Raw genomic sequence first — 112,771 nt, forward strand, 5'->3', positions numbered from 1 at the left:
AGCGGCGGGCCAGCTCAGAACCAGAGGGGGTCAGTATTGGACGCCGATAAGGGGTCAATTTTGAATGCTGATTGACACCGCGAAAAGAACCGCCGAGCAAAAGACGAGGCCAGCATGAGGGCGCATACGCGACGCCGCGCGACGGATCGGGCCAATGGCAGTTTCGGATAGGGTCACGCGCTGGATCCTGTGTTGCGTATCGATCCGGACAAGACTGGACCAGAAGGTTTAAGTGCACCTTAACGCGATCAAATTACCACCCTGAATTGCAATCCCATTAAACTACTCGCGTCAGATGTGTCGCAAAAAACCCATCACCGCCGCCCGAGATGTCGAAACGCTGCTGCTTTTCCTGCGTCCAACCGGTCGCCCGAGCAAGGAATGCCTCAATGCGCTCTTCATTCTCGGCCCGCAGAACCGAACAGGTCGCATAAATCAACTGCCCGCCTGGCGCCACCAATTGAGACGCCTTCCCGAGGATATCTGCCTGCAAATCGGTCAATTCATCCAGCCGATCCGGCGTCAGTCGCCATTTCGCCTCCGGCGTGCGGCGCCACGTCCCGCTTCCCGAACATGGCGCATCACATAAAACGATAGAATACGGGGCGTTATCGCGCAAAGCTGATGTATCAAGTAGGGTCACATACGCGCCCGCCCGTTTGGCGCGCTCCGGCAGATCCTGCATGCGCCCGGGGTCAATGTCATGGGCGAAGACCTGCGCGCCTGTCCGCGCCGCCAGCGCCAGCGCCTTGCCGCCGCCGCCCGCGCAATAGTCCAGAATGCTCCCGGCCGCCGACAGCCCGATGCCCTCCATCGCCGCCTGCCCCGAGCCGTCCTGCAACTCGACCAGCCCCTCCAGAAAGGCCCGGCTGCGGGAAATTCGGCGTTCGCCTCCGGTCACTTTTATTGCCGTTTTTGCAATAGGATGCGCTTCGGAGTGTATGTCATCCTCAGCCAGTTTACGAATGATGTCGTCTCGGGTGGCACGCCCCAAATTGGTGCGCAACATGACCGGCGCGCGTTGGCGAAGGGCCATTGCCGCGCGTTCGGCATCGGGGCCGAGGGAGGCCTGAAATGCCTCCCAAAGCCATTCAGGAAGATCGAACGCATCGGCGCCGCTTGGTGCCTGCCCTGACACTTCTTCAGCCGCCGTCAGGGGCGCGGGCGCGTGTCCGATGCCCGTGAAGACCTCTGCGGGGTCTGACCCCGCGCTGCGCAAGGCCCCGATCATGCGGGCACGCCCCGTATCGCCGCCGCCAAGGCAGGCGTAGGAGCGCCAGCAGCGCAGCGCCTGGTACACATGATCCCGCACCGCCGCCCGATCCCCGGACCCGGCGAAGCGTGACCCGCGGGCCCAGGAAGTCAGCGCCTTCTCAGCCGGTTCACCTGCGCCGATACGGTCCAGCAGATCGATCGCGGCCTGGATACGCGCGCCGGGCGTCACGAAAAGCGCCCCTTCACTAGATCAAGACCACGCCGCAAGAGACTGACCCAATTAGCCAATTCGATAATTGGGAGACTCACGCGTGATCTGCACATCATGCACATGGCTTTCGCTGAGACCCGCGCCAGTGATGCGGACGAATTCGCAATTCTTGCGCATCTCCTCGACTGTTGCGCAGCCGGTATACCCCATAGCAGCGCGCAGACCGCCCACCAGTTGGTGCACCACAGTCCCGGCAGAGCCCTTGTAGGGCACCTGTCCCTCGATCCCCTCGGGCACCAGCTTGTCGCTGGCGGCATCCTTCTGGAAATAGCGGTCGGCACTGCCGCGCGCCATCGCGCCAAGGCTGCCCATCCCGCGATAAGCCTTATAGGAGCGGCCCTGGAACAGGATCATCTCACCCGGCGACTCGTCGGTACCCGCGATCATGCTGCCCACCATGGCGCAAGACGCGCCAGCGGCAATCGCCTTGGCAAAATCGCCCGAGAACTTGATACCGCCGTCGGCGATGATCGGCACGTCGCCTGCCGACGCGACGCAATCCATGATCGCGGTCAGCTGCGGCACGCCCACACCTGCGACCATGCGCGTGGTACAGATGCTACCGGGGCCAATCCCGACCTTCACAGCATCCGCGCCCGCGTCGATCAGCGCGCGGACGGCGTCGCCTGTGGCGACATTGCCCGCCACGACCTGCACGTCGCCGGATATGGCCTTGACGCGGCGCACTGCCTCGGCAACGCCAGCCGAATGACCATGGGCGGTGTCAATCACGATCATGTCGGCGCCCGCATCGATCAGCGCCTGGCTCCGCTCAAAGCCCGCATCGCCCACCGTCGACGCAGCGGCAACGCGCAGTCGGCCCAGATGGTCCTTGCAGGCCGACGGGTTCAGCACAGCCTGCTCGCTGTCCTTGAGCGTCAGAAGGCCGGTCAGCTTGCCCGCGCTATCCGTCACCAGCAGCTTTTCGATCCGGCGCTCCTTCATCAGCAGCTTGGCCTCTTCCAGATCGGCGGGCTCCTGCAGAATGGCCAGGTTGTCCGAGCTCATCATCACGCGCACCGGCGTGCGTTCATCCTCGGCAAAGCGCATGTCGCGGTTGGTGACGATGCCGACGACACGGCCCCCATCATCCACCACCGGGAAACCGCTGACGCGGTATTGGTCCTGCAGCGCCTTGGCATCGGCCAGGGTCTGATCGGCCTTGAGCGTTATGGGATTGTAGACGATGCCGCTGACAAAGCGTTTGACCCGGCGCACTTCGCTGGCCTGATCCTCGACGTTGAAATTGCGGTGGATCACGCCCATCCCGCCATATTGCGCCATGCAGATCGCCATGCGCGACTCGGTCACCGTATCCATGGCCGAGCTGAGCAGCGGAATGTTGAGCGCGATCGAGCGGGTCACGCGGGTGCGCGTATCGGCGGTGCTGGGCAGCACGTTGGACGCAGCAGGAAGCAGCAGGACATCATCGAAGGTCAGAGCCTCACGAATCTTCATCACGTTTCTCCATGAACAGATCGTTTGGCAACTCCCTATTTCACGGATGCCGCCCATGCGAAAGGCAAAAGGCGCGGCCATGGAAAAACGTGGCTTGCCGGGGCGCCCGCAGCCTGTCTATCTGGCCCAGCGGAACATCAACGGAGAAACTGATGAGCGGACATGGCTACGAAAGCGGGCGGCTCGATCTGCCCTTCGTCGGGATTTCGACCTTCGGAAAGCGGCCCTACGTGGCGGACTGGTCCGCCATCGACGCCGATATCGCTATAATTGGTGCCCCCTTCGATGGCGGCACGCAGTTTCGCCCCGGCGCACGTTTCGGACCGCGTAGCGTGCGCGAGGCGTCAACCCTGTTCAGCTTTGGCCATGGCGGGGCCTATGATCACGAGGATGATGTGACCTATCTGGGTCAGGATGTGCGCATCGTGGATATCGGCGACGCCGACATCGTGCATACTGACACCGCCCAAAGCCATGCGAACATCACCAAGGGCGTGCGTGCCATCCTCGATGCAGGCGCCCTGCCCGTCACCATTGGCGGCGATCATTCGGTCAATATCCCCTGCATCGACGCCTTCGAGGGGCATGGCGACATCCACATACTGCAGATCGACGCGCATCTCGATTTCGTGGACGAGCGGCATGGCGTGCGCAATGGACACGGCAACCCCATGCGCCGCGCCTCCGAGAAACCCTATGTCACCGGCCTGACTCAGCTCGGCATCCGTAATGTCAGCTCGACCGCCAAGGAAGGCTATGATGCCGCCCGCGCGATGGGGTCAGACATCCTGTCGGTTCGACAGTGTCGCAACCTCGCCCCCGAGGCGCTGGCCGCGCGCATCCCTGAAGGCGCGCGCGTCTATGTCACGCTAGACATCGACGGCTTCTGTCCCTCCATCGCACCGGGCACAGGCACGCCCAGTCACGGCGGCTTTCTCTATTACGAGGTGCTGGAACTGCTTCAACAGGTTGCGCAGCGCCATGAGGTGGTCGGCATCGACCTTGTCGAGGTCGCTCCTGCATATGATTCCGGCGATGTTACATCCGTCCTTGCCGCGCAGGTGCTGCTCAACTTCCTCGGTTTCATCATGCACGCGCGTCGGAAGTGATACGGATCTCTGCGTCATCCTGGCAAGATGACAGCCATCAAAGGCGCTCTGGGGAGGCTAATCATCGAATCTCCGGCCATTTGCGCAACAAGTGGAAAGAAAAACGACTTGCCGCGACATTTTATCCACCCGATGCGCTTGACGCCCCTCCCCACCGGTCATAATGTCCGTCTCGCACCTCAAAGGGAGTGGCCCGTTGGAGCCTCTAGTAGTAGTAGTCACACGGAAAATGCGCATGGGCCGGTAACCGGACACCCAGACAGGATCCCATGCGCCCCCGCCACTTAGGGGGCTTTTTTATGCGCGATCGCGCAATGATGTCATGAACGGAGCAAAGCGATGACACGTCAGATGACCGGAGCAAAAATGGTGGTTCAGGCCCTCAAGGACCAGGGCGTGGACGTCGTCTTCGGCTATCCCGGCGGCGCCGTGCTGCCGATCTATGACGAGGTGTTCCAGCAGAACGGCATCCAGCACATACTCGTGCGCCACGAGCAGGGCGCGGTGCATGCCGCCGAAGGCTATGCGCGCTCGACGGGTAAGCCCGGCGTGGTTCTGGTGACCTCGGGGCCCGGCGCGACCAATGCCGTGACCGGCCTCACCGATGCGCTTCTGGACAGCATTCCCATCGTCGTGCTGACAGGCCAGGTGCCGACGTTCATGATCGGATCGGACGCCTTTCAGGAAGCCGATACCGTCGGCATCACACGCCCCTGCACCAAGCATAACTGGCTGGTCAAGGACACGGCCAACCTCTCGGCCACGATCCACGAGGCGTTTCACGTCGCCACTGCGGGCCGTCCCGGCCCGGTGCTGATCGACATCCCAAAGGACGTGCAATTCGCCAGCGCAGACTATGTCGGCCCGCAAAAGGTGCGCGTCAGCCACTATCAACCTCAGGTCAAGGGCGATCTGGATGCCATAACCGAGCTGGTGGCCGCGATGGAGACCGCCAAGCGTCCCGTCTTCTACACCGGTGGCGGCGTGATCAATTCCGGCCCGGCCGCCAGCCAGCTGCTGCGCGAACTGGTCGAGGCGACCGGCATCCCGATCACCTCTACGTTGATGGGCCTTGGGGCCTATCCCGCCTCGGGCAAGGCGTGGCTGGGTATGCTGGGCATGCATGGCCTCTACGAGGCGAACATGGCGATGCATGATTGCGATCTGATGATCAATATCGGCGCGCGTTTCGATGATCGGATCACCGGGCGCCTCGACGCCTTCTCGCCCGGCTCGAAAAAGGCGCATATCGACATTGATCCGTCCTCGATCAACAAGGTGATCAAGACCGACATTCCCATCGTCGGTGACATCGCCCATGTGCTCGAGGATTTGCTCAAGGTCTGGAAATCGCGCGGTCGCAAGGTGAATGCCGAAGCGATCGCCAAGTGGAATGCGCGCATCGCTGAGTGGCGCAAAGTCGAGTGCCTCAGCTTCAAGCAGTCCGGTAAAACGATCAAGCCCCAGCACGCTATGGCGCGTCTTGAGGCGCTGACCAAGGGCCATGATCGCTACATCACCACCGAGGTGGGCCAGCATCAGATGTGGGCCGCGCAATACTTGGGCTTCGAGGATCCGAACCGCTGGATGACCTCGGGCGGCCTTGGCACGATGGGCTACGGCTTCCCGGCCTCGATCGGCGTGCAGATGGCGCATCGCGACTCGCTCGTCATCAACGTCGCGGGCGAGGCCAGCTGGCTGATGAACATGCAAGAGATGGGCACCGCGATCCAGTTCCGCCTGCCGGTCAAGCAGTTCATCCTCAACAACGAGCGCCTCGGCATGGTCCGTCAGTGGCAGGAGCTGCTGCATGGCGAGCGTTATTCGCATAGCTGGTCCGAAGCCCTGCCCGATTTCGTCAAGCTGGCCGAGGCGTTTGGCGCCAAGGGCATCCGCTGCGACGATCCTGCCGATCTGGATGACGCGATCAACGAGATGATCAAGTATGACGGCCCGGTGATCTTCGATTGCCTCGTGGAAAAGCATGAGAACTGCTTCCCTATGATCCCGTCGGGCGAGCCGCATAACAAGATGCTGCTGGGCGAGGCATCGACCAAGGACGCCATCGGGTCCAAGGGTGCGGTGATGGTTTAAGAGTGGCTCACAAGCCACTCGTTCAAATGTATTTTGGCAGGATTCAGCGCAGTCTGCGCTACCCTGCACAAGGAGACAGGCAATGTCCGCACTGAACATCAAGAAGGGCTCGAACAAGCATTCGGCCTACAACCTGCGCCCCAATTTCTCGGACGTGGAAGAGCAGCACACCCTCGCCGTCATCGTCGATAACGAGGCGGGTGTTCTGGCGCGCGTGATCGGCCTCTTTTCGGGGCGCGGCTACAATATCGACAGCCTCACCGTCGCCGAGATCGACCACGAGGGGCATACTTCGCGCATTACTATCGTCACCACCGGCACGCCGCAGGTGATCGAGCAGATCAAGGCGCAACTGGGCCGTATCGTCCCGGTCCACAAGGTGCAGGATCTGACCGTCGAGGGCCGCGCGGTCGAACGGGAACTGGCGCTGATGAAGGTGGTTTGCACAGGCGACAAGCGGGTCGAGGCGCTGCGCCTTGCGGATATCTTCCGCACCAACGTCGTGGACAGCACGCTCGACAGCTTCACCTTCGAGATCACCGGCACATCGGAAAAGATCGACGCCTTTGCCAATTTGATGCGTCCCCTGGGCCTTTCGGACATTGCGCGCACGGGTATCGCTGCCCTGCCCCGCGGCGCCTGAGCGCAAGACACCGAAACAGCGCCAGACACGAAAAAAGGCGGGCTTTCCTGCCCGCCTTTCTCTTTACCCCGCGCATTGACCAGGGTGCCCCCACCCAGATGCGCATCGCCCTCAGGCGTAAGCGGCGTGCCGCGCCTCGCGCAGCGGTATGACGTTGGTGGCATAATCGCTGTTTGCCGCCCGTGGAGCGCCAGACTGGAGAACTCCCAGCCGTGCGCCGACTTTCTTCAACTCGGTCGTCAGCGTGGGATGGCTACGCTGCGTGATCAATCGGGGGGCGTCGGCGAGGCGCATATCGCCGGTATCCTGCACGTCGAATTCCACCAGATCGCCGGCGGTCATCGCAGCGTCCCCGCCAGCGGCGCCACGATAGAATGCCAGATCACCATGATCCTCGCACCAGATGACTGCGCGATTCTGGCGCTGATCAGTCCAAAGAACGACTCCGTACATGGTAATTCCCCCAATTGCCTTGCTCCTGGGTCTCTCGGCGACCCCGGGTCTTGTGTGTCCAAGCAGGCGGCGTTATCGCTCACTCTGCTCCGATAGTCCCGTTTACCAAAATGTCGCGTTCCGGCGGTTTGGGCTATGTTTGAATCGCGCTCGGCACTGATCCATTTGTGTCACATCAGTCAAAAAGTGACGCCAAATAGCGTCAGTAGGCGTGACATAGCCGATCGGGCGTGCTGAACTGGCGTCAGCAGGCTCACAACAGCTCAGAAAGGTCATAGCTCGATGACACTTCCGCGACAGCCACCAACACCACCCGACCCACGCTGACGACATATCTCAGAGCATGGCCGCGCCCCGAAATTCCCAACCGACCGGCGACACAAATCCTGCGCAACTGCGCGCGGTTTTCGGTCAGAACCTGCGCAAGCTCAGCGCAGACTACCCATCGATCGCCGGGCTTTGTCGCGATTTGGGCATCAACCGCACCCAGTTCAACCGCTATCTCACCGGTGAAAGCTTTCCTCGTCCGGATGTGCTGCACCGAATCTGTCAGTTTTTCGGCACCGACGCGCGCATCCTGCTCGAGCCTGCGGAAAACCTGAAAACCGCATCCTTCGATCTGATCGGTCATCCGGCCGTCGCGGGCTTCTTTGGCGCCGAGCCTGTATCGGTCCCCGAAGAACTCTTTCCCAGCGGCATCTACCGATTTGTCCGGCGCAGCTTTGTCGACGAGACGCTGTTCGTGCGGGGCTTGGTCTATATCCACCGCAAGGACGGCTATACCTTTCTGCGCGGCAGCGAGCCCTTGGATGCGCTACGCCGCCAGGGCTTATCGACGGCGCGCCGCGACCGTGAATTTCGCGGTGTCGTCATGCGGCAGGAGGAGGGCATCATGATCCTCGTCACGCACCGCAATTCGATGGCCTGCTCCTTCAACTTCCTCGCGCCCGAGACCTCCTTTCAGTCCAACCTCTGGGAAGGTTACGTCACCCGCACCGTGCGCGAAAAGATCTCGGGCATCCGTGCAGCCCGCATGGTCTATGAGCATCTGGGCAACGATACCGCCGCGGTCATGGCCGCTGCACGCGGCAAGGCCCTTGTCGGGATAGAAGACCTGCCCCCCTTCCACGCGCGTCTTTTGCGCCTTGATCAGCCCTTTCGCTAGGGCGTCCCGTCGCCTCCGCCATGTCGCCTTGAGGAAAACCGCGTCGCGGATCGTCGGTTTTGCGCGCGGTTCTTCGGCATAATAAGGATGAGTTCAGTCTTGCCCGGAGGCCCGCCGTGACCATCACCGATCTATCTTCTGTTCGCGCGCCCGTGGATATCGCCCACGGCCTTCCCAATGCCCATTACATCGACCCCGCTGTTTTCGACGAGGAAAAGCAGGCGCTGCTCTATTCGCAATGGGCGGGCCTTGCCGTCGGCGCTGACGTGCCCGAGCCGGGTGATGCGGTGCCGCTTACCTTCCTCGGCATGCCGCTTCTTTTGCTGCGCGACAAGGAGGGCAACGTCCGCGTCTTTCAGAACATCTGCCGCCACCGCGGCATGATCCTGGTCGAGGAGCCGCGCAAGATCGAGGGCGCCATTCGCTGCCCCTATCATTCCTGGTGCTACTCCACCAAGGGCGCTCTGGTCTCGACGCCCCATGTGGGCGGGCCCGGCCACAATACCCATGCCGCGATAAAGCGCAGCGAGCTGGGCCTGATCGAGGTGCGCAGTCACATCTGGCGGGATGTCGTCTGGATCAACGTCTCGGGCGATGCGCCCGCCTTCGAAGAGGCGATGTCGCATATCATCGAGCGCTGGCGCGAGTTCGACCTGCCGCTGCACCATGGCGGGCATGAAAGCCGCTTTACGCTGGAGGTCCAGACCAACTGGAAACTCGCAGTCGAGAATTACTGCGAGAGCTACCATCTGCCTTGGGTCCATCCCGGCCTCAACAGCTACTCGCGCCTTGAGGACCATTACCACATCGAAGAGCCCGCCGCCTTCTCGGGCCAGGGCACAATGGTCTACCGCCAACTGACCAATGAGAATGGCGACACCTTTCCAGATTTCGCCGAGGTCGGCGCCAAGTGGAATGAACAGGCCGAGTACATCGCGGTCTATCCCAATGTTCTTCTAGGCGTGCACCGCGACCACGCCTTCACCATCATTCTCGAGCCGCGTGGCCTCGAGCGGACGGCCGAGCATGTGCATCTCTATTATTCCGAACCGGATCAGGACGAGGGGCTGAAGGCCCGCAACGCCCAGCTTTGGAAATCGGTCTTCGAAGAGGATATCTTCGTCGTCGAGGGCATGCAGAAGGGGCGTCATGTCATGAGCTTCGATGGCGGGCGTTTCTCGCCGGTGATGGACAGCCCCACCCACTGCTTCCACGCATGGGTTGCGGGCAAGGTCGAGGCGCATCGCGGCCTCGCCAAGGCGGCGGAATGAGCGGCGATCTGCACACCCGCATGCTGGCCGCGCATGAGGGGCCGGATCACGCAGCGCTCATCGCGCTCTATACCGAGGCGGCGGATTGCGCGAACGATCTCGACGCCTCCTGCTTCTTTTTGACTCATGCTTATGTCTTCGCGCTCGAAACCGGGGCACCGCAAGCACGGCACCTGCATCACAGGCTGGCCCGTCACGGACGCGAGGAATAACAGGCGCACGAAATCCGCATCCATGGATGCAACCCCAGCAAGGCTCGCTCCGTTGCCCTCTCAGAACCGGTAAAGGAGCGCAGACATGTCCTCATCGAAATCCCGCGAGCAGATCTGGAGCGAATGGCGAGATCTGGTAAATATGGCGCCGCAAGAACTGGAGGAGTTTCTCAAGACCGAGGAATCCACGTCCGTCGGTGACAGCGATAAAGGCGAGTCTACCGGTCACGCCTCGGGTCGCCGTATCGTCAAGATCAAGCGCACCAACAAGGACGACCTGACCGACGATCAGTGGGATCATATGGCCAAGGTGACCGGATATATCAAACGACACACCGCGCAGGGCGGCCCCGATGAGGATGTCGCACATTCGGACTGGCGCTATTCGCTGATGAACTGGGGCCACGACCCACTCAAGTAGCGCGCCCTGCGCGCTTCATCTTGGCGAAAATACTGAAATTCCGTCAGCCGAGCCCAACCGCAGTTGTCAGTCGCCTTGCGCCTCGGACCGGCTCTTTCCACTTACATTCATCGCCAGCGTCGCAGCCATGAATTGGTCCAGATCGCCGTCCAGCACACCCTTGGTATCCGAGGTTTCGACCTGCGTGCGCAGATCCTTGACCATCTGGTAGGGCTGCAGCACGTAAGAGCGGATCTGGTTGCCCCAGCCCGCATCGCCCTTGGCGTCATGCGCTTCGTTGATGGCGGCATTCCGGCGGTCCAGTTCCAGCTGGTAAAGGCGTGATTTCAGCGCTTTCATGGCGATGTCGCGGTTCTGGTGCTGGGACTTCTCGGAACTTGTCACGACGATGCCCGTCGGATGGTGCGTGATGCGCACCGCCGAGTCGGTCGTGTTGACGTGCTGGCCGCCCGCGCCCGAGCTGCGATAGGTATCGATGCGGATGTCGGCGGGGTTCACCTCGATCTCGATATCGTCATCGACCACCGGATAGACCCAGACCGAGCAGAAGGAGGTGTGCCGCTTGGCCGCCGAATCGAAGGGGCTGATCCGCACAAGCCGGTGCACACCGCTCTCGGATTTCAGCCAGCCATAGGCATTATGCCCGCTGATCTTGTAAGCCGCCGATTTGATACCCGCCTCGTCGCCCGATTGCTCGGACTGCAATTCCACCGTATAGCCACGCTTTTCGGCCCAGCGGACATACATGCGCGCCAGCATGTTGGCCCAGTCGCAGCTCTCGGTGCCGCCCGCGCCGGCATTGATTTCGAGGAAAGTGTCGTTGGCATCCGCCTCGCCGTTCAGCAGCGCTTCCAGCTCCTTGGCGGCGGCGCGCTTTTGCAGCGCCTTCAGGGCGGTCTCGGCTTCGGTGACGACATCGGTGTCGCCCTCGGCTTCTCCCATCTCGATCAGCTCGACATTGTCCGACAGCTCGCTTTGAATGCTGTCGTGCGTCTCAAGGGCGTCGACCAGCGCCTGCCGGTCTCGCATCAGCTTTTGCGCCTTGGCGGGATCATCCCAGAGGTTCGGATCCTCGACGCGCGCGTTGAACTCCTCCAGCCGGTGCTGGGCGGTCTCCCACCCAAGACGCTGACGCAACAGGTCGAGCGACGTCTCGATCTCCTGGGTGACATTCTGAATTTCTGCGCGCATCAAAGCCTTCCTGACTGGTCGTCTGCCTGATATCGCAGCGGGCCGGAACGGGCAAGCCATGGCGGCTTGCCCGCCGCCTGTTCGAGGGCTGCTTAATAGAGGCCGCCCGAACTCATTGAGCCGAAAGTCGCCTTCTCGCCCACTTGTCCGGTCTGGCCGCTCGAGGTGGTCACATCGCGGACGGTCTCGCTCTCACCCTCCCGAAAAATGTCCAGGTCGGTGCCCATCGCAAAGCCGCCATCGAAGGCGAGACCAAACATCGGGTCTTCGCCCTCGCGGAAATACTCGGCCACCACATTCGGACCCGAGGCGTTGTCAGGCAGGCGCGCGCCGGTAAAGCGGTCGATCTTGATGAAATAGCCGCCCGGCGGCACTTCAAACTCGCCGCCGCCATATTTCGCCGTCGCCTTGCGCATGAACTGGGTAAAGACCGGCCCGCACATCCCCGCGCCATAGGCACCGCGGCCCAGGCTGCGCGGCTGATCATACCCGATATAGCAGCCCGCCACGATATTGCTGGTAAAGCCGATGAACCACACGTCGCGCGCGTCATTGGTTGTGCCCGTCTTGCCCGCCACAGGCACCGACAGATCGACATTGCCCGCAGCCGTGCCGCGCTGCACCACGCCCTGCATCATCGAGGTCAACTGATAGGCCGTGACAGCGTCGATTACCCGCTCGCGGTTCGACACGATGCGCGGGCTGCGGCCCGGCGCGATGGAGGGGTCGTCGCAATCGGCGCAGACGCGCGGATCATGGCGATAGACGGTGCGCCCATAGCGGTCCTGCACCCGGTCCACGAGGGTTGGCTCTACACGCTCGCCGCCATTGGCGAACATCGCATAGGCCGCGACCATCTTGTAGACGGTTGATTCCTCGGACCCCAGCGCGTTGGCAAGGAATGGACCCATGTCATCATAGACGCCGAACCGTTCGGCATAGCTGGCCACGGTATCCATTCCGACCTCCTGCGCGAGGCGCACGGTCATCAGGTTTCGCGACTGCTCGATGCCCGTCCGGAGGGGCGTCGGCCCGTAATACTTGTTCGACGAGTTGCGCGGCCGCCAGAGGCCCTGCGGAGTGTTCACCTCGATCGGGGCGTCGACCACGATTGTCGCAGGAGAATAGCCGCTATCGAGCGCGGCCGCGTAGACAAAAGGCTTGAAGCTGGAGCCGGGCTGACGCTTGGCTTGTGTCGCGCGGTTGAAAACCGAGTTCTGGTAGCTGAACCCGCCCTGCATCGCAATCACGCGGCCCGTATTGACGTCCATCGCCATGAAGCCGCCCTGCACTTGCGGCACCTGGCGCAGCGTCCAGCGGACGAACGCGCCATCCTCGGTCATGCGCCGCACATGCACCACCTGCCCCACCTCGAACGTCTCCTGGAAGTTCTTCGGCAGCCAGCCGATATCGTCACGCGGGATGATCTGCGGCTCGGCCTCGCTCTCTTCTACGCCCTCGATGCCGATGCGCATCTGCTGATCCTCGATCCCCAAAATGACGGCGGGATACCACTGGCTGTCCAGTTGGACATCGCGGGCAACATCGACCTCGGCCAGCGCCTCGCGCCAGGCCTCCTCGCTCTCCAGCGCCTCATCGGGTATGGATTTGCCGGTGCCGCGCCAGCGGCCCAGATTGCGGTCGTATTCCTCCAGCTTGTTCTGCAGCGCCAGCGCCGCCTCGACTTGCATTTCAGGGTCGATCGTGGCGCGCACCGTATAGCCGCCAGAGAAGAATTCGCCCTCGCCGAAATCGCGGCTCAGCTGGCGGCGGATCTCGTCGGTGAAGTAGTCGCGCGGCGGCAGATCGGCCGAGAACGGCTCGAAATCGCCGTTCTGCACGCTGCGCAGCGGTTGCGCGACCTCCTCCTCGTAGACAGCCTTGGAAATATAGCCGTTCTGCTGCATCTCGCGCAGCACGTAGTCGCGGCGCGCCAGCAGCCTGTCCCTGTTGCGAACCGGATGGAAATTGCTGGGCTCGGCGGGCATCGAGGCCAGAACCGCCACCTCATGCGGGGCCAGCTCGCCCAGCGTCTTGTTGAAGTAGGTTTGCGCGGCAGCGGCCACGCCATAGCTGTTCTGGCCGAGGAAAATCTCGTTGAGATACAGCTCGAGGATCTTTTCCTTGGTCAGCGCCTCCTCGATGCGGGTGGCGAGGATGATCTCCTTGATCTTGCGCTCGATCTTGCGGTCGCCCGACAGAAGGAAGTTCTTGACCACCTGCTGCGGAATGGTGGACGCGCCGCGCACCCGGCGCCCGCGCGTCTGGACCGCCTCGATCACGGCGGCGGCGATGCCGCGCGCATCATAGCCGCCATGGCTGTAGAAATTCTTGTCCTCCGCCGAGATGAAGGCCTCTTTCACCAGCGTCGGAATTTCCTCGGCCGGGGTGTAGAGGCGCCGCTCGCGGCTGAATTCGTCGATGATGCGCCCCTCACCCGAGAAGATGCGGCTGATCGTGGGCGGCGTATAATTCGCAAGGCTCTGATGCGACGGCAGATCCCGGCCATAGATGTAGAAGATCGCGCCTATGCTAAGCGCGATCATCATGATGCCCATCGTGATGAGACTGAAGATCGAGCCGAAGAATATCAGGATATGTCGAAGCACGCGCGGCCTTTCTCAGACGGAAGTCCTGACCATATATGCGCCGCTGCGCCCCACGTCAAAACACAAGCGCGCCATCGCTGCGCCGGTATCCGCGCATATGGCGTCACTGCCGGACCAGATCGGCATTGGCGGCATCCGCAATCATCCACGCGCCAACCCCGTCCGCGACAGCCTGCGCCATGCGCTGGCGCCATTCGGGGTCGATCAGGTTGTTCAGATCGCGCCCGTTGGACAGAAATCCGACTTCCAACAGGATCGACGGAATGTCGGGCGATTTCAGCACCGAGAAACTGGCCGTGCGGATAGGCTTGGAATTGACCGACAGCGCCTCTTCCTCCAGCCCGATCAGCAGCGCGCGCGCCAGAAGATCAACGCGCGGCTGCGTCTCCATCCGGGCAAGATCCATCAGCACATCGGCCACCACGTCATCAGTGCCGCTCAGGTCCAGCCCGGCCAGCATGTCGGCGCGGTCATGCCGCTCGGCCAGCGCGGCGCTTGCGGCATCGCTGGCATCCGCGCCCAGCTTGTAGATGGTCGCGCCGCGCGCGCCACCCTCGCCCAGGGAATCCGCATGCAGCGACAGGAACAGATCCGCATTCGCCGCATGGGCGATCGCCACGCGCCGCTCAAGCGAGACAAAGCTGTCATCCTCGCGTGTCATCACCACACGGATATCACCACGACGCAGCAAGGCTTCCTTGAGCTCGCGCGCGAAGGCCAGCATGACATCCTTTTCCATTGTCTCGCCCTCGGCGGCGCCCGGATCTATGCCGCCATGGCCGGGATCCAGCACGATGACCAGCGCGCCATCGTCCTGCGGCGCTGCGGCCACGCCCAGATCAGCCGGCTCGGGCAGATCCCAGCCCGGCTGGTTCGGCACGCCCGCTCCTGCGGCGAAGGCCTCGGGGGTTGTGCGCTCCAGCAGAAGGTTCAGATTGGTACCGGCGCCATTGACGTCGCCGGTCAGCGATGCCTGGGCCAGCGCGAAGGGCCCGGCCAGCTCCAGCACCATGCGCGACCAGCCGGGGCGAAATCCGCCGACACGCGCGGAGGTGACCAGATCCGTCTGCACCAGTTCGGGCCCCAGCGTTCCGGCCCAGTCCACCTCGCGGAAATCGACGACGATGCGCGGCGGCGCGTCCAGGCTAAAGATGCGGAACGGCACACCCTGGCTGAGGGCCAGATCGACGCGGATCTCGCCGCGCGCGCCCGTGATCGCGCTGGCCGCGGGGTCCAGCCGCGACAATGCGCCAAAATCGCTCTGCTGCGCGCTCAGCCCCGCGCCCGTCAGGGCGATGGCCAGCGCAAGGATCCAGGTCTTCATGCTCGCAAGGTCCATGTCATGCGCCTGCCTCATGGCGCTGTTTCGGTCAGTCTAGCATCCATGCCGGGCCGCGCCCAGCCCATCACGATCGGCGGAGCGGCCCCTGCAGGGCTTGAAGCGTGACCGGCTTTGTCCCTAGACTGCCCCCACATCTTGCGTTCTTTTCACCGATAACACCAAGGTCCGTCAATGCGCCAGCTTCGCACTTTCCCGGCCTGCATCACGCTTGCGCTGGCCATGATCATCGCCACCATGGCCCAGCCTGCGCGCGCCGTCACCCTGCTGCGCGATCCGGGTATCGAATATGCACTCGAACAATTGGCCGCACCCATCCTGCAGGCCGCCGGCCTCAATCCGGGCCGCACCGATGTCCTGGTGATCGACGACCGCACGCTGAACGCCTTCGTCGTGGACCGCGATACGATCTTTGTCCATTCGGGCCTGATCCTGAAGATGGAGACGCCGCAGATGCTGCAATCGGTGATCGCGCATGAGGCCGCGCATATCGCCAACGGCCATCTCGTACGCCGCCCGCAGAACATGCGCAACGCGCGCACGGCGGCAGGTCTTGGCATGGCGCTGGCCGCTGCGGCGGGCGCTGTCTCGGGCAACGCGGCGGCAGCAGCGGGCATCGCGGCGGGTGCCCAAGGCACCGCTGCACGGCTTTTCTTCAGCCACACCCGCGCCGAAGAAAGCAGCGCCGACAGCGCCAGCGTGCGCTACATGGTGCGCGCAGGTCGCGACCCGTCGGGGGCGGTCAAGGTCATGGATATCTTTCGCGGGCAAGAGGCTCTCTCTGCCGCTCGGCAGGATCCTTACGCGCGCACGCATCCCATGTCTGCTGACCGGGTGCGCGTGCTGCAGCGTCTGACCGCCGCCTATGAGGGCAAGGCGCCGCCGTCCAACACCGATCTTTATTGGTTCGCGCGGGCGAAGGGCAAACTCTCGGCCTTTCAGCGCAGTCCGAAATGGACGATCAACCGCGCCGGAGAGTCGGGCTTTGCGGATGTCGGGCAGATGCGGACCGCCGTGGCCTGGCACCGCCAGTCGAACCTGCAAAAATCCATCGCCGCGATGGATCGCGCCATCGCCGCGCGCCCGAATGATCCGTTCTATCACGAATTGCGCGGCCAGATCCTGATGGAAAGCCGGCAGTTCGGCGCCGCCACCAATGCCTATGCGACCGCCGTGAACCTTGCACCTGAACATCCTCTGATACTTGGCTCTTACGGGCGGGCGCTTGTGGCGCAGGGGCAATATGCCAAGGCGCTGCAAGTGCTGGAGAAGGCCCGATCGCGGGACGGGCGTGATGCACGCGTCATGCGCGATCTGGCCGTCGCCTATGCCAAATCGGGGCAGAATGGCATGGCATCGCTGGTAACCGCCGAGCGCTATGCCATGACCGGTCGGCTGGACGATGCCGAAATCCACGCCAAACGCGCCTCGGGTCTGCTGCCCAATGGTTCGGGTGGTTGGCAACGCGCGCAGGATGTGCTTTCTGCCGCCAAGATCGCCCGGCGCTGATCGCGCCGCTCACATAGTCATCAAACGGAGAACATGCCGATGAACCGCACCGCCATTCTGACCGGGGTCGGCGTGATCGTCGCCGGGGCCGCGCTGACCGCGCTGATCGTGCCGGACGACACCCCCGAGCCCGCACCCGCCACCGAAGAGGTCAGCCAAGTCGCGCCCGCAGCGGCACCGGCCAGCGCGCAACTGGACGATGCCGCCTTTGGCGAGCGCGTGCGCGCTTACCTCATGCAGAACCCCGAGGTGATCTTCGAGGCGGCCGCCGTGATGGAGCAGCGCCAGCAGGAGCTGCAAAGCGCCAATGATGCCGATCTGATCGAGGAATATTCAAGCGCCCTCTTCAACGATCCAAATTCATTCGTTGGCGGCAATCCAGACGGCGACGTCACTATCGTCGAGTTCACCGATTATCGCTGCGGCTATTGCCGCCGCGCCTTTCCGGAAGTCGAGGAGCTGATCTCGGGCGATGGCAATATCCGCTTCATCGTCAAGGAATTTCCCATTCTGGGCGAGCAATCGACCATCGCCGCCCGCTTTGCCATCGCGGCCAAGCAGCAGCTGGGCGACGAGGCCTACAAGGCGCTGCACGATGCGATGATGACCTATAAGGGCGATATGGTAGTCCCGGCGCTGACCGAGTTGGCCGAGGCGCTGGACCTCGATGCCGAAACTATCGTCGCCCACATGGACGACGATGCGGTAAGCCAGGTGATCGATGAGAACCGCGCGCTTGGCCAAGCGCTGCAGATCTCTGGCACGCCATCCTTCATCATGCAGGACCAGATCGTGCGCGGCTATGTCCCGCTGCAAGGCATGCAGGAAATCGTCGAAGACATTCGCGGCTAAGATATCTGCGCTGCCCGCACTTGTTGCGGGCGGCGCGGCCTATTCGGCGGCGGCAACCTCTTTGGCCGCGCCCGCCTCGATCTCGGCGGCGCGCTTCTCGACCTGCTCGACGATATGGTCGATCATCTGCTCGTTGCTCAGTTTGTGGCTCTGCTTACCCGCCAGATAGACCATACCGGACCCGGCCCCGCCGCCGGTAAAGCCGACATCCGTCATCAGCGCCTCGCCCGGCCCGTTCACCACGCAGCCGATGATCGACAGGCTCATGGGCGTCTTGATATGCTCCAGCCGCTGCTCCAGCGCCTCGACCGTCTTGATGACGTCAAAGCCCTGACGCGCACAGCTGGGGCAGCTGATAATGTTGACGCCGCGATGCCGCAGGCCCAGTGATTTCAGGATCTCGAATCCCATCTTGACCTCTTCGACCGGATCGGCCGAGAGGCTCACGCGGATCGTGTCACCGATCCCGGCCCATAGAAGATTGCCCATGCCGATGGCCGATTTGACCGTGCCGCTGATAAGCCCGCCCGCCTCGGTGATGCCAAGGTGAATGGGCGCATCCGTCGCCTCGGCCAACTGCTGATAGGCGGCGGCAGCCATGAATACGTCCGACGCTTTCACGCTGATCTTGAACTCGTGGAAATCATTGTCCTCAAGGATGCGGATATGCTCCAGCCCGCTCTCGACCATCGCGTCGGGGCACGGCTCGCCGTATTTCTCCAACAGATGCCGCTCGAGCGAGCCGGCATTGACGCCGATACGGATCGAGCAGCCGTGATCGCGCGCCGCCTGAATGACATCGCGCACCCGCTCGGGGCTGCCGATATTGCCGGGATTGATCCGCAGACAGGCCACGCCTGCCTCAGCGGCCTCGATGCCGCGCTTGTAGTGAAAATGGATGTCGGCGACGATGGGCACCGGGCTTTCGCGAACGATCTCTCGCAGCGCCTTGGACGATGCCTCGTCCGGGACCGACACGCGCACGATATCCGCACCTGCTTCCGCCGCGGCCTGAATCTGCGCCACGGTTCCGGCCACATCCGTGGTCGCGGTGTTGGTCATTGTCTGGACCGAAATCGGCGCGCCGCCCCCCACGGGCACATTGCCCACATGGATCTGGCGGCTCTGGCGGCGTTCGATGTTGCGCCAGGGGCGAATGGGGTTCAGCGACATGGGCGGCAGTCCTTCCTCCGGCGAAGATGATCGCCGGTCTGTATCCATGATGTCAGATAGGACGAACGAGGCGCGGCTTCAATCGCCAAGCTGGCAGGGGGCGCTACTCCCCCGCTAGCGGTGCGGGCGGCAGGCTCAACTCTTCGCTCAGTTCGGCGACGTAGCGCTCCAGATCGGAATCCTCCGCGATGTCAGCGACTTCCAGCGTCTCGGTCAGGTCGACAGGCGCCAAGGCCATGCTGGAAGTCACAGCGCCGCGCGGGCCAGCGGGGCCATAATGCTGCCCGGCCACCTTGAAGTAAATCGCGCCCGATTCGCCTATCCGGAGAGTCGGCGGCACTTCAGTCAGCGGCACATCGTAGGTATCGCCGCCATTCATCACGCCCTCGAAGATCACAGTGCCATCGGCCGCGCGTACACGCACCCAAGCGGGGCGCACGGCAACCATCTGCACACCGGTGGGCGCATCGGCCACAACTTGCGGGCTGATGATCGAGGCGATAGCGGCGTCGATGGCGTTCGGCTCGACCTCGGACGGCTCGGCAGAGGCAACCGACACACCGGGCAGCGTGCCGCCCTGCATCGGATCCAGCGTCGAAATAGGACCGTCGCGCGCGACCAGCACGGGCACATCCAGCGCCTCGGGCCGGTAGAGCCGGTCAAGCGTATCGCTTTCGGGTGCGGCGATGCCAGCCCCCGATGCGATATCCTGACCATCGGAATTGTCGGTCTGAGGCGCGCGCCGTTGCACGCCGGCAAGCGGATCAAGGTCGGCCAGCACATCGGGCGTGTTCTCAACAGGGGCGACCTGAACGCGCTGGACCTCGTTCAGAACGCTCCATCCACCATAGCCAATGGCGCCGATCAGCGCGACAAGGACCGCGACCGATCCGATGGCGCCGGGCTCAATCCGGGAGAAGATGCTCTCGCTTGCTGGCACGAAAGGCGTGCTGGGCGCGGTCAGGCGCGCATCGCCCCGGCCCATTGACCGCGGCACGGGCGTATCGCTGCGGCGCACCGACGACGCGGCGGCGGACATACCATGCGCTATGGAAAACCCGCTCTCCGCGCAAAAGGTGGCAAAGGCCCGGTCAGGGTCCATGTTCAGGTAGCGCGCATAGGAGCGCACATAGCCGGGGATGAAACCGGGAGTGTCGAAGGCGTCGGGATTGGCGTTTTCGATGGCGGCGACGTAGCTGGCCTTGATGCGCAGCTCTCTTTCGACATCCAGCAGCGACTTGCCCATGGTGGCCCGTTCGCCGCGCATGAGATCGCCCAGCCGCAAATCGAACGAGTCAAAGCCACGCGGCTCAGTCTCCTCAACCGTGGTCTTTCGCGAAAACCGGCGCAAAATCATGCAAACTGCCCCTCAATGCTCGGAAGCCTTGGATCGAATGTCCCGATTCGACCGTGCCCCTTGTTTTCAGGCAAGTTAGCACACCGCAAGAGGCTTTGCACCTTTTACGCAATCACGCACTCATCTCGGCGCGATTCAGCGCACATTGGCTCCAGAGCGAATCCATTGCGGAAACAAGGTGATCCATCTCTTTCGGGCCATGCACCGGCGAGGGCGTAAAGCGCAACCGCTCGGTCCCGCGGGGCACGGTGGGGAAGTTGATGGGCTGCACGTAAATGCCGTGCTGGTCCAGCAGCATGTCACTGAGTTTCTTGGTATGTTTGGGATCGCCCACGATCACCGGAATGATGTGGCTGCCATGATCGATCAGCGGCAAGCCCAGCCCCTTGAGACGCAGCTTGAGAATCTTGGCTTGCGTCTGATGCCGCTCGCGCAGCGACTGATCACGTTTGAGAAACGCGACACTCGCCGCCGCCCCTGCCGCGACAGCGGGCGCCAGCGACGTGGTAAAAATAAAGCCGGGCGCGTAGCTACGCACCGCGTCGCACATCCGCGCGGAGGCCGCAATATAGCCGCCCATGACGCCGTAAGCCTTGGCTAACGTGCCATTGATAATGTCGATCCTGTGGGCGAGGCGGTCACGCTCGGTCACGCCACCGCCCCGGGGGCCATACATGCCAACCGCGTGAACCTCATCGATATAGGTCAGCGCGCCAAACTCGTCCGCCGCATCGCAGATGGCCTCGATCGGGCCGAAATCGCCGTCCATCGAATAGACGGATTCGAACGCCACCAGCTTGGGCGCGGCAGGATCGTCGGCGGCCATCAGCTCGCGCAGATGCGCCACGTCGTTATGGCGGAAAATCCGCTTGGCCCCGCCATTGCGGCGCACCCCCTCGATCATCGACGCGTGGTTCAGCGCATCTGAATAGATGATCAGCCCCGGAAACAGCTTTGGCAGCGTGCTGAGCGTCGCGTCATTTGCGATATAGGCCGAGGTAAAGAGCAGAGCCGCTTCCTTGCCATGCAGATCGGCCAGCTCGGCCTCCAGCCGCTTGTGATAAACGGTCGTGCCCGAGATGTTGCGCGTGCCGCCGGATCCGGCGCCGGTCGCGTTGATCGCCTCGTGCATCGCGGCCAAAACCTCGGAGTTCTGGCCCATGCCCAGATAATCGTTGCCGCACCAGACGGTGATGTCGCGCTCGGTACCGTCGGGGCGGGTCCATTTCGCGTGGGGGAACTGGCCACGCTGACGCTCGATATCGATGAACGTGCGATAACGTCCTTCTTCGTGCAGACGGCCCAAGGCCTCATCCAGCTTGGCGGTATAGTCGATGGGCTGATCCAAGGGGGATCCTTTCCTGGGTCTTGCCGTGCAGCGTGTGGGCCGTGGCAGGCTGCACCAAAGCGCAGCGCCTGGGGTATGCCACTGATATAGCCACCGGTATTTTGTTGCAACAGGGTACAAAATGCCGCGCTAGATGACGTTGACCCATATCAATAAACTCACCTTTTCCACCTTCCTGCTGGAAAGCGCGACGCACCCTGATAGGCTCGCGCCAATTCCAGTCACGCGAGGTCACAGCCCATGTCCCTGAACGATGTTCTCACCCGTATCGATGCCCAGATGCCGGACGCGACGAACCGCCTGCTGGATTTCCTGCGCATTCCATCGATTTCCACCGACCCCGCCTATGCGGATGCCTGCCAGGATGCGGCCGACTGGCTGGTTGCAGATCTGCAAAGCATTGGCATCAAGGCAGAAAAGCGCATGACGCCCAAGCACCCCATGGTCGTTGGGCATGCGGGTGAGGACGCGCCCGAGGGCGCGCCGCATCTGCTCTTCTACGGTCATTACGACGTGCAGCCGGTTGATCCGCTGCCGCTCTGGACGCGCGATCCATTCGATCCGGCGGTCGAGCAGACGCCCAAGGGCGAGGTCATTCGCGGTCGGGGCACCTCCGATGACAAGGGCCAGCTGATGACATTCGTCGAGGCGTGCCGCGCGTGGAAAGAGGTCAACGGCACCCTGCCCTGCCGCATCACCTTCTTCTTTGAAGGCGAGGAAGAATCAGGCTCGCCCTCGCTGACCCCCTTCATGCAGGAAAACGCCGATGAGCTGCGCGCCGATATCGCGCTGATCTGCGACACTGGCCTTTTCCAGTCGAAAACACCCGCGATTGTCACAATGCTGCGCGGAATGGTCAGTGAAGAGGTAACGATTACAGGTCCTGACAAGGATCTGCATTCCGGGTTCTTCGGCGGTATCGCGGCCAATCCGATCCGGGTGCTGGCCTCTGCCCTTGCGGGGCTGCATGACGAGACGGGCCGCGTCACGCTGCCCGGCTTTTACGACGATATCCCGGACCTCTCGCCCGAGGTTCGGGCTCAATGGGAGGGTCTCGGCTTCGATCACGCGCGCTTTCTTGGCGATGTCGGCCTCAGCCGGCCGGCCGGGGAAGAAGGGCGCATGCCGCTGGAAATGATCTGGTCGCGCCCGACCGCCGAGGTCAACGGCATCTGGGGCGGCTATACCGGCGACGGGTTCAAGACGGTGCTGCCCAGCCAGGCCAGCGCCAAGATCAGCTTTCGCCTTGTCGAAGGACAGGATCCCGACAAGATCAGGGATGCGTTCCGCGCCCACATCCGTGCCGCCCTGCCCGTCGATTGCAGCGCCGAATTCACCGCCCATGGCAATAGCCGCGCGGGCATCATGGACATTTCAGACCCCGCCTTCGAGGCAGCCCGCGCCGCGCTGTCGGATGAATGGCCCGAGGAGGCCGCTTATGTCGGCTGCGGCGGCTCGATCCCCATCGCCGGGCATTTCGGAGAGATCCTCGGGATGACAGCCATGCTGATCGGCTTTGGCAAGGATGACGATGCGATTCACTCGCCGAACGAGAAATACGACATGGAAAGCTTTCACAAAGGCACCCGGAGCTGGGCGCGCATCCTGGACGCCATCACGGCAGCCAAGAAAGGATAACGCCGTCCTGCCAGTGCGTTACGCGACATTATGAAGGTAGAGTGGTGCACCCATCAGGATTCGAACCTGAGGCCTCTGCCTTCGGAGGGCAGCGCTCTATCCAGCTGAGCTATGGGTGCCTGAGCCGGGATATACCTGTGCCGTCCCGCGCCCGCAACGGGTAATTCCCGCGGCAGGCGCGCAGTTTCAGGCAAAGAGATCGTGGCAGAGCTCCAAGGCGTCGATCAACACATCGACTTCGGCTTCGGTGTTGTAGACACCAAAGGACGCCCGGCAGGTCGCGGCCAGCCCCATATGATCCATCAGCGGCGCCGCACAATGCTGGCCCGCGCGCACAGCCACGCCCTTCTTGTCGAGGATGGTCGAGATGTCATGCGCATGGCCCGCGCCATCCATGGTAAAGCTGAAGATCGCGGCCTTGTCCGGCGCATTACCCTGCACCTGAAGCCAGTTCAGCCCACCCAGCCGCTCGGCCGCGTAGTCACGCAAACGGTTCTCATGGGCGGCGATATTCTCCATCCCGAGATCCATCATGTAATTTAGTGCAACACCCAGCCCGATGGTCTGAACAATGCCGGGCGTGCCCGCCTCGAACTTCATCGGCGGGTCGTTATAGATCACGTTCTCCTTCGTCACCTCGCGGATCATGTCGCCGCCGCCGAGGAAGGGTCGCATCTCGGCCATGCGCTCGTTCCGAACGAATATGGCGCCCGAGCCGGACGGGCCATAAAGCTTGTGCCCCGTGATGGCGTAGAAATCGCACCCTAGGTCATCGACATCGACAGGCATGTGCACCGCCGCCTGGCTGCCATCGACCAGAACGGCCACGCCTTTGTCCCGCGCGGCGGCGCAGATGGCTTTCACATCAACCTTGGTGCCCAAGACATTGGAAAGATGAGAAATCGCGACCAGCTTGGTGCGAGGCCCGATGGCATCGATCACTTTTTTCGCGTCCAACGCGCCGTTCACATCCGTATCGACCCACTTCAACACCGCGCCTTGGCGTTCGCGCAGGAAGTGCCAGGGCACGATATTGGCGTGATGCTCCATCACGCTCAGCACTATCTCGTCACCCGGCTCGAACCGGGGCATGGCCCAGCCATAGGCGACCATGTTGATCCCCTCGGTCGTCCCGGAATTCAGAACGATCTGCCGCTCATCTGAAACACCCAGGAAACGCGCGATAATGCCGCGAACTCCCTCGTATTTCTCGGTCGCGAGATTACTGAGGTAATGGAGGCCCCTGTGGACATTCGCATATTCCTGCGAATAGGCGGTATTGATCGCGTCGATCACCACCTGCGGCTTTTGTGCCGACGCCCCGTTGTCGAGATAGACCAGCGGCTTGCCATTCACCTCGCGCGACAGGATCGGAAAATCACCGCGCAGCTTTTCAATATCGAGCATCACGCCCCTCCCATGACCAGCGCGCCCAGCAGGCCGAGTATGATCGACATGCCAACGAGCATCCCGACAAATCCAAGAACAATGACGCCTGCCGCCTTGAAAACGTTACCGAATTCATGCGCCCTATCGACGAAGACCACGAGAATGACAAGACCCCAGATCGAGGCAACGACCACCAGGATCAACCCCGCCAGAGGCAGCGCCAGCATCAGCACGACCAAGGCAATCTGCACCGCTAGGCGCAGCAGTTGCATCCACGCTATCAGCGCCAGTATCTGGGGCATGTGCCCCGTGCCGCCCATCGCGCGCCCGACCCATGTCAGCGTCAGCACCGTCAGGATTAGTGCGCCCAAAAGGAAAAGAGTAAACAGCATGGGCGATTGCAGAGCCGCAGGCATCATTGGCGCCGTCGCCGTCTCTTGCGGATCGCCCATCTGCAGGACCAGAGAATAGACGATGCCGTTCAGCACGCCCATCAATCCCAGCGCCATCCACAGCCAATCACGCGGCAGGTCCATCGACAGAATGCGGTCCGCCGCCGCGCGCGGCGCGGTCAGGGTCTGGCGGAAAAGATCGATCACAAGTGCCGCAGTCATGCCGTGCCCCATTCCGCCTCGCGCAGCCCGGATATCCAGAACATCGCGAAGGCGATAAACCATACAAACCCGACCGCCGTATGTCCCGCCCCCGACCCGACAAACCCGGCCACAAGCCCGTGCAGCAATACCAGCGGGCTGGCCGCCAATAGCGCCCAGAAAAGCGCCATGCGCGCGCCGAACCCCGTCCCGTCCCCGCCTAACAACTTGGCGATCCAATGGCTTGTCAGAGCGATGAGATAAAGGATCAAGGGCGCGATAAAGGCCCAAGCCAGCAGTGCGCCCCCCAAAAGCGGATTCAACTCCTGCCCGGTCAGGTAGGCCTCACGCGCAAGGCGCGGCCATTGCGCAACGAACATCACGATGCAACCCGCCATCAGGATCGCCAGCGCGCGATCTTCGCGCTGGCCCATCTCCAGAAGGCGCCGCATCACGGCCCGCGGGCCGCGATATGTGGCCACGATGTCGCGCGTGACCGCCATCAGCCGCGCCGGCGCTCCAACCAGCCTTCCAGCAAGGTCTTGATCTCGTCCTGAAGCGCCTCGTCAGCGATCTCGTCCACCGCCTCGGCCAGGAAGGCCAACGTCAGCAGGTCCGTCGCAATGGCCTTGGGCACGCCGCGCGCGCGCAGGTAGTACAATGCATCTTCGTCGATCGCCCCCGAGGTCGAGCCGTGCGAGCAAATGACGTCATCGGCATAAATCTCAAGCTCGGGCTTGGCGAGAAACTGGCTGTCCTCATCGAGCAGAAGCGACTGGCTGATCTGATAGCCATCGGTCTTTTGCGCGCCTTCCTTGACCAGGATCTTGCCTTGGAACACGCCTGTCGCACCATTACGCAGCACCTTCTTGAAAACCTGCCGGCTCTCACAGCGCAGTGCGTCATGGGTCACGAATACGGTGTCGTCGTCGTGAAAATCCCCATCGCCCATCGAGGCGCCCGCGACATGCGCAGTCGCATCGTCGCCAAGCAACTCGATCACGCATTCATTGCGCGTCAACGCGCCATTCGCCGTCATGGTGAAGGATTTGAACACGCTCTCGGTGCCCAGCCGCGCGAACAGATGCGTCGCCGCCCGCCGCTCGTGATCACGACCCTGAGTGCGCACATGGTGGAAGGTGGCGCCATCGGCAATCTCTACCTCCAGCACGTCGTTGAAGCGCGCCGCAGCCGGTCCGTTTTCGAGCAGCGTCATCTCGGCGTTTGCATCCAGCTTGATGACATGGTGCAGCATCGCGTCAGATGTATCTGAATTGTGGCGATAAATCAGATTCACGGGCTTGGACACCCTGCCGGTGACATGGATCAGCACGCCATCGGTGGCCGCAGCGGTGTTCAGTGTCGCCAATGGTCGCTCGACGGGGGACTGGCCCCGCGCCTCCAGCACGCCGTAAAGGTCGCGCGCCCAGTGGATATCGGCCTTGCCTGCATCAGCGAGACGCTCGATCGAGAGGCCCTCGGCCGTCAGATCATCGCTTGCGCTCGCGTCAAAGATGCCGTCGACAAAGACAATCCTGATCCGATCCGTATCGCCGAAAATCTCGCGCTCGTCCGGATGAAATGCCTCCGCCCTAGGCGCTTCGGCCTGGGTCAGCGTATCGGGGCGCGTGAATTTCCAGTACTCGTCGCGCCGCTGCGGCAGACCCATTGCGCGGACGCGTCCCAACGCATCCTTGCGCGCGCCAGTGATCCAGCCGCCCTCATCGGGCAGCGTCAGCGCGGCAAGCCGCGCGTCGGTTGCGGTCTGTTTCGGATTGGAAAGGGCCATTACGCCACCTCCGCCAGGATGTCCGCATAGCCGTTCTTTTCGACTTCCTGCGCCAGTTCGGGACCGCCTGTCTTGATGATGCGGCCATCGGACATGATGTGCACCACGTCAGGTTTGATGTGGTCCAGAAGGCGCTGATAATGTGTGATCACTAGGAAACCGCGCCCTTCGCTGCGCAGCGCGTTGACGCCATCGGCCACCAGCTTCATCGCGTCCACATCAAGGCCGGAATCCGTCTCGTCGAGGATGCACATCTTAGGCTCAAGCAGGGCCATCTGCAGGATTTCATTACGTTTCTTCTCACCGCCGGAAAAGCCGACATTGACCGGACGCTTCAGCATCTCGGCGTCGATCTTCAACTCCTTGGCCTTGGCGCGGATCAGCTTGAGGAAATCAGCCGCGCTCATCTCATCCTCGCCGCGCGCCTTGCGCTGAGCGTTAAGGGCGGTGCGCATGAAGGTCATATTGCCCACGCCGGGGATTTCGACCGGATATTGGAATGCCAGGAAAAGACCTGCCGCCGCGCGCTCTTCGGGCTCCATGCCAAGAATGTCCTGACCTTCCAGCGTCGCCGTGCCCTCGGTCACCTCATAGCCGTCACGGCCCGACAGCACATAGCTCAGCGTCGACTTGCCCGAGCCGTTGGGCCCCATGATCGCATGCACCTTGCCCGCCTCGACGGTCAGGTCCACACCCTTGAGGATGGTCTTGTCTTCTTCTTCAAGATCGACATGCAGGTTCTTGATCTCAAGCATCTTTTTGTCCTTTCAACTCTGTTCAATCGTGGCCCGTCAGGGCCGCATCATCATCTTGACTATCGGCAGCAGGCGATGCGGCGGTACTGCCATCGGGGTAACCGAGAATTCGGCCATGCGGCCGATGAGACGCGGCGCGCCCAGAAACTCCTCGATCGCGTGATAGCCGGTGCGACGCTTGTAATCATCAACCAGCATCGTTACCGGTCTGGCTGTGCAGAACGCCGTCGCCATGGCGCAGCCGAGGCGAAAGCGGCCGTCGACCAGCACGACGTCGGGCTGCACGAAATCCCCGCGCTGCCAGACCGACAGCGGATACTCGGGGTAATGCCGCCAACCCGTATCATCCACGGGCCGGCCCCACTCGCCGGTTGGACCCACATCAAACCAAATGACGTCAACCCCCGTGCCCGCGACCGGCGGGTTCTGCGCCAGCCAACCCTGCATCATCCCGGCCCAGGCCTTGTCGCTTTCGACCGAGAAAACCCGCTTGCCCGGCAGCTCCGAGGCCAACACCGTCGAGCCGCCGCTGCCGTATTCGAGGATCACATCGGCCGCCTCATAGGCTTCAGTCAAGCGTGCCGCCTCTGCGTCGGGCATGGTTAATTCGGGGCGGTGGATAAGCATCTCTGTCATGCCGCATCCCCCGGAGTAAGGATGTAGTTGCAGTTCTTGCGACTATGGCGGATTGCCTTGGTTACCTCGTAAGCATTGTGATCACACCAAGCCGCAAAAGTATCCGCATTCTCCTCATCCACCTCCACCAACAAGACTGGCCGGTGCGATGCGATTGTCTTGGCAAGACCTGAAAGCACTTTCATTTCCATGCCTTCCACGTCGATCTTGATCAGGTCAGGATCCTCACCCTCGAGCAGGTCGTCGCCTGCATGCACCTCAAGACTGCCTTTGCCAGCGAACATCTTAGTAGCGCCCAAGTTGCGATCATGCCGCTTCATGCCGAAGCCCGTGGCCGACCCGTCGGAAAGCCCGACCCCCAGAAGATCAAGCGTGATCACATTCTCCAGCCGGTTCACCAAGACATTTGCCACGAGCGGTGCAAGCGCCAGAGGATTGGGCTCAATCACGACAACCCGCGCCGCCTGCATTCGCGTGGCGAAGAACATCGCGTGATTCCCAATATTGGCACCTATATCAATGATATGCGCTCCGCTCTTCACATGATCTTGCAACGCCTTGAGCTCTTCTTCTTCAAAGAACACGCCCGCACGCCAAGCATTCTGGATTGGATCGCGCACCATGTTCAGGCAAACGCTGAGACCCATGCCCGGCGCGTGGATAACTTCGAAGGGCGGAAAAGCGACGGGCACGCCGGCGGCCAACGCATCACGCGCAGCCGAGACGTCGAAATACGTCTCGTCCGTCAGTTCGGGGAGAGGCAGCATGACATCACTCATCATGCCGCTCCGCCGAGGCGCGATATGTCCGCCGACCCGCACAAAGTCTTACCCGACCGAACCTTCGAGCGAGATCGCGACCAGCTGCTGTGCTTCCATGGCAAACTCCATTGGCAGCGCCTGCAGCACGTCGCGGCAGAAACCGTTGACCACAAGGGCCACCGCCTCTTCCTCGTCCATGCCGCGTTGGCGGCAATAGAACATCTGATCGTCATCCACCTTGGACGTCGTCGCCTCATGCTCGACCCGGCTCGAGTTGTTCTTGACCTCGATATAAGGCACCGTATGAGCGCCGCATTTGTCGCCAATCAGCAAGCTGTCGCATTGCGTATAGTTGCGCGATTCCTTGGCCTTGGGGTGCATACTTACCAAGCCGCGATAGGTATTTTGCGCCTTGCCGGCGCTGATGCCTTTCGAGACGATACGCGACTTGGTGCGCTTGCCCAGATGGATCATCTTGGTGCCCGTATCGGCCTGCTGCATATTGTTGGCAATGGCGATCGAGTAGAACTCGCCCTGGCTGTCATCGCCGCGCAGGATGCAGCTGGGGTATTTCCACGTCACGGCGGAGCCGGTCTCGACCTGCGTCCACATCACCTTGGCCCGGTCGCCTCGGCAATCGGCGCGCTTGGTCACAAAGTTGTAAATGCCGCCCTTGCCGTTCTCGTCGCCCGGATACCAGTTCTGAACGGTCGAGTATTTCACCTCGGCATCTTCCTCGACAATGATCTCGACGACAGCCGCGTGCAGCTGGCTCTCATCGCGCTGGGGCGCCGTGCAGCCCTCGAGGTAGCTGACATAGCTGCCCTTGTCGGCGATGATCAGCGTGCGCTCGAACTGGCCGGTATTCTCGGCATTGATGCGGAAATAGGTGCTCAGCTCCATCGGGCAGCGCACGCCGGGCGGCACATAGACGAAGGAGCCGTCCGAGAAGACCGCCGAGTTGAGCGTCGCGTAGAAATTATCATTCACCGGCACCACGCTGCCGAGATACTTCTTCACCAACTCCGGATGCTCACGGATCGCCTCCGAGATCGAGCAGAAGATCACTCCCGCCTCACGCAGCTCTTTCTGAAAAGTGGTGCCGACCGACACGGAATCGAACACCGCGTCCACGGCCACCTTGCGCGCCTCGGCAGGCATCTCGCCTGCGCCCTCGACACCGGCCAGAATCTCCTGCTCCTTCAGCGGGATGCCCAGCTTGGAGTAGGTCGCTAGCAGCTTCGGGTCGACCTCGTCGAGCGATTTTGGCTTGACCATCATCGACTTGGGGCGCGCATAGTAATACTGGTCCTGAAAGTCGATTTCAGGGTAATCCACCATCGCCCAGTTCGGCTCTTTCTTGGTCAGCCAAGTCTTGTAGGCGTCAAGGCGCCAGTCGGTCATCCACTCGGGCTCTTCGTTCTTTTCCGAAATGAGTCGCACGATATCGGGCGTCAGGCCCTTGGGCGCGTATTCCATCTCAATATCGGTCGACCAGCCATGTTTGTAGGCGCCGCCAACCTCACGAACGCGATCGACCGTGTCCTGATCGACGCCTTCCTTGGCCACATCCTTGTGAGCCATCGTCTCGTTCGGTGCATCATCAAGTGCCGTCATGTCTTTGTCTCCCCGTCTCAGTCTCAATGCGCGCCCATCCGGGCGCCGTGTCTGTTCAAGTGCTTCAACCAAACCTCGGCAAAGCGCAAAACCTCGTCTTCCGTCGTCTGAGGCCCAAGCGAGACCCGAATCGCGCAGGCCGCTTCCGCCTCGTCATAGCCCATGGCCCGCAACACCGCGCTGGCACGGACCTTCCCGCTTGAGCAGGCCGAGCCTGCTGAAACCGCAAATCCCGCCAGATCCATCGCCATCACCTGTGTCTCGCCCTTCCAGCCGGGCGTCAGGATGCAGGATGTGTTTGGCAGACGTTCAAGCTCTTTCCCGACAAAAATAGTCTTATTTCCAGAAGCTGCAATGGTCTTTTCTAGAATGTTTCTAAGTTTCTCGACCCGAGCCCAGGTACCATTCGCCAGATCGACCGCCGCCGCCTCCGCAGCGGCGCCGAATCCCGCGATGCCGATGATGTTTTCTGTTCCCGACCGGCGGCCCATCTCCTGCCCGCCACCCTTGATCTGGGCGGGCACATCCGTGCCGCGCCGAACCACCAACGCACCGATACCCTTCGGCCCGCCCAGTTTATGCGCCGAGATCAGCGCCATCTGCGCGCCGCTCCAGTTGAAGGCCAGTGGGACCTTCCCAAAGGCCTGCGTCAAATCACTGACGGCCAACCCCTCCGGCAGCACCTGCAGGACCCCTGTCTCGGAATTGGCCAGCTGCAGGGCGCTCTTGGCGGGATCCGGCACGTCCACCGCTCCCTCGGGCGACACCCGAAGAGCGTCATCGGTCCAGGCCGCGACCGCCTCATGCTCGATCGGCGCGGCGCTCAGCCCTCGTCCGGCGCAGGCCAACGCCGCCGCCTCGGTCGCGCCCGAGGTGAAAATCACGTCAGCCCCGTCCGCCCCCAGCGCGGCCGCTACCTGGGCCCGCGCCCGCTCGACCAGCGCTTTCGCGGCGCGGCCCTCGGAATGCACGCTCGACGGGTTGCCGACCACATCCATCGCGGCGGTCATCGCCTCCCGCGCCTCGCTCCTCAGAGGCGCCGTGGCGTTGTAGTCAAGGTAGACTCGCCCCTTCATCGCACCCAGCCTTCATCTTGGCAAAAATACTCGCGCCGCAGGCAGCCGCATTCGCGCCGGGCGAATGCGCGTGGCGGCGCCAAAGGCGACGCAAAACCATGGGCACGTGCCGTCATCAATCCTCATCCACCACGTTGAAAAGCGATGGCACCGCAGGGCATGGGGCCAGCGAGTTCTCCACCACATCGCTCAGCCGGGTCTGGTGCAGATAGACATAGACCTGCGCGCTCAGCCCTTCCCAGAGCCGGTTGGTCATGGATTGCGCCCGGCTGCCTGAGGCACCGCCCGACGCGCCGGCGCCCTTGTGCATCGCGTCCACGGTCTCGTCCACTGCGGCCAGGATCTCGGACACCCGGATTTCGGAGGTAGGCCGGGCGAGGCGATACCCGCCGCCGGGGCCGCGCACGGAGGTCACCAGATCGGCGCGGCGCAGCTTGACAAAAAGCTGCTCCAGATAGGGCAGCGAGATACTCTGACGGCGCGACACCTCGCCCAGCGTCACCAGCGAACCCTCGGGCTGCAAGGCGATATCCGACAGCGCGACCATGGCATAGCGCCCCTTGGTACTGAGTTTCACGGCTGCGTCCTTCCCCGCTCGGCTTGCGAATAGATTGACCTTGCGCGCAGGGGCGCTTATCACGCGCCAAGCCCGTCTGGTCCGGCCACGCGCATCAGCGCGACGGGCCGTCATTTTAGAATTGTTCTAAGGCGCAGAGGCACCCCCGTCAACGGGCATCGCCGCGCCCCCGGAACAGCGCAGCAAGGAACGCTGAATGCCCGAGGTTATCTTTCCCGGCCCCGAGGGCCGCCTTGAAGGCCGTTATCATCCGCAAAAGGAAAAGGATGCGCCTATCGCCATCGTCCTGCATCCGCATCCGCAATTCGGCGGCACGATGAACAACAAGGTGGTCTATAACCTGCACTATGCCTTCTACAAGATGGGCTTTACCGTGCTGCGCTTCAACTTTCGCGGTGTGGGGCGCTCTCAGGGTGAATACGATCAGGGCGTGGGCGAGCTTTCGGATGCCGCCTCGGCGCTCGACTACCTGCAAAGCATGAATGCCAATTCCAAGCATTGCTGGGTTGCGGGTTTCTCCTTCGGCGCGTGGATCGGCATGCAGCTTTTGATGCGTCGCCCTGAGATAACAGGCTTCATCAGCGTCTCACCCCCGGCAAACATGTATGACTTCTCGTTCCTCGCGCCCTGCCCGTCCTCGGGGCTGATCATCAACGGCGCGGCGGACCGCGTCGCGCCGCCCGCAGACACGACCGCGCTGGTGAACAAGCTGCACGATCAGCAGGGCATCACCGTGCAGCACGAGGAAGTCGAGGGCGCCGGGCATTTCTTCGAGGATCCGTATATGGACCCGATGATCGAGACGGTCACCAGCTACGTGAAACGCCGCCTGACAGAAGGCACGCGCTAAGCCATGGGCGTCACCGAGGATCTGGCAGACCAGCTGGCACAGGATGCGCTGAAAGCCGAGGAAATCACTGGCGACGAGCGGATTGTCGATGATCTTGCGGCGATGATGGGTGCCACGTCCCAAACCGCGGAAGAATCGTTCCTTACGGCGGTCCGCGTGCGCCGCGCGAATGCCAAGGCGCGCAAGATGCTGGCGGAGCGGGTCAAGGCGTTCAAGGCGGCGCAAGGCGGCACGCCAAAGGACGACTGACGCAACCCGAACCCGACCCGATACGCCTCCGGCACGAAAAAACCTGCGCCCCCGAAAGGCGCAGGTTTCATTTTTTTCAGCGACACGCTATTTGGCCGGCACCGCCGCCGCAGCGCTGCTGTATCCTTCCAGCGGGTCATCATAGCCGTATTCGCTGAGATCCGCGATAGAGCGGTCGTTCTCCACCCAATCCTTCTTCTCGGCGTCACTGGCATACGGCGAGAACAGACCCGTCCAAGCATAAACGATGCCGATGATGGGCGTCATCCAGCAGGCAAAGGCCAGCGGGATATAGAGCAGATTCTCGAAATTGCCGTCGATCACGCCAAGGCCCAAGGCCGAGATGACAAACGCGCCGCCCGCGTTCCACGGAATCAGCGGCGACATCAGTGTCCCACCCTCCTCGATCGCGCGGCTGAGGTTCAGGGTCGAGCGCCCCATACCGCGATAGACCGGCGAATACATCCGGCCCGGCAGCGCGATGGAGAGGTAAGGATCGCCCGCCACGAGGTTTGTCGCCGTCGAGGTGGCGATGGCCGCCGTCTGAACGCCTGCAAAGGAATGCACCTTTGAGAGGATCTTGGCGATGATCGCCTGTAGGCAGCCCGTCCGTTCCAGCGCGCCGCCAAAGCCGAGCGCGATCAGGATTAGCGAGATGGTCCACATCATCGACTGGATGCCCCCCCGGTTCAGCAGGCTGTCGATCTCGGCGACACCCGTGTCGATGGCATAGCCTCCATTGGCGTAGCCAAAGACATCATGCAGCGAAGATCCTTGGGCAATCATCGCCGTCAAGCCCCCCGCTACGACGCCCGCAAAGAGCGACGGAATCGGCGGCTTTTTCGCAATGGCGAGCCCGAGTACCAACAGCGCCGGAAACAAGAGCCAGGGCGAGATGGTGAAATACTCGTTGAGCGCGGTGGTGATGCTGTCGATGCGCTCGAACGAGGTATTGCCTTCGCCGACCAGGCTGTAGCCCGCCCAGATATAGATGCCGAATGCGATCAGCATCGCCGGGACTGTCGTGGGCATCATGTTGCGGATGTGATCGAATACATTCGTCGCCGTCACCGCAGGGGCGAGGTTTGTCGTGTCCGACAGGGGCGAAATCTTGTCCCCGAAAAATGCGCCGGACACCACCGCGCCCGCCGTCCAATAGACAGGTACGTCAAACCCCGCGCCGATCCCCATCAACGCAAGGCCGATCGTGCCGACCGTGCCCCAGGACGTGCCAAGTGAGACTGAGACGACCGCGCACATGATCATCGAGGCGGCCAGGAAAATCTGCGGCGACAGGATGATCAGCCCGTAATAGATCAGCGTCGGCACCGTGCCGGATGCGATCCATACCCCGATGATCATGCCCACAACGATCAGCACCGAGACGGATGGCAGCGACACGTTGATGACGCGAAAAACCCCGTCCTGCATATTACCCCAGTCATGGCCCAGATACAGGCCGACCAGCGCCGTGATCGCGAGGCCGATGGCCAGCGGGATATGCGGGGTGAAGTCGCCGAAGTAAAAGAGCTGTATGCCCAGAACCAGCAGCGTCAGCACCACCGGCACAAGCGCAAGGCCGAAGGACGGCTTGCGCGGATTGATCTCGTCCGATGACATGGGTCTGTCTCCTCTGTTGGTGATCGTGGTCCTGTCTTTTTTGCGGCTCTCGCGCCGCGTCAATCCTATGAGAGCCTGCCCGTAACGGGCTGGTCTCACTTAAGCTAGCGCGCAGCGCCGGGTTGGCGACCGGACCGATTCAACCTCCAGCCGATCACGCCTGTCGCCACGGCGACAGAAAAAATTTGCGGCTCGTTCGATTGTTCGCACACACGCGCACGCTCATTCGTCCCGCGAAGGACGAACGGCTGACGCACCTCGCGGTTTATGCCCCCTTCTTGGCTTCGGCGGCCTTGGCCTTCTTGGTCTTGTCGGCCACTTTCTGCGCCAGATCGCGGGCAATCGAGAACGCGCCCTTGATCTTGTCGCTGTCCTTGGCCCAGTCGCGCCGCACGACGATCTTGTTATCCTTGATCTTGGCGAGGCCCCGCTGGTCCTTGATGAATTCGACCAGCCCCTCGGGCGAGGCGAATTTATCCTGATGGAACTGGATCGTCGCGCCCTTGGGCCCGCCATCCAGCTTGGCAATGCCGGCCTTCTTGCACATCCCCTTGATGCGCACGACCAGGATGAGGGTATTCACCTCTTTCGGCAGCGGGCCGAAACGGTCGATCAGCTCGGCGGCAAAGCCTTCCAGCTCGACTTTGGTATCCAGACTGCTGAGGCGGCGGTAGAGGCCGAGGCGCACATCGAGATCGGGCACGTAATCCTCCGGGATGAGGACCGGCACGCCCAGATTGATCTGCGGCGCCCATTGGCCGTCCGTGTCATAGAGCCCGTCCGTCTCGCCCGCCTTGATCTTGGCCACCGCCTCTTCCAGCATCGACTGGTAGAGCTCATAGCCGACGTCGCGCATCTGGCCTGATTGCTCCTCGCCCAGAAGGTTGCCCGCCCCGCGAATATCCAGATCCTGACTTGCCAGCGTAAAGCCCGCGCCCAGCGTGTCGAGACTGCCCAGCACGCGCAGCCGCTTCTCGGCGGCGGGTGTGAGTTTCAGCCGAGGCTTGGTCGTGAGATACGCATAGGCCCGCGTCTTCGAGCGGCCCACGCGGCCCCGGATCTGGTAGAGTTGGCTCAGCCCGAACATGTCGGCGCGGTGAATGATCATCGTGTTGGCAGTCGGAATATCGAGGCCCGATTCCACGATGGTCGTTGCCAGCAGCACATCGTATTTGCCGTCGTAGAAGGCATTCATCCGCGTATCCAGCTCGCCGGCCGCCATCTGGCCATGGGCGATGACATAAGACACCTCTGGCACCTCGTTATCCAGAAACGCCTCGATCTCGGACAGGTCCGAAATGCGCGGGACGACAAAGAAGCTTTGCCCGCCGCGGTAATGCTCGCGCAGGAGCGCCTCACGCAGGGTGACGGTGTCGAACTCGCTGACATAGGTGCGGATCGACAAACGATCGACGGGGGGCGTTCCGATGATGGAGAGGTCGCGCACACCCGACAGCGACAGCTGCAGCGTGCGCGGAATGGGCGTTGCGGTCAGGGTCAACACATGGACGTCGCTACGCAGCGCCTTCAGCCGCTCCTTATGCGCCACGCCAAAGCGCTGCTCCTCGTCGATGATGAGCAAGCCGAGGTTCTGGAACCTGACCCCCTTGGCCAAGAGCGCATGGGTGCCGACGACGATATCGACCTGCCCCTTGGCCAGCGCATCGCGCGTGGCCGCCGCATCCTTGGCCGAGACAAAGCGCGAGAGGGGCCGCACATTGATCGGAAAGCCGCGAAAGCGTTCGGCAAAGCTCTGATAGTGCTGGCGGGCCAGCAGAGTCGTGGGCGCGATCACCGCCACCTGCTGGCCGGACATGGCGGCGGCGAAGGCCGCGCGCATCGCCACCTCGGTCTTGCCGAAGCCGACATCGCCGCAGATCAGGCGGTCCATCGGCGTGCCCGCTTGCAGATCGGCCATCACATCCTCGATGGCGCGCAGTTGGTCATCCGTCTCCTCGTAAGGAAAGCGGGCCGAGAATTCCTCCCAGGCGTGATGCTCGGGTTCCAGCACGGGGGCGCGGCGCAGCGCGCGCTCGGCGGCGATGCGGATCAGGCGATCCGCCATCTCGCGGATGCGCTCTTTCAGCCGCGCCTTCTTGGCCTGCCAGGCCCCGCCGCCAAGCTTGTCTAGGAGGCCCTCTTCATGGCCATAGCGGCTGAGCAGCTCGATATTCTCGACCGGAAGGTAGAGTTTCGACGCCTCGGCATATTCCAGCACGATGCATTCGTGCGCGGCGCCAAGCGCGGTGACCACTTCGAGGCCCAGATACCGTCCGATGCCGAAATCGACATGCACCACCAGATCGCCTGGTGTCAGGCTGTTCGCCTCGCTCAGGAAATTCTCGGCGCGGCGCTTGCGCTTTGGCGCTCGGATCAGGCGGTCGCCCAGGATATCCTGCTCGGCGATGACCGTCAGATGCTGCTTGCCCACCGGCCCCTCAAAGCCGGCATCAAGCCCCCAGACAGCCAGATGAAGCCCCGATTTGCCAAGCCGCTCGGCCGAGGTGACGGTGACGGGGCCCACCAGCCCCTCATCCTCCAGAAGGCCCTCCATCCGCTCGCGCGCGCCCTCGGAATAGCTGGCCAAGAGGACCGGCCCCTTGGCCATCTTCGCCTCGATATGGTCCTTCAACGCGCCGAAAAGGCTGATGTTTTCCTGTTGTCGCTCAGGCGCGAAGCTGCGCCCGATGCGCCCACCGGCATCGATGACGCCCGGCCCGGTCGCCTGCGGCAGCGCACTGAACTGCACCGCGCGGTGCGGCGCCATCGCCGCGTCCCACGCGGCGTCATCGAGATAGAGGAGCTCGGGCTTGACCGGCTTGTAAACGCTGTCGCCGCGCCCCTTGGCGGTCATCGCATGGCGCCGCGCCTCGTATTGATCAACGATGCTGTCCCAACGCGAAACGCGCGCCGGGGTGATCCCGTCATCCATGACCACAGGCGCATCCGGCAGATAGTCGAAGAGCGTCTCGAGCGTGTCATGAAAGAAGGGCAACCAATGCTCTGCCCCTTGGGCCTTGCGCCCGGCGCTGATCGCCTCGTAGAGCGGATCGTCCGTGCCCGCCGAGCCGAATTCGATCCGGTAATTCTGCCGAAAGCGCATGATCGCGGCCTCGTCGAGGATCACCTCCGAGACCGGCGCAAGCTCGATCATGTCCAGCTTTTCCGTGGTCCGCTGGCTGACCGGATCAAAACGCCGCGCGCCGTCCAGAACATCCCCGAAAAGATCGAGCCGAACAGGCCCGCCCCCATCGCTGCTCCCCGGAGGGTATATATCGATGATGCCCCCACGCACGGCGTAGTCGCCCGGCTCGGTCACCGTGGGACTTTGGGTAAAGCCCATGCGCACCAGAAAGGCGCGCAGCGCCGCCTCGTCGATGCGCTGGCCGACCTGCGCGGTAAAGGCCGCGCCCTTCAGAACCTTGCGCGCCGGAATGCGCTGCATCGCCGCGCCCAGCGTGGTCAACAGCACGAATTGCCCCGGCATGCCGTGCACGAGCCCCGCCAACGTCGCCATTCGCCCGGCCGAAATATCAGGATTGGGCGACACGCGGTCGAACGGCAGGCAATCCCATGCCGGGAACTGCACTACCGGCATGCCCGGCTGAAAGAACGCGAGTGCCGAGGCCATGGCCGCCATCCGCTTGTCATCGCGGGCGATGTGGATCACGGGGCCGGAGGCGCGCGTAACCTCGTCCAGCACGAGGCGCGCGTCAAAGCCTTCGGGCGCGCCGGAGACGGTGATAAGGCTGGTCTTCTTGGTCATAAATTCATCGCTGCCTTGGGACGGGATGGTCAGATAGCCCTGCCGCCGCCCATGTCACCCGCCCGGCGCCGATTTGCAAAGGCCAGGGCGCCGCGTCACCCGCCAAGGGCCGAGGACGTCATGTTCTGATACATGCCCCACATCGCGGTGACAAAGATCGATACCATACCGATCAGTTGCACCATGAGGCGGTGGCGGTTGAACTTCGAGATCAGCGGATCGCCCGCCAGCTCCTGCGCCTCGATCATATGCGCGGTGCGCACGGACAAGAGCCAGACCAGCGACATCGGAAAAAGCAAGAGGAACACCGCCTGCGCGAACTCGCGGTCATAGACCCAGCCCAGCATCGCAGCGCCGGTCAGCATGAAGAAGATCAGGCCAGTGACCAGCAGGCCAGACTCGCGCCCGATGTTCAGGATCCGGCGGCTGTTGATCATCGCAAGGTGGTTCATGTCGTCCATCGCCTGCGCATTGCCCTTGCGCGCCCGCGTGATCATGTCCCAGGGCACGCCCAGCAGGTAATGGCTGGTCGAGGACCAGAGCACCGCCAGCGCGATCCAGAACCACAGGTTGCTGAAGCTGCGCATGTCGATCAATTCGAATACCGAAGAATACCAGTCCACGCCTGCCCCGATCCGCCAAGTTCGCGCCCCTCTTAATGGGTTTCACCCCAAACCGGAAGCGCCCGATTTCCGACGTGCCTGCGCCATCCGGCATGCGCCTCTTGAGCAGCGGCGGGATACATGCGACGTATCTCGCAGTCCAACGAAGTCAGGTCACACTCATGCAGCCCAGCTTAGCCTCCTATCCCGCAGCCCGTCCCCGCCGTATGCGCCGAACGCCGGGCCTGCGCGCGCTGGCGGCCGAGAATACGCTGTCGGCAGGCGATCTGATCTGGCCGGTCTTCGTGCGCGACGGCGAGAACTTGACCGAGCCCGTCGCCTCGATGCCCGGCGTCAACCGCCTGAGCGTGGACCGCGTGGCCGAGGCTGCGCGCGAAGCGGCGGATCTGGGCATTCCGGCGATCTGTCTCTTTCCCTATACCGGCCCGGAAAAGCGCACCGCCGACTGCGCCGAGGCATGGAACCCCGAAAACCTCAGCAACCGCGCGACCCGCGCCATCAAGGCTGCGGTGCCCGAGATTGCCGTGATGACAGATGTCGCGCTCGATCCCTATTCCGATACCGGCCATGACGGCTTTGTCCGCGATGGCATCATCGTCAATGACGAAACCGTCGAGGCGCTTGTCAAACAAGCGCTGGCGCAGGCCGAGGCGGGCGTCGATATCATCGGCCCTTCGGACATGATGGACGGGCGCATCGGCGCGATCCGAACGGCACTTGAGGCAGCGGGGCATCAGGACGTAATCCTGCTGAGTTATGCTGCGAAATACGCCAGCGCCTTCTACGGCCCCTTCCGCGATGCGGTGGGCGCATCCGGCGCGCTCAAGGGTGACAAGCGGACCTACCAGATGGATCCCGCCAATTCAGACGAGGCGATGCGCATGATCGCACGCGATCTGGCCGAGGGCGCGGATGCAGTGATGGTCAAGCCCGGGATGCCCTATCTCGATATCTGCCGCCGCGCCAAGGATACCTTCGCCGCGCCGACCTGTGCCTATCAGGTCAGCGGCGAATACGCGATGATCGCCGCCGCTGCGCAGAACGGCTGGATCGACGGTGAGCGCGCCATGGCCGAGAGCCTCATGGCCTTCAAGCGCGCGGGCTGCGACGGCATTCTGACCTATTTCGCCCCCGCCATGGCACGCCTTTTGCGCTGATCGGGCCGTACCGCGCGGTAATTCGCCCAAAGTCCACCCCCGCGCGTGACAATGGGCGTATCGCCGCCTATAGTTTCGCCAGATCGGCTGCCAAACAGCCGGCGGTATTCAGGCAACGAACAGGCATAGATCCATGAGCATTCTCACCAGACGCGGCTTCACCCTGGGCGCGCTCGGCAGCGCCGGGCTTATGACAGCCGCTTGCGGCAACGGCATCGGAAGCCGCGGCCCGCAGGAAATCGACGCGCGTGTCAACACCACCGTGAGCTACCTCTACAACAACTATCCCGGCACGCAGTCTCTGGCCGAGAAATCCTCGGGTATGCTGGTCATGCCGCTGATCACCGAGGCGGGCCTTGGTCTGGGCGGTGGATACGGCCGCGGCGCGCTGCAGATTGGCGGCCAGACGGTTGATTACTACTCCGCGACCAAGGGCAGTGTCGGCCTACAGATCGGCGCGCAGCAATTCGCGCATGTGCTGTTCTTCATGACCCCGTCCGCGCTGTCGAGTTTCCGGCGCTCTTCCGGCTGGGCCGCGGGTGCGGATATCGAATATGTCTTCAAGGACACCGCCGAAAACCTACGCGCCGAGACGACAACGTCGATCTCGCCCGTGATCGCGGTTGTCTTCGGCCAGGCGGGCTTGATGGCCGGCGCCTCGCTGGAAGGCATGAAATACACGCGCATCATTCCCTGATACGCAAGGCCTCAGATGTAAACGCGCCGGGTTTTTTCCCGGCGTGACTTCCTTCAATGCAACGTGAATTCCCCCGATACATTGCGCCATTCGCCCGGCGCGATCATTTTGCGATGGGTAAAGCGCACCGAATGCAACGGTCCGTCAAGCTCTCGTTGCCAGAACTCCACGAATTGAAACAGCTTGGGATGGTCTGGCGCGATATCGTAATCCTGCCAGACATAGCTGTTCAACACATGGACATAATCGGGCATTCCGTAGAAGAACTCTGCGGTGGTCAGCCCGTACCCTTTCAGCATCATTTCCGTCTCGCTCATCGGCATGTTTCATGCTCCTTTTCCCGCCCCCCAGTTGATGATGCCCGAAAGAAATTACTTTTCAATGAAAACAATTTGTTAGCAGACACGCCTCACGGCTGCCAAATGGCAACGCCATGCGCCATTGCACCCCATATCATGGCGGTGATATACCTTTGCGCACTGCATATAGTTTGACGCGACAGAATGGGCACCGACTTGACCGATACGCCGCAACCCCCCGAAGACATGGAAGAAAACCTCCCCGAGCGTCCGGCCTACGACGGCCCGCGCGTTTCGATCGAGGACGAGATGAAGACGTCCTATCTGGACTACGCCATGTCTGTCATCGTCAGTCGCGCGATCCCGGATCTGCGCGACGGGCTGAAGCCCGTGCATCGCCGCATCCTCTACGCGATGTTCGAGGGCGGCAATACGCATGACAAACCCTACCGCAAATCGGCGCGCGCCGTCGGTGACGTGATGGGTAAGTACCACCCGCACGGCGACAGCGCCATCTATGATGCGCTGGTGCGGATGGCGCAGGATTTCTCGATGTCGCTGCCGCTCTTGGACGGTCAGGGCAACTTCGGCTCGATGGATGGCGATAACGCGGCTGCCATGCGTTACACCGAGGTTCGCATGGACAAGCCGGCGGCCTATATCCTGGCCGATATCGACAAGGAAACCGTCGATTTCCAAGACAATTACGACGGCAAGGACCGCGAGCCGACCGTCCTGCCCGCCCGCTTTCCCAATATGCTGGTCAATGGCGCGGGCGGCATCGCCGTCGGCATGGCGACCAACATCCCGCCCCACAATCTTGGCGAAGTGATCGACGCGACCCTAGCCCTGATCGAGAACCCCGATCTTTCCAGCGAGGACCTGATCGAATACGTGCCCGGCCCCGATTTCCCCACCGGGGGCATCATGCTGGGCCGCTCGGGCGCGCGAAAGGCCTACCTTGAAGGGCGCGGCAGCGTCATCGTGCGTGCCAAGACCCGCACCGAAGAGATCCGCAAGGACCGCTGGGCGATCATCATCGACGAGATCCCCTATCAGGTGAACAAGGCCACCATGATCGAGCGCATCGCCGAGGCCGCCCGCGAAAAGCGGATCGAGGGCATCGCCCATGTGCAGGACGAGAGCGACCGCAACGGCGTGCGCGTCGTCGTCGAGCTGAAGCGCGATGCGACCGCCGAAGTCGTGCTGAACCAACTTTTCCGCTTTACGCCCATGCAGACCTATTTCGGCTGCAACATGCTGGCCCTCAATGGCGGCCGCCCCGAGCAGCTGACGCTGCGCCGCTTCCTCACCGCCTTCATCGACTTCCGCGAGGATGTCGTCGCGCGCCGCACCGCCTTTGAACTGCGTAAGGCCCGCGAGCGGAGTCATATCCTGTGCGGTCTGGCTGTGGCCGTCAGCAACGTCGACGAGGTGGTGGCGACCATCCGCGCCTCGCAGGACGCAGCCGATGCGCGCGCGCGGCTGATGGAGCGCCGCTGGCCCGCAGGCGATATCCTGGAATATATCGCGCTGATCGACGATCCGACCCATACGGCCAATGATGATGGCACCTATAACCTCTCCGAGGCGCAGGCCCGCGCCATTCTGGAGTTGCGCCTGCAGCGCCTGACGCAGCTGGGTGTCAAGGAAGTCACGGACGAGTTGCAGGAGCTGGCGGGCAAGATCAAGGAATACCTCGCCATCCTCGCCAGCCGCGAGCGGATCATGGAGATCATCTCGAACGAGCTGTCGGAGGTGCGCAATCTCTTCGCTGTGCCCCGCCGCACCCAGATCGTCGACTGGTCCGGCGACATGGACGACGAGGACCTGATCGAGCGTGAGGACATGGTCGTCACCGTCACCTCGGGCGGCTATATCAAGCGCACCGCGCTGGCCGATTTCCGCAGCCAGAAGCGCGGCGGCAAGGGCGTGGGCGGCATGGCGACCAAGGACGAGGACGTGGTAACCACCCTCTTCGTGGCCAACACGCATACTCAGCTTCTCTTCTTCACGACTGATGGCATGGTCTACAAGCTGAAAACATGGCGCCTGCCTCAGGGTGGCCGCACGTCCAAGGGCAAGGCCATCGTCAACATCCTGCCCATCCCGACCGGCGTTTCGATCGCGGCGATCATGCCGGTCGACCGGGACGAGAGCGAATGGGACGACCTGCAGGTGGTCTTCGCCACGTCGGCAGGCACGGTGCGCCGCAACAAGCTGTCGGATTTCACCAATGTGCGCTCGAATGGCAAGATCGCCATGCGCTTTGAGGAAGAAAATGCCGGGATCACGCTGATCAATGCGCGTATTGCGTCGAATGACGACGACGTGATGCTGGTCACTTCCTCGGGCCGCGCGATCCGCTTCCGGGCGACCGATGTGCGTGTATTCAACAGCCGCGCGTCGTTGGGCGTGCGGGGCATCAGGCTGACCGGGAATGACAGCGTGGTCTCCATGTCCATCATCCCGCATTTCGAGGCGACCTCGGACGACCGCGCCGCCTATCTCAAGATGCGCCGCCAACAGGCCGGTCTGACCGATGAAGAGATGGATGCCGCCGAGGAGGAGGGCAACGCCGACGCCCCGCTGACGCAAGAGCAGTTCAATGAAATGAAAGAGGCCGAAACCCTTATTCTGACCATATCCGAGCAGGGCAGTGGCAAGCTGAGCTCCAGCCACGACTACCCGATTCGCGGGCGGGGCGGCATGGGCGTGACGGCGATGGACAAGGCGATGCGCGGTGGCGCGTTGGTCGCCAGCTTCCCGGTGGCAGAGGAGGACCAGATCATGCTGGCCACTTCCAAGGGCCAGTCGATCCGCGTGCCCGTTGACGGCATTTCGTTCCGCTCGCGCAGCGCGGGCGGCGTCAAGGTGTTCAATACCGGCAAGAACGAGGTTGTCGTCAGCGTGGCATGGATCGCCGAGCAGAACGGCGATGAGGACGACGCGGCAGACGGGGCCGCGACGGCCGAGGAATGAGCGCGCCCAAGCGTGGCACTATGATCGTCGCGGCGCTGGCCAGCGCCGCGCTTCTTGTCGTCTCGGGCGTTGCGGTCTGGCGCCATCTCGGCGGCTCCAGCGGTGACACCCTCGCGCAGCGAAGCGCCGTGATCGCGCCTGTCTCTGCCGCGTTGGCCGCCTCTGGCCAGCATTCGGACCAATGCGTTACCGGCTTTCGGGCCCTGACCGAAGCCAATTCCGATGACGCGTTCTTTGCGCTCGACCGCATCGAGAATTGCGGCGAGACGTCGCGTTTGCTGGCCGATCACGGCTATGGCGCGCTCGACAATAACGCCGGGACGCCCGCCTCGCCCCTGCGGGCAGCCTATCTTGACGCGGCCGGATCGCTCTTCAGCGTTTACGAGCTTCAGGGCGATGATTTCGACGTAATCTTCGACATGCTGCACCGCGCGCGCAGCACGGACGCGCCCCTGACGGACCTCGCCAGTGACGTCCGCCATATCCTTGGCAATGGCGCCCCGGATATTGACGCCGCGCGCCAAGAGGCCACCCGCGCCGAGGCGGACTATCGCAAACGGGGCTGAATCTCCGCGCTAATACGCAGGATAAAGTTCGCCGAATTTTTCCTGAAGATAGCCCATCAATGGCTCCTCGGATGGTTCGGCCCCGCAGGCGCGTGTGATCAACTCGCGCGGTGTATAAAGCCCGCCATGCTGCTGCACATTCTCGCGCAGCCAGCCCATCGCGGCGCTCATATCGCCCTGCGCCAACTGATCGTCAAGATCCGGAACCGCGTTGCGCAGCGTCTGGGCAAGGCATCCTGCATAGACATTGCCCAGCGAATAGGTCGGGAAATAGCCGAAGAGACCGCACGACCAATGCACATCCTGAAGGCATCCCAGCGAGGCGCGCGGCACTTCATAGCCGAAATCGCGCAAGAACCGCGCGTTCCACGCCTCCTCCAGATCGGCAGGCGCCAGATCGCCCGAGACCAGCGCGCGCTCCAGATCAAAACGCATCAGGATATGCAGATTATACTGCACCTCGTCTGCCTCGGTGCGGATATAGCCGCGATGCAGGCTGTTGGCGGCGGCATAGAATGCGTCGGGGCCGTCGATGCCGAAATCGCCGAACGTCTCGCGCAGCTGAGAATAGAGCCACCCGGTAAAGGCGCGGCTGCGGCCCAGTTGGTTTTCAACGATGCGGCTCTGGCTTTCATGCACGCCCATCGACACGCCCGCGCCAAGAGGGGTCAGCGCATAGGAAGGATCAATCGACTGCTCGTAAATCGCATGGCCCGCCTCGTGCATCGTCGAGTAGACGCAGTTGAACGGCTCGTCATCGCTGGTGCGTGTGGTGATGCGCACATCGTCACCCGATCCGCTGGAGAACGGATGCACCGCCTTGTCGATGCGTCCGCGCGACATGTCATAGCCGCAGACCTTGGCCAGCCGGTGCGTCAACTCCATCTGTGCGGGCACGTCGAACCGGCCCGTCACCTTGGGCGCCGCCGCGCCGTTGAGCGCTGTCTCGCGTAGCGCAATCAGGCCGGGGCGCAGCGCGCCGAACATCGCGTCCAGATCGGCGGCCTTTGCGCCTGGCTCGTAATCGTCGAGCATCGCGTCATAGATATCGCCGCCATCCGCCAGAGCCGCACCCTCCTCGCGCCGCAGCTCGACGACCTCGGTCAGGATCGGCGCGAAAGCGGCGAAATCATTCGCTTCGCGCGCCTCGGCCCAGCGGCCTTGGCTGAGCGCGATGAACTTGGCGATGGCAGTGGCCAGACGCGCGGGCACACGCTGCGTGCGCTCGTAGCTGCGCCGGATATGTCGCAGCTGCGCGCGCCCTACCTGGCATAGATCCTCGCCCTCGGCCCCTTCCAGCCAATCGCCGATGCGCGGATCGGTTCGGCGTGCATGCAGCACCTCGCTCAGCGCGCCCGCCTCTTCGGACCGCTGCGCGGCAGCGCCCCGCGGCATCATCGTCTCGCGGTCCCAACTGAGGCGGCCGGCAATCTGGGCCAACGCCTCGGTCTGGCGCTGATAGGCCATCAGATCGTCAAAGGCGCCCATTTCATTTTCCTCGTACAGATTGTGCCAGCGGATACCCGGCATGAAACCGGGCCCGAATGATCGTCACCCAGACGATCACCGCCAGGAATTGGTGCAGGATCGCCACCTGCCATGGGGCCCCCAATACAACCGTTACGATCCCAAGTGCAATCTGTGCGAGTACCGCCCCGAACGCCAGTAGAAATGCGTGCCGTGTTGCAACATGCGCGCTGCGCCGCCCACGCAGCAGCACCATCACCGAGAATGCCAGCAAGGCGTAGCCGACCACGCGGTGAATGAACTGAACCGTTCCCGGGTTCTCAAAGAAATTGCGCCACCATGGCTCGATCACCATCATCTGCGGCGGCCAGAGCGCGCCCGCCATCAGCGGCCATTCTGTATAGCTTCGACCGGCATCGATACCAGCGACCAAAGCGCCGATGAGTATTTGCAGAAAGGTGAAATGCATCCAGCCCGTGCCAAGCCCGAAAAGCCGCGCCTCGCGCGCCCGCCGGGCTTGCAAGATCTCGCGCTCGGGCCGCGACAAGAGCATGACGTACCAAGTGATGTAGCCAAGGATGACGAAGGCCAAGCCAAGATGCGTGGCAAGGCGGTAAGAGGCCACATCCGTCCGGTCGCCTCCAAGGCCCGAATGCACCATCCACCATCCCACAGCCCCCTGCGCGCCGCCCAGCACGCCCAGCAGCAACAGGCGCCGGGTCCAGCCCGCCGGGATCTGCCGCGCGGCCAGAAAGCCAAAAAACCCGACGGCCCAGATCAGACCGATCACGCGGCCCAGCTGCCGGTGGCCCCATTCCCACCAATAGATTACCTTGAAATCCTCAAGGCTCATCCAGCTGTTCTGCACCTGAAATTCCGGTATCGCCTGATAGCGCTGGAATTCAGCCTCCCAGTCGGCGGCGCTGAGCGGTGGGATAGCCCCGGTCAGAGGCCGCCATTCGGTGATCGAAAGGCCGCTATCGGTCAACCGGGTCAGACCGCCCACGGCGATCATCACAACGACCAACGCAAAGAGCGCCATTAGCCACAGCCGGATCCCGCGCCGCGCCCCGCGCCGCCCCTCGTCGATCATACCGCCGCGCGGCTGGGTACGCACCGGGCCGGTCGTCTCGACATCCTGAAAAATGCTGCGCTTTTCAGCCATTTCGGGCGCTCCTCATGAATTCAATTCGGGTTGCAGAGTAGTGCGCAGGCCATGCCCCTTCAAGCGCCGCCACCGCCGCGATCCTTCCAGCGGACCATCTGACGCAGGATCCCGTGCAAAAGCCGCGTATCGGCCTGCGTCAGCGGCATCCGGGACCAGAAGTTGCGAAGCGTCTGGCGCATGTTCGCGGCCTTGTGCGCAGGATAGAAAAAGCCGGCCTCCTCCATGCGCTCATCGTAATGCGCGGCCAACGCCTCGATCTCGGTCTGGCTGGCCCACTGGGTGTTGTGCATGTGCACATGGCCCTCGGGCACGGCACCCGCCGCCCGGCGCCACTCATAGGCGGTCAGCAGAATGCATTGCGCCAGATTGAGGCTGGGAAACTCGGGGTTGACCGGCACAGTGATGATGGCGCTTGCCCGCACCACATCGTCATTTTCGAGGCCAGCCCGCTCGGGGCCGAACATCACGGCCACCTTCTGCCCGTCGGCGATGCGGCGCGCGGCATCCTGCATCGCCTCTTCGGGACTCAGCACCGGCTTGGTCAATTCGCGCCCGCGCGCTGTGGTGGCATAGACATAGTGGCAATCGCTCAGCGCAGCAGGCAGATCGCGGGTCAGCTGAGCCTCATCCAGAAGGCGCCCCGCCCCGCTGGCCATCGCGCGGGCCGCGGGGTTGGGCCAGCCATCGCGCGGTGCGACAATGCGCATCCGGTCCAGTCCGAAATTCCACATCGCCCGCGCAGCCGCACCGATATTCTCACCCATTTGCGGGCGGACCAGCACGAAGGTGGGCTGTGGGGTGTCTGTCGGCATGAAAGCTCCTCTCGCTCGCGCGCCTGATACCTCTCTGCTCCAGGCTTGGAAAGACCCGGCACTTCATCCTGGTGCAAATACTCGCGCGCGGAGAGCGCCTGCCTCATACCACCTGTGGCGCCGCCCGAACACCTGCGCTATATGCGAGGCCAAGCAAGACCAAGGAGCGCGCAATGAGCGACCAAGAGCAGCCGCAGATCTACCTGATCACCCCGCCGGAATTCGAGCTGAGCCAGTTTTCGGAACAGCTTGCCGCGGTGCTCGATGCGCATGAGGTGGCCTGCCTGCGCCTTGCGCTCTCGACCCATGACGAGGATCGCATATCGCGCGCCGCCGATGCCTGCCGCGAGATCGCCCATACGCGCGATGTCGCGGTCGTCCTGCAAACCCATATCGCGCTGGCCGAACGTCTGGGCCTCGACGGCGTGCACCTGACCGACGGCGCGCGCTCGGTGCGCAAGGCGCGCAAGGCGCTGGGGGCGGATGCCATCGTGGGGGCCTATTGCGCGCAATCGCGGCATGAGGGGATGAGCGCGGGCGAGGCCGGCGCCGATTACGTCTCCTTCGGCCCTGCGGGCTCCAGCGCGCTTGGCGATGGCGCGCAGGCCGAAAGCGAGCTTTTTCAGTGGTGGTCCGAGATGATCGAGATCCCCGTCGTTGCTGAGGGCGCACTCGATGCCGCGCGCGTCGCGGACTTGGCAGGGATGACGGATTTCTTCGGCATTGGCGATGAAATCTGGTCGCAGGACGATCCCGCGGGTGCACTCGCGCAGCTTGTCCGCGCGATACGCTAAGATCGGCGACTAGCCCCGCTGCCCCTCCGGCATGGCAGACCGCACAGCACGCTCGGCCGCCTCGGCCAGTGCCTTGCGCCCGGCAAAGCCGGCCACCCGAAGCGGCTCGTGATAGATCAGCCGTGCAGCGCCCCGCCGCGCCGCCAATACGGCGGCGAAGTGAGGGGCGAAATCCATGTCGCCGAACCAACCATAAAAAGCAGGGTCCGCCCCTTCGGGCGCATCGTAGATCACCGTGACCGGCTGGATATACGCCGCCTCGCGCAGGCCAGGGGCAAAGAAGGCCTGAAACAGCGTCGCCTTGAACGGCAGCACGCGCAGGCCATCGGTCGAGGTACCTTCGGGAAAGAACAAAAGCGGATGCCCGTCGCTCAACCGTGCCTCCAACGCCATCGTCTGCGCCTGCGCCTCGCGCGCGTCGCGCCGGATAAAGAGCGTGCCCGCCGCCCGCGCCAGAAAGCCGATAACGGGCCATCCGGCGACTTCGGATTTCGAGATAAAATAGACGCGGTGCCGCGCATTCAACACGAAGATATCCAGCCAAGACGCGTGGTTGCCGACCACCGCGCCCGGCAGCGTCATCGGTGTTCCGCGCAGATCGACCCTGATCTGCAAAATAAAGAGGCAGGCCCGGAAAAACCCCTGCACGATGAAGGGTGAGACGGGGCGGCCCTGACCGTATAAAGGCCTTTCAGATAGCCGGATAAGTAGCAGGACTGGCAACAATACCGCCAGAACGACGATCATCAGCGCCATGCGCCATGCCACGCGTAGCCGTCCGCCAAGCCCCTCTGGCGGCTGGGGCGGAATATCCGGGCGCGGCCAGTCCGGCACGCTCATCCGCGCGCGCCGGTGTAGAGTGCCCGGTGGCTGGCGCTGAGGCGGGCAGTGTCCATCGTCAGGCAAACATCCACGGTGTTGAACGCATGGTCGATGAACGCACCGGCACCTACATGTCCGCCAAGGCGCAGATACGCCTTGATCAGCGGCGGCACCTGCAGCATCGCCGCGCGCCGGTCCAGTGCCTCCGGCGCGATCAGGTCCATCGGCTGATAGACCAGCGACCGGGCCCGCAGCTCGGGCGGAGCGAGATAGCGATGATGCAACAGCGAAAGCGGCGCAGCCAGCGGCTCAGGGTCGGTCCCGTGAAAGCTGGCGACACCGAACAGCACCTCGATACCATGATCGGCGACATAGCATGCCAATCCTTGCCACAGATGCAACAGCGCCTGACCGCCGCGATAGCGCGCATCGACGCAGGAGCGGCCCAACTCCAGTAGATTTCGGCCTGACTTGCGCAGCGCGGTCAGATCATACTCGGCCTCGGAATAGAACCGGCCGGCCCGCGCCGCCTGATCGGCCCGCAAAAGGCGATAGACGCCAACCACTTGCTCGCCTTCGGCCCCCGGCAAGGCGTGATCAATCAGGAGCAGGTGATCGACCCACTGGTCGAACGCATCCATTTCGAGCGCAGCCTCGTGATCGACCATCGCGCCGCCGCCGCCCAGCTCTTCTACGAACACGCGATAGCGCAGCTGCTGCGCCGCGCGCAGATCGGACGCGCCCTTGGCAAGTCGCAGCTCAAAATCGGGTCTGGGTATGGAGCGTCGGGTCGCGGCAGATTGCATGGGGCCTCGGCACTGGGTGTTGAACGGTTCTATGGGTCTGGGCGGGCAAAAGCAAGAATTGCACGGCCTCCGGCGCCTCGTCCTCACACGTCAAGGTTGCAAGGCGCCTGAGACCGGGTAATCATGGACCCCGGTTAATCATTTGGTAACCATCATAGCGGATCAATGACCGGCAGCAGCATGACGCGGCTGCTATCAATCACCACCTTACCGGCATCGGGAAAATTCACCGTGACCTTGCCCCCCACATTCGATTGCACCTGCCCGACGCCCCAATCAGGCTGGCTGGGCAGCTCGACGCGCATGCCCGGTTCCAGAAATGCTGCAAAATCGCTCATCGGTGCGCCCGTGTTGAAAGGATCCATATGACCCAGCCTAACCGCAATCTCGGCGCGCTGATAGGCTCGCGTATCTGCCATGACCTGATCAGCCCGGTGGGTGCGATTTCCAACGGCTTGGAACTGATGGGGCTGGCCGGGGTGCCGGACGGACCTGAAATGGCGCTGGTCGCCGACAGCGCGGCCCACGCCAATGCGCGGCTGCGCTTTTTCCGTGTGGCCTTCGGCCTGTCGTCCGATGGGCAGAGCATGTCCGAGCGCGAAATGCGCAGCGTGATCGACGGTGTCTACACCGCCAAAACCACCTGCGATTGGAGGGTGGCGGGCGCGCTGCCGCGCAAGATGGCGCAGGCCGCGTTTCTCGGGATTCTCTGCGCAGAGCAGGCCATTCCCTTCGGTGGCACCGTCCGGGTCGAGGGGGATGCAGAGGCGCTGCGCATGATCGCGACCGGGGCCCGCTGCGAGCCGGATGCCGAGCATTGGGCCTGGCTGACCGCACCCGAGGGGCGCGATCTGGACGATCTGCCCGCCGCGCAGGTGCAATTTGCCCTGTTGCCGGGCCTTCTGGCCGAACTGGGACGCCGCGCGGATGTTCAACTGAACGGCGCCGTCTCCCTCGGCTTCTAGGCGCGCACGGTCCCGTCGCCTGTCACCAGATACTTGAAGCTGGTCAGCTGCGCCGCGCCCACCGGCCCGCGCGCATGAAGCTTGCCCGTGGCGATGCCGATCTCTGCCCCCATGCCGAACTCACCGCCATCGGCGAACTGGGTCGAGCTGTTATGCATCAGAATCGCGCTGTCGACCTGCGAGAAGAAGGCCTGCACGGCGGCGGGATCTTCGCTGATGATGCAATCGGTGTGGTGCGAGCCGTATTCCTCAATATGCCCGATGGCGAGGCCCAGATCACCCACAACACGCGCGGCGATGATGCGGTCCAGATACTCATGCCCCCAGTCATCCTCGCTTGCGCGGACGGTGCCCTCGATGGCACTAAGCGCCTCGTCGGCGCGCACCTCGACGCCCGCCTCGATCAGCGCGCGCACCAGGTCATTGCCCAGCCCGCCCAGCAGATCGCGGTGGATCAGAAGGCATTCCGCCGCGCCGCAGATCCCCGTGCGCCGCGTCTTGGAGTTGAGCACGACGCGCATCGCCTTTTCCGCATCCGCCGAGGCATCGACATAAACATGCACGATCCCCTCCAGATGCGCGAAGACCGGCACGCGCGCCTCGCGCTGCACAAGGCCGACCAGTTCCTTGCCGCCGCGCGGCACGATCACGTCGATGCTGTCGGTCATCGTCAGCATTTCGCGCACGGCGGCGCGGTCGCGCGTCGGCACCAGCTGAATCGCCTCCTCGGGCAATCCGGCCTCGCGCAGACCCTGCTTGAGGCAGGCATGGATCGCGCGGCTGCTGTGGTAGCTCTCGGAGCCGCCGCGCAGGATGCAGGCATTCCCGGCCTTGAGGCAGAGCGCGCCGGCATCCGCCGTCACGTTGGGGCGGCTTTCATAGATCACACCGACAACGCCAAGGGGCGTACGCACACGGCGAATGTGAATGCCGCTGGGCTGGCTCCACTCGGCCAGAACCTCGCCCACCGGATCGATCTGATCGGCGACGGCGCGCAGCCCGTCGGCGATGGCGCGAATGCGGCCCTCATCCAGCATCAGGCGATCCATCATCGCATCGCTTAGCCCCTTGTCGCGGGCGGCGGCCACATCCTTGGCGTTCGATTCGATGATCGCCGCGCGGCGCGCCCAGACGGCATCGGCGGCGCTGCGCAGCGCCATGTCCTTGCGGTCGGAGCTGGTCACCGCCAACTCGGTCGCGGCAGCGCGGGCGCAGGCGCCGATACGGGCCATGAGGGCGGGAATGTCTTCGGTCTCAGCCATGCATCGGCTCCTTGCCGGTTTCCGTATGGGGCCGCGTCACCGGTGGTATCAGAACGCCATGTCGTCGCGGTGAATCAGCGCAGCCCGCGCAGGATAGCCCAGAACGGCCTCGATGGCATCCGAGCGCAGGCCCATTATCCGGACCGTGTCCGCCGCGTCATAGCGCGTCAGGCCAAGGCCCAGAAGCGCGCCATTTTGATCAATGATATCAACAGGATCACCGCGCCCGAACGTGCCAGAGACATGCGTGACGCCGGCAGGCAGCAAACTACTACCACGCGTGATCGCACGGACCGCACCCGTATCGATGGTCAGGCGGCCCTTGGCCTTCATCGCGCCGATCCATGCCTTGCGCCGCTGCTGCGGGGTGCCCTGCGCGGTGAACCATGTCGCATTCGCCCCCGCCTCCAGCGCGGCAAGCGGGCATAGCACGTCGCCTTGGGTGATCGCCATGTCGCAGCCCGCAGCCATCGCCGCGCGGGCGGCCATCAACTTGGTCTTCATCCCGCCCTTGCTAAGCCCCGAGACGGGATCGCCGGCCATCGCCTCGATATCGGGCGTGATCGTGTCGATGATGTCGAACCGGCGCGCGGCGCTGTCGAGGCCGGGATTGCCGGAATAAAACCCATCCACATCGCTGAGCAGTACCAGCTGGTCCGCGCCCGCCGTCACGGCCACCTGCGCCGCCAGTCGGTCATTGTCACCATATCGGATCTCATCCGTGGCGACGGTGTCATTCTCGTTGACGATGGGCACCGCGCCAAGGCGCAATAGCTGCTCGAGCGTCGCGCGCGTGTTGAGATAGCGCCGCCGATCCGCGCTATCCTCCAGTGTCACCAGAACCTGCGCGGCGGTCAGTCCGCGCGCGGCCAAAGCCGCCTCGTAGGCGCCTGCCAGCCGGATCTGCCCCACGGCGGCAGCGGCCTGGCTTTGCTCCAGCGTCAGGGCCCCCGAGGGAAGGTTCAGCGTCCGGCGCCCCAGCGCGATGGAGCCGGACGAGACCAGCACCACATCGGTGCCGCGCGCGCGCAGCCGCGCCACGTCATCGCAAAGCCCCTCCAGCCAGTCGGCCCGCAGCGTGCCAGCCCCGCGATCGACCAAAAGGCTCGAGCCGATCTTGACGACAAGGCGCCGCGCCTCACTCAGGGTTGCCACGGTGCGGGCTCGTCTTCACCGGCCTTGCGGTGCCGCAGCCGGTCATCGTCAATCTCGCTGCGCAGGGCGCGCAGCACGTCCGTCACACCGTCGCCCGAAACGCCCGACATGGTCATGACTGGTCCGCCGCTTGCCTCTTCCAGCGCGGTCTTGGCCTCGGCCAGCGCGTTCTCGTCCAGCGCGTCGATCTTGTTGAGAACCGTCAGGCGCGGCTTGGAGGCCAGCGGGCCGTCATAGGCCTCGATTTCGGTGATGATGGTCTGGTAATCTTCGGCCACCGTCTGCGACGTTCCGTCTACAAGGTGCAAGAGGATCGCGCAGCGCTCGACATGGCCGAGGAAAAGATCGCCCAGACCCCTTCCCTCACTTGCGCCGTCAATCAGACCCGGAATATCGGCCACAACGAATTCCACGTTATCGACGCCTACGACGCCCAGATTGGGGTGGAGCGTGGTAAAGGGGTATTCCGCGATCTTGGGCCGTGCGTTTGAGGTGGCTGCCAAAAATGTTGATTTGCCGGCGTTGGGCAGGCCCAGCAGGCCAACATCGGCAATCAGCTTCAGCCGTAGCCAGATGGTGCGCTCGACGCCCTCCTGCCCCGGATTGGCGCGGCGCGGAGCCTGATTGGTCGAGGATTTGAAATGCAGGTTCCCGAAGCCGCCATTGCCGCCGCGCGCCAGCTCGACACGCTGGCCCAGCTCGGTCATGTCGGCGATCACTGTCTCTTGATCCTCATCGAGGATCTCGGTCCCTACGGGCACGCGCAGCACGATATCGTCGCCATCCTTGCCGGTGCGCTGGCGCCCCATGCCAGGCTGGCCCGACTTGGCAAAGAAATGCTGTTGATAACGGAAGTCGATCAGCGTGTTCAGCCCATCCACCGCCTCGGCATAAACCGAGCCGCCATCGCCGCCATCGCCCCCATCAGGGCCGCCAAATTCGATATATTTCTCACGGCGAAAGCTGACGCAGCCGCCACCGCCGCCGCCCGAGCGGATATAGACCTTGGCCAGATCCAGAAATTTCATCGCATCGCTCCTGCATCTAGGGGGCGGTCATCGCCTGTGCCCTCCATACGCAAAGGGCGCGCGCGCCTCAATCGAGTTTTCGGCTGTAGGTCCAGGTGGGAACAGCGCCGCCCCGCGCGAGGCAATAGGATTCGGCGTCGCCCAGATAGACAAATCCGCAATTCGTCAGAACCCGCGCCGAGGCCGGATTGCCCTGCTGCACGGTCGCAAAAATGGTGCGGCATCGCTGCGGATTAGCCGCGATCAGGGCCGCGACGGCCGAGGACGCAACGCCGGAATTCCAGAACACCGGCGCGACCCAATAGCCGATCTCGGACTGGCCGATATCAAGGCGGGTAAGACTGATCACGCCCAGAACCTCTCCCATGCCGGCACGGGTGCCGTCGATTGCCCAGGCATCCTCGACACGGTCCTCGGCCATGCAGCGCGCGATGAACGCCTCGGTCGTGCCGGGAGGCAGAGGATGCGGGATCGAGGAGGTGGATTGCGCCACTCGCAAATCGCCCGTGTAAAGCGCGATCAATCCTGCGTCCGAAGGACGCACAGGACGCAAGTCATAGGCCCCGGCGGGAATAAGAGGCTGCGTGCCATACTGCGGCAGATCAGACTGAGCGAGGGTCATTTAAGTGCCCCTTTCCAGAAGCGATGAGAGAAGGAGGGAGATTGCAACTACCATGGCCGCACGCGAAGGGATGCGACCGATTGCAATGATTTAACCTCTGATAGTTGACAAAGGTTTCCCTTTTGCCCGCTGATGTTCAGCATTCCACGGCAGTTTGTCGAAAAAGCGGCGCGAACGCGCCCGAAAACTCAAAAAGGACCGGCGAGAACCGCCGATCCTTCTTGTGCCAAACCCGCGAGGGCGCATCGGATTATTCAGCGGCGTCCTGCGAGGGCGTCACCGAAATTAACTTGCGGCCCTTTATGCCGGTGTGAAATTTCACATGGCCTTCGACCGTCGCGAAGATCGTGTGATCCTTGCCAAGTCCGACGCCGGTGCCCGGCCACATCTTGGTGCCGCGCTGGCGCATGATGATGTTGCCGGGGACGACCGCTTCGCCGCCGTATTTCTTGACGCCAAGGCGACGGCCCGCGCTGTCGCGACCGTTACGGGATGAACCGCCTGCTTTTTTATGTGCCATTTGGTCTCTCCTTAACCTTTGGTCAGTTCTTTGGCCTGGTCGACCCAGCCTTCACGCTCAATCCGGCCCTTGAACGACAGTTTCTCGTCCATCTCGGCGACGTCCGCATCGGTCCATGCCGCGATCTGCACAAAGCTGGTCACGCCGGCCTCGTGCAGTTTCTTCTCCAGCGCGGGACCAACGCCCGACAGCTGTTTCAGGTCGTCGCCGCCCTTGGAGGCCGCTTTTTGGGGCGCGGCTTTCTTCTCAGCCTTTTTCTCGGCCGATTTCTCATCCGCCTGGCCTTCGCTCACGCGCTTTTTCATCTCGGCCTGCTGAGTCTTGTTCTTGGCGTACCGGCCATCCGAGACGACAGAAGCGCCGGAGACGGAGCCTGCACCAATGGCGGCCTTCACGCCCGACTTGTCCGCGCCCTTGTCCAGAATATCGGTCACGCGCAGCAGCGTCAGCTGCTGGCGATGGCCGCGCGTGCGCTGCGAACCGTGCTTGCGGCGACGCTTGACGAAATGGATGACCTTGTCGCCCTTGACCTGGTCGATGACCTCGGCCTGAACACAGGCGCCATCGATCATGGGCGCACCGACAACGGGGCTGTCACCGCCCAGCATCAGAATCTCGTTGAATTGCACCTTTTCGCCAGCTTCGGCAGCCAGCTTTTCGACACGCAGCATATCGCCGGACTGAACCCGATACTGCTTGCCCCCGGTTTTGAGAACCGCAAACATCCGTCTTTCCTTCACATTTCCGCGTCCGCCGGTCCCCGATTGGGTGTTCGCGGCCTTTCGGCCACCTTGGACAGCGCGCCTCAATGGCGTCATAGAATAATCCCCGCGCAGGGCTCGCCCCTGCCGGGATGGGGGCTTATCGGGCGATGCGCCTTCCAAGTCAAGTAGGTTTTCCCGGCTGTTGGCCCTTTGTCCCAGCGCCATGCTCGGGATCCTGGCACCGCGTCCACAAACCCAGAATTTCATGCTCCGCAAGGAATTTGCATCAAAATCCCCCATTCCCCCTTGCGAGCCCCATCAATCCATTCTAGGACGCCGCCACCAGACCCCCGCGGAGAGGTGCCGGAGTGGTCGAACGGGGCGGTCTCGAAAACCGTTGAGGGTGCAAGCCTTCCCAGGGTTCGAATCCCTGTCTCTCCGCCACTAAGCTCCTAAATATAGATGGAAATACGCCTCTGCAACAGTCGCCGTCAGACCGGTTCCGTTTAGCGGCCAGACCCTAACCCGGCATACTATACCGAGATTTTGGTCGCTCCTTACGCCGACTCTGCCACCTATGCCGCCCAGAGGGGCGCTCAGCTCCCGCCCGCCGGTGCACCAGCCGATCCGGGGTCCTGCGCCCGGAAACGCAAAAAGCCCGGCACATCTGGCGGGGCTCATGTTGATCAATAAAGACAACTCTTCGGGCTGGCTAATTTTGGACCCGCTGCTGCTACCGCCGTCCTTACATCAGGTCCAGCGCCCGCGGAATGGCCAGAGAAAGGTCGGGCCAGAAGGTCGTGACCAGCATTACAGGGAACGCGACAAAGGTCATAAGGCCGAGCGCGGGCATAACGGCCTGCATGATCGGTGCTCGGGTGATCTTGCACGACAGAAACAAGGTCGGTGCCACCGGCGGGCTGTTGGCACCGATGACGACCGAGCATCCGACGATCGCCGCGAAATGCACCGGGTCCACACCGTTCGCCACCATCAGCGGCAGAAACAGTGGAGCGATGACCACCGTGACCGAGATGTCATCCATCAAGGCCCCTGCGACGATCAGTACGAGGTTGACGATAAGCAGCGCGCCGATAGGACTGCCGACAACCGACTGGATCGCTTCGGTCAGGTCTTGCGGAACCCGCTCAAACGCCATGATGCGCGAGATCATGAAGGAAAAGAGCAGGATGAGGATGATCGTGCCGGTCGTCTCCGCGGCCTGCACGACGCTGCGCGTGAGGGTACGCCAAGTGAACTCGCGATAAATCAGCCCACCCACGATCAGTGCTGTAACGGCCGCGACGGCAGCGGCCTCGGTCGGGGTGAAGACGCCGCCATAGATGCCGCCGAGAATGATGACGGGCAGCGACAGTGCTGGCAGCGCCTTCAGCGTCACCTTGCCGAATCCCTCGCGCGGGCCGGTGTCTTCTTGCGCAGGCACTTCCTCGAACGCGCGCCCGACCAGAAACCGATTGTAAAGGATAAGTCCGATGATCAGCAGGATCGCCGGGCCGATCGTGGCCGCGAAACAGGCCGCGACCGACTGGCGGGTGACAACGGCAAAAAGGATCATGGTGATCGACGGCGGAATGAGGATGCCCAAAAGCGACGAGATGCCCAGCAGCGCCGCGACCCGCCCGCGCGGATAGCCGCGCGCGACCAGCGGCTCGGTCATGATTGACCCGATCGAGGCGATGGCGGCGGTCGCCGTACCGGCGATGGCGCCGAAGATGCTGGAAGACAGCACCATGGCGGTGCCCATGCCGCCCTTGCCCGTCGCCAGACGCTCGACGAAGGCGATGATGCGCTGCGCGATGCCGCCCGACTGCATCAGGTATCCGGTCAGGATGAACAGCGGAAGCGCCACCAGCACCAGCGAGTTGAGCGAGCGGAAGCCCTGCAGCATCAGCGTGTTGAGATTCACGTCGAAGACGAAGGTCAGATAGGCCAGCACCCCGGCAAAGGACCAGGCGACAGGCAGGCCGATCCCCATGAGGATGATCAGCAGCGGTAATGCGGCGAGTGCATACATTCAGGAGCGCCTCAGTTTGAGCAGCGCCGTCACGAAGTCGCGCACCGCGTAGCAAAAACAGCCCACGGCGGCCAGACCAATGGCCATTTGCGGCACCCAGAGCGGGATCTGATAGGCCGGTGTCGTCTGCGGGCGTTTCAGCCCCCAAGAGAACATCCAGTAGGCCCAGACGATGAAGAAGATCGTGATGACGATGGTCAGCGTGGCGATCAGCAGCTCGTGCAGCGCCTTGCCGCGCGGTTGCGTGATCGCCCCCGCGATCCAGTCCACGGTCAGATGCTCGCGCTTGCGCGATGCAATGACGCCGCCGGTCATGTAGAGCGCGACAGCCGCCAGCATGATCAGCTCATGCAGGCCGACGACCGAGAGGCCCAGAACGTAGCGGGCGATCACCAGAAAGGCCATCAACCCCGCCACGCCCAGCGATGTCAGCACCGCCACCAGATCGAGCGCGCGCGCGATGACCCCTCCGAAACGCGCGGCGGGGCCGGGCACAGTGTCAGAGCTCGCTGGCATTGGCGCGGATCTTGTCCATGATCTCCTTGCCGATGCGCTCTTCCATCAGCGGCCAGACCTCGCCGCGAACCTTTTTAGCCATCTCATTCAGTTCTTCTTCCGAAGGCTCGATATAGGTCATGCCGGCATCCTTGGCCTGCTGGATATAGTGCTCGTCCAACTCCCGCGCGTTCTCGAACCCTTCGTTCATCACGGTGTTTGCCGCATCGGCGACGACCTGCTGCTGGTCCTCGCTCAGCGCATCCCAGGAACCTTCGTTCATCGTCATCACGCCGGTGACGAACTGCATCTTGGTCTGATTGTAGTAATCCAAGACGTCGCGGAAATACTCGTAGTCCCAATAGATGATATTCGCGCCGTCGCCATCGACCACGCCCGTCTGAATGGCGGTGAACACCTCAGACCAGTCGATTGTCGCGGTCTGGTATCCCAGCGCCTGCACCGATTCAGCCATCGGGAACATGGCGGGCACGCGGATCTTCAGATCCTTCGCGTCCTCGGGCGTCATGGCGTATTTGCCTTTCGACGCGATGCCATTGAACCCCTCGGGCCAGGGGCCGAAGAACTTGATGCCGAGGTCGGCCCAGACATCCGTCAGCACCTCGTTGACCCAACCGCCCGGCTTGTAGGCCTCGAACGCCTCTTCCCAACTGGTGACCATGTAGGGCGTGAAGAGCACGCCGAGCCGCTCATCATAGGAGGTGACGGGCCAGTTGATCATCATGTCCAGATCGCCCGCGACCAGCAAATCGAGAACTTCGGCCTGGCTGCCCAGTTCGTTCTGGTAGAACACGTCGACCTCTACTTCGCCGCCCGTGCCTTCCTCGATCAGCGCGGCCCAGCGGTCGAGTGCGTCGCCCGAGGGCGAGCCCTTGGCGCCCGAGTCGGTCGCCAGTTTCAGCGAGGTCTGGGCCATTGCGGGCGCGGCCAGCGCCAGCGTCATGGCGGTGCCGAGGCTCAGAATAGTCTTGGTAAACATGATATTACTCCCCCTGTTTTGACGGTGCCGATACGGCACGACTCTCGATCCTTAAAAGTAACTGGGCATATCTGTCCAATCCTGTCAATATTGTTCTGATCGCCCCTCGCCCGTCAAATCCCGGCGCCGTCCAGCCATTCGGCCATCGCCCAAGCGCGCGATGTTTCGGCGCAGATCAGCGTGGCCTCACCCCGCCGTAGCAGCAGGCAGGTTTGCCCCGCGAACAGCACGGCAGCCGAGGGCGATCCGGCCTCGATATCCGCCGCTGTGCCTTCGGCGATCACGCGCGCGGCGGCGGGGCCGGTCAGCGTAAACACCTGCCACAGATCATCCGCCGGCGTCATCGCATAGCCGTCCGCATGCCAGCCCGACGCGGCCGTGATCGGTGCATCACTGACCAGCAATGCGCGATCCCGCGCGATGCGCCCGGCCCACGCGCCGCCCCCGGTCTGCCCACCCAGGCCCAGCATGGGCGCGTCTGGCGATACCGCCGCAACCGCTGCCTTCAAATCGCCCGAGATCAACATGGCAGCGGGCATGGGCGCGCAGGTCACGCGCAGGTCATCGCGCGCGATGATGTCTCCCCCCAGCGAGGGCAATTCGGGCCAGTCCCTCTCACGCATGATGCCGCTCTCCTTTCGGGTCATAAGCGCAGGGCAATATGACGCGCGCCTGCCGCACTGCGCCGTTATGGAAAACGCCAATCGTGTCGCCCTGTCGGCTGCGCCCGGCCTCAAGCAGCGCCATTGCGACAGGGATGTCGCCCCCTGCAACCGAGGTAATGAACCCAAGGGAGCGGCGCGTGCCGCCCTCTGGCACCAGATGCGCGCCCACTGTAAGCGGCCCGGCATCGTCCGTCGCCTTTAAGCCGACCAACTGGCGGCGGTCCTCGCGCAGCGCATCGGGCGTGCCAAGGGCGCGCTTGCCGATGAATTCATCCCCGCGGCGCATGGGCCAGCCCAGATCCTGCGGCATGGTCAGCCCGTCGGTATCCTTGCCGATCAGGATATAGCCCTTTTGCGCACGCAGGTTCAGCACCGCTTCCAGTCCGATCAGACCGCCGCCCGCCGCCTCAATATGTGGCATCAACCGATCCAGCAGCGATTCCGCATAACGGTGGGGCACCGACAGCTCATAGCTGCGTTCACCTGTAAAGCTGATCCGCGCGAGGCGCAGCGGGACTCCGTTCCACGTCTGCTCGGCCACGCCCATATGCGGCAGCGCGCCGTCGCTCAGATCGCCCGGCACGCCTGCGGCCTCCAGCACATCCCGCGCCAGCGGCCCGGCGACGGTCAGCGTCGTCAAATGCCCGGTGACATCGTGGAGAACCACACACGCCGGATCAAACCGGTCCTGCCGCGCATCCTCCAACCGCATCCGCACGCCTTCGACATGACTGGATGAGGCCGAGACGACAAAGCGGTCCTCGGCCAGCCGCAACGTCACGCCGTCGTCATAGACAATGCCATTCTCACTCAGCATCAGCCCATAGCGCGCGCGCCCCACCTTCAGGTTGGAAAGCCGCGTGAAAAAGCAGAAATCCAGCAGCTCCGCGGCGCCCGGCCCGATCACCTCGATCTTGCCCAGCGAGGAGGCATCATAGAGCGCAACCGTTTCGCGCGCCTGTCGCGCCTCGGCCATGGCACGTGTCACCTCGTCCGTTCCGTAATGCGACGGGCGCAGCCAGCCGCCATATTCGCGCAAACCGGCACCCGCGGCGCGGTGCCGGGCCTCCAGCGTCAGACGCTGCGGCGGGTCGAACAACGACCCGCGCCGCCGCCCTGCGATCACACCCAGAGGCAGCGGCTCGAACGGGGGGCGGTAGGTTGTCGTGCCGGTTTCGGGGATGCTGCGACCGGTCAGCGTGGCCATGGTCGCCAGCCCCGCCATGTTCGACGTGCGGCCCTGATCGTTGGCCATGCCCAGCGTCGTGTAGCGTTTGAGGTGCTCGACCGATACATACCCCTCACGCTGCGCCAGTGCGACATCCTTGAGTGTGACGTCGTTTTGCAGATCGACCCATTGCCGCCCCTTGGCGGCGGGATTGGGGCGCATGGGCAGAAGGCCCCAATCGCCGCCGCCCTCAACCTGTGGCCCCGGCCCTGTGCCGCCGCCTGCCCCATGTCCCTCGCGTAGTGCGTCGGCCAGCGCGAAGGCGCCGTTTGCGGCCCCTGCCACGGCCATCGGCGCACTCCCGGCGCGCGGGACCAGCGCATCGCTGGCCGCGTTCCAGTCCACCTTGCCGCCCGCCTGCATGAACAGATGCACCGACGGCGTGAGGCCCCCGGAGACCAGCAGCGTATCGGCCTCAATCGACGAGCCATCCAGCCGCACCCGCGCGACACCGCCGCGCCCCTCAGCGGCGGTCACCTGCGCGCCGCGCTCCACGCGCACTCCCTTGGGCGCAGCCGGCCCCTCCGTCCGCGCATCAATCAGCGTCACGTCGCAGCCTGCCCCGGCCAGCGCGGCGGCCACCTGGTAGCTCCCGTCATTGCCCGTTGCCAGAACGATGCGCCGTCCGGCGACAGCACCGTAGAGCGTAAGATACTGCAATGCGGCCTCGGCGCTCATCACGCCGGGCAGATCGTTATTGTTGAACCAAAGCGGTCGCTCGATCGCGCCCGCCGCCAGCACAACCTCATTTGCCCGTATGCGCCACAGTCGGTCCGGGGCACCCCGCTCCCACGCGGCATAGAGCCGATGATCGAAGGCGCCCCAAAGCGTGGTATCAGGCATCACGCGCCCCCCGGCAGCTTCGATGCACGCGCAGGTGTCGGCGACCCAATCCTGCCACGGTCCGCCGTCGATGGTCCCGCCGCGCCAACGCAGGCTGCCCCCCGCAGCGCCTTGATCGTCAGTCAGCCACACTGCGCGGCCGGCCTCGGCACCGGCCCGCGCAGCGGCCAACCCCGCAGGCCCGGCACCAATGACCAAGAGATCGGCATGCGCATTGATCTGCGCGCAATCGGCAGGCGGGGTGTTGGCCGGATCCAGCCGGCCCAGCCCCGCCATGCGCCGGATCATCGGCTCCCACCGCATCCAGCCACCTGCCATGAACGTCTTGTAATAAAACCCCGCAGGCAGGAAGCGATGCAGCAGGTCCAGCGCGCGGCCCCGGTCGCGCTCGGCATTTGGCCATGTATTGACCGACCGCAGCTGCATGCCATCCCGCAGCGGGGTTGTCGTCGCGCGCATGTTGGGTGTCGTCAGACCTCTCTCGGTCACGTCGAAAATCGCGTTCGGCTCATCGGCACCCGCGCCCCAGAGGCCGCGCGGGCGGTGATACTTGAAACTGCGCCCCAGCACCCGCGGACCAGACGCCAGCAGCGCCGAGGCCAGCGTGTCGCCTGCGTAGCCTGTCAGTTCCTGCCCGTCGAAGCGGAACGTCAGAGGCTGGTCGCGGTCAATCTGCCCGCCAGTATCCAATCGCCAGCCGCTCATGCGATCCTCCCCGGCAGGGCCGCGCTGCCCAGCACATCGCGCGTCACCGTATCGCGCGTCATCACGAAGTATTCGCCGCATGTCAGATGCAGCCAGACCTCGCGTGCTTCGCCCCTGGGGGCCTCCACCGCATAGAGATAGCCGGCCCAGTCGGCATCGATGACCTCGGCGGCGGGTTCGGGGCGGGCCTTGCCGGCCTCGACGGCGAAGTGAAACTCGCGCTCGTCGCGCGGCCCACAGAATGGACAGGGGAAAATCTGCATTTTTAAGTCTCCTTAATGCGCGATGCCGGACCCGGCCGCCTCGTCGATCAGCCGCCCTTTGGCAAAGCGATCCAGATCGAAGGGCGCGCTGATCTCGTGATGCGCCCCCGTGGCCAGCAGATGCGCCAGCAGGTAACCCCCCGCCGGGATCGCCTTGAACCCCCCGGTGCCCCAACCGCAATTGACGAAAAGACCCGGCACCCCTGCGGGGCCGATCACGGGCGAGCTGTCGGGGACCACGTCCACCACCCCGGCCCATTGCCTGAGCAGACGCAACTGAGCGAAGGCCGGGAACATCTCCAAGAGGCCCGAGGTAATCGCCTCCTGCACCGGCAGATTGCCACGCTGGCCGTGTGTCGGCACGCGGTCCAGCGCGCCGCCAAAGACCAGCTCGCCCTTGTCGGATTGCGAGACATAGGTGCCGGTACCCAGATAGAGCAGCACGGTATCGAGGCAGGGCTTCACCGGCTCACTGACGAATGCCTGCAGCGCATAGGTGTGGATCGGCAGGACCGCACCCGCCTGCGCAGCAAGGCCCGGTGTGGCGCCCGCAGCGGCAAGCCCCACGCGGCCCGCGCGGATCGTGCCCTGATCCGTCTCGACCCCCACGCAGGCGCCATTCTCCATCAGCAGTTCGCGCACGGCGCAATCCTCGACGATGTCGACGCCCAGGTCGCTGGCGGCGCGCGCATAGCCCCAGGCGACGGCGTCATGCCGCGCCACCCCGGCGCGGCCCTGCCAGATACCACCCTGGCAGCGATAGCGCGCGTCTTCGGACTGATTGACCAGCGGCACGCGCGCCAGCGCCTCCTCGCGCGACATCAGCGCACCATCGACGCCGTTCAGCTGCATGGCGTTGGCGATGCGCGCGCAGATCTCCATCTGCATCGGGGTATGCGCGGCGATCAGCATACCCCGCTGGCTGAGCATGACGTTAAAGTTCAGCTCCTTCGACAACCCTTCGTAAAGCCGCAGTGCCAGATCGTAGAGCGCAACGCTTTCGGGGTGGAAGTAATTCGAGCGGATAACGGTCGTGTTGCGCCCCGTGTTGCCGCCGCCGATCCAGCCCTTTTCCAACACCGCGACGCGTTTCATCCCGTGGTTCTTCGCCAGATAATAGGCCGTGGCCAGACCATGCCCGCCGCCCCCCACGACGATGGCGTCATAATCGCGCTGCGGCGTTGCCTTGCGCCACGCCGGCCTCCAGCCGCGATGTCGGCGCAGCCCCTCGATACCGAGGGTCAGGGCGGAATATTGTTTCATCTCTCCTGCACCTCTTTGGCATAGGCGACCAGCGCGGCCAGCTCATCGGGCTGCACCTGCTGCCCGGTAAAGCCGAGTATATAGCCCTCGATGCGTGACAGACGTTCATCCAGGGATTCCGAAAGGTCCAGCGCGTAATAGCCGACCTGCATGAAATAGAGGATCCGCGCCCGCGCATCCGCATCGTAGGGCGCGTATCCATGACGCTCGAACATCGCGGTCAGGGCGCGGCGGCGGCGCGTGTCACCCAGATCGATCACGCGGCGCACATGGCCGTCGCGCCGCGCCCATTCCCGCACCGCGAAGTCCAGCCGATGATTGAAGATCGCGTCATCGACGAAACAGCGGAAGAGATTGCAGACCGCGCCCGTGATGGTCGCGGCCGGCATCTCGGCATGCGCCACGAAAGCTGCCGTATTGCTGCTCTCCCATTCGGTCAGAAGCGCGTCGAGCAGATCCTTGCGGCTTTTGAAATACCAGTAAAAACTGGAGCGTGACACGCCCAGCCGGTCGCTGATGGTCAGGACCTTGACCTCGGCCATGCCGTCGCTGATGAGCAGATCTCGCGCGACTGTCATCCAGTCGTCGCGCGTCACCTTGACGTTGCCGCTGGCGCGGGGGGCATCCTGTGTATCCATTGCGTCGCTCATGCAGTGTTTCCTTCAACTTTCGGGAGGCGCGCCACCCTCGCCGGTGCGCCGCGCGATGAAATCCTGCAGGCTGGCAGTGCGGGCGTCATCCAGCACGGGCGAAACGGGCTCGCTCAGCATTCCTCGCCAGATTCCGGTCGCGCGGGTGCTGGCATCCTGCCCGCCCGCCTCGGTCCAGGTGCCGAAATTCGACCAGTCTGCGACGATGGGCTTATAGAATGCAGTCGCGTAACGCTCCATGGTGTGCGCGCAGCCAAAGAAATGGCCGCCCGGCTGCACCTCGGCCAGCGCATCCAGCGCAAGGTCGCTGTCATCCGCGGGCACATCGTTGCACAGTTCGGCAAAAATCTGCATCACCTCCATGTCGGTGATGAATTTCTCGTAGGACAGCGTCAGCCCGCCCTCGATCCAGCCCGCGCCGTGCAGGATCACAGTCGCCCCCGCCAGAACGGCGCCCCATGCGCTCATCTGGGTCTCATTGGCGGCCTGCGCGTCGGGGGCATTGGCGGCGCATCCGGCGGCGCAGCGCCACGGCAGGCCGATATGGCGCGCCAGTTGTCCAGCCCCCAGATTGGCCTTGACTTGTTCGGGCGTGCCAAAGGCCGGCGCGCCTGACTTCATATCGACATTCGACGCGAACGCCCCATAGCAGACCGGCGCACCGGGGCGGGCAAGCTGCGTCAGCGTGATTGCCGCCAGCGCCTCGGCATGGCTCAGCGTCAGCGCGCCGGCCACCGTGACCGGCGCCATCGCGCCCATCAGGCAGAAGGGCGTGACGATCACCATCTGGCCCATGCGCGCGAAATCCATCAGGCCCTGCGCCATCGGGATGTCCAACTGGCGGGGCGAGTTGGTGTTGACAATGGTATAGCAATGCGGCGCGGCGGTGAATTCATCGTCCGCCAGCCCGCGAAAATCGCGGATCATCTCGAACCCGTCCTCGGCCTGCGGTGTGCCGCGCGCAAAAATCACCGGCACCTTGTCCGACAGCGTCAGCTGTGCCTCGATCGTGGCGTAATGGCGCAAATGCACCGGCACATCCTGCGGCTCGACCAGCGGGGTCAGCATATGCAGCGCATCGAATTGCTGCGTGAGGCTGGTCAATTCGCGGTAATCGTTCAGCGCGGCGGGGCGGCGTCCACGCACGCGGTCGGTCGCATTCGGGCAGCCGGCCCCGGCCTGAAGCGTCAGTGTGCCCAGCTCCAGCAGCACGTCGCGTTTGCGCGCCCCGGCGCGCATGCCGATGGATTTCGGGGCAGAGGACAGCGCCGCCATCACCATGTCGCGCCCGATGCGCACCATCTCGCTGTCTTCGTCCACCAGCGCACCGCCCGCCGCATAGACCGCACGGGCCTCTGGCAAGAGAACCTTCATCCCCAACTTTTCCAACACGGTGAGGGCCGCATCGTGGATCGCCTCCACCCGATCCTCTGTAAAGACCGTTGCCGGGGGGAAGGGATTGCGCAAGCGGCTGTAATCCACCTGTCGCTGAGGTGCCATGCCCGCAGCACGGCGCCCGCGGCGACGGCGGCCCTGAGCTTCGGACAATGTCATCCGCGCGCTGCCTTGCCTTCGGGATCATAGGGCGACGGGGCGATGACGCACGCGGGCCGCTCGGCGCCGACGATGTGCAGGCTCAGATCGGTTCCCTCCTGAGCGGCATCCGGGCGGACCAGCGCCATGGCCAATGATTGGCCCAAGCTGTGCCCATATCCCCCCGAGGTGACGAAGCCGACCATTTCGCCGTTCATCCAGACAGGCTCGTAGCCGCTGGCATCGGCACCGTCGGCGTCCACCTCCAGCGTGACCAGAACCTTTGCAGGGCCTGCGCCGTCACGCTCGGCCAGCGCGGCATCGCGGCCGATGAAGTCAGGTTTTTGCCAGTCGATCCAGCGGTCCATGCCCGTCATGGCGGCGGTATAGCCTTGGGTGAATTCCGCCGACCAGATGCCGAAACTCTTTTCCAGCCTCAGCGACAGCAGCGCGTTCATGCCGACCTCGCGCAAGCCCAGATCGGCGCCCGCCTTGAGCAGGGCGCGGCGCAGGCCGATATGCTCGCTTGAGTGGCAATGGATTTCATACCCCAATTCGCCCGTGACCGACAAACGTCCCACCTTGGCGCGGATCAACCCGACATCGAGTTCGCCGCAGCCCATGAAGGACAGTGCGGAGAGGTCTGCCGGGCAAAGTTTTTGCAGGATCTCGCGCGATTTTGGCCCCGCAAGGGCAAAGCCGACGGTATCGTCCGACAGATCGCGCACCGCCGCGCCTTCGCTCAGATGATCGTTGAACCAGCGCATATGCCACGCGCGCAGGTAATAAGACCCCATCAACCAGTAAACCGGATTGCCGACCTCATCAGGGCCCCAATTGAACACCGTCAGATCGCCCTTGAGCCGCCCGTCATGGCCCAGCATGGGCGCAAGCCGTGCGCGGCCCGGTTTCGGCAGGCGGCTGGCCAGCATTCGATCCAGCCATTCGGTGGCCTTGGGGCCTGTCACCTCGTAGCGCGAGAAGGCGGTGATATCGAGCAGGCCGGCCGCGCCCCGCACCGCGCGGCACTCCTCGCCCACAATGTCATGCGCGTTCGAGCGTTTGAGCGAGCCGCGCTCGGCAAACCCCTCGGGCGCGAAGTAGAGCGGCACCTCGAGGCCATAGCTGACGCCCCAGCGCGCTCCGGCAGTGCTCATCGCATCATGCGCCGGGGCCATCTTCAACGGGCGCCCGGCGGGCAATTGCTCGTTCGGATAGGTCATCACGAAACGGCGGCTGTAGAACTGGCCTGTCGTCTCGCGGATGAACCGCTTGTTCTGCGCGAAATCGCCATAGCGCGCCACGTCCATGCCAAAGACATCCGCCTCCGGCTCGCCCTCGATGATCCACTCGGCCAGGGATTTCCCCACGCCGCCGCCCTGCAAAAACCCGGCCATGACCGCACAGGCGCACCAATAGCCGCGCTTGCCCGGCACCGGGCCGACCAGCGGATTGCCGTCCGGTGAGAAGGTGAACGCCCCGTTCACCCAGTTCTTGACGCCGACCTCCTGCAGGGCGGGATACCTCTCGAACCCCTTGACAAGCTCGTTCTCGATGCGGTCGGTCTGCTCCTGAAAGAGCTCCATCCCGTAATCCCAGGGCGCACCATCGAGCGCCCAGTGTTCATGGTCGATCTCGTATATGCCCAGCAGCACACCCTTTTGATCCTGCCGAAGGTAGGTAAACCCTTCCAGATCGACCGTCATCGGCACCTCGAAATCGAGGGCTTCCAGATCGGGGATCGCGTCGGAAATCAGATAGTGGTGTTTCAGCGGCGCAACGGGCAGCTCGATCCCGGCCATGCGCCCCACCTGCTTGGCCCATAGACCGGCGGCGTTGACCACATGCTCGGCCTGGATCGTGCCTTTCTCGGTCACAACCTCCCAGCCATCCGCCGTCTGGTTCAACTCCAGCACGCGGTTATGCTCGACCACCTCGGCACCATTCTTGCGGGCGGCTTTCGCATAGGCGTGGACGGTGCCGGTGGTGTCGAGATACCCTTCGCGGTCGGCCCACATGCCGCCAAGGATGCCGTCCTTGGACATCAGCGGGTTCAACTCCGCCGCCTCTTCGGGGGTGACGAGGCGGCAATCATCGATCCCGATCGACTGGAAGACGCGATACGCAGATTGCAACCAGTCCCAGCGATCCGGTGTGCCGGCCAGCGTCAGGCCGCCGGTCATGTGCATGCCGACAGACTGGCCGCTTTCGGCCTCGACGTCGGTCAAAAGATCGATGGTGTAGCCCTGCAGCGCGGCGATGTTCGGATCGGCGTTGAGCGCGTGAAACCCGCCCGCCGCGTGCCACGATGATCCGGCGGTCAGGATCGAGCGCTCGATCAGGCAGACGTCGCGCCATCCCATCTTGGCCAGATGATAAAGCACCGACGCGCCAACGACGCCGCCGCCGATCACGACAACCCTGTAATGCGATTTCATGCAAGTGTTCCTTCCGCGAATCCGTCGGTTGCCCGCAGCGTAAATCCGGGTACGACACCTGTCTAGACATTCATGTCCAGTCCCGCTCTGTTTCTTGGGGCGTCGGATTTCCGGGGCTGGCTGACCTCCGGGCTTGGCGGCACACCGGTCCTTGCGTCTTCACGGGGAATCGGGGGCCGGTGCCTGATCCCCGGTTCCCGGCGATGGTATCCGGCCGGCTTCAGATCAGCCGCGCGCCCTCGGTGAGCGCGTCCACCGTCTGCACGATGGCATCCGCGTCCACCCGAAAATGTCGATAAAGATCGGCGATGCTGCCGGTCTGGCCGAAATGCTCGACCCCCAGCGGCAAGGTCCGGTGCCCCGCGACCCCGCCCAGCCAGGCCAGCGTTGCCGGGTGCCCGTCAATGGCGGTGACAATGCCCGCATGGCGCGGCACGCCCCCCAAAAGCGTCTCGATATGCGACCGCGCGGCTGGGTTACCGCGTGCGCGGGCGCGCTGCGCCGCCGTCCAGCCTGCGTTCAGCCGGTCGGCCGAGGTGACGGCCAGCACGCCCACGTCGCGCCGCCCCTGCCCGATCCGCGCCGCCGCCTCGATGGCCTCGGGCGCAACCGCGCCCTGGTAGGCAATCACCACGTCGCAATTCGGCCCCGGCTCGCGCAGCCAATAGGCCCCGTCGATGGCGCCCTGCCTGAACGCATCCGATCCGCGCTTGCCTGGCTGCTCGATGGGCCGTGTCGTCAGGCGCAGATAGACCGAGCCGCCGGTCTCGTCCCGCAGCCAAGTCCGCTCGTCCGGGTCACCCGCACCATCCCGTTGCAGGTAGCCAAGCGCCCACTCCAGGATCACCGCCAGCTCATCGGCAAAGCCCGGCTCGAAGGCCGCAAGCCCGTCCTGGCTCAGTCCGATCAGCGGCGTGCCGATGGACTGATGCGCGCCCCCTTCAGGCGCCAGCGTGACCCCCGAGGGCGTGCCGACAATGATGAAGCGTGCGTCCTGATAGCAGGCGTAATTCAGCGCATCGAGGCCGCGATTGACGAAGGGATCATAGACCGTGCCGATGGGGATCACCCGCTTGCCGAAGAGCTGATGCGACAACCCCGCCGCACCGAGGAGCAGAAAGAGATTCATTTCGGCGATGCCCAGCTCGATATGCTGGCCTTCGGGCGTGAACTCCCATTTCGCGGTCGAGGGGATGCGATAACCGGCAAAGACATCCGCCTGCGGCTGGCGCGCGAACAGCTTGCGCCGGTTCACCCAAGGGCCAAGGCTGGTGGTGCCGGTCACGTCGGGCGAGGTCGTCACGATCCGCGCCGCCAGATCGCTGTCACCTTTGGCGAGGCTGTCCAGAATCTTGCCAAAGGCCATCTGCGTCGAAATCTCGCCATCCTCGGGCGCCTTGATGCCGGGCACGTCCAGCGCCGCGTCGTCGTAGCGCCGCGTGCCCTTGGCGAAAAACGGCACATCCGCCAGAAAAGCACTGAACGCGGGCACGTCATCCACCGTCTCGAATGGCTCCCACTCCGAGCCCTCGGGCACGCCCATGCCCTCCTGCCATTCGGCCATCTGCGCCTTGGTCATCAACCCGCCGTGGTTGTCCTTGTGACCCGCGATGGGCGTGCCCCATCCCTTGATCGTGTAGGCCAGGAAACAGGTCGGGCGGTCGTGGTCGATCGCGGCAAAGGTTTCGGCCATCGTCGCCACGCAGTTGCCGCCAAGGTTTTCCATCAGTTCGGCCAGTGCGTCGTCGCTGCGGGCCTCCACCAGCGCGGTCACGTCCCCCTGATCGCCCAGATCCTCCATCAGCCGCTCACGCCAGACCGCGCCGCCCTGATAGGTCAGCGCCGAATACTCGGCATTGGGGCAGCCGTCGATCCACGCGCGGAGCGCCTCGCCCCCCGGTTCGGCAAAGGCGGCGCGTTGCAGTACGCCATGCTTGATGCGCACCACGTCCCAGCCGAAGGCGTCGAATATCTTCTCGACGCGGCTGAACAGCCCCTCGCGCACGATCCCGTCCAGCGACTGGCGGTTGTAGTCGATGATCCACCAAGTGTTGCGCAGGTCGTTCTTCCAGCCCTCCTGAAGGCACTCGTAGACGTTGCCCTCGTCCAGTTCGGCATCGCCGACTAGCGCGACCATGCGGCCCATCGGCCCGTCGCCCCAATCCTTGGCGCGGATATAGTCCTGCATCAGCGAGGCGAACGACGTGATCGCCACCCCGAGGCCGACCGACCCGGTGGAAAAATCCACGTCATCAACATCCTTGGTGCGGCTGGGGTAGCTTTGCGCGCCGCCATAGGCGCGGAACGCCTCCAGCTTGTCGCGCGTCTGGTTGCCCATAAGGTACTGCATCGCGTGAAAGATCGGGCTGGCATGCGGTTTGACCGCCACGCGGTCCTCGGGGCGCAGCGCCGAGAAATAGAGCGCCGTCATGATCGACACCATCGAGGCCGAGCTGGCCTGATGCCCGCCCACCTTGATCCCGTCCACCTTGGGGCGGATGTGGTTGGCGTGGTGGATCATCCAGTGCGACAGCCACAAGAGCCGCTGCTCGACGATTTTCAGATGCTTTGTGTCATTCATCGCCCTTCACTCCGCCGCGATGCGGTCTTCCTGGGTCAGTGCCTGTTCCAGATCGGCCAGAATGTCGGCGGCATCCTCCAACCCGATGGACAGGCGCACCAGCCCGTCGGGAATATCATGCGCCGCGCGCTCCTCGGGGGAATAGGTGGAATGTGTCATCGACGCGGGATGCTGGATCAGCGTCTCGGCATCACCCAGCGACACGGCGCGCTGGATCATCACCAGCCGGTTCATCATGGCGACACCCGCGCCATAGCCGCCCGTCAGCTCAAACGCGATCATGCCGCCCGGGAGCGTCATCTGCCGCTGCGCCAGATCGTGCTGCGCGTCACTCCGAAGGCCCGGAAACTGAACAGCAGCTACGCCGGAATGCGCCGCCAGCCATTCGGCCACGATTTGCGCGCTGGCGCAGTGCCGCTCCATCCGCAAGGCCAGCGTTTTCAGCCCGCGCAGTACCAGCATCGCGTTGAAGGGGGCCATCACGGCGCCGGTCATGTCCTTCATGCCGACAAGGCGGATCTCCCGCACCGCCTCGGCGCGCCCGACCAGCAGACCGCCCACCAGATCGCCGTGCCCGCCAAGGTATTTGGTGGCCGAATGCACAACGAAATCCGCGCCCAGCTCGATGGGGCGGGTCAGGTAGGGTGTGGCATAGGTATTGTCGACGACGACGGACGCGCCGCCTCCATGGGCGATCTTCGAGACGGCGGCGATATCGACCAGGCGCATGTTGGGATTGGCAGGCGTCTCGAAGTACACGACGCGGGTCTGCGCGCTCATCGCGGCCTCCAGCGCGGCGTGATCGCGCAGATCGACGTGCGTGACGGTCACGCCCCATTTGGCCAGCCCATCGCGCATGAAAGCAAAGGTGCAGCCGTATAGCGTGCGGTCGGTGATGATCTCGTCGCCCGGCGACAGAAGCGTCCAGAGGGCCGAGGTGATCGCACCCATCCCCGACGCCAGCGCCAGCCCCGCCTCCGCCCCTTCCAACGTGGCGATGCGCCGCTCCAGCAGATCGCAGGTGGGGTTCGAGATGCGGCTGTAGAAATGCCCCTCGCGCGTGCCGGCGAACATCTCGCCGCCGGCCTCGGCACTGTCGAAGGCAAAGGTCGAGGTCAGGTGCAAGGGCGGCGTCAGCGCGCCTTCGTTGTCCTTCGGATCATAGGCGTGGTGAATGGCGCGGGTTGCGAAACCGCCGGTCTGGTCGGGCATGTCGGCCTCCTCAAGCGTTACAAGCGTTTGGGGCATTATGCACGATCCGCGGTAGTAAGAGATTGCCAATCATGCCAGTATGATGTGTCATATTAGCATATTCTGCCAACATGAGGGCGCATATGGACAGCAAGGACCGCCAGATCATCCGCGCGCTTCAGGCCAACGGGCGCATCAGCAATCAGGATCTTGCCGCGCAGGTCAGCCTGTCGCCCTCACCCTGCCTGCGCCGCCTGCGCAATCTGGAAGCGTCGGGCGTCATCCGCGGCTTTGGTGCCGACGTCGATCCGGCGGCCTATGGGCTGCCGATCACCGTTTTCGTGCGCATCCGGCTGGAGCGGCACAACCAGGACGACATCACGAGGTTCGAGCGGCGCATCGGCACCATGGACGAGGTGCTGGAATGTCACATCCTCACCGGCTCGACCGACTATCAACTGCGCGTCGTCGTGGCCGATCTGGCAGCGTATGAACGCTTCATCCGCGACCGCATCCAGCCCCTTGGCGGTATCGCCTCGATCGAGACCAGCTTTGTCTACAGCATCGTCAAGCGCACTGGCGTCTTTCCCGTCCTGAGTTGACATGTCCGCCGCCCCATCTGTTCCACAAGTTCTGGCGTCAGACACGTGTGGAGACCGCCCATTTGCCCCGGTGACTGCAACACATTGATTTGATGAGAGCTTTCAGAGTCATTTGTGTCCTGCCCGCAAAGGCAGAATCTGAGCCAGATATTGACCATCTCATCCTCGATCCCGAGGTATCGCCAGACTGCCATAACCCTGATGATCCACCGGCCGTTCCAAAAATTCCGGCAAGCTCTCCGTTCTTTTGCATAAGCTGAACCGGGCGCAACCCTGCGGTGGTCGCTGACAACGCGCTACACCGGCAATTCGAAGTCGCTGCGCCTGACATGGTTTGCCTATAGCTTCTACCTGTCTGGGGTTATTGATCTGAGTTCAAGGCGTGTCGTCGGCCCTTTCGGCAGATTTGCTTTGCAAATCACCTGCCGGTCAATGGATCTGCCCAGTCGCGAATGACAGCCCACTTGGCGGGGCAAGCGCTGCTGGCGGCCGTATGGCGTCGTAAACCAGAGCAAATGGTCATGGTCCATTCGGATCAAGGTTCGCAGTCTACCCGTCGCAAGTGGCAATTATTCCTTGGCCAGCACAATCTTGATCCCAGCATGAGCCGGCGTGAAAGCGCCATGATAAAGTGGTGGCCGAAAGCTTCTTTCATCTGACAAAGCGGGAACGGATCAGGCCACAGCCCTGTGCGGCATCAGCCCGCACTCTGCAAACGCGCCACGATGCTCTGGGCGGTGACGGTGCCGATCACGGCGGCGTCCTCGATCACATTGAGGGCGCTGTCGTCACCACTCAGCAGGGCGATCAGGTCGCGCACCGGGGTTTCCGCGGCCACATCGCCCGAGGCGCGCCCAGCCGCCTGCCCCATCACGTCGCGCGCTGTCAGCACGCCCAGCGGGTTCATGTTCGCGACGAAATCGGCGACGTAATCCGACGCGGGGTTCGAGAATATCTCGCGCGGGGTGCCGATCTGCACGATGCGTCCGCCCTCCATGATGGCGATGCGCTCGCCCAGCTTGAACGCCTCGTCGAGATCATGACTGACAAAGACGATCGAGCGTTTGAGATCGCGTTGCAGCTCGAGCAGCTCATCCTGAAGCCGGGCGCGGATCAGAGGGTCGAGCGCGCTGAAGGGCTCGTCCATCAGAAGGATCGGCGCCTCGGTGACCAGCGCACGCGCAAGGCCGACACGTTGCTGCATCCCGCCCGACAGTTCGCTGACCTTTCGATCGGCCCACTCGTCCAGTCCGACCAGCGCCAGTTGTTTGTCGGCCCGTTCGAGCCGTTCTTTGCGGGGCACATCCGAAAGCTCCAGCGCCAGCGCCACGTTGTCGCGCACGTTGCGCCAGGGCAGCAGGCCGAATTGCTGAAACACCATCGACACGCATTCGCGCCGCACCCGGCGCAGATCGCGGGCCGAGCATTCCTGCACGTTGGCCGACCATGTGCCGTCGTTCACCGTGACATGGCCGCGCGCCACCGGGTTCAGCCCGTTCACCGCGCGCAGCAGCGTCGATTTGCCCGAGCCCGAAAGGCCCATCAGCACGAGGATCTCCCCCTCCGCCACATCGAAGGTGCAATCGTGCACTCCCAGCACCTGCCCGGTCTCGGCCTCGATCTCCGAGCGGCTCAGCCCCTTGTCCATCAGCGGCAGCGCCGTGTCCGGCGCATCACCGAAAACGATCGAGACATTGTTGAATGAAACCGCTGTGGTCATTTGCTCTTCAGCCTCAGCATCCGGTCGAGCATGATGGCGACCACTACGATGATCAGACCGGATTCGAACCCGAGCCCGCTATCCACTCTATTGAGCGCACGGACCACGGGCACTCCCAGCCCGTCCGCGCCGACGAGGGCGGCGATGACCACCATCGACAGCGACAGCATGATCGTCTGGTTCAGGCCCGCCATGATCTGAGGCAGGGCATAGGGCAGTTCGATCTTCCACAATGTCTGGCGGGGTTTTGCCCCGAATGCCTGCGCCGCTTCCAAGAGGGAGGCAGGGGTCGACGAGATCCCCAGCTGCGTCAGGCGTATAGGGGCGGGTAGCACGAAAATGACCGTCGCGATCAGGCCCGGCACCATGCCGATGCCGAAAAACACGATCGCCGGGATCAGATAGACGAAGGGCGGCAGTGTCTGCATCAGGTCGAGCACGGGACGAAGCGTGCGATAGAGGCGCGGACGGTGCGCTGCGGCGATACCGATCGGCACGCCCACACCCATGCAGACGAGGCAGGCCGACAGCACCAAGGTCAGGCTTTCGGTCGTTTCCTCCCAGTAACCCTGATTGAGGATGAACAGGAACCCGACGACGATGAATGCAACGGTTTTCCAGTTGCGATGCAGCGCCCAAGTCAGCGCCGCGAAGGCCGCCACGATGATCAGGGGATGCGGCATTTGCAACACCCACAATATTGCGTCAATCAACCGCTCCATCGCCAGCGCAAGGCTATCAAAGAAAACCGCGCCGTGCACCTGAAGCCATTCAAGCGCGTCCTCGGCCACGGTGGCAATGGGGATCTTGTGGTCTGTCAGCCAATCCATACGGGGGCCCTCGGGTCTGTTACGCGGGAATAATGAGACATGACAGGCCCGCCCCCTCTGGCGGGCGGGCCCTCACATCCATGCGGCTTGGTTATTTCATCGCCGCTTCGACCGCAGCCATCGAATCGCCGCCATCCATGGTGGTCACGCCACCCAGCCATGCCTTCAGCGTGTCGGGGTTCGCCTTGAGCCACTCGGTAGCGGCCGCTTCGGGATCCATGCCGTCATCCAGGATCGCGCTCATGATCTCGTTCTCCATGGCGAGCGTGAATTCCATGTTTTCCAGCAGCTTGCCGATGTTGGGGCATTCCTCGACATAACCTGCGCGGGTATTGGTGCGGACCGTGGCGCCGCCCAGATCGGGGCCAAAGTAGTCGTCGCCACCGGTCAGGTAGGTCAGCTCGAAATTGGCGTTCATCGGGTGCGGCTCCCAACCGAGGAACACTATCGGCTCGTCCCTGCGGTCGGAGCGCGCGACCTGTGCCAGCATCCCCTGCTCGGAGCTTTCGGCCACTTCGAAGCCTTCGAGACCAAACGCATTGTCCTCGATCATCGTCTGGATCAAACGGTTGCCGTCATTGCCCGGCTCGATGCCGTAGATCTTGCCCTCCAGCGCGTCCTCATGCTCGGCGATCGCGCCAAAGCTGGTGATGCCTAGATCGGCGGCCGCCTTGTTTGCCGCGAGCGTATATTTCGCCCCCTCCAGATTGGTGCGCACGGTATCGACGGTGCCCGCTTCGCGGTACGGGGCGATGTCGGCTTCCATCGTCGGCATCCAGTTGCCGAGGAACACGTCGATGTCGCCCGCCTCCAGCGACTTGTAGGTGACGGGCACGGACAGGACCTTGGTTTCTGTGTCATACCCCAGCGCGCGCACGACGACACTGGCGGCGGCGGTGGTGGCGGTGATGTCGGTCCAGCCGACATCGGAGAATGTGACCTCTTCGCACCCGGCGGCCGCCACGGATGAGGCGGCGGTGAGGGCCAGGGCGGTGGTTGCTAGCAAGCGTTTCATTGGTTCGGTAACTCCCATGGATTGTTATCGACTAAAGCGACAATTGAACGCCGACCGCGCGATATTGCAACCGGGATTGCAAGATGGAAGGCCATCGCCGCCCTTGAAGGCTTTTTTGGGCCGCATCCAGGCGCAGCCGAAAAAGATGCAGGCCCCGGCGCGTTGCTGTCCCCAAAAAGCGTCGGAGATATGCGCTCAAAACCGCCTCGCCTCCGGCCCGCCGGCTGCGCCCAGTCGATCGTGGGGTTGATAGGGATGATCCGATACGTATTTATCGGATCGTGGCTTTGAAGATACTGTGTCGAGCGGCCGCTAAAATCACGGCTGCAAGAGATGGTGGCACTGGTGAACCGGCTGCTGGCGCAGAAAATCAAGGACAAGGGCGAGCTGGGCGTCACCAAGACCATCGCGAAACTGCTGCGACGACGAAGCGCCATCGAGTCGGTAATTGGCTACATTGAAGTACGATGGCCGCCTGACCCGATGCCCGCTGAAGAGAACGACCGGCGACGCCATCTTCGCGATCCTTGTGCGGCTGCGGGCACTGATCTGATCCCATCGAGCGGTCCAGTTTGATTGTTAGTCCATGGTCGGTCTTTGGTCTATCGAAACGATGCTTTCGGACGCTGGTGGGCGGTATCCCAGAGCGCTGTGCGGTCTGACACTGTTGTAGTGGCGGCTGTAGAGGCGGTGCCACTTTTCAGTCAGAATCTGGGCCTCGCACAGTGAGCAAAAGACCTCACCGTTCAGAAGCTCGATCTTAGGTAGCAAACGCACCAATTTGCCGACTGGATGGTTCAGTCCAGTTCGGCTTGAATTGGCACATGTCAGAGCCATTGATTATCCAGACACTTTGACAGAAGCGGGCCGAGATTCTCGGTCGGATTAAGGCGTATGAAGCACAGATCGCCCATGCCAAACATGATTTGGCACATCTGAATGCCACCCTCGAGCCTTTCGCCAGTCCGGAACGCCAACGTGCCCGCTACATGGTCAGCCACGGTTTCTTGAAGAAAGGTGAGGCCGCCGATATTTGCGCGCGGCACCCAGATCAGTATCCAGAACGGAGATCTGATGGTCAGTGTTGATTGACAGCATCTCTACGTTACCCCCGTAAAATGGAAGAGTGCTAAGTAATTCACCGTTTCTTGCCGCAAGGACGGACTCGAGTTCTTCGGTGCTGGCCACCCCAGTCAGATGAGGCTGGCTAATGTACGCATCGGGCAAGCCGCACCGCAGCACCTGTCCCTGCGACAAACGGCTGCACTGGGCCGGAACCGCCAAATCTTTTGGGGGCGGCGGCCATTCCGTTGAGTAGTGCAAGCTTGAGATATAACATTTTCTGCTCGTCTTTTGTGACCGCTCTGCTGCAATGACGGACAACTATCGGAAAACGCTGCCGCGTTCATGTTCCAGTGTCGCCCTCTGTCTCAATTTTCAACGTCTCGCCACAATGCTTGCAGTGAATCGCGTCCGGTTCGTGGCGGTTCAGGCCGCATTCCGGGCATCTATGCTTGATCTTGGACGGCTGAAAGATGGCGCGGGCCAACTGTACAAAAAGTGCGACGCCCACGACCATGATGAACACCGACAACAGCTTTCCGCCGGTTGTCGTCATGGTGATGTCGCCAAAGCCCGTCGTCGTGAGCGTCGCCACTGTGAAATAGAGCGCGTCGACATACCCGGTGATGCCAGCGGATTCATCGAAAGCGAGCACGAAGACGAGCGACGTCGTCACGAAAATGAAGACGAACAGGTTGACCGCGGCGAGGATCGCGTCTTCGTGGCGGCGGAAGAACAGGCTCTCGCGCCGCAGGTCACGCAGCAGGTGGTAGGCGTGGATCAGCCGCAAGCCCCGCAGCACGCGGAGGAATGTGAAGTTCTCGGTTAAAAGCGGTGCCAGGAGCAGAGACAGTACGACGACCATATCAGCAAGCGTGTAGATGCGCGTCAGTTCCCGGCGCAGGTTATCGGAGATCCAGAACCGGGCCGCGAGGTCCAGAAATATCAGCAGGCCGAGCCCAAAGTTCAGCGCTGTCGTAACCGGTGTGGTGGGCAGCGCCGCGGTTGCAATGAAATAGACGATGGTCAGGGCATCGAAAACGATCAGCCCATAGCGAAACCGCCGGGCCCGCTGGCTTTGCCCGTTGTAGAGTAACCTGACCGTTCGGTGCAATTCTTCCATCGACGCAACATGCCACAGGTTTTCGTCTGGAACCATCTGCCGAAACCAGGGTGTGTCCGCGGACAAGCTCGGTTCACTCGCATTGGGATCATCTGACGTCGCCAAGTTCCTGCACCCGCGGCGAATGGAAGGTTCGACGGGCCGCACCGCAACACCACAAGTTGGTGACGAGCGCCCGCTTAGGGCCGTCCATGAAGAAAGTTCTGAGCATTTGATTTCAACGGCTTGCGCGGTGGCGAGCGCATCTTCTTGCTCGGCGCCCGAGTATCTGACCCTGCCTTCCATCTTGGTATGCCCAGCCCCGCAACAACCAGCAAGCTTGACCCTAAATTCGGCTGAGCCACCTTCATCCTCAAAGGTGTTCAAATGGAATTCTGTTGGCCGACTTTGCGTACAAGGCGCAAATCGCCTCCATCGCTCTAGCTGCCAAGTACGCCAAGGAGGCTTATGACTGGTCAAATCATCGCAATGATCCTTCTGACACCGTTTGCGCTGGCTTTCATTTATGCGGGTATCCACGAATATCTGCGACACAGATCCAGGGACGGCGCGAGTTACGGGCTCGTCTATGATGAGGAGACAGGGACGACGCACATCTCTGGAATCGCCGAAAATGAGGAAGCCTATAACCCCGATGAGTTCGATCCGAATGATCACAATAGGTTGGAGGGCGCAGACGACGACGGATTGTAGGCTTCTGATGCCTCGCCACCTCACATGCAGCGAACCTGCACCGTCCCGCTTTTGCATTTCGCAACTGTTCTTCTGCGCGGGATCGAAAGGTCTGATGATATTGGGGCCATCTCCGTTTTCTACGGATCAGCAGACAGGGTAGTGAGGCCCAATCCTTGGAAATGCAGAAGAGATCATGGCTCACAATTCCACCATCTATAAAGTCGAGTTGTCGATCTGAATCGCCCCGAGTTTGTCGGAGACCATCAACTTAATTAAGGATGATGGTTATGACGAAAAGCGAAATGGCAAATCGCTACTCGCCAGAGGTCCGCGCGCGTGCGGTCCGGATGGTGTTCGAGCATCGAGGCTCCTATGAGACGCAGGCGGGCGTGATCGCGGCCAGAAATCAAACGTGTCTGGGATGAGAATTACCAGGTCTACGGTGTCCGCAAGGCGTGGCATCAGCTCAAGCGCGAGGGCTTTGAGCTGGCGCGCTGCACGGTGGCGCGACTCCCTCTCGGGACATTTCCTGCGGAAACACCTTGCCGGGCAGTGGATGAAGCAGATCGGCATTCGTGGCGCGGTGCGTGGAAAGGTGGTCAAGACGCCGGTCCCTGACACGTCAGGGCTCTGTCCGTGCGACAATCGCACTCGCCGCAACTGTCATCTACTGGCTACGGTCCAGAGCCGAGACAAATCCTTTATCTGCGATTGAAACCGCTGCGATCAGAGCGCGTTGACTGCGCGGCGGCGGGCAGTATCGTCCTCGGGATGCGGCAGCGTGAGAGCGCGCCTCGAAACAAGGTGGACGTGGAATGACTCGCATTGCAGAAAACCGGATACAGGACGCTTTGGCGGCGCTGCTGATTGCGCTGTGCTTTGCCATTACAGGCGGTTCGGCACTGGCCCAGACAACCTTCACCGCGCCGGACAGCGCCGCGAGCGATCCGCAAAGGGAAGTATCGGTCGACCCGGATGTGCGCGATTCCCAGATCGCGGACCGCCTGACCCGCATCCTTACCGCCAGCCAGTGGTTCGAGGCGCTGGAAGTATCCGTCAGCGAGGGCATCGTCTTTGTCGACGGGATCACCGAAAACGACGAGCGCAAGGATTGGGCGCGGCAGCTGGCGCTGCGCACCGAGGGCGTCGTCGCCGTGGTCGACCGGATCGAGGTGACGCCCGATGTCAGCTGGGATCTGACGCCGACATGGCGCGAAATCGAGCGACTGGCCGAGCGGGCGCAGTGGTTCGCCCCGCTCACCGTTGCCGCGCTTTTCATCCTTGCGGTGACATGGTTTCTGGCGCGCGCTGTCGCGGCGCTGGCCCGGCGATGGCTACGCACGCGCATCCCGTCGCCGCTCCTGCTGAGTTTCGTGGCCAAGGCACTGTCGGTCCCGGTGGTCCTGATCGGCATCTATGTGATCTTGCAGATTGCGGGCCTGACGCGGCTGGCGATCACCGTGCTGGGCGGCACTGGCGTAGTTGGCATCATCGTCGGCCTCGCGTTCCGCGACATCGCCGAGAACGCGCTGGCCAGTATTCTTCTCAGCATCCGCAACCCTTTTCGCACCGGCGACTGGATCATCGTGGCCGGTCATCAGGGCATCGTGCAAAACCTCAACATGCGCACGACGGTTCTGCTGACGTTGAATGGCAACCATGTTCAGATTCCGAACGCCATTGTCTACAAGAGCGTCATCGAGAACTCCTCGACCAATCCCAATCAACGCTCGGAGTTCGGCGTCGGGATCGGCTATGACGATTCGGTGCTGGAGGCGCAGGAGGTCATCATCGAGGCCCTGCGCGCCCATCCCGCCGTGCTGAACGATCCCGAGCCGACGGCATTGGTCGACGAGCTGGGCGCATCGACGGTCGATCTCAAGGTGCAGTACTGGATCGATGCGCGCGCCTATTCGATCTTCAAGGTGCGCTCGGCCCTGATGCGGCAGGTCAAGCTTGCGCTGCAGAATGCCGGCATTTCGATGCCCGACGCCTCGCGTGAGATCATCTTTCCCGATGGCATTGCCGTGCGGCACCAACCAACGGAGGACGAGGGCGTCAGGACTGCACCTCATCTGCCGCCAGGTTCGCAGCAGCCTGCCAAGCAAATGCCGACCCCGCCCGAGGCAGATGCCGCCGATGCCGCGCCCGGAGAAGGCGATCTGGCCTCCGAAGCGGAAGACCTGCAACGTCAGGCGGATGCCACCAGCAGCCCCGATGCAAGTGAGAACCTGCTGGCGCCCGAACCGCCACAGACGCGCAGCGGCACATAAACGCTTCTGAGCCGAATATCGCGGGCGCGAGCGCGGCGGGATGTCGCGCTGTCGGGAACGAAAGCCGCCCTTCCAAGTTTGATGGACATCCAGACCATCATACGAGGATCCTTGGCAATGACCGACGAGACACGCGACAAGGGCGGCGCACCGCGCCAGCAAACCACAGACCGCGATCGCACCATGACCACCGCGCAGGGCGGGCCGATCGCGGACGATCAGAACTCGCTGACCGCCGGGCCGCGCGGGCCGGTCCTGCTGGAAGATCACGTGATGCGCGAGAAGATCTTTCATTTCGACCACGAGCGCATCCCCGAGCGGGTCGTCCATGCGCGCGGCTATGGCGTTCACGGCCATTTTGAGCTGACCGAGGCCATTCCCGAACTGAGCTGCGCCGACATATTCCAGCGCGTCGGCGAGAAGACCCCCACCTTTACCCGGTTCTCCACCGTGGCGGGCAACAAGGGGTCGTTCGATCTGGCCCGCGATGTGCGCGGCTTTGCCACCAAGTTCTACACGCAGGAAGGCAACTGGGACCTCGTGGGCAACAATATCCCTGTCTTCTTCATTCAAGACGCGATGAAGTTTCCCGACCTCGTCCATTCGGTCAAGGAAGCGCCTGATCGCGGCTTTCCGCAGGCGCAATCGGCGCATGACAACTTCTGGGATTTCATCTCGCTCTCGCCCGAGGCGATCCACATGACGCTGTGGCAGATGTCCGACCGGGCAATCCCCCGCTCCCTCCGCTTCATGGAGGGGTTCGGTGTGCACACATTCCGGCTGGTCAACGCCGAAGGGAAATCGCATTACGTGAAATTCCACTGGAAGCCGCGCGAGGGCCTGCAATCGGTGGTCTGGAACGAGGCCGTCAAGATCAACGGCGCCGATCCCGATTTCCACCGCCGTGACATGTGGGAGGCGATCGACGCGGGCGATTTTCCGCAATGGGACCTGGGCATTCAAGTCTTCGACGATGAGTTCGCTGACAAGTTCGAGTTCGACATCTTGGATGCGACCAAGCTGATCCCCGAAGAACAGGTGCCCGTCCGCATCATCGGCACGCTCACACTCGACGCCAATGTCGACAATTTCTTTGCCGAGACCGAGCAGGTGGCCTTTTGCACGCAGAACATCGTGCGCGGCATCGACCACACGAACGATCCCCTGCTGCAAGGACGCAACTTTTCCTACCTCGACACGCAGACCAAGCGTCTGGGCGGTCCGAACTTCACGCATATCGCGATCAACGCGCCGAAATGCCCGATGCATCATTTCCAGCAGGACGGGCATATGGCCATGCGCAATCCGAAAGGCCGCGCCAATTACGAGCCCAACAGCTGGGACGAGGATGGCGGCCCGCGCGAGAATCCCGAGATCGGATTCCAAAGCTATCCCGAGGAGATGGAGGGCCAAAAGCAGCGCACACGCTCGGAAACCTTCGCCGATCACTACAGCCAGGCGCGGCAGTTCTGGATCAGCCAGACCGAGACCGAGCAGCGTCACATCATCGGCGGCTACACGTTCGAGCTGTCGAAATGCGAGCATGAAAAGATCCGCCTGCGCGTCCTGTCGCATCTGCTGAACGTGCATGACGATCTGGCGCAGGGCGTGGCCGAGGGGCTGGGCGTCAAGGACATGCCAAAACCCGCAACCCCGGCCCGCGCGCCCATCACCGACCTGCCCGCCTCGGATGCCCTCAGCATCCTCAAGAACGGGCCGAAAAGCTTTGCGGGCCGGAAGCTGGGCCTCTATCTCAGCGACGGCGCTGATGCGGAGTTGGTAGAGGCGCTGGAAAAGGCGTTCAAGGCCGAGGGGGCGATGGTGGCCATTGTCGCTCCGCATATCCAGGGCGTGACACTCTCGGACGGCTCGACGCGCACCGCCGATGAAAAGATCGACGGTGGTCTGTCGGTCCTGTTCGACGCGGTGGCGCTGGTTTTCTCAGAGGAGAAAGGCAAGGATCTGGCGAAAGACAAGCCGTCGAAGGATTTCGTCAGCGACGCCTTCGCACATGCCAAGTTCATCGGCTGGACGGAGGCCGCAAAGCCCCTGATCACATCGGCCGGGGTCGAGGACATCGACGAGGGCATGCCAGAGCTTTCGCCGGACTCTGCCGCGGATTTCGTGGAAAAATGCGGCCAGCTGCGCCATTGGGCGCGCGAGACGGCATAAGCTGACAGTACCGTTGGCGAGCGGCCTGACCTCACGCCGGGCCGCTCGCCCGGCGGCGCATCACCCGCGCCCGCGCAGATGCTGCAGGCGGATGAACATCCCCACAATCCGCGGGCGCAGTTTCAGAAAACCCCGATACCCCAGTTCCAGCACCGGCAGAACACCCGGCACGGATGCCAACCGCGCGGCCCAGCCCCAGCCCGGCACCCGGCCCCAGACCTGTGCAAAACCCGCAGCGCCCGAGACAAGCCGACCGTCCGGCGTGCGCACATGAAAGCGGGCCTTGGCGTCCTTGGCGTCCAGTTCATCGGGCAGCCGAACCTCGGGCTGCGAGACATCCACCAGCGCCAGACGGCCCGCCTTGTCGCGCGCCGTGTAATGCGACAGCTCGGCCCGGCAGAGCGGGCACGCGCCGTCATAATAGACGGTCAGGGCGCCCTGCTCGTCCGCGCCCGCCGCGCTCATTGTAGCAGCGCCTCGATACTGCGCGTGATCTGGGGCGACAGCGGATCGACGCGCGAGCCATAGGTCCCCGCCACGCTACCATCGGGGGCGACCAGCACCTTGTTGAAGTTCCAGCGCGGCTCAAACCCCGTCTCGGCGCGCAGCGAGGCGTAGAAGGGATGCGCGGTGCTGCCCCTGACGGGCGTGATCCGGGTCATCGGCATGTCTATACCGTATTGCAGCTCGCAGAACTCCTTGACCGCCGCATCGCTGGCCAGCTCCTGGTTGAAGTCATCCGAGGGCACGGCAAGGACGACCAATCCCTGCTGGCGATAGCGGTCATAAAGATCCTGCAGCCCGCGATACTGGCGCGTGAAAGCACATTGCGAGGCGGTGTTGACTACCAGAACCGGCTGCCCGCGCCATCCTTCGAGCGAGACGGTGCCGCCGTCGATGGAGGCAAAGGACGCGCGCAGGTCAAGTGCGCTGGCAGGCAGGGCAATCAGCAAGGTCAGGCAAAGGGTGATGGCGCGGATCATGGTCAGACTCCTCCAGTGGTGCATTGGATACGGCGCAGCGGCGCGCGTGGATCACATGGGCCGCCAAGATTACTGCCGCCCCTCCAGTCTACGAAAGAGCAGCGAGAGGCCGAAACAAAGGATAAAGTAGAGCGCCGCCGTGGTAATCCACGCCTCGAAGATCAGACGGGTCGAGGCGACAAGCTCGACCGTCTTGTATGTCAGGTCCTGCACCGAGATCAGCGAGATGATCGAGCTGTCCTTGATCAGGCTGATGAACTGGTTCGCCATCGGCGGGGTCACCTTGCGCATCGCCTGCGGCAAGATGATATGGCGCATCTCCTGCACTGGTCCCATGCCGATGGCGCGCGCCGCCTCGCGCTGCCCCTGCGCGACCGACTGAATGCCCGCGCGCACGATCTCACCGACAAAGGCGCTCTCGAACAGGGCCAGTACGATCACGCCCGAAATCAGCGACGGAAACCGTCGCATGTCGCCAAAGAAGAACTCCCAGATCGCGGCATTATCGCTCCGCGCGACGCCGCGCGCCCAAGCGTTCAGGTTGAGCGCGTCGATCAGTTGCTGCGACAGGAAGAAAAAGAAGATGAAGATGATGACGACGGGCGGGATATTGCGCAGCAACTCCATATAGGTGCGCGCCAGAAGGCGAATCGTCAGGTTGCGCGCCGTGCGCGCGATGCCAAGGATAACGCCCAGTATCAGCGCGAGGACACTGGCGTAAATGCTGATGCGGATCGTCGTGATCAGCCCCTGCAGCAGCAGGTTGGCAAACCATTCGCCACGGTCCTCGCGCCAGCGCAGGATGTAGTCGGGGATGAGGTGCCAGCGCCATTCATAGGTCAGCGTGCCCTCCGCCCGCAGCAGGGCATACCCGATCCCCGCCGCAAGAGCGGCGAGGAGCAGCAAGTCAGGCCAGCGCAGTTTGCGCAGGATCGCGGGCATGGCGCAGGTCCCTTACTGTGGGATCTGGTCCTGCCAGGCGTCGCCTTTGAACCAGTAATCATTACGCTCCTTCAGCCAGCCGGAGGCGGTGCGCCCGGCAATCCAGTTGTTGAAGAAGTTGAGCGCATCCGGATCGCCCTTGCGCAGCGCAAACCCCTCGCCCGTGGCCAGAAAGGTCTGATCGAAGGGCACATGCAGCTTCTCGGGATAACGCCGCGCCTCGATCGAGGGGGCCGGCTCGGCGAACATGGTGGCGTGCGCATTGCCGTTCAGCACCTCCTGAACGGCGGCCGCCTCCTCGTCAAAGAGCAGCAGCTGCGCCTCGGGGAAAAGCTGCGCGATGACGGTGGCGGGCGTCGCGCCCCGGCGCGCCGAGAAGATGACGTCGCCGCTATTGTAATCCTCCAGCGCAAAGCCCTCGGTCATCTCCTTGTTGGCAAGGATGGTCTGGCCGGAAAAGGCGTAGGGATCGCTGAAATTGACGGTCAGGTTGCGTTCGGGCGTGATGGACATGCCCGAGATGATCACGTCGAAATTACCCGAGACGAGCTGCGGGATGATACCGTCCCAAGCGGTCGGGATGAACTCGACATCAACGCCCATATCCTCAGCCAGCGCGCGGCCCACATCCAGCTCGAAGCCGATCAGCTCGCCGTTCTTGTCGCGCATGGACCAGGGAGTAAAGACCGAAAGACCAATGCGGATCACGCCGTCCTGCTTGATCGTCTCGATCACCGATTCCTGCGCCAAGGCCTGCGTGGCCGACTGGGCGCTGGCGGACGCGCCGAAACCGGCGGCTGCCGCAAAGGCAAGGCCCAGCATCATCGCCGCTCTGCGTGTTGTCGTCATTGGAAAATCTCCTTGAAAATGGGGCTTGGTCAGGGGGTGAAGCGCCGCTCCAGCGCCGAGACGCCGAAGGACAGAACGAGGGTGATCGCCAGATATACGGCCGCCACGGTGAACCAGATCTCAAAGCTCATGTAGCTGTCGGAAATGATGTTGCGCCCGACGGTGGTCAGCTCGGCCACGGCGATGACGCTGACGATGGCCGAGGACTTGATCAGATGCACCGCCTCGCCGGTCAGGGGCGGCAGCATGAAGCGCACGGATTGCGGCAGGATGATATAGGCGAAGGACTGCGCGCGCGACATGCCAATGGCATCCGCCGCCTCCCACTGCCCACGCGCGACCGAGTTGATGCCGGCGCGGAAAATCTCGGAAATCAGGGCTGAATGGAAAACGGCCAGCGTCAGAATCGCCGCGCTCCACCGGCTGAGCTCAAAGATCGGGCCCAGCACGTAGTAGAAAAGGTAGAGCAGCACCAAAAGCGGGATGTTGCGGATCAGCTCCAGGTAGACCGTGGCCACGCCCCGGCCCATGATCAGCCCGGAAAGGCGCAAGATCGCCACCCCTGCCCCGATCAGGACCGCCAGCCCGAAGGCCGCCGCCGAGAGCCGCACCGTCGCCCAGAGGCCAATCAGTATCTCGCCCGGCTGAAATCCGTCCTCGGTCAGCGCGCCCAAGTATTGCGGCACACGGTACCATTGCCAGTTATAGCCCATCCGCTGCGCCCCGGCATAGGCCGACCAGACCAGCGCCGCCATGATCGCGGCATAGAGGACAATGGCAACCGGCGGCCGGTCCAGAATACGGGCGACGCGCATCAATGGCCCAGGATCTGGTTCAGAAAAACGCGGGCGCGCTCGGTCTTCGGCTGGGAAAAGAACACCTCGGGCGGCGAGATCTCGACGATGGCGCCTGCCTCCATGAAGACCATGCGGTCTGCCACCTTGCGCGCAAATCCCATCTCATGCGTGACGACGACCATGGTCATGCCGCTCTCAGCCAGGTCGACCATGACATCCAGAACCTCGCCGATCATCTCGGGGTCGAGCGCCGATGTCGGCTCGTCGAAGAGCATGACGCGCGGCTCCATGCAAAGCGCGCGGGCGATGGCGACGCGCTGCTGCTGACCGCCCGATAGCTGATCGGGGCGCTTGCCCTCCTGCTCGGGGATGCGGACGCGCTTCAGATATTTGCGCGCCAAAGCGTCGGCCTTGGACCGGCCCATCCCACGCACCTTTCGCGGGCCGATGGTGAGGTTTTCAAGCACCGTCAGATGGGGAAAGAGATTAAACTGCTGAAACACCATGCCGACATCCTGCCGCAACCGGCGGATATGCGGCGCCCCGGCCTCCATCCGGCGCCCGTCCACCGTCAGACTGCCGTCCTCATGCGTCTCAAGCCCGTTGAAGCAGCGGATCAGCGTCGATTTACCCGAGCCTGAAGGGCCGCAGACAACCACGCGCTCGCCCGCTCTCACCGTCAGGCTGACATCGTCCAGCGCCTGAAAGCCGTTGAAACGCTTGCCGATATTTTCGGCCACGATAATGGGCTGCTGCGTCATGCGATTGCTATCCCTGTCCCTCGCGCGGTTAACATAGCGCATCCGCGCCCATTGCAACCGCGATTGAGCGGTTTGTGGTGCAATCGCTGATGCCTGCGTCAGTCAGGCAGCGCGCCGCAAAATCCCCCTGAGGAGGCCTGCCCCGAGCCAAACGCAATCAGCGGCGGCGCGGAATAGGGGTTCGGCGGCGATGCGCCAAGATCCAGTGCAATGACACCGCCCACGAGGACAAGGGCGGCAAGGGCGATGATCCGGCGGCTCATGTGCGTGCCTCCAGACCCAGAATGGGCCGCAGCTTGACCCCATACCAAGACCCGGCAAAGGCGGCGGCGAACCAGACCCAGCCATGCAGGCTGCCGGTCGAGATCCCCGAGAAGAACGCGCCGACATTGCAGCCGAAGGCCAGCCGCGAGGAATAGCCCAGCAGCAGCCCGGCCACCACCGTCGCGGCCCAGGCCCGCGGGGGCAGTTTGGGAAGCGCCGCAGAGAGTCCCCCGGCGCGCCAGCTCGCCATCAGGAACGCGCCCGCGATCAGGCCGAAATCGGTCAGCGATGTATAGTCGGTCAGCACGCTGGCGCCCACACGGTCGGCATTGCCGGGGGCCGACCAGAACGCCGATCCGCTCAGATCCGCGCCCATGCCGACCGCGCCCTTGGCCACCCAGAGGCCAAGGCCATAGACCACGCCCCAGGGCTGGCCCGCGATCAGGAGGTTGCCGATGGCCAGCGCCGCCAACAACAGCGCGGCAATGATCAGGCGGCGCGGCAGCTTGCGCGTGCCCGGCGCCGCGCGCCAGAGAAGGAATGCCGCCACGGCGGCAAGCCCGGCCAGCGTGATGGCAAGGCCGCTTGTCCCGCGCAGCACTAAGATGGGCAGCGCGCCCAGATCGGTCCACCAGATAAGATGATAGGCGCCGAAAAAGCTGCCGATGGCAAAGAATGGCAGCGCGACAAGGCCCACGGGATTGCCGCTGCCCGCATTGACCAGCGTGCCCGAGCCGCAGCCCAGCACCACCTGCATCGCCGCGCCAAAGACGAAGGCACCGCCGATCATCGCAAAGCCGATGGGTGCCTCGGCCCCCACCAACTCACCGCCATGGTTGGCCAAGAGGGGCAGCGCAACGACGGCCACGATCCCGATGGCCAGAAGCTGCGCCAGGATGCCCGCAGGCTCGCGCCGCAGGATCATCGCGCGCCACGGCCCGGCAAAGCCAAAGCGCAGCCCCTCCAGCGTCATGCCGATGCCAAGGCCAATGGCCAGCATCAGGCCGAAACGTGCGCCCGCCAGCGCCGCGACGGTCGCGATCAGGATAGCGGCAAGGGCAATCAGCCCGGCGCGCGGCAGAACCCGCCCCTGGCTAGCGCGGGGGACGGTGTCATCCGTGGTGACGGTCATCAGTTCCCCATGATCTGGTTCAGCAGGTTCCGAAGCAGACCGGGCACATTGGCCATTTCGTTATCGGTCTTGGAATAGCCCACCATGGATTCGGCATAGAGCTTGACGTCGGGCATCCCGGCCAGCTCGGACATGGCGAACCAGTCGGTCGCGGCCCAGTGCCCCGTGTTGCAGAAGGACACGATGGGCCGGTCTGCATTCAGGCCCATGCGCGAAGCGATATCGCTGGCAGCCTTCGCATCCACGATCTGCGTACCGTCCTTGAAGAACTCTGAATGGGTGATGTTCTGTGCGCCCGGCAGCGTGCCGGGGCGCTCGGCCGCGTCGTGGCCCTTTTTGCCCTCGTAGAAGTTCGCGGGCCGCGCATCGACCAGCGTCGCCTCGCTTGCGCCGTTGACGACCGCCGCGACATCATCTGTCGTGGCCAGCCAGCGGTCGGAAAATGTGATGTCGATATCGGAGGGCATGGGCGCAGTGTCTCCGGTGACCAGCGGCAGCTTGCCCTCCTCCCAGGCCTCCATGCCGCCATTGACGATGGCCAGCTGCGTCAGGCCCGAGGATTTCAGCGTCCAGTAGACACGCGCGGCAGCGCCGAAATCGGTGTCGGTATCGCCCTCGTGCACGATGGCGACGGGGCGCTCGAAAGTGACGCCAAGGCTTTGCAGCATCGCCTCGATCTGGCCTTCGGAGGGGACTTGGCCCGGATTGTCCTCGGGGCCGCGGAACCCGGCATAGGGAGCCGAGACGGCGCCGGGAATATGACCTTCGGTATAGGCATCACCGCGAATGTCGAGGATCAGGGGCGCGTCGGCCTCAAGCTGCGCGTTCAGCTCATCGGGCGCGATCAGCGGGCCAAAGGTATTCTGGGCGAAGGCGGGGCTTATGATGCTGGCAAGCGCCAGCGCTGCGGGGGCGAGAAATCTCATGGCGGGTACCTCATGGTTGCGGGCCTTGCGCGTGATGTCGGCCCAAACGCGCCTTTTGGCAAGATGCAGCCGCCCGTGGCGCCAGGCCCCGGACAGGCCACCATCAACACGGGCTTGATACGGGTGGAACGCCTTGGTCGCAAACAGCGGGGCGCGCAAAGGATCTCCCGCCTCGCGCGCCTTTCATGGAACGATTGCCTTTTTCCGGGAGGGTCTACCCTCCCCGATCAGGCCCGGTTCAACGCCTGCGCCATGCAGTGGATACCGCCGCCGGTCTTTGAAATCTCGGCCGTGTCGATGGCCGCAACCTCGAAGCCACGCGCGCGCAGATTGTCGACCAGAACGGTGGACGCCTTGGGCGCGATCACCTTGCCATTGCCAAGGCTCATCACGTTGCAGCCAAGAGCCATGGTGTCGCGGAAAGGCACGTCGATGATATCGTGGCCCTTGCCCTTCAGCCAGTCGACGATCCAGGGATCGATGCAATCAAGGCAGACCGCCGTCAGCTTCTCGGCAATGGGCACGACCATCAGGTCGATATGCACGTAATATTCGTCAATGAAGGCCAGCTTCACCTCCCAGCCCTCATCTTCAAACCAGCCGGCGACCTGACGCGCGCCCGCCTCGTTGGTGCGCGCGCCGCCGCAGCCGATGAGCACGACGCCCTCTTCGATCACGTTGAAATCACCGCCCTCGAAGGTGCCAGCGGTGACCATGTCGTAGATCGGGATGCCCAGATCCTCGTAGGTGCGGATCGCCGCGTAATTCTCGCCCCGGCGCCACCATTGCGACATTGCCGTGATGATCGCGCCATAGGGTGTCATCACCGAGCTGTCGCGCGCATAGACCTGCATCGGCAACTCGGGCTCGGGCGCGTGCATCTGCACCTTGACGCCGAAATGCTCGTAGGCGGCGACCATTTCGGCATGCTGGCTCTGGGCCACCTGGATGTTGCAGGGGTTTTCGCGCAGATGTTTCGACGACAGGCTCGAGGTCGCCAGATGCTTGAGATGCGCGGGCGAGCCCAAAAGGACATGGCTGAGCGCGTCCGTCTCGTTCGGCAGGTGCCAATGCTGCATGGGGGCGGTGCCGCCACCACGCTTGCGGCGCTGGAGCGTGAATTCGGATTGGGTCTTGTCGAGCATGTTATTTTTCCTTTTCAGGCGTCAGGCATGGCAGAGGGGATCCACCAATCGCGCCCGCGCGGGGTGTCGATGTATTCGGGCCAGCGGAAATGAATGGGCGGGTCGTAGTCGCAAAGGGGACCAAGCCATTTGGAGCCGCCCACGCCGCCGCCCGTCCGCTCCTCGAACTCGGCCATGGCGGCGTTGCGCGCGCCCTCGTCCTCGAGCAGGCGTAGCGCCGAGAGGGCGCAGACGCGGGCCGCAGTCCGCACCATCGGATCGATGGTGGCGGGGATGCCGCCAAGCGCATTCATCACCCAGTTTGGGTAAGGCGCGCCCGCGGATTTGAGGGCGGGCCGCGCGATGTAGAACCGCGCCAGCGGCGCGTGCCAACTCATGTCGGTATAATCGTCCGACGTGCTGTTCAGCTGTGAGGGCGGCAGATCGCGGCGCAGGATTGCTTCGGCTTCCTGCGGGGCGATGAGGCGGCTCATTTCGTCAATAAAAGGTTCTGACATGGGTTTTAGACCCACGTTTTCCTGAACCTGGCGCGCGATGTCCTTGGCCTCGTCGCCCCACTCTGGCGCGCCCGCCTCTTGCAACGCGTCCCAGACGACATTTGCCATCGCGTGATTGGCAAGGCCGGGGCGCGATTTGCAGACCCAGTGGCGCTCCCACCGGCAGCCGGTCATCTGCGCCACGGCCTCGGCATTGCGGTCCAGCATGGCCGTCACCTGCTCGGCCATTTCCACCGTCGGCGTGCGCATCATGTATTGCAGCTCGGCCAGCCCCGCGGGCTGGTTGTCGGCGGTGGCCTGCCCGGCGGTCAGTATCGCCTCCGAGATCGACCAGCCGCCCTGATGCGGCAGCATGGAATCCCGCAGGGATTTGGACAGCGCATACATCTGCACCAGCGCCTCGGACGCGCCGGGCGCGCGGATGACGCTGTGGGATTGCGGGATCGGCGCGCCGTCACCCGCGCCCCAAACCTCCGGCGCGTCGCAGATGAAGCGGTAGATCATCGAGTAGGCCGCGCCGCAATGGGTATCCCAGCGCACGGTATTGCACATTGGCAGCATGTAGAATGGATGGAACGACAACATCCCCGCCAGCCCGTCATAATAGCCCTTGGCCGCGTGGATGGGTTTCGAGCCGCGTACCTTTTCGGCCGGCTCGCCGGTGAACCGCAGTCCGCCCTTGATTCCCTTCGCCTCCATCGCCGCCTTGGTGGCCAAGAGCCCGCCAAGCGCGCCGATGCCGAGGCCCGAATGTGGATCGGTATGCCCGCCCGCCTGGTAGCCAAGCCCATCCCGCGGCGCGCGGTGCGTTGTCGCCGCCTGGCAGTTACCCGGGATCGCGTCGTATTCGGCATACATGCCGATGACCGGGCCATCGCCGTTCGACCACTCGGCGCAGAAGGCCGTGGGCATGCCGCCGCTGCCTTCCTCGACAGTAAAGCCCTCCGCACGGAGCCGCTCTACATACCATGCGGCCGAGCGATATTCGCGCCACGCCGTCTCGCCAAGTTCGAAGATCGTGCTGCACCACTCCGACAGCTCGGTCATGCGGGCATCCACGACATCCAGCGCGTGGATCTGTGCATCGGTCAGGGTCATGATCCGCCTCCTCGCCCCGGAGTTAGCCAGCAGCAAGGCGCGCTTCATAGTGAAACCTTTTCCTTGCATCGGCAAAAATTACTCACCTAACTATCCGCAATAGCCCCAAGGAGCCGCCCGATGTCCCGTATCCCATCGACCCAGGCCTTGCGCGCGCTGGAATGTTTTGCGCGCCACGGCACCGTCTGGGCCGCGGCGGACGAGCTGAACCTGACGCGCAGCGCCGTCAGCCACCAACTGCGCCTGCTGGAGCGGGATCTCGGCTTTGACCTCTTCAACCGGGTCGGCACGCGGATCGAGCTGACGCCGCGCGGACGGGCCTATGCGGGTGATGTGCGCGGCGCGCTCAGCGCCATTGCCGGCTCGGCGGCGCGCAATGCGGGGCATGGCCTCTCGGGCACGCTGACGGTCAGTTGCACGCCGGGTTTCGCGGCCTTCTGGCTCGCCCCCCGGATCAGTGATTTTCGCAGCATCTGCCCCGAGGTCGACCTGCGGATCATCACCCCCCGCCGCCTCGACGATGTCAGCAGGCCGGAGGCGGATATTTTCATCGCTTTCGGCGACGGCACCATGCAGGGTGTCGAGATTGAACTCCTGCAAAGGGTCGAGTTCGCGCCGCTGATCTCGCCCATGCTGGCCAACCGACTTGGCGGGATCGAGACGCCGGCGGATGTGCTGCGCGCCGACCTGCTGCATTTGGGCGACGGCACCGATTGGCGGCGCTGGCTGCAGGCCGCTGGGCTGTCTCAGGCGGCGGCTGATCGCGGACCGATCATGTCCGACATGAACCTAGTCTATGCGGCGACGATCGCCGGGCAAGGCGTGTCGATGGGCGATGTCATCATCGGCAACGCCGCGATGGAGGCGGGTCAGCTGATCCGCGTGGGCGATGTGCGCATCGCGTCGCCGGATGCCTACTATCTTTGCACGCCGCCCCAGAAAGCGGCATTCGAGCCCGCCCTCGCCTTTCGCCGCTGGATCGTCGCTGCGCTGCCGCACCGCGCGCGCTAGTCACGGGCGCATCGGCAAATTCCATTTGCCGTTACCGCGAAAACAATTCGTTTGTGCCGGGCCGCGACGCGCCTCTACGCTTTGGCGTCGAAGGGAGCGTTCAATGACGGTAAAAACCCGCGCTGCAGAGATCGGTGTCGACGGTATCGGCAAGGATTTCGGCACCTTCACTGCGCTTCAGGATATCTCACTGACCATTGGGCGGGGCGAGTTCCTGACATTGCTCGGACCCTCGGGATCGGGCAAGACGACCTTTCTCATGCTGCTCGCCGGTTTCGAAGATGCGACCCGCGGCCGCATGACCCTAGACGGGCATGATATGACGCATGTTCCGGCGGAAAAGCGCGGCTTTGGCATGGTTTTTCAGGGCTATGCGCTGTTCCCGCATATGAGCGCCGAGCAAAACATCGCCTTCCCCCTCAAGGTGCAAAAACGTCCCGCGCGCGAGATCAAGGCCCGCGTGGACGAGATCATCGAGATGGTCGGCCTTGGCGGACATGGGCACAAACGGCCCGATGCTCTCTCGGGCGGACAACAACAGCGCGTGGCGCTGGCCCGGGCGCTGGCCTGCGAGCCGCCCGTGATGCTGCTGGACGAGCCGTTCTCCGCGCTCGACAAGAACCTGCGCGGCCAGATGCAGGACGAGGTGCGGCGCCTCCACCGTGAGACAGGCACGACATTCGTCTTTGTCACCCATGACCAGTCCGAGGCGCTGGCCCTCTCCAGCCGCGTCGCCATTTTCGAAAAGGGTCGCCTGCAACAGATCGCCCCGCCGCGCGAGGTCTACGAGCGACCCGAAAACCGGTTCGTTGCCGAGTTTCTGGGCGATATCAACCTGTTGCCGCTCAGCGACACCATGCGCGACGGCGACATGCTGCGCGGCCATTTCGGCGGTCACACCCTGCGCGCACCGGGACATGCAGATGGCCGGACGCTGGCCGTGCGGCCCGAATACATGAGCCTTGGCCACAGCGCGCCCGGCAGCGGCAATGCCATCCCGGCCACTGTGACGGACCTGACCTATCTGGGCGCCGGCACGCGCATCGACCTGCGCGGTGCGGACGGCACGGCACTGGTGCTGACCCACCCCACGGACGATCTGCCCCCGGGCCTCGCCCCCGGCAGCGACATCTGGGCCTCGTGGCCCGAGGAGAAGGGCTTTCTTCTGTAACGCAACGACCAACAAGGGAGAACAAGAATGAAACATAACACCACATTCACCGACGATCAGCTGGAGCTGCTGGCCGACAAGGCACGGCAGGGCAAGATCAGCCGCCGCAAGTTCACGCAGCTGGGCGCGGCCCTTCTGGGCACGGCGGCGCTGGCCTCGCGCGGGATGCCCGCGCTGGCCGAGGACGGGCAGATCGTCTTTGTCAGCTGGGGCGGCGATGCCGTCGATGCCTATGACGATGCCTATGGCAAACGCTTCGAGGAAGAGACCGGCATCCGCGTGCGTCAGGACGGCTCGGGCCCGACGGAAGGGGCCATTCAGGCCCAATATGAGAGCGGCAGCCCCAGCTGGGATATCGTCGATGCCGATGCTTTTTCGGCTGAGACGCTGGGCAAGAAGGGCATGATCGAGCCGATTGACTACGACGTGGTCGACCGCTCGAAGATGCGCGAGGGTTTTGGCTGGGAATACTCCGCCTCAAGCTATTTCTTCAGCTATGTCATCGCCTATGATGCCACCAAATTCGGGGACAACCCGCCCACCTCGATGGCCGATTTCTTTGACGTCGAGACCTATCCCGGCAAGCGCGCCATGTACAAATGGGGCGCCGGCATGTGGGAGGCGCTGCTGATGGGCGACGGCGTCGCGCAGGCCGATCTCTATCCGCTTGACATGGAGCGCGCCCATGAAAAGCTGAAGGGCTTCAAGGAGCATGTCATCAGCTTCTGGGGCAATGGCGCCGAGAGCCAGACGATCATGCTGAACGGCGAGGCGTCGATGGCGCTGATCTGGTCGACCCGCGCGCGCCTGCTGGAGCAGGACACCGATGGCGACGTCAAGTTCATCTGGCAGGATGGCGTCATCTCGCCCGGCGCGATGGCGGTGATCAAGGGCAATCCCGGCGGGGCCGAGGCGGCGATGAAGTTCATCGCCTCCGCGCAGGACCCCGAAAAGCAGCTGATCATGTTCGACATGCTCAGCCAAGGCCCCGCCAACCCCGCCGCTGACGAACTGATCCCCGAGGACCAGCGCCGCTTCAACCCCGCGGCCCCCGGCAATTTCGAGCAGCAGGTCGCGCTGGATGTCGCCTGGTACGAGGAAAATTACGGCGCCGCGCTGGACGAATACCTCGCCATCGTCTCGGCCTGATATCGCGCGCCGCCCTTGCCCCCACAGAGGGCGGCGCCTCAACCGCAAGGATGACCATGCCACACCTGCGCCCCATGATCCTGCTGGCACCGCTGCTGATGTTCCTCGGCCTCGCCTATGTGCTGCCGTTTCTGGGCGTCATCGGGTGGAGCGTGACCCTGCCCGAGCCGGGGCTGCAGAACTACGGGGCCGCGCTGAGCGATCCACTGATCCTGTCGGTCTTCTGGCGCACCTTGCGAATTTGCGCGGTGGTCACGGTGATCTCGGTCATCATGGGCTATATCCTTTCGCTTCTCTGGGTGCGAGGCAGCCCGTTGGTTCGAACCCTGACCGAGCTTTGCATCCTCATCCCCTTCTGGATCTCGGTTCTCACGCGGGCCTTCGGCTGGCTGGCCCTCTTGTCCAGCCGGGGCATCCTCAATGGCTTGCTCGAAGGGATGGGGGTCATTGATGACCCCTTGCGCCTTGTGCGCAACGAGTTCGGCGTGATCGTGGGCATGGTGCATTTCATGATCCCCTTCGCGGTCTTCCCGCTCGCCTCGGCCATGCGCAGCGTGGATGAGCGGGTGCTGATGGCCGCGCGCGGCATGGGATCCGGGCGCGCGCGCATCTTCGCGCAGGTCTTCGTGCCGATGACGGCGGCGGGCATCATGGGCGCGGCGCTCCTGGTCTTCGTCTTTGCCATCGGGTTCTTCATCACGCCCGCCATCCTGGGCGGCGGGCGCAGCGTCATGGTGGCCGAGATGATTTACCTGCGTATCTTCCAGTCGCCCGACTGGGGCCTTGCGGCGGCAGTCAGCGTGATCCTGATGGTCGCGATCTCGGCGGCGCTGGCATTGCTGCTGAAACAGCTCAGCCCCAAAGGTGCCCGATGATCCGCCTGCGCCCCGGCCTTCTTGTCACGATCCTTGCCGTGCTGGTGGGCATCTTCATGCTGATGCCGCTTCTGTCGGTAATCCCGGTGTCGTTCACGCCCAAGCGGTTCCTGTCGGTGCCCGAGGGCGAGCTTTCGCTGCGCCATTATCGCACGCTGATCGAAGATCGCGAGTGGATCGAGGGGATCTGGCTGTCGTTGCGCGTAGGGCTGCTGTCGGCGGGCATTGCCACGGCGCTGGGAACGGTCTTCAGCCTCGGCATCTGGATGTTCCGGCCGCGCTTCGCAGGGCTTCTGATGGGCATTGCCCTGCTGCCGATGGTCGCTCCGCCGGTGGTCTCGGCGCTAACGCTCTACTTCTTTCTCATCACTCTGACCAAGATGAACGGCGTCATCGCCTATGACACGATGCTGGGGGTCGTGCTGGCCCATTCGGTGATGATCGTGCCCTTTGCCGTGGTTTTGGTCAGCGTCTCGCTGGCGCAAGTGGACCGGCGCATGGACCTGGCAGCGCGCGCGATGGGCGCGTCCCTGGCCACGCGCGTCTTCAAGGTAATCCTGCCCAACATCAAGTTCGGTGTGATCGCCTCGTTCTTCCTCACCTTCGTGCTGTCGTGGGAGGAGATCGCGGTAACGATCTTCATCACCTCGGTCGAGGCGGTCACCCTGCCCCGCCTCATGTGGCAAGGGCTGCGCGACAATATCGACCCGGCGATCGCGGCGATTTCCGTGGTGCTGATCGTGATCGTCGCGGCGGTGGTGATCGGGCGCGCCGTGGTCACGGCGCTTCGCGGCAAAAGCGCCTAGGCCGCGATCAACGCCGCCAGTGGCGCGATCTGACGCGCGACCTGCGCCTTCAGATGATCCAGCGTCAGCGCGTCATCCTTGACGAATTCCATGAACATCGCGTTGAGATTGTTGAACATCACCTCGCCCAGCGCCTGCGCGTCAAGATGCGCCACCACCTCGCCGCGCTCCTGCAGCCGAACGATCAGGGCCACCACCTGAGCGGCGAGCGCGCGGTCCAGTTCGGAAAAGCGCACGCCGTTCGGGGTATGCGGTGCCTCGACCGACAGCGCGAAGGCAGTGCGCCACATCTCCTTGCTGAGATATTCCTGCGAGTGATCGTAGTACGAGCCGATCAGCGCCATCAGTGCCGCCTGAATGCCATCGGGCGGATCGGCGACGATCACCTCGCCCGCCGCCAGCACCTCCTCGACCTCCATGGCGACGGTGGCAAAGAGAATGTCGCCCTTGGAGCCGTAGTAATTATAGACCGTACCGGGTGAAACCTCGGCCAGTTCGGCCATGTCCTCGATCCTGGCCGCGCGATAGCCATCGGCGCGGAAGAGCGTCACCGCCGCGTCCAGTATCCGCTGATTGCGGTCCGCCTTTTGCCGCTCGCGCAGGCCTGCCATCAGCATGTCCTTTCCCGGTTCCAGATTTATTTTAGTGTTGACTTTAAAATTGAGGCAACTCATTTTTTCATCAAGCGGCGTCAAGCCCGCATCTGAAAATCCGTTCAACATGGAGAGACCGAGATGACCCATACCCCCCTCCGCCGCGTCCTGATGGGCACCGCCGCATTGCTGGCCATGCCCGCATCGGCTATGGCTGCCGAAGACCTGAACGCTCTGGTCTGGTGCGATCACACCGATCCCGCGCTGATTCAGCCATTTGAGGAAAAACACGGCATTCGCGTGAACCTGCGCGAATACGAGGGCACCGCGACCGCGCTGGCCCTCTTGGAGCAGTCGCGCCCAGGTGACTGGGACGTTCTGGTGATCGACGGCATCGACGTGCCCCGCGCGGTCGAGGCGGGCCTGATGGCCCAGCTTCCGGCGGATGAACTGCCCACCGCCGATTTCTGGCCCGGCGTCGCCATGAAAGATCAGACTACGATGGACGGCAAAACCTATGCCGTGACCGAGAAATTCGGCTACAATACGATCTCCTTCAACTCCGACAAGGTCGATGCGGCGGACATGCAGGACCTCAGCACGGTCTGGAGCGAGAAATACAAAGACCGCATCGCTGTCTATGACTATTACCTGCCGGTCATGGGCCTTGCTGCAATCGCGAATGGCAAGGAAACGGCCAGCCTTACGGCGGACGACCTGCCCGCTTTGAAAGAGACGCTCTTCACCCTGAAGGACAACGCGCGCTCGGTCGGCGAAGTCGTGGCCAGCCAGACCGCGCTTGCCACCGGAGAGGTCGATATCGTCGTGGGCGGCGGCGAGTGGCTGACCGCCGTTCTGGCCGAGGAGCAGCCCGAGCTGACCTGGACCATTCCCGATCAGGGCGCCGTGCGCTGGTCGCAGTCCATCGGCGTGCTGGAGACATCCGAGAACAAGGACATGGCCGTCGAATTCGTCAAATACATCACCAGCCCCGAGGGACAGGCGCGGCTTGCGACCTCGTCCTGCTACTGGGGGATGCCCGCAAACCAAAAGGCAGGCGAGCATCTGACCGACGCGCAAAAATCCGTGCTGCGCTGGGACGAGCAGGATGCATATCTCGAGCGCGCACAACTCTACCCTGCCCCCGATGCCGAGCTTGACGGCCAGATGCAGGATGTCTGGCTGGAAATGCTGCAGCACTGATGGCGCAGTCCGAGACGATACGCGGCTGGGGCTTCGTTGCCCCGGCCCTTTTCTGGACGCTCGCCTTCTTCGTGGTCCCCTTCGGCGTGATGGCGGCGATGAGCCTTGCCACGCTGGAGGGGCGCGAGCTGATCTGGGGCTTCAGCTTCGACAATTACGCGCGCCTCTTCGGCCAGAGCTACCTTCTGCGCGCGATCATGGTCTCGCTCGAGATCACGCTGACGGTCACCATCGTCTCGGTGCTTCTTGCCTATCCGCTGGCATGGATCATCGCCTACCGCGTCCCCGAGCGCTGGCAAAGGCTGGCGCTCTTGCTCGCCATCCTGCCCTTCTGGACCTCCTATGTCGTGCGCTCCTACGCGTGGCTTCTGGTGCTGTCGCGCGAAGGGGTCATCAATCAGACCCTTTTGAGCCTCGGGATCATCGCCGAGCCGCTGACGCTGGCCTCCACCCGCTTTGCCACGGTCACCGGCTTCGTGCATTTCTTCGTCATGCTGCTGACGCTGACGATCTACGCGAACCTCGTGCAGCTGCCGCCGAACTATCGCCGCGCCGCTGTCGATCTGGGGGCAAGTAGCTGGCAGGCCTTCCGCCATGTCATCCTGCCGCTGACCCTGCCCGGCATCATGACCGGCGCGTTCCTCACCTTCGTGCTCTGCATCGGCGACTACATCACGCCACAGATCCTTGGCGGCAACAACGAGCTGACCGGCCCGCAGATCATCATGGTGCAGCTGGGGCGCGGGGCGAATTTCCCGCTGGCCGCCGCAATGTCCATCGTGCTGATGGGCCTCGTGACGCTCGCCTATCTGGGCGCGGCCCGCTGGCTGAGGATCGACCGGCTATGAGGCGCTCGCTCCCTTGGATCTACATGGCGCTGGCCTACGGCTTCATCTTCCTGCCGGTGGTCACGCTTGTCCTCTTTTCCTTTCAGGACGGCCGCCTGCCGGTGCCGCCCTTCAACGGGCCGACGCTGAAATGGTATGCCGATGTGCTGGGCGACAACCGCCTTATGTCGGCGCTGCTCAACTCGTTGCTGGTCGGCGCGAGCTCGGCGGCGCTATCTTGCATTCTCGGCTTTCTCGCGGCTTACGGCCTCGCCCGCCACATCCTGCCGGGCAGCGCCCTGATGCGGGGTCTCTTGATCGCGCCCATGACAGTCAGTTACCTCATCATCGGCCTCGGCCTTCTGATCGTCTTCAACAATTACGGCCCCGGCCCCTCGCTCTATGCCGCTGCCGTGGGCCATGTGGTCATCAATCTGCCGCTGGCCTTCGCGATCATCTACGCCTCGATGGGCGCGCAGCAGGAGAATGCCGAACGCGCGGCGCGCGATCTCGGGGCCTCCGAATGGCGCGTGCTTGCGCTGGTGACGGTCCCGATGCTGGCCCCCGCGATCCTCGCGTCCTTCTTCCTCTGCCTCACGCTCAGCTGGGATGAATTCATCATCGCTTTCCTCATGACGCGCTTCGACGTGACCCTGCCGGTCGAGATCTGGAGCCTACTGCGCTCGGGCCTCTCGCCGCGCACCAATGCCATCGGTAGTCTCGTCTTCCTTGTCTCGGTCGCGCTGGTGATCGGCCTCGAACTCTTCATCTTCGGAAGGAAACGCCGTTGACCGCCTCCATCGCCATCCAAGCCGTCAGCCATGATTTCGGCACCTTCCGCGCGCTCGACAATATCAATCTGGATATCGAGGCGGGCGAATATATCGTCCTCCTCGGCCCCTCGGGCTGCGGCAAGACAACGCTTTTATCCACGCTGGGCGGCTTTATCGACCCGACGCGCGGTACGGTCCTGATCGGCGGGCGTGACATGACCCATGTGGCCCCGGCCAAGCGCCCGACGACGACCATGTTTCAGGACTACGCCCTTTTCCCGCATATGAGCCTGCGCGACAATGTGGGCTTCGGCCCGCGCATGGCGGGTGTGGGCAAGGCCCAGCGCAACGCCAAGGCCGAGGAACTCCTGAACCTTGTGGGCCTGAAAGACGCCGCATCAAAGCGCCCCTATGCCCTCTCGGGCGGACAGCGCCAGCGCGTGGCCCTCGCCCGCAGCCTTGCGGTCGACCCCGATGTGCTGCTGCTGGATGAGCCGCTGGGCGCGCTGGACCTGAAACTTCGGCGCTCGATGCAGGACGAGCTGAAGCAGATCCAACGTAAGGTCGGTACGACCTTTGTTCACGTCACGCACGATCAGGAAGAGGCCATGGCCATCGCAGACCGGATCGTGGTGATGAATGGCGGCAAGATCGAGGATTGCGGCCCGCCTGACCGGATCTATCGCAAGCCCGGATCGCTCTTTGCGGCGGGTTTCATGGGGGAGATGAACCAAATCTCCGGCACGCGGAAGGACAGCATGATCGAGACTGCGGTCGGCGCCCTGCCCGCACCCGAGGACGCGCCACAAGGCAAACTCACGCTCTGCCTGCGCCCCGAGCAGATCGGCATGGCAAAGGGCGCGTGGGACATGGGACAGGCGTGCATCATCGACGCGGCCTTCTTCGGCACGCATTTTCGCTGCCACCTTGCCCCCGAAGCGGCGCCCGACCTTGCGCTGATCGCGCATCTGCCGCCCAACGCCCGCCCCGAAGCAGGCAGCACTGTGACCCTCTCGGCGGACCCCGCCGATCTGAGCATATTCGAGGAGCAGCCATGAAACGCGCACGTCCCGAAGACTGGTATCGCATCGAGCGCCGCGCGGGCGACGTCACCTATATCTGCGAGCCGCATATCGAGGAATTCTATCGCTGCAACATGTGGCACGTGCGGGGCCGCGACCGCGACATGCTGGTCGATAGCGGCATGGGCGTTGTCAGCTTGCGCGAATGGGTGCCGCTGGTGACCGAGCGCGACCTGACCGCTGTCGCCAGCCATACGCATTTCGATCATATCGGCTGCCACCACGAGTTCGCGGAACGCTGCGTGCATGAGGCGGAGGCGCATATCCTGGCCGACCCGACCAACGCCGCGACGCTGGCCGATCCCTACGTCACCGACGAGATCTTTACCCAGCTGCCGCCCCTGCCCTATAGCTCGGAGACCTACCGGTTGAAATCAGCGCCCGCGACGCGCCTTCTGGCCGATGGCGACATGATCGATCTTGGCGACCGCGCCTTCGAGGTGATCCATACCCCCGGCCATTCGCCCGGCGGCATCGCGCTTTGGGAGGCGAAGACGGGCATCCTTTTTTCGGGCGACATCGTTTATGACGGGCCGCTGATCGAGGATACCTACCACGCCGACGCCGAGGATTATCACCGCTCGATGGTGCGGCTATATGACCTGCCGGTTCAAATCGTGCATGGCGGGCATTTTCCCAGCTACGGACGCGCGCGCCACCGCCAGATCATCAAGGATTGGCTGAGCGCGCACGAGCACCGCTGATCACATCTCGACGCCGTTCTGCGCCATGACCCCGTCGTTGAACGGGTGCTTGACCAGCTTCATCTCGGTCACAAGGTCCGCCGCTTCGATCAGCTCGGGCTTGGCGCTGCGGCCCGTCAGGCAGACATGGGTCATGTGCGGTTTTTGCGTCAGCAGGAACTCGACCACCTCGTCGATATCGAGATAGTCATAGCGCAGCGCGATGTTGATCTCGTCCAGCAGGACGAACTGGATCTCGGGGTCGAGGATCTGCTCCTTGGCGATCTTCCAGCCGTTCTGCGCGGCGGCGATATCGGCCTCGCGGTCCTGCGTCTCCCAGGTAAAGCCCTCGCCCGAGACGAAGAAGCGACATTCATCGGCGAACCGCTCGCGCAGCAGCGTCTTCTCGCCTGTGACCCAAGTGCCCTTGATAAACTGAACGACCGCGCAGGGCATGCCATGCCCGATACAGCGCATGATCATGCCAAAGCCCGAGGACGACTTGCCCTTGCCGTCGCCGGTGTGGACCATGATCAGGCCCTTTTCCTCGGTCTTGTGCTTCATCAGCGCGTCGCGCTGCGCCTTGATGCGCTTCATCTTCGCATTGTGGCGGGCGTTGACGTCTTCTTCCATTTGGGAGCTATCCTGAACAAGTTTCGGCCCGCCACAGGTGTCACCTCGGGCGGGCCGCGTCAATTCATATGCGCGACGGATCAGGCAAACCACCAGCGGTGATAGCCGCGCGCACCGTCTAGCTCCCACACGGCGGCGATGTCGTCGTCATGCATGACGTTGTCGCGCCGTGCCGAGGTGCGATTGCGGAAGAAGGGAATGATCGTGCCGCCATCGTCGCGGCAGAGCGTCTGCATCTCAGCGTACATCTCGGATCGCAGGGCATCGTCGGTCTCAGCCTTGGCCTTGAGCAGAAGCTCGTTGAAGCGTTCGTTCTCCCAATGGCTCTCGTTCCAGTCGGCGCCCGCCTTGTAGGCCAGCGAGAACATCACGTCAGGCGTGGGCCGCGCGGCCCAGGACACGACACAGAACGGCTTTTTCAGCCAGACATTCGACCAATAGCCATCCACCGGCTCCTGATTGACTTGGATATCGAGCCCGGCAGGGCGGGCCTGCTCGGCGAAAAGGGAGCACATGTTGACCGCGCCCGACAGGATCGCGTCATTGACCGAGATCTCGACCGAGAGGTTGTCATGGCCTGCCTGCTTCAGGTGGTAGCGCGCCTTGTCGAGGTCCTGCTCGCGCTGGGGCAGATCGGCATGGTAGGGCATGGTCGGTCCGATGGGATGGTCATTGCCCACGATGCCGCGGCCGAAAAGGATCTTGTCCACGATCTCCTGCCGGCCGATGGCGTGTTTCAGCGCAAGGCGCACGTTCACGTCGTCGAAGGGGGCGACATCGCAGAACATCGGCATGGTGATATGCGTGCCCGAGGGCACGTCGTCGAGAATGACGCCCGGTGCCTGCGCAAGGCGGTCGGCGGTCTTGAGGTCCACATCGGTCACCGCGTCCACATCGCCCGTGACAATGGCGGCCTGCCGCGCGTTACGGTCGTTCAGCACGGTCATGCGCACCTCGTCGAACCACGCGCCCTCATCGGCGCGGTGCCAGCCATCATGGCGCACGAAATCAGCGCGGATGCCGGGCGAGAACTCGGTGACCTTGTAGGGGCCGCAGCCGATGCCGTTCTCCCACTCGATCCCGCCATCAGGCTTGGCCGGCTGGATGGTCAGGTGGAAGTCCGAAACCAGGTAAGGCAGATCGGCATTGCCGGCCTCCAGATCGAAGATTACCGCGTGATCGCCATCGGCGCGGATGTCGGTGATCCCGGACATCAATGGCTTGGCCGCCGAGGCCGATCCTTCGGCCAGGTGATACTTCATCGACGCGATCACATCGGCCGAAGTCACCTTGCGCCCGTCATGGAAGGTAGCATTCGTCGCCAACTCGAAACGCCACTCTGTCGCGTCGTCCTTGGTGGCCTCCCACGAGGTGGCCAGGTCGGGGCCAAGATCGTTGGTGTTGGTGATCTCGGTCAGATACGAGCGCACGACGTGGTTCGCGTGGATCATCAGAATGCTCTCGGTCGTGGCCGGATCCCATGTGTCGGTAGAGCTGCCATCATGCACGCCGACGCGGAAAACGCCCCCGCGCTTGGGTTCGGCGCGGGCAGGCCCGGCCCAGCCAAGGGGCAGCGCAGCCCCCAGACCGGCGGCGGCGCCCCCTGTCAGCAGGCTGCGGCGGCTGGTGCCGGCGGCCTGTGTATTATGCGGGGGCGATGCGGGGCGGGCGCGAGAATGGCTCATATGTCTGTCCTGATGCTCGTTGAGAGATTGGTCCTTGAGACTAGGTCAGCCCCCGCCAGCGTCCACCTCGGGCATGCGCTTTGTTGCTCCAGACATCCGGCGCCCAATTTTTAGGCGCCTCCGGGTCCGCGCCTCATTTTTAGGCAGCCCTCAGGAAATCCCGCCTTAGATGCCGCCCGGCTTCTTACGCTGCATCGCAGAAATTGCCAGCGTCAGGCGACGTGCAGCCCAATGCACGCCCAACCGGAGAGGAAATTCGTGAAACTGATCATAGCAACGATCAAGCCGTTCAAGCTGGACGAGGTGCGCGAGGCGCTGACCGCCCTGGGCGTGCGCGGCATGATGGTGACCGAAACCAAGGGCTTTGGTGCCCAGTCGGGCCACACCGAGATTTACCGCGGCGCCGAATACGCCGTCAATTACGTCCCCAAGATCAAGCTGGAGATCGCCGTCGCCTCGTCCATGGCCGATCAGGTCTGCGACACGATCATCCAGACGGCCCGCACCGGCAAGATCGGTGATGGCAAGATCTTTGTGCTGGATCTTGCCCATGCGGCGCGCGTGCGCACCGGCGAAACGGGTGAGGACGCACTGTGACGCGCCGCCCCGATGACACTGCAATTCAAACGGACAGGAAAATGAACACATCATTCACCAGTAAACTGGGCCTCGCCGCGGCGCTGATCGCCCTGCCCCAAATCGGTCTCGCGCAGGACGCGGACATGACGCCAACCAATGCCGATATCGGCTTTATCTTCAACACGTTCATGTTTCTCGTCGCGGGCTTCCTGGTGTTCTTCATGGCCGCCGGTTTCGCGATGCTCGAGGCAGGCCTCGTGCGCAGCAAGAACGTCACGATGCAGCTTCTCAAGAACGTATCGCTCTTCTCGCTCGCGTCGATCTTCTACTACGTGCTGGGCTACAACCTGATGTATCCGGGCGATGGCTGGTCCGTCATGGGGGTGCTGGGCGCATTCTCTTTCGCGGGGATGGAGCCTGTGGGCCTTGAAGGCGCCGAGCCGGACCTGACCTATGCGTCGGTCGGATCGGACTTCTTCTTTCAGCTGATGTTCTGCGCGGCAACCGCCTCGATCGTCTCGGGCGCGCTGGCCGAGCGGATCAAACTCTGGCCCTTCCTCGTCTTCGTCATCCTGCTGACCGCCGTGATCTACCCGATCCAGGCCAGCTGGAAATGGGGCGGCGGCTTCCTTGACGATATGGGCTTTCAGGACTTCGCGGGCTCGACCGTGGTGCATTCGGTGGGCGGCTGGGCCGCGCTGACGGGCGCCATCATCCTCGGGCCGCGACTGGGCCGCTATGGCAAGGACGGGCGCGTGACGCCCTTCCCCGGCTCGAACCTGGCGATTGCCACGCTGGGTATGTTCATCCTGTGGCTGGGCTGGTTCGGCTTCAACGGTGGCTCGCAGCTCTACATGGATACCGCTGGCAACGTGGCCGATATCAGCCGCATCTTCGTCAATACCAACGCGGCTGCGGCTGCCGGTGCCGTCGCCGCGCTGATCCTGACGCAGGTCATGTACAAGAAGCCTGACCTCACGATGGTGTTGAACGGCGCGCTGGCCGGCCTCGTGTCGATCACCGCCGAGCCGCTGACGCCCGGCCTGGGCATGGCGACGCTGATCGGTGCAGTGGGCGGTGTCATCGTGGTCCTTGCGGTCCCGATGCTGGACAAGATGAAGATCGACGACGTCGTCGGCGCCATACCGGTGCACCTCTTTGCGGGCATCTGGGGCACGATCGCGGTCGTCTTTACCAATGACGCGGCCAATATCGTGACACAGCTTACCGCCATCGCGGTTGTCGGCGCCTTCGTCGCAGCCGCCTCGGGCATCGTCTGGCTGATCCTCAAGGCCACGATGGGCCTGCGGGTGGACCAGGAGGCCGAGATCAACGGTCTCGACATGGCCGAACTGGGCATGGAAGCCTATCCCGAGTTCCACAAGGGCTGAGCCATCCACAATCGACACGCCAAGAGCGCCCGGTAGATCCTACCGGGCGTTTTTTCCTTAAATCATGATGAGGTATAATGGTTTGTACACATTGAATTAGTGAGCATCAGCGCGCAGCATATCACCTCAAGCGCCCGCCTTCGTCTGCACCCAGCGCGAAGGTCCGGATTGAGCCCATAACTACTTGCTGCGAGAGAGCTGTCACTCTTTGAACTCGTGATCATGAACCTCTGCATCAGCCGCTTGGATATCAAGTGACTGACGATATCTCACACAACCTCGCAAGAACTTGGGCCACGGTGGAACGGCTATGTCAGGTTCCACGCCTTCGGGTAACAATGCCCACATTTCAGGTTGATGCCAGCATAGGTCATGACCTGTACTATCTCGATGTTCGCGGATAGCACCTCGGAGTTTCTTTATCTCAGCAATCAAGTCGTCACGGTCGAGTTTGTGCAAATCTTCATCCATATTTCCTCTATATCACATTAGTTGTTGGCTGGAAATTCGAACGGCAGGTTTGTCCGCATAGCCGACCGACACTCCCCCGGCCCAAAAAATTATCTCCCCTACCACCTCGCAGAGGTTTGCAAACGCCGTCACCGCGCCTATATTAACCGTGTCCCTTCGGGGACTATGGACATAAACGCGCTCGTAATAAGCGGATCGGACCCGGGGGCGGTACCCGGCGACTCCACCAATCACCCTTCGTTTGGGGGCGGATCGGGGTCGAAACAGGATCGACGAACGTCTAAAGGGGTCATGCTTTGTCTCGGCGGGGTGCCACCGTATCGGCCCGAACAGTACAATTGCAAACGACAATCGTGCTCCGGTTGCTCTGGCCGCGTAAGCGGTTCGAGGAATCGAAACCTAAGTCCTTGCGCCTAGCAGCGTAAGGCGGGGTTCGCAGGCACCTGGCAACAGAAGCCTGCACTTTACTTCCCCCTCCCTCTACGCCCCGCGCATTGCCAAGCTGCCTTTCCGGCGGCACTCTCCTTGCATGGGACCGTCGCGACTGCCCCGCGCTGAACGAGGTCTACCTGCCCAAGGATTTTGCCGTCGATCCGTACCTCGTGGCGCCGGACGAGATGATTTTGGTCGGCCTGTCACGCCAGTTCGTACTGATCAGGCACAGCTGGAGGCCGCCTTGCCGCTCTCCGATGCGCTTTATTGCTGGGTGCGCGACGGGTAAGAGGAGGGGCATGGCTGGCCAGGTGGACGAGATAATCACGATGCGTGTTGATAACCGCGACTTCCTGCGCAGCTTCGTGCGTATTGGCCTGTTATCCTTTGGCGGTCCTGCCGCGCAGATCGCGCTCATGCAATCCGAGTTGGTCGAAAGACTCGGCTGGCTCGATCAGCGCCAATTTCTGGGCGCGCTCAGCTTTTGCATGCTGCTGCCCGGCCCCGAGGCAATGCAACTGGCCACCTATGCGGGCTGGCGCCTGCGCGGCGTTGCCGGCGGGCTGATTGCCGGGCTGCTCTTTGTGGTGCCCGGGGCCATCGCAATCCTCGCGCTGGCGCTCGCCTATGCGATCTGGGGCGATGTGCCGCTGGTGGCGGCGCTCTTCAGCGGGGTAAAGGCCGCCGTTCTGGTCATCGTGGCGATGGCGCTGTGGCGCCTGGCGGGCCGTGCGCTGGAAGGGCGGGCGCAGCGCGTGCTCGCCGTCCTTGCCTTCGCCGCGATCTACATGGCCGCCCTGCCCTTTCCAGCGGTCATCGCCGCCGCTGCGGCCTGGGGCGCATGGGCCGCGCGCGGCACGGCACGCGAGGCCGCGCCTCCCATTGAGCCGGGCCAGAACGCGCGCACAGCCCGCACGATTGCCATCTGGAGCGCCCTCTGGGCCGCGCCCGTCCTTGGCGCCTATGCGGCGGGCGCCAGCTTTCTTGTCGCCATCGCCACTTTTTTCAGCAAGCTGGCGGTCGTCACCTTCGGCGGGGCCTATGCGGTGCTGGCCTACATGACCCAGACCGTAACGCAGACCCATGGCTGGATCAGCGCCGATCAGATGATCGATGCGCTGGGACTGGCCGAGACGACGCCCGGGCCGCTGATCCTTGTCACACAATTCGTCGCCATGCTGGCCGGTTTTGGCGAGGGAGGCATTCCCATGGCGCTGGCGGCGGGCGCGATGGCGCTCTGGGTCACCTTCGCGCCCTGTTTTCTATGGATATTCGCCGGCGCGCCTTACCTGGAACGGGCGCTGGCGCAACCGCGCCTGCGCGGGGCGCTGGCGGCGATCTCGGCCGCGGTGGTCGGCGTCATCGCCAACCTGTCTCTGTGGTTCGGCCTGAACGTGCTCTTTGGACGCGTGTTGCACAGCCCTATAGGCGCCTATCCCGACCTCGCCACGCTCGATCCGGGCGCCGCAGCGCTGACGGTGCTGGCCGCGCTGCTGCTGGCGGGATTGCGCCTGCTCATGCTGCCCGGTCTGGCCCTGATGGCGGCGGCCGGCGGCCTGCTGCATGTGATCGCGTGACGGCGCGCCGGGCCTTTTACTTTCGCTCGAATCCCTTATTGTGAATCCAAGATATAATGAGGGCCGAGGATGTCTCGCACGATTGAATATGGAAATCTGATGCACCGCGCCATGCGCGGCCTCATTCAGGAGGTCCTGGAGGACGTTCAGGAGAACGGCCTTCCGGGCGCGCATCATTTCTTTATCACCTTCGACACCAATCACCCGGAGGCCGCCTTGGCCGACTGGCTTAAACAGCGCTATCCAAACGAGATGACCGTAGTCATGCAGCACTGGTACGACAATCTCGAGGTTGGCGATGATGGCTTCGGCATCACGCTGAATTTCGGCGATGCGCCCGAAAACCTCTACGTGCCCTATGACGCAATCCAGACCTTCGTCGATCCCTCCGTCGAATTCGGCCTGCGGTTTGAAACGCAAACCAAAGACGAAGATGACGACGACGAAGATGAGGACACCGCCGAGATGCCCAAGGGCAGCGGCGATATCGTCAGCCTCGACAGCTTTCGCAAGCATTGAGCGTGGGGGGCGCCACGCCTTCTGGCCGTTGAACTTTCCGCACCGTTCGCTAAGACAGGGGCAATTCTGATCAAGGAGCGCCCGCATGAGCCGGACCGAG

At 63.3% G+C, this 112,771-nt stretch carries 104 protein-coding genes, 2 tRNA genes, 1 other RNA gene and 3 pseudogenes (1 of these 110 cut by a window edge); 42 read left to right on the top strand and 68 right to left on the bottom strand.

Translation table 11 applies throughout. The features are described from left to right. Positions 1-277 precede the first annotated feature (277 nt). Together ACEWPM_RS04765 and guaB are read right to left on the bottom strand one after the other, a co-directional pair. Positions 278-1,444, bottom strand: coding sequence for an RsmB/NOP family class I SAM-dependent RNA methyltransferase (locus ACEWPM_RS04765; RefSeq protein WP_393963282.1), 1,167 nt, complete (start codon positions 1,442-1,444; stop codon positions 278-280). Positions 1,445-1,495: 51 nt separating this feature from the next. Then, positions 1,496-2,944, bottom strand: a complete 1,449-nt coding sequence (guaB, locus tag ACEWPM_RS04770; protein ID WP_393963281.1) for an IMP dehydrogenase — start codon at positions 2,942-2,944, stop codon at positions 1,496-1,498. 152 nt (positions 2,945-3,096) lie between these two features. Between guaB and speB the strand changes: the two genes are divergently transcribed. The 3 genes from speB to ilvN all read left to right on the top strand — a co-directional run bounded on the left by speB (position 3,097) and on the right by ilvN (position 6,790). Then, positions 3,097-4,053, top strand: a complete 957-nt coding sequence (speB, locus tag ACEWPM_RS04775) for an agmatinase (protein WP_393963280.1) — start codon at positions 3,097-3,099, stop codon at positions 4,051-4,053. 339 nt (positions 4,054-4,392) lie between these two features. Continuing rightward, a complete protein-coding gene (locus ACEWPM_RS04780) occupies positions 4,393-6,147 on the top strand; it encodes an acetolactate synthase 3 large subunit (RefSeq protein WP_393963279.1) in 1,755 nt (584 codons plus the stop codon). Between the two features lie 82 nt (positions 6,148-6,229). Then, the gene (gene ilvN, locus ACEWPM_RS04785) at positions 6,230-6,790 is read left to right on the top strand and encodes an acetolactate synthase small subunit (protein WP_393963278.1); all 561 of its coding nucleotides are present in this window, start codon (positions 6,230-6,232) and stop codon (positions 6,788-6,790) included. A gap of 111 nt (positions 6,791-6,901) precedes the next feature. Here the strand turns inward: ilvN and ACEWPM_RS04790 are convergent, their stop codons facing one another. Continuing rightward, the gene (locus ACEWPM_RS04790) at positions 6,902-7,243 is read right to left on the bottom strand and encodes a hypothetical protein (RefSeq protein ID WP_393963277.1); all 342 of its coding nucleotides are present in this window, start codon (positions 7,241-7,243) and stop codon (positions 6,902-6,904) included. 343 nt (positions 7,244-7,586) lie between these two features. On the opposite strand from ACEWPM_RS04790, the gene ACEWPM_RS04795 reads away from it, so the two are divergent. The 4 genes from ACEWPM_RS04795 (at position 7,587) to ACEWPM_RS04810 (ending at position 10,312) form a co-directional block, all read left to right on the top strand. After that, positions 7,587-8,408: a helix-turn-helix domain-containing protein gene (locus tag ACEWPM_RS04795; RefSeq protein ID WP_393963276.1), complete on the top strand. Its 822-nt coding sequence runs from the start codon at positions 7,587-7,589 to the stop codon at positions 8,406-8,408. A gap of 116 nt (positions 8,409-8,524) precedes the next feature. Next, positions 8,525-9,679, top strand: a complete 1,155-nt coding sequence (locus tag ACEWPM_RS04800) for an aromatic ring-hydroxylating oxygenase subunit alpha (protein ID WP_393963275.1) — start codon at positions 8,525-8,527, stop codon at positions 9,677-9,679. After that, positions 9,676-9,891, top strand: a complete 216-nt coding sequence (locus ACEWPM_RS04805; RefSeq protein ID WP_393963274.1) for a hypothetical protein — start codon at positions 9,676-9,678, stop codon at positions 9,889-9,891. The genes ACEWPM_RS04800 and ACEWPM_RS04805 overlap by 4 nt, the downstream gene beginning before the upstream one ends. Positions 9,892-9,976: 85 nt before the next feature. Next, the gene (locus ACEWPM_RS04810; RefSeq protein ID WP_393963273.1) at positions 9,977-10,312 is read left to right on the top strand and encodes a DUF3140 domain-containing protein; all 336 of its coding nucleotides are present in this window, start codon (positions 9,977-9,979) and stop codon (positions 10,310-10,312) included. 66 nt (positions 10,313-10,378) lie between these two features. Here ACEWPM_RS04810 and prfB read toward each other — a convergent pair whose 3' ends face one another. The 3 genes from prfB to ACEWPM_RS04825 all read right to left on the bottom strand — a co-directional run bounded on the left by prfB (position 10,379) and on the right by ACEWPM_RS04825 (position 15,436). Beyond that, positions 10,379-11,503 (bottom strand): peptide chain release factor 2, encoded by a 1,125-nt coding sequence (gene prfB / locus ACEWPM_RS04815; RefSeq protein WP_393963272.1) that lies wholly within the window; start codon positions 11,501-11,503, stop codon positions 10,379-10,381. A 92-nt stretch (positions 11,504-11,595) separates the two neighbouring features. Then, positions 11,596-14,112, bottom strand: a complete 2,517-nt coding sequence (locus ACEWPM_RS04820; protein ID WP_393963271.1) for a penicillin-binding protein 1A — start codon at positions 14,110-14,112, stop codon at positions 11,596-11,598. Positions 14,113-14,215: 103 nt separating this feature from the next. Beyond that, positions 14,216-15,436, bottom strand: a complete 1,221-nt coding sequence (locus ACEWPM_RS04825) for an N-acetylmuramoyl-L-alanine amidase (RefSeq protein ID WP_393963270.1) — start codon at positions 15,434-15,436, stop codon at positions 14,216-14,218. Between the two features lie 189 nt (positions 15,437-15,625). Here ACEWPM_RS04825 and ACEWPM_RS04830 point away from each other — a divergent pair, with 189 nt between their 5' ends. Together ACEWPM_RS04830 and ACEWPM_RS04835 are read left to right on the top strand one after the other, a co-directional pair. Beyond that, the gene (locus ACEWPM_RS04830; protein WP_393963269.1) at positions 15,626-16,960 is read left to right on the top strand and encodes a M48 family metalloprotease; all 1,335 of its coding nucleotides are present in this window, start codon (positions 15,626-15,628) and stop codon (positions 16,958-16,960) included. A gap of 39 nt (positions 16,961-16,999) precedes the next feature. Beyond that, positions 17,000-17,812, top strand: a complete 813-nt coding sequence (locus ACEWPM_RS04835) for a DsbA family protein (RefSeq protein ID WP_393963268.1) — start codon at positions 17,000-17,002, stop codon at positions 17,810-17,812. Between the two features lie 39 nt (positions 17,813-17,851). On the opposite strand, the gene ispG is transcribed toward ACEWPM_RS04835, so the two are convergent. From ispG to hemA, 3 genes are all read right to left on the bottom strand, one after another. Continuing rightward, positions 17,852-18,985: a flavodoxin-dependent (E)-4-hydroxy-3-methylbut-2-enyl-diphosphate synthase gene (gene ispG / locus ACEWPM_RS04840; protein WP_393963267.1), complete on the bottom strand. Its 1,134-nt coding sequence runs from the start codon at positions 18,983-18,985 to the stop codon at positions 17,852-17,854. Between the two features lie 103 nt (positions 18,986-19,088). Further along, positions 19,089-20,342 (bottom strand): helix-turn-helix domain-containing protein, encoded by a 1,254-nt coding sequence (locus ACEWPM_RS04845; protein ID WP_393963266.1) that lies wholly within the window; start codon positions 20,340-20,342, stop codon positions 19,089-19,091. 112 nt (positions 20,343-20,454) lie between these two features. Continuing rightward, a complete protein-coding gene (gene hemA / locus ACEWPM_RS04850; protein ID WP_393963286.1) occupies positions 20,455-21,678 on the bottom strand; it encodes a 5-aminolevulinate synthase in 1,224 nt (407 codons plus the stop codon). A 252-nt stretch (positions 21,679-21,930) separates the two neighbouring features. On the opposite strand from hemA, the gene ACEWPM_RS04855 reads away from it, so the two are divergent. Further along, positions 21,931-23,328: a M20/M25/M40 family metallo-hydrolase gene (locus tag ACEWPM_RS04855; protein ID WP_393963265.1), complete on the top strand. Its 1,398-nt coding sequence runs from the start codon at positions 21,931-21,933 to the stop codon at positions 23,326-23,328. 42 nt (positions 23,329-23,370) lie between these two features. Here the strand turns inward: ACEWPM_RS04855 and ACEWPM_RS04860 are convergent. The 11 genes from ACEWPM_RS04860 to iscR all read right to left on the bottom strand — a co-directional run bounded on the left by ACEWPM_RS04860 (position 23,371) and on the right by iscR (position 32,521). Beyond that, positions 23,371-23,447, bottom strand: a tRNA-Arg gene (locus tag ACEWPM_RS04860). Between the two features lie 67 nt (positions 23,448-23,514). Beyond that, positions 23,515-24,735, bottom strand: a complete 1,221-nt coding sequence (locus tag ACEWPM_RS04865) for a cysteine desulfurase (protein ID WP_393963264.1) — start codon at positions 24,733-24,735, stop codon at positions 23,515-23,517. Next, on the bottom strand, positions 24,735-25,331 hold the full coding sequence (locus tag ACEWPM_RS04870) for a Yip1 family protein (protein ID WP_393963263.1): 597 nt from the start codon (positions 25,329-25,331) through the stop codon (positions 24,735-24,737). The genes ACEWPM_RS04865 and ACEWPM_RS04870 overlap by 1 nt, the downstream gene beginning before the upstream one ends. After that, complete coding sequence (locus tag ACEWPM_RS04875) at positions 25,328-25,813, bottom strand: YIP1 family protein (RefSeq protein ID WP_393963262.1); 486 nt, start codon at positions 25,811-25,813, stop codon at positions 25,328-25,330. Before ACEWPM_RS04875 ends, ACEWPM_RS04870 begins: the two co-directional genes overlap by 4 nt. Beyond that, entirely contained in the window at positions 25,813-27,099 is a 1,287-nt protein-coding gene (locus ACEWPM_RS04880; protein WP_393963261.1) for a SufB/SufD family protein, read from the bottom strand. The genes ACEWPM_RS04875 and ACEWPM_RS04880 overlap by 1 nt, the downstream gene beginning before the upstream one ends. After that, the gene (sufC, locus tag ACEWPM_RS04885) at positions 27,099-27,854 is read right to left on the bottom strand and encodes a Fe-S cluster assembly ATPase SufC (protein WP_393963260.1); all 756 of its coding nucleotides are present in this window, start codon (positions 27,852-27,854) and stop codon (positions 27,099-27,101) included. The genes ACEWPM_RS04880 and sufC overlap by 1 nt, the downstream gene beginning before the upstream one ends. Positions 27,855-27,890: 36 nt before the next feature. Continuing rightward, positions 27,891-28,490, bottom strand: a complete 600-nt coding sequence (locus ACEWPM_RS04890) for a hypothetical protein (RefSeq protein ID WP_393963259.1) — start codon at positions 28,488-28,490, stop codon at positions 27,891-27,893. Next, positions 28,487-29,137 (bottom strand): FkbM family methyltransferase, encoded by a 651-nt coding sequence (locus tag ACEWPM_RS04895; RefSeq protein ID WP_393963258.1) that lies wholly within the window; start codon positions 29,135-29,137, stop codon positions 28,487-28,489. Before ACEWPM_RS04895 ends, ACEWPM_RS04890 begins: the two co-directional genes overlap by 4 nt. Positions 29,138-29,317: 180 nt before the next feature. Further along, the gene (gene sufB / locus ACEWPM_RS04900) at positions 29,318-30,868 is read right to left on the bottom strand and encodes a Fe-S cluster assembly protein SufB (protein ID WP_393963257.1); all 1,551 of its coding nucleotides are present in this window, start codon (positions 30,866-30,868) and stop codon (positions 29,318-29,320) included. Between the two features lie 23 nt (positions 30,869-30,891). Then, entirely contained in the window at positions 30,892-31,944 is a 1,053-nt protein-coding gene (locus ACEWPM_RS04905; protein ID WP_393963256.1) for a cysteine desulfurase family protein, read from the bottom strand. A 115-nt stretch (positions 31,945-32,059) separates the two neighbouring features. Continuing rightward, positions 32,060-32,521, bottom strand: a complete 462-nt coding sequence (iscR, locus tag ACEWPM_RS04910) for a Fe-S cluster assembly transcriptional regulator IscR (protein ID WP_393963255.1) — start codon at positions 32,519-32,521, stop codon at positions 32,060-32,062. A gap of 196 nt (positions 32,522-32,717) precedes the next feature. Between iscR and ACEWPM_RS04915 the strand changes: the two genes are divergently transcribed. Together ACEWPM_RS04915 and ACEWPM_RS04920 are read left to right on the top strand one after the other, a co-directional pair. Further along, positions 32,718-33,371, top strand: a complete 654-nt coding sequence (locus ACEWPM_RS04915) for an alpha/beta hydrolase (protein WP_393963254.1) — start codon at positions 32,718-32,720, stop codon at positions 33,369-33,371. A 3-nt stretch (positions 33,372-33,374) separates the two neighbouring features. After that, entirely contained in the window at positions 33,375-33,620 is a 246-nt protein-coding gene (locus ACEWPM_RS04920; RefSeq protein WP_393963253.1) for a hypothetical protein, read from the top strand. An 87-nt stretch (positions 33,621-33,707) separates the two neighbouring features. Here the strand turns inward: ACEWPM_RS04920 and nhaC are convergent, their stop codons facing one another. The 3 genes from nhaC to ACEWPM_RS04935 all read right to left on the bottom strand — a co-directional run bounded on the left by nhaC (position 33,708) and on the right by ACEWPM_RS04935 (position 39,629). After that, positions 33,708-35,240, bottom strand: a complete 1,533-nt coding sequence (gene nhaC, locus ACEWPM_RS04925) for a Na+/H+ antiporter NhaC (RefSeq protein ID WP_393963252.1) — start codon at positions 35,238-35,240, stop codon at positions 33,708-33,710. A 265-nt stretch (positions 35,241-35,505) separates the two neighbouring features. After that, positions 35,506-39,006 (bottom strand): transcription-repair coupling factor, encoded by a 3,501-nt coding sequence (gene mfd / locus ACEWPM_RS04930; RefSeq protein ID WP_393963251.1) that lies wholly within the window; start codon positions 39,004-39,006, stop codon positions 35,506-35,508. A 95-nt stretch (positions 39,007-39,101) separates the two neighbouring features. Continuing rightward, positions 39,102-39,629: a component of SufBCD complex gene (locus ACEWPM_RS04935; protein ID WP_393963250.1), complete on the bottom strand. Its 528-nt coding sequence runs from the start codon at positions 39,627-39,629 to the stop codon at positions 39,102-39,104. 161 nt (positions 39,630-39,790) lie between these two features. Here ACEWPM_RS04935 and hemB point away from each other — a divergent pair, with 161 nt between their 5' ends. Beyond that, complete coding sequence (gene hemB / locus ACEWPM_RS04940; RefSeq protein ID WP_393963249.1) at positions 39,791-40,786, top strand: porphobilinogen synthase; 996 nt, start codon at positions 39,791-39,793, stop codon at positions 40,784-40,786. Between the two features lie 133 nt (positions 40,787-40,919). Then, positions 40,920-41,483, top strand: a complete 564-nt coding sequence (locus tag ACEWPM_RS04945; RefSeq protein ID WP_393963248.1) for a lipid-binding SYLF domain-containing protein — start codon at positions 40,920-40,922, stop codon at positions 41,481-41,483. 53 nt (positions 41,484-41,536) lie between these two features. On the opposite strand, the gene ACEWPM_RS04950 is transcribed toward ACEWPM_RS04945, so the two are convergent. Further along, complete coding sequence (locus tag ACEWPM_RS04950; protein WP_393963247.1) at positions 41,537-41,806, bottom strand: usg protein; 270 nt, start codon at positions 41,804-41,806, stop codon at positions 41,537-41,539. A gap of 222 nt (positions 41,807-42,028) precedes the next feature. Between ACEWPM_RS04950 and gyrA the strand changes: the two genes are divergently transcribed. After that, complete coding sequence (gene gyrA / locus ACEWPM_RS04955) at positions 42,029-44,764, top strand: DNA gyrase subunit A (protein ID WP_393963285.1); 2,736 nt, start codon at positions 42,029-42,031, stop codon at positions 44,762-44,764. Next, positions 44,761-45,330 carry a hypothetical protein gene (locus ACEWPM_RS04960; RefSeq protein ID WP_393963246.1) on the top strand — a complete coding sequence of 190 codons (570 nt, stop codon included), beginning with the start codon at positions 44,761-44,763 and terminating at the stop codon, positions 45,328-45,330. The genes gyrA and ACEWPM_RS04960 overlap by 4 nt, the downstream gene beginning before the upstream one ends. Before the next feature lie 9 nt (positions 45,331-45,339). Here ACEWPM_RS04960 and ACEWPM_RS04965 read toward each other — a convergent pair whose 3' ends face one another. Genes ACEWPM_RS04965 through ACEWPM_RS04975 form a run of 3 tightly spaced genes read right to left on the bottom strand, consistent with a single transcriptional unit; the run spans position 45,340 to position 48,777 of the window. Next, the gene (locus ACEWPM_RS04965) at positions 45,340-46,818 is read right to left on the bottom strand and encodes a carboxypeptidase M32 (protein ID WP_393963245.1); all 1,479 of its coding nucleotides are present in this window, start codon (positions 46,816-46,818) and stop codon (positions 45,340-45,342) included. 1 nt (position 46,819) lies between these two features. Continuing rightward, positions 46,820-47,962 (bottom strand): heme A synthase, encoded by a 1,143-nt coding sequence (gene ctaA / locus ACEWPM_RS04970; RefSeq protein ID WP_393963244.1) that lies wholly within the window; start codon positions 47,960-47,962, stop codon positions 46,820-46,822. 59 nt (positions 47,963-48,021) lie between these two features. After that, complete coding sequence (locus ACEWPM_RS04975) at positions 48,022-48,777, bottom strand: RNA methyltransferase (RefSeq protein ID WP_393963243.1); 756 nt, start codon at positions 48,775-48,777, stop codon at positions 48,022-48,024. Between the two features lie 173 nt (positions 48,778-48,950). Here ACEWPM_RS04975 and ACEWPM_RS04980 point away from each other — a divergent pair, with 173 nt between their 5' ends. After that, positions 48,951-49,571: a thiamine phosphate synthase gene (locus ACEWPM_RS04980; protein WP_393963242.1), complete on the top strand. Its 621-nt coding sequence runs from the start codon at positions 48,951-48,953 to the stop codon at positions 49,569-49,571. A gap of 9 nt (positions 49,572-49,580) precedes the next feature. On the opposite strand, the gene olsA is transcribed toward ACEWPM_RS04980, so the two are convergent. The 3 genes from olsA to ACEWPM_RS04995 form a co-directional block, all read right to left on the bottom strand. Continuing rightward, positions 49,581-50,405: a lyso-ornithine lipid O-acyltransferase gene (gene olsA / locus ACEWPM_RS04985; RefSeq protein WP_393963284.1), complete on the bottom strand. Its 825-nt coding sequence runs from the start codon at positions 50,403-50,405 to the stop codon at positions 49,581-49,583. Positions 50,406-50,407: 2 nt separating this feature from the next. Then, entirely contained in the window at positions 50,408-51,199 is a 792-nt protein-coding gene (olsB, locus tag ACEWPM_RS04990; RefSeq protein ID WP_393963241.1) for an L-ornithine N(alpha)-acyltransferase, read from the bottom strand. A gap of 152 nt (positions 51,200-51,351) precedes the next feature. Next, positions 51,352-51,537, bottom strand: coding sequence for a DUF3553 domain-containing protein (locus ACEWPM_RS04995; RefSeq protein ID WP_393963240.1), 186 nt, complete (start codon positions 51,535-51,537; stop codon positions 51,352-51,354). Between the two features lie 27 nt (positions 51,538-51,564). Between ACEWPM_RS04995 and ACEWPM_RS05000 the strand changes: the two genes are divergently transcribed. Then, positions 51,565-52,164: a histidine phosphotransferase family protein gene (locus ACEWPM_RS05000; RefSeq protein ID WP_393963239.1), complete on the top strand. Its 600-nt coding sequence runs from the start codon at positions 51,565-51,567 to the stop codon at positions 52,162-52,164. Here ACEWPM_RS05000 and ACEWPM_RS05005 read toward each other — a convergent pair. The 6 genes from ACEWPM_RS05005 to ACEWPM_RS05030 form a co-directional block, all read right to left on the bottom strand. Next, positions 52,161-53,426, bottom strand: a complete 1,266-nt coding sequence (locus tag ACEWPM_RS05005; protein ID WP_393963238.1) for a glutamate-5-semialdehyde dehydrogenase — start codon at positions 53,424-53,426, stop codon at positions 52,161-52,163. The two genes, ACEWPM_RS05000 and ACEWPM_RS05005, sit on opposite strands and share 4 nt — an antisense overlap. Positions 53,427-53,474: 48 nt before the next feature. After that, positions 53,475-54,581 (bottom strand): glutamate 5-kinase, encoded by a 1,107-nt coding sequence (gene proB / locus ACEWPM_RS05010; protein ID WP_393963237.1) that lies wholly within the window; start codon positions 54,579-54,581, stop codon positions 53,475-53,477. Further along, positions 54,569-55,609, bottom strand: a complete 1,041-nt coding sequence (obgE, locus tag ACEWPM_RS05015; RefSeq protein WP_393963236.1) for a GTPase ObgE — start codon at positions 55,607-55,609, stop codon at positions 54,569-54,571. The genes proB and obgE overlap by 13 nt, the downstream gene beginning before the upstream one ends. 67 nt (positions 55,610-55,676) lie before the next feature. Then, on the bottom strand, positions 55,677-56,231 hold the full coding sequence (locus ACEWPM_RS05020; RefSeq protein ID WP_393963235.1) for a GNAT family N-acetyltransferase: 555 nt from the start codon (positions 56,229-56,231) through the stop codon (positions 55,677-55,679). A 250-nt stretch (positions 56,232-56,481) separates the two neighbouring features. Next, positions 56,482-56,751 (bottom strand): 50S ribosomal protein L27, encoded by a 270-nt coding sequence (gene rpmA / locus ACEWPM_RS05025; RefSeq protein ID WP_393963234.1) that lies wholly within the window; start codon positions 56,749-56,751, stop codon positions 56,482-56,484. A gap of 11 nt (positions 56,752-56,762) precedes the next feature. Then, positions 56,763-57,476, bottom strand: a complete 714-nt coding sequence (locus ACEWPM_RS05030) for a 50S ribosomal protein L21 (RefSeq protein ID WP_393963233.1) — start codon at positions 57,474-57,476, stop codon at positions 56,763-56,765. 333 nt (positions 57,477-57,809) lie between these two features. Here ACEWPM_RS05030 and ACEWPM_RS05035 point away from each other — a divergent pair. Continuing rightward, positions 57,810-57,899: transfer RNA gene (locus ACEWPM_RS05035), tRNA-Ser, on the top strand. 301 nt (positions 57,900-58,200) lie between these two features. On the opposite strand, the gene ACEWPM_RS05040 is transcribed toward ACEWPM_RS05035, so the two are convergent. The 12 genes from ACEWPM_RS05040 to ACEWPM_RS05095 form a co-directional block, all read right to left on the bottom strand. Further along, positions 58,201-59,490: a TRAP transporter large permease gene (locus ACEWPM_RS05040; RefSeq protein WP_393963232.1), complete on the bottom strand. Its 1,290-nt coding sequence runs from the start codon at positions 59,488-59,490 to the stop codon at positions 58,201-58,203. After that, a complete protein-coding gene (locus ACEWPM_RS05045) occupies positions 59,491-60,006 on the bottom strand; it encodes a TRAP transporter small permease (RefSeq protein ID WP_393963231.1) in 516 nt (171 codons plus the stop codon). It lies immediately after the preceding gene. Continuing rightward, complete coding sequence (gene dctP / locus ACEWPM_RS05050) at positions 59,990-60,985, bottom strand: TRAP transporter substrate-binding protein DctP (protein ID WP_393963230.1); 996 nt, start codon at positions 60,983-60,985, stop codon at positions 59,990-59,992. The genes ACEWPM_RS05045 and dctP overlap by 17 nt, the downstream gene beginning before the upstream one ends. Positions 60,986-61,098: 113 nt before the next feature. Next, positions 61,099-61,608, bottom strand: a complete 510-nt coding sequence (locus ACEWPM_RS05055; RefSeq protein ID WP_393963229.1) for a hypothetical protein — start codon at positions 61,606-61,608, stop codon at positions 61,099-61,101. Then, the gene (locus ACEWPM_RS05060) at positions 61,601-64,426 is read right to left on the bottom strand and encodes a 2Fe-2S iron-sulfur cluster-binding protein (protein ID WP_393963228.1); all 2,826 of its coding nucleotides are present in this window, start codon (positions 64,424-64,426) and stop codon (positions 61,601-61,603) included. Before ACEWPM_RS05060 ends, ACEWPM_RS05055 begins: the two co-directional genes overlap by 8 nt. After that, the gene (locus ACEWPM_RS05065; protein WP_393963227.1) at positions 64,423-64,689 is read right to left on the bottom strand and encodes a sarcosine oxidase subunit delta; all 267 of its coding nucleotides are present in this window, start codon (positions 64,687-64,689) and stop codon (positions 64,423-64,425) included. The genes ACEWPM_RS05060 and ACEWPM_RS05065 overlap by 4 nt, the downstream gene beginning before the upstream one ends. 12 nt (positions 64,690-64,701) lie before the next feature. Continuing rightward, on the bottom strand, positions 64,702-65,952 hold the full coding sequence (locus tag ACEWPM_RS05070; RefSeq protein WP_393963226.1) for a sarcosine oxidase subunit beta family protein: 1,251 nt from the start codon (positions 65,950-65,952) through the stop codon (positions 64,702-64,704). Further along, complete coding sequence (locus tag ACEWPM_RS05075) at positions 65,949-66,602, bottom strand: TetR/AcrR family transcriptional regulator (protein WP_393963225.1); 654 nt, start codon at positions 66,600-66,602, stop codon at positions 65,949-65,951. Before ACEWPM_RS05075 ends, ACEWPM_RS05070 begins: the two co-directional genes overlap by 4 nt. 12 nt (positions 66,603-66,614) lie before the next feature. After that, entirely contained in the window at positions 66,615-68,156 is a 1,542-nt protein-coding gene (locus tag ACEWPM_RS05080; RefSeq protein ID WP_393963224.1) for a trimethylamine methyltransferase family protein, read from the bottom strand. Next, on the bottom strand, positions 68,153-70,573 hold the full coding sequence (locus ACEWPM_RS05085; RefSeq protein ID WP_393963223.1) for a GcvT family protein: 2,421 nt from the start codon (positions 70,571-70,573) through the stop codon (positions 68,153-68,155). The genes ACEWPM_RS05080 and ACEWPM_RS05085 overlap by 4 nt, the downstream gene beginning before the upstream one ends. Positions 70,574-70,793: 220 nt before the next feature. Further along, entirely contained in the window at positions 70,794-73,154 is a 2,361-nt protein-coding gene (locus ACEWPM_RS05090) for a 1-deoxy-D-xylulose-5-phosphate synthase N-terminal domain-containing protein (RefSeq protein WP_393963222.1), read from the bottom strand. Between the two features lie 6 nt (positions 73,155-73,160). Continuing rightward, positions 73,161-74,402 (bottom strand): methionine gamma-lyase, encoded by a 1,242-nt coding sequence (locus tag ACEWPM_RS05095; protein WP_393963221.1) that lies wholly within the window; start codon positions 74,400-74,402, stop codon positions 73,161-73,163. An 86-nt stretch (positions 74,403-74,488) separates the two neighbouring features. Here ACEWPM_RS05095 and ACEWPM_RS05100 point away from each other — a divergent pair, with 86 nt between their 5' ends. Further along, the gene (locus ACEWPM_RS05100) at positions 74,489-74,947 is read left to right on the top strand and encodes an Lrp/AsnC family transcriptional regulator (RefSeq protein ID WP_393963220.1); all 459 of its coding nucleotides are present in this window, start codon (positions 74,489-74,491) and stop codon (positions 74,945-74,947) included. Between the two features lie 443 nt (positions 74,948-75,390). Further along, positions 75,391-75,626, top strand: a pseudogene (locus ACEWPM_RS05105) (DDE-type integrase/transposase/recombinase); the annotation flags it as partial. Between the two features lie 18 nt (positions 75,627-75,644). On the opposite strand, the gene choV reads toward ACEWPM_RS05105, so the two are convergent. The 3 genes from choV to ACEWPM_RS05120 form a co-directional block, all read right to left on the bottom strand. Then, positions 75,645-76,667, bottom strand: coding sequence for a choline ABC transporter ATP-binding protein (gene choV / locus ACEWPM_RS05110; RefSeq protein ID WP_393963219.1), 1,023 nt, complete (start codon positions 76,665-76,667; stop codon positions 75,645-75,647). Then, entirely contained in the window at positions 76,664-77,497 is an 834-nt protein-coding gene (gene choW, locus ACEWPM_RS05115) for a choline ABC transporter permease subunit (RefSeq protein WP_393963218.1), read from the bottom strand. The genes choV and choW overlap by 4 nt, the downstream gene beginning before the upstream one ends. Before the next feature lie 91 nt (positions 77,498-77,588). Continuing rightward, positions 77,589-78,512 carry a choline ABC transporter substrate-binding protein gene (locus ACEWPM_RS05120; RefSeq protein WP_393963217.1) on the bottom strand — a complete coding sequence of 308 codons (924 nt, stop codon included), beginning with the start codon at positions 78,510-78,512 and terminating at the stop codon, positions 77,589-77,591. A 333-nt stretch (positions 78,513-78,845) separates the two neighbouring features. Here ACEWPM_RS05120 and ACEWPM_RS05125 point away from each other — a divergent pair, with 333 nt between their 5' ends. Continuing rightward, positions 78,846-79,088 carry a hypothetical protein gene (locus ACEWPM_RS05125; protein ID WP_393963216.1) on the top strand — a complete coding sequence of 81 codons (243 nt, stop codon included), beginning with the start codon at positions 78,846-78,848 and terminating at the stop codon, positions 79,086-79,088. Between the two features lie 3 nt (positions 79,089-79,091). On the opposite strand, the pseudogene ACEWPM_RS05130 reads toward ACEWPM_RS05125, so the two are convergent. Continuing rightward, positions 79,092-79,268: pseudogene (locus tag ACEWPM_RS05130) on the bottom strand (integrase core domain-containing protein); the annotation flags it as partial. A gap of 649 nt (positions 79,269-79,917) precedes the next feature. Further along, positions 79,918-80,697, bottom strand: a complete 780-nt coding sequence (locus ACEWPM_RS05135) for a potassium channel family protein (RefSeq protein ID WP_393963283.1) — start codon at positions 80,695-80,697, stop codon at positions 79,918-79,920. Positions 80,698-81,144: 447 nt separating this feature from the next. On the opposite strand from ACEWPM_RS05135, the gene ACEWPM_RS05140 reads away from it, so the two are divergent. The 4 genes and pseudogenes from ACEWPM_RS05140 (at position 81,145) to ACEWPM_RS05155 (ending at position 85,817) form a co-directional block, all read left to right on the top strand. Next, positions 81,145-81,390: a hypothetical protein gene (locus tag ACEWPM_RS05140; RefSeq protein WP_393963215.1), complete on the top strand. Its 246-nt coding sequence runs from the start codon at positions 81,145-81,147 to the stop codon at positions 81,388-81,390. Between the two features lie 384 nt (positions 81,391-81,774). Next, positions 81,775-81,885 (top strand): annotated as a pseudogene (locus ACEWPM_RS19790) (IS3 family transposase); the annotation flags it as partial. A gap of 302 nt (positions 81,886-82,187) precedes the next feature. Continuing rightward, positions 82,188-83,645, top strand: a complete 1,458-nt coding sequence (locus ACEWPM_RS05150; RefSeq protein ID WP_393963214.1) for a mechanosensitive ion channel domain-containing protein — start codon at positions 82,188-82,190, stop codon at positions 83,643-83,645. Positions 83,646-83,762: 117 nt separating this feature from the next. Continuing rightward, complete coding sequence (locus ACEWPM_RS05155; protein WP_393963213.1) at positions 83,763-85,817, top strand: catalase; 2,055 nt, start codon at positions 83,763-83,765, stop codon at positions 85,815-85,817. A 60-nt stretch (positions 85,818-85,877) separates the two neighbouring features. Here the strand turns inward: ACEWPM_RS05155 and ACEWPM_RS05160 are convergent, their stop codons facing one another. From ACEWPM_RS05160 to ACEWPM_RS05210, 11 genes are all read right to left on the bottom strand, one after another. Next, positions 85,878-86,282, bottom strand: a complete 405-nt coding sequence (locus tag ACEWPM_RS05160) for a thiol-disulfide oxidoreductase DCC family protein (protein ID WP_393963212.1) — start codon at positions 86,280-86,282, stop codon at positions 85,878-85,880. Beyond that, complete coding sequence (locus ACEWPM_RS05165; protein WP_393963211.1) at positions 86,279-86,800, bottom strand: glutathione peroxidase; 522 nt, start codon at positions 86,798-86,800, stop codon at positions 86,279-86,281. Before ACEWPM_RS05165 ends, ACEWPM_RS05160 begins: the two co-directional genes overlap by 4 nt. A gap of 69 nt (positions 86,801-86,869) precedes the next feature. Beyond that, positions 86,870-87,742, bottom strand: coding sequence for an amino acid ABC transporter permease (locus ACEWPM_RS05170; protein ID WP_393963210.1), 873 nt, complete (start codon positions 87,740-87,742; stop codon positions 86,870-86,872). Between the two features lie 12 nt (positions 87,743-87,754). After that, complete coding sequence (locus tag ACEWPM_RS05175) at positions 87,755-88,591, bottom strand: transporter substrate-binding domain-containing protein (RefSeq protein WP_393963209.1); 837 nt, start codon at positions 88,589-88,591, stop codon at positions 87,755-87,757. 29 nt (positions 88,592-88,620) lie between these two features. Beyond that, positions 88,621-89,406, bottom strand: coding sequence for an amino acid ABC transporter permease (locus ACEWPM_RS05180; RefSeq protein WP_393963208.1), 786 nt, complete (start codon positions 89,404-89,406; stop codon positions 88,621-88,623). Next, positions 89,406-90,149, bottom strand: coding sequence for an amino acid ABC transporter ATP-binding protein (locus ACEWPM_RS05185; RefSeq protein ID WP_393963207.1), 744 nt, complete (start codon positions 90,147-90,149; stop codon positions 89,406-89,408). Before ACEWPM_RS05185 ends, ACEWPM_RS05180 begins: the two co-directional genes overlap by 1 nt. 98 nt (positions 90,150-90,247) lie before the next feature. Then, on the bottom strand, positions 90,248-90,412 hold the full coding sequence (locus ACEWPM_RS05190; protein WP_393963206.1) for a hypothetical protein: 165 nt from the start codon (positions 90,410-90,412) through the stop codon (positions 90,248-90,250). Next, positions 90,409-91,545: a YeeE/YedE family protein gene (locus ACEWPM_RS05195; protein WP_393963205.1), complete on the bottom strand. Its 1,137-nt coding sequence runs from the start codon at positions 91,543-91,545 to the stop codon at positions 90,409-90,411. The genes ACEWPM_RS05190 and ACEWPM_RS05195 overlap by 4 nt, the downstream gene beginning before the upstream one ends. Then, complete coding sequence (locus ACEWPM_RS05200) at positions 91,545-92,471, bottom strand: sulfurtransferase (RefSeq protein ID WP_393963204.1); 927 nt, start codon at positions 92,469-92,471, stop codon at positions 91,545-91,547. The genes ACEWPM_RS05195 and ACEWPM_RS05200 overlap by 1 nt, the downstream gene beginning before the upstream one ends. 227 nt (positions 92,472-92,698) lie before the next feature. Beyond that, positions 92,699-93,616: a dimethylarginine dimethylaminohydrolase family protein gene (locus tag ACEWPM_RS05205; protein WP_393963203.1), complete on the bottom strand. Its 918-nt coding sequence runs from the start codon at positions 93,614-93,616 to the stop codon at positions 92,699-92,701. Positions 93,617-93,630: 14 nt separating this feature from the next. Further along, positions 93,631-95,211 carry a zinc-binding metallopeptidase family protein gene (locus ACEWPM_RS05210; protein ID WP_393963202.1) on the bottom strand — a complete coding sequence of 527 codons (1,581 nt, stop codon included), beginning with the start codon at positions 95,209-95,211 and terminating at the stop codon, positions 93,631-93,633. A gap of 120 nt (positions 95,212-95,331) precedes the next feature. On the opposite strand from ACEWPM_RS05210, the gene ACEWPM_RS05215 reads away from it, so the two are divergent. The 5 genes from ACEWPM_RS05215 to ACEWPM_RS05235 all read left to right on the top strand — a co-directional run bounded on the left by ACEWPM_RS05215 (position 95,332) and on the right by ACEWPM_RS05235 (position 100,223). Then, positions 95,332-96,222 carry a LysR substrate-binding domain-containing protein gene (locus ACEWPM_RS05215; protein ID WP_393963201.1) on the top strand — a complete coding sequence of 297 codons (891 nt, stop codon included), beginning with the start codon at positions 95,332-95,334 and terminating at the stop codon, positions 96,220-96,222. Between the two features lie 103 nt (positions 96,223-96,325). Then, positions 96,326-97,393: an ABC transporter ATP-binding protein gene (locus ACEWPM_RS05220; RefSeq protein ID WP_393963200.1), complete on the top strand. Its 1,068-nt coding sequence runs from the start codon at positions 96,326-96,328 to the stop codon at positions 97,391-97,393. A 27-nt stretch (positions 97,394-97,420) separates the two neighbouring features. Beyond that, positions 97,421-98,542 carry an ABC transporter substrate-binding protein gene (locus ACEWPM_RS05225; RefSeq protein ID WP_393963199.1) on the top strand — a complete coding sequence of 374 codons (1,122 nt, stop codon included), beginning with the start codon at positions 97,421-97,423 and terminating at the stop codon, positions 98,540-98,542. Between the two features lie 56 nt (positions 98,543-98,598). Beyond that, positions 98,599-99,417 carry an ABC transporter permease gene (locus ACEWPM_RS05230; RefSeq protein WP_393963198.1) on the top strand — a complete coding sequence of 273 codons (819 nt, stop codon included), beginning with the start codon at positions 98,599-98,601 and terminating at the stop codon, positions 99,415-99,417. Further along, positions 99,414-100,223, top strand: a complete 810-nt coding sequence (locus tag ACEWPM_RS05235; protein ID WP_393963197.1) for an ABC transporter permease — start codon at positions 99,414-99,416, stop codon at positions 100,221-100,223. Before ACEWPM_RS05230 ends, ACEWPM_RS05235 begins: the two co-directional genes overlap by 4 nt. Here the strand turns inward: ACEWPM_RS05235 and ACEWPM_RS05240 are convergent. After that, positions 100,220-100,834: a TetR/AcrR family transcriptional regulator gene (locus tag ACEWPM_RS05240; protein ID WP_393963196.1), complete on the bottom strand. Its 615-nt coding sequence runs from the start codon at positions 100,832-100,834 to the stop codon at positions 100,220-100,222. The two genes, ACEWPM_RS05235 and ACEWPM_RS05240, sit on opposite strands and share 4 nt — an antisense overlap. Before the next feature lie 123 nt (positions 100,835-100,957). Between ACEWPM_RS05240 and ACEWPM_RS05245 the strand changes: the two genes are divergently transcribed. From ACEWPM_RS05245 to ACEWPM_RS05265, 5 genes are read left to right on the top strand one after another with little or no spacing between them, the layout of a single operon-like run. After that, positions 100,958-102,019, top strand: a complete 1,062-nt coding sequence (locus ACEWPM_RS05245) for an ABC transporter substrate-binding protein (protein WP_393963195.1) — start codon at positions 100,958-100,960, stop codon at positions 102,017-102,019. Beyond that, positions 102,019-102,867, top strand: a complete 849-nt coding sequence (locus tag ACEWPM_RS05250) for an ABC transporter permease (RefSeq protein WP_393963194.1) — start codon at positions 102,019-102,021, stop codon at positions 102,865-102,867. Before ACEWPM_RS05245 ends, ACEWPM_RS05250 begins: the two co-directional genes overlap by 1 nt. After that, entirely contained in the window at positions 102,864-103,637 is a 774-nt protein-coding gene (locus tag ACEWPM_RS05255) for an ABC transporter permease (protein WP_393963193.1), read from the top strand. Before ACEWPM_RS05250 ends, ACEWPM_RS05255 begins: the two co-directional genes overlap by 4 nt. Then, on the top strand, positions 103,634-104,677 hold the full coding sequence (locus ACEWPM_RS05260; protein ID WP_393963192.1) for an ABC transporter ATP-binding protein: 1,044 nt from the start codon (positions 103,634-103,636) through the stop codon (positions 104,675-104,677). Before ACEWPM_RS05255 ends, ACEWPM_RS05260 begins: the two co-directional genes overlap by 4 nt. Continuing rightward, positions 104,674-105,405 carry an MBL fold metallo-hydrolase gene (locus ACEWPM_RS05265; RefSeq protein ID WP_393963191.1) on the top strand — a complete coding sequence of 244 codons (732 nt, stop codon included), beginning with the start codon at positions 104,674-104,676 and terminating at the stop codon, positions 105,403-105,405. The genes ACEWPM_RS05260 and ACEWPM_RS05265 overlap by 4 nt, the downstream gene beginning before the upstream one ends. Here the strand turns inward: ACEWPM_RS05265 and cobO are convergent, their stop codons facing one another. Then, complete coding sequence (gene cobO / locus ACEWPM_RS05270; protein ID WP_393963190.1) at positions 105,406-106,017, bottom strand: cob(I)yrinic acid a,c-diamide adenosyltransferase; 612 nt, start codon at positions 106,015-106,017, stop codon at positions 105,406-105,408. An 80-nt stretch (positions 106,018-106,097) separates the two neighbouring features. Then, positions 106,098-107,702, bottom strand: coding sequence for an ABC transporter substrate-binding protein (locus tag ACEWPM_RS05275; RefSeq protein WP_420768007.1), 1,605 nt, complete (start codon positions 107,700-107,702; stop codon positions 106,098-106,100). 258 nt (positions 107,703-107,960) lie between these two features. Between ACEWPM_RS05275 and ACEWPM_RS05280 the strand changes: the two genes are divergently transcribed. Together ACEWPM_RS05280 and ACEWPM_RS05285 are read left to right on the top strand one after the other, a co-directional pair. Then, a complete protein-coding gene (locus ACEWPM_RS05280) occupies positions 107,961-108,299 on the top strand; it encodes a P-II family nitrogen regulator (protein WP_393963543.1) in 339 nt (112 codons plus the stop codon). A 41-nt stretch (positions 108,300-108,340) separates the two neighbouring features. Next, on the top strand, positions 108,341-109,672 hold the full coding sequence (locus ACEWPM_RS05285) for an ammonium transporter (RefSeq protein ID WP_393963544.1): 1,332 nt from the start codon (positions 108,341-108,343) through the stop codon (positions 109,670-109,672). A 201-nt stretch (positions 109,673-109,873) separates the two neighbouring features. Here the strand turns inward: ACEWPM_RS05285 and ACEWPM_RS05290 are convergent, their stop codons facing one another. Continuing rightward, entirely contained in the window at positions 109,874-110,143 is a 270-nt protein-coding gene (locus ACEWPM_RS05290) for a hypothetical protein (protein WP_393963545.1), read from the bottom strand. Positions 110,144-110,254: 111 nt separating this feature from the next. Here ACEWPM_RS05290 and ssrA point away from each other — a divergent pair. From ssrA to fumC, 4 genes are all read left to right on the top strand, one after another. Further along, positions 110,255-110,607: a transfer-messenger RNA gene (gene ssrA, locus ACEWPM_RS05295) on the top strand. A gap of 267 nt (positions 110,608-110,874) precedes the next feature. Further along, a complete protein-coding gene (gene chrA / locus ACEWPM_RS05300; protein WP_393963546.1) occupies positions 110,875-112,152 on the top strand; it encodes a chromate efflux transporter in 1,278 nt (425 codons plus the stop codon). A 69-nt stretch (positions 112,153-112,221) separates the two neighbouring features. After that, positions 112,222-112,671, top strand: coding sequence for an SspB family protein (locus tag ACEWPM_RS05305; protein WP_393963547.1), 450 nt, complete (start codon positions 112,222-112,224; stop codon positions 112,669-112,671). Positions 112,672-112,756: 85 nt separating this feature from the next. Beyond that, positions 112,757-112,771, top strand: partial view of a class II fumarate hydratase gene (gene fumC / locus ACEWPM_RS05310; RefSeq protein WP_393963548.1) — the start only. Its footprint extends 1,389 nt past the window's final position; 15 of the gene's 1,404 nt are visible here — the first part of the coding sequence; it begins with the start codon at positions 112,757-112,759; the stop codon falls past the right edge of the window.

It is taken from the genome of Roseovarius maritimus, from assembly GCF_043355895.2.
Classification (GTDB): Bacteria; Pseudomonadota; Alphaproteobacteria; order Rhodobacterales; family Rhodobacteraceae; genus Roseovarius; species Roseovarius maritimus.

Bases quoted from the DNA above. Each gene is read 5' to 3' on its own strand.
- guaB (WP_393963281.1), bottom strand. From the start codon at position 2,944: ATGAAGATTCGTGAGGCTCTGACCTTCGATGATGTCCTGCTGCTTCCT.
- speB (WP_393963280.1), top strand. From the start codon at position 3,097: ATGAGCGGACATGGCTACGAAAGCGGGCGGCTCGATCTGCCCTTCGTC.
- ACEWPM_RS04780 (WP_393963279.1), top strand. From the start codon at position 4,393: ATGACACGTCAGATGACCGGAGCAAAAATGGTGGTTCAGGCCCTCAAG.
- ilvN (WP_393963278.1), top strand. From the start codon at position 6,230: ATGTCCGCACTGAACATCAAGAAGGGCTCGAACAAGCATTCGGCCTAC.
- ACEWPM_RS04790 (WP_393963277.1), bottom strand. From the start codon at position 7,243: ATGTACGGAGTCGTTCTTTGGACTGATCAGCGCCAGAATCGCGCAGTC.
- ACEWPM_RS04795 (WP_393963276.1), top strand. From the start codon at position 7,587: ATGGCCGCGCCCCGAAATTCCCAACCGACCGGCGACACAAATCCTGCG.
- ACEWPM_RS04805 (WP_393963274.1), top strand. From the start codon at position 9,676: ATGAGCGGCGATCTGCACACCCGCATGCTGGCCGCGCATGAGGGGCCG.
- ACEWPM_RS04810 (WP_393963273.1), top strand. From the start codon at position 9,977: ATGTCCTCATCGAAATCCCGCGAGCAGATCTGGAGCGAATGGCGAGAT.
- prfB (WP_393963272.1), bottom strand. From the start codon at position 11,503: ATGCGCGCAGAAATTCAGAATGTCACCCAGGAGATCGAGACGTCGCTC.
- ACEWPM_RS04825 (WP_393963270.1), bottom strand. From the start codon at position 15,436: ATGAAGACCTGGATCCTTGCGCTGGCCATCGCCCTGACGGGCGCGGGG.
- ACEWPM_RS04830 (WP_393963269.1), top strand. From the start codon at position 15,626: ATGCGCCAGCTTCGCACTTTCCCGGCCTGCATCACGCTTGCGCTGGCC.
- ACEWPM_RS04835 (WP_393963268.1), top strand. From the start codon at position 17,000: ATGAACCGCACCGCCATTCTGACCGGGGTCGGCGTGATCGTCGCCGGG.
- ispG (WP_393963267.1), bottom strand. From the start codon at position 18,985: ATGTCGCTGAACCCCATTCGCCCCTGGCGCAACATCGAACGCCGCCAG.
- ACEWPM_RS04845 (WP_393963266.1), bottom strand. From the start codon at position 20,342: ATGATTTTGCGCCGGTTTTCGCGAAAGACCACGGTTGAGGAGACTGAG.
- ACEWPM_RS04855 (WP_393963265.1), top strand. From the start codon at position 21,931: ATGTCCCTGAACGATGTTCTCACCCGTATCGATGCCCAGATGCCGGAC.
- ACEWPM_RS04865 (WP_393963264.1), bottom strand. From the start codon at position 24,735: ATGCTCGATATTGAAAAGCTGCGCGGTGATTTTCCGATCCTGTCGCGC.
- ACEWPM_RS04870 (WP_393963263.1), bottom strand. From the start codon at position 25,331: ATGACTGCGGCACTTGTGATCGATCTTTTCCGCCAGACCCTGACCGCG.
- ACEWPM_RS04875 (WP_393963262.1), bottom strand. From the start codon at position 25,813: ATGGCGGTCACGCGCGACATCGTGGCCACATATCGCGGCCCGCGGGCC.
- ACEWPM_RS04880 (WP_393963261.1), bottom strand. From the start codon at position 27,099: ATGGCCCTTTCCAATCCGAAACAGACCGCAACCGACGCGCGGCTTGCC.
- sufC (WP_393963260.1), bottom strand. From the start codon at position 27,854: ATGCTTGAGATCAAGAACCTGCATGTCGATCTTGAAGAAGAAGACAAG.
- ACEWPM_RS04890 (WP_393963259.1), bottom strand. From the start codon at position 28,490: ATGACAGAGATGCTTATCCACCGCCCCGAATTAACCATGCCCGACGCA.
- ACEWPM_RS04895 (WP_393963258.1), bottom strand. From the start codon at position 29,137: ATGGGTCTCAGCGTTTGCCTGAACATGGTGCGCGATCCAATCCAGAAT.
- sufB (WP_393963257.1), bottom strand. From the start codon at position 30,868: ATGACGGCACTTGATGATGCACCGAACGAGACGATGGCTCACAAGGAT.
- ACEWPM_RS04905 (WP_393963256.1), bottom strand. From the start codon at position 31,944: ATGAAGGGGCGAGTCTACCTTGACTACAACGCCACGGCGCCTCTGAGG.
- ACEWPM_RS04915 (WP_393963254.1), top strand. From the start codon at position 32,718: ATGCCCGAGGTTATCTTTCCCGGCCCCGAGGGCCGCCTTGAAGGCCGT.
- ACEWPM_RS04920 (WP_393963253.1), top strand. From the start codon at position 33,375: ATGGGCGTCACCGAGGATCTGGCAGACCAGCTGGCACAGGATGCGCTG.
- nhaC (WP_393963252.1), bottom strand. From the start codon at position 35,240: ATGTCATCGGACGAGATCAATCCGCGCAAGCCGTCCTTCGGCCTTGCG.
- mfd (WP_393963251.1), bottom strand. From the start codon at position 39,006: ATGACCAAGAAGACCAGCCTTATCACCGTCTCCGGCGCGCCCGAAGGC.
- hemB (WP_393963249.1), top strand. From the start codon at position 39,791: ATGCAGCCCAGCTTAGCCTCCTATCCCGCAGCCCGTCCCCGCCGTATG.
- ACEWPM_RS04945 (WP_393963248.1), top strand. From the start codon at position 40,920: ATGAGCATTCTCACCAGACGCGGCTTCACCCTGGGCGCGCTCGGCAGC.
- ACEWPM_RS04950 (WP_393963247.1), bottom strand. From the start codon at position 41,806: ATGCCGATGAGCGAGACGGAAATGATGCTGAAAGGGTACGGGCTGACC.
- gyrA (WP_393963285.1), top strand. From the start codon at position 42,029: ATGGAAGAAAACCTCCCCGAGCGTCCGGCCTACGACGGCCCGCGCGTT.
- ACEWPM_RS04960 (WP_393963246.1), top strand. From the start codon at position 44,761: ATGAGCGCGCCCAAGCGTGGCACTATGATCGTCGCGGCGCTGGCCAGC.
- ACEWPM_RS04965 (WP_393963245.1), bottom strand. From the start codon at position 46,818: ATGGGCGCCTTTGACGATCTGATGGCCTATCAGCGCCAGACCGAGGCG.
- ctaA (WP_393963244.1), bottom strand. From the start codon at position 47,962: ATGGCTGAAAAGCGCAGCATTTTTCAGGATGTCGAGACGACCGGCCCG.
- ACEWPM_RS04975 (WP_393963243.1), bottom strand. From the start codon at position 48,777: ATGCCGACAGACACCCCACAGCCCACCTTCGTGCTGGTCCGCCCGCAA.
- ACEWPM_RS04980 (WP_393963242.1), top strand. From the start codon at position 48,951: ATGAGCGACCAAGAGCAGCCGCAGATCTACCTGATCACCCCGCCGGAA.
- olsB (WP_393963241.1), bottom strand. From the start codon at position 51,199: ATGCAATCTGCCGCGACCCGACGCTCCATACCCAGACCCGATTTTGAG.
- ACEWPM_RS04995 (WP_393963240.1), bottom strand. From the start codon at position 51,537: ATGAGCGATTTTGCAGCATTTCTGGAACCGGGCATGCGCGTCGAGCTG.
- ACEWPM_RS05000 (WP_393963239.1), top strand. From the start codon at position 51,565: ATGACCCAGCCTAACCGCAATCTCGGCGCGCTGATAGGCTCGCGTATC.
- ACEWPM_RS05005 (WP_393963238.1), bottom strand. From the start codon at position 53,426: ATGGCTGAGACCGAAGACATTCCCGCCCTCATGGCCCGTATCGGCGCC.
- obgE (WP_393963236.1), bottom strand. From the start codon at position 55,609: ATGAAATTTCTGGATCTGGCCAAGGTCTATATCCGCTCGGGCGGCGGC.
- ACEWPM_RS05020 (WP_393963235.1), bottom strand. From the start codon at position 56,231: ATGACCCTCGCTCAGTCTGATCTGCCGCAGTATGGCACGCAGCCTCTT.
- rpmA (WP_393963234.1), bottom strand. From the start codon at position 56,751: ATGGCACATAAAAAAGCAGGCGGTTCATCCCGTAACGGTCGCGACAGC.
- ACEWPM_RS05030 (WP_393963233.1), bottom strand. From the start codon at position 57,476: ATGTTTGCGGTTCTCAAAACCGGGGGCAAGCAGTATCGGGTTCAGTCC.
- ACEWPM_RS05040 (WP_393963232.1), bottom strand. From the start codon at position 59,490: ATGTATGCACTCGCCGCATTACCGCTGCTGATCATCCTCATGGGGATC.
- ACEWPM_RS05045 (WP_393963231.1), bottom strand. From the start codon at position 60,006: ATGCCAGCGAGCTCTGACACTGTGCCCGGCCCCGCCGCGCGTTTCGGA.
- dctP (WP_393963230.1), bottom strand. From the start codon at position 60,985: ATGTTTACCAAGACTATTCTGAGCCTCGGCACCGCCATGACGCTGGCG.
- ACEWPM_RS05055 (WP_393963229.1), bottom strand. From the start codon at position 61,608: ATGCGTGAGAGGGACTGGCCCGAATTGCCCTCGCTGGGGGGAGACATC.
- ACEWPM_RS05060 (WP_393963228.1), bottom strand. From the start codon at position 64,426: ATGAGCGGCTGGCGATTGGATACTGGCGGGCAGATTGACCGCGACCAG.
- ACEWPM_RS05065 (WP_393963227.1), bottom strand. From the start codon at position 64,689: ATGCAGATTTTCCCCTGTCCATTCTGTGGGCCGCGCGACGAGCGCGAG.
- ACEWPM_RS05070 (WP_393963226.1), bottom strand. From the start codon at position 65,952: ATGAAACAATATTCCGCCCTGACCCTCGGTATCGAGGGGCTGCGCCGA.
- ACEWPM_RS05075 (WP_393963225.1), bottom strand. From the start codon at position 66,602: ATGAGCGACGCAATGGATACACAGGATGCCCCCCGCGCCAGCGGCAAC.
- ACEWPM_RS05080 (WP_393963224.1), bottom strand. From the start codon at position 68,156: ATGACATTGTCCGAAGCTCAGGGCCGCCGTCGCCGCGGGCGCCGTGCT.
- ACEWPM_RS05085 (WP_393963223.1), bottom strand. From the start codon at position 70,573: ATGAAATCGCATTACAGGGTTGTCGTGATCGGCGGCGGCGTCGTTGGC.
- ACEWPM_RS05090 (WP_393963222.1), bottom strand. From the start codon at position 73,154: ATGAATGACACAAAGCATCTGAAAATCGTCGAGCAGCGGCTCTTGTGG.
- ACEWPM_RS05095 (WP_393963221.1), bottom strand. From the start codon at position 74,402: ATGCCCCAAACGCTTGTAACGCTTGAGGAGGCCGACATGCCCGACCAG.
- ACEWPM_RS05100 (WP_393963220.1), top strand. From the start codon at position 74,489: ATGGACAGCAAGGACCGCCAGATCATCCGCGCGCTTCAGGCCAACGGG.
- choV (WP_393963219.1), bottom strand. From the start codon at position 76,667: ATGACCACAGCGGTTTCATTCAACAATGTCTCGATCGTTTTCGGTGAT.
- choW (WP_393963218.1), bottom strand. From the start codon at position 77,497: ATGGATTGGCTGACAGACCACAAGATCCCCATTGCCACCGTGGCCGAG.
- ACEWPM_RS05120 (WP_393963217.1), bottom strand. From the start codon at position 78,512: ATGAAACGCTTGCTAGCAACCACCGCCCTGGCCCTCACCGCCGCCTCA.
- ACEWPM_RS05125 (WP_393963216.1), top strand. From the start codon at position 78,846: ATGGTGGCACTGGTGAACCGGCTGCTGGCGCAGAAAATCAAGGACAAG.
- ACEWPM_RS05135 (WP_393963283.1), bottom strand. From the start codon at position 80,697: ATGGAAGAATTGCACCGAACGGTCAGGTTACTCTACAACGGGCAAAGC.
- ACEWPM_RS05140 (WP_393963215.1), top strand. From the start codon at position 81,145: ATGACTGGTCAAATCATCGCAATGATCCTTCTGACACCGTTTGCGCTG.
- ACEWPM_RS05150 (WP_393963214.1), top strand. From the start codon at position 82,188: ATGACTCGCATTGCAGAAAACCGGATACAGGACGCTTTGGCGGCGCTG.
- ACEWPM_RS05155 (WP_393963213.1), top strand. From the start codon at position 83,763: ATGACCGACGAGACACGCGACAAGGGCGGCGCACCGCGCCAGCAAACC.
- ACEWPM_RS05160 (WP_393963212.1), bottom strand. From the start codon at position 86,282: ATGAGCGCGGCGGGCGCGGACGAGCAGGGCGCCCTGACCGTCTATTAT.
- ACEWPM_RS05165 (WP_393963211.1), bottom strand. From the start codon at position 86,800: ATGATCCGCGCCATCACCCTTTGCCTGACCTTGCTGATTGCCCTGCCT.
- ACEWPM_RS05170 (WP_393963210.1), bottom strand. From the start codon at position 87,742: ATGCCCGCGATCCTGCGCAAACTGCGCTGGCCTGACTTGCTGCTCCTC.
- ACEWPM_RS05175 (WP_393963209.1), bottom strand. From the start codon at position 88,591: ATGACGACAACACGCAGAGCGGCGATGATGCTGGGCCTTGCCTTTGCG.
- ACEWPM_RS05180 (WP_393963208.1), bottom strand. From the start codon at position 89,406: ATGCGCGTCGCCCGTATTCTGGACCGGCCGCCGGTTGCCATTGTCCTC.
- ACEWPM_RS05185 (WP_393963207.1), bottom strand. From the start codon at position 90,149: ATGACGCAGCAGCCCATTATCGTGGCCGAAAATATCGGCAAGCGTTTC.
- ACEWPM_RS05190 (WP_393963206.1), bottom strand. From the start codon at position 90,412: ATGAGCCGCCGGATCATCGCCCTTGCCGCCCTTGTCCTCGTGGGCGGT.
- ACEWPM_RS05195 (WP_393963205.1), bottom strand. From the start codon at position 91,545: ATGACCGTCACCACGGATGACACCGTCCCCCGCGCTAGCCAGGGGCGG.
- ACEWPM_RS05200 (WP_393963204.1), bottom strand. From the start codon at position 92,471: ATGAGATTTCTCGCCCCCGCAGCGCTGGCGCTTGCCAGCATCATAAGC.
- ACEWPM_RS05205 (WP_393963203.1), bottom strand. From the start codon at position 93,616: ATGCTCGACAAGACCCAATCCGAATTCACGCTCCAGCGCCGCAAGCGT.
- ACEWPM_RS05210 (WP_393963202.1), bottom strand. From the start codon at position 95,211: ATGACCCTGACCGATGCACAGATCCACGCGCTGGATGTCGTGGATGCC.
- ACEWPM_RS05215 (WP_393963201.1), top strand. From the start codon at position 95,332: ATGTCCCGTATCCCATCGACCCAGGCCTTGCGCGCGCTGGAATGTTTT.
- ACEWPM_RS05220 (WP_393963200.1), top strand. From the start codon at position 96,326: ATGACGGTAAAAACCCGCGCTGCAGAGATCGGTGTCGACGGTATCGGC.
- ACEWPM_RS05225 (WP_393963199.1), top strand. From the start codon at position 97,421: ATGAAACATAACACCACATTCACCGACGATCAGCTGGAGCTGCTGGCC.
- ACEWPM_RS05230 (WP_393963198.1), top strand. From the start codon at position 98,599: ATGCCACACCTGCGCCCCATGATCCTGCTGGCACCGCTGCTGATGTTC.
- ACEWPM_RS05235 (WP_393963197.1), top strand. From the start codon at position 99,414: ATGATCCGCCTGCGCCCCGGCCTTCTTGTCACGATCCTTGCCGTGCTG.
- ACEWPM_RS05240 (WP_393963196.1), bottom strand. From the start codon at position 100,834: ATGGCAGGCCTGCGCGAGCGGCAAAAGGCGGACCGCAATCAGCGGATA.
- ACEWPM_RS05245 (WP_393963195.1), top strand. From the start codon at position 100,958: ATGACCCATACCCCCCTCCGCCGCGTCCTGATGGGCACCGCCGCATTG.
- ACEWPM_RS05250 (WP_393963194.1), top strand. From the start codon at position 102,019: ATGGCGCAGTCCGAGACGATACGCGGCTGGGGCTTCGTTGCCCCGGCC.
- ACEWPM_RS05255 (WP_393963193.1), top strand. From the start codon at position 102,864: ATGAGGCGCTCGCTCCCTTGGATCTACATGGCGCTGGCCTACGGCTTC.
- ACEWPM_RS05265 (WP_393963191.1), top strand. From the start codon at position 104,674: ATGAAACGCGCACGTCCCGAAGACTGGTATCGCATCGAGCGCCGCGCG.
- cobO (WP_393963190.1), bottom strand. From the start codon at position 106,017: ATGGAAGAAGACGTCAACGCCCGCCACAATGCGAAGATGAAGCGCATC.
- ACEWPM_RS05275 (WP_420768007.1), bottom strand. From the start codon at position 107,702: ATGAGCCATTCTCGCGCCCGCCCCGCATCGCCCCCGCATAATACACAG.
- ACEWPM_RS05285 (WP_393963544.1), top strand. From the start codon at position 108,341: ATGAACACATCATTCACCAGTAAACTGGGCCTCGCCGCGGCGCTGATC.
- ACEWPM_RS05290 (WP_393963545.1), bottom strand. From the start codon at position 110,143: ATGGATGAAGATTTGCACAAACTCGACCGTGACGACTTGATTGCTGAG.
- chrA (WP_393963546.1), top strand. From the start codon at position 110,875: ATGGCTGGCCAGGTGGACGAGATAATCACGATGCGTGTTGATAACCGC.
- ACEWPM_RS05305 (WP_393963547.1), top strand. From the start codon at position 112,222: ATGTCTCGCACGATTGAATATGGAAATCTGATGCACCGCGCCATGCGC.